Raw genomic sequence first — 115,343 nt, 5'->3', positions numbered from 1 at the left:
AGCGGAGCGCGGGTTGATGGCTTCTCTTTAGGCTTTGCCGATGGCTCTACGCTTTCTGTTGGCGGTACAGCAAACGCTTCTGTGCTGCAATTGGATGCGGATGAATATATTGCTTCCGTTACGCTGAACCGTGCTGTACGCAACGGCGACCATAGAATTTTCTATATGCAGGTGACGACGAGCAAAAACAAACAAATTTCAGGCGGCACCGCAACAGCCGATACCGTGACGTATACGGCGCCAGCAGGCTGGTATATTGCCGGCTTCCACGGTCGTGCCGGAGCTGAGCTGGATTCGCTCGGCGTTATTTATAAAAGGCTATAATTTCCTATGCGCTCGTTAAATTTGAGTAAATATTTTCCCAAAAAAACTATAATATTTTTGGCTGAATAGCTATTTTTTTATTGCCTTTTTTGCTCGAGGGCTGGAAAAACCGTTGATTTTATGCGGTTTTTCTAGCCCTCTTTGTTTTGTTCGATGATTACAGCAACTAATAATCTTACAATTGACCGTGTTTTTATGCTGCTTTAAGATAAATTAAAGAAAGCGCTTACCTTATATTCTATGAAAAGTTTTAGTGCTTGCTTCCGACGTACTTTTCATGTGCATGGAGGCATAAGCAAAGAAGAATTATGAAAAGTTTTAGGAGGGGACATCATGTCAGAAACTGAAGCTGCCGTTGCGCCATTACGATTAGAAAAGAAAAAGCCGCTATGGCTGCGAATGTGGAAGGAACGCTGGCTCTATCTGTTTATGCTGCCTGGTCTGGCCTACTTTATTATTTACAAGTATGTTCCGATGTGGGGCGTGCTGATGGCATTCCAAAAGTATCAGCCGCACCTCGGCATATTCGGAAGCGAATGGGTCGGCTTCAGACATTTTGAGCGTTTTTTCTCGGAGCCGGAGTTTTGGACGCTGCTGCGCAACACGCTTTACATCGCGCTGCTGGATACCGGGATCTTCTTCCCGCTCACCATTGTGCTGGCGCTAATGCTTAACGAAATTCGTTCAGAGCTGTTCAAGCGCTCGCTGCAGACGCTCGTATATGTTCCCCACTTCCTGTCCTGGGTTGTCGTTGTCGGTATTTCCTATATTTTGCTTACGACTGAAGGCGGAATCATCAATGAGCTGCTCGCATTGCTAGGCTTTGAGAAGGTGCAATTTCTTATGAGCGAGTTTTGGTTCCGACCACTCATTATATTGCAAATGATCTGGAAGGACGCTGGCTGGGGCACGATCATTTTTTTAGCAGCGCTGGCTGGCATTAACCCAAGCCTCTATGAGGCCGCTCGCATCGACGGCGCCAGCCGCTGGCGACTGCTATGGCATATTACGTTGCCAGGAATACGCAGCGTGATCGTTATTCTATTAATTTTGCGACTGGGCAGCTTTATTGATCTTGGCTTTGAGCAAATCTTCCTCATGGTCAACGCATTGAATCGCGGGGTAGGCGAGGTTTTTGACACATACGTCTACTATGTCGGCATGCAGCAGGGCCAATTCAGCTATAGTGCTGCGGTCGGGTTATTCAAATCAGTGGTCGGCTTGATTCTTGTGCTGGGCGCCAACTGGTTAGCTAAAAAATTAGGCGAGGAGGGCATTTACTAGGATGAAAACTAGCCTTGGAAGCAAACTGTTTGATGGCTTTAATGTTACATTTCTAACTTTATTTTCACTGTTCTCGTTTCTTCCATTTTTATATGTCGTCATAAACTCCTTCTCAACAAGCGCTAGCGTTATCCCGACTTCGTTTTCTACGGAAGCCTATCGCTATATCTTTTCGGCAAGCACATTTACGCAAAGCTTGAAGGTTTCGATATTTTTAACGCTGGTCGGCACGTTGTTTCAGCTTATTATGACTTCATTGATGGCTTATTCGCTATCGCACAAGCATTTGCCCGGCAGAAACCTGGTCATTTTAATGGTGCTGTTCACGATGCTGTTCAGCGGCGGCATGATTCCAACGTATTTCGTGGTGAAGGCGACCGGCCTGCTCAACTCCTTGGCTGCATTAATTATTCCGTCTGCGATTAGCGCCTTCAACTTAATTATTTTGAAAAACTTTTTTCAGGCGATTCCCGAGGAGCTTAAGGAGTCTGCGAGAATCGACGGCAGTCATGAGCTTGGCCTGCTGTTCAAAATTGTGCTGCCTCTCTCCCTCCCTGCTATGGCAACCTTTGCTTTGTTTTACGCGGTAGGGATTTGGAATCAATATTTTAACGCGATTCTCTATTTAACCGATGCGGCAAAATATCCTGTGCAGGTCATTTTGCGCCAGGTGATCATTTTGACAACCGGCTCGATTGGCGATACGAGTGAAATTGAAGCGGTAACCTATTACGGCAACTCTATTAAAATGGCCGTTATTGTCATCGCCACCGTGCCGATTATGATTGTCTACCCGTTTTTGCAGAAGCATTTTGCCAAAGGCGTGCTTTTAGGATCGGTTAAAGGATGAGCTTAACAGCGCCAAGCTGGCTCATTTTTTAATATATTAAATACAAGAAATGAGGGGTTATGTTGAAGAATGTTAACGTACGTTCCAAAAAAGGCCTGGCACTTTTGTTGGCCGCAGCTATGCTCATTGTCGGCGCTTGCTCCAATGGTGCTGGTACAAAGCCAGCCAATAACGGACCGACAGCTTCACCCGTTTCTTCCAATGCGAATCAAGGAGCAAACTCAACAGAAGGCGAGGAAGAGCCTTTTCCGATCAGCTTGATTTACAACTTTGACGGCGTTGAATTTCCTGCGCCAAACAATGAAATTCAAACCTATATTGAAAGCGTCACCAATACGAAGCTAACGATTAGCGCCCTGCCAGGCAGCGCCTTTGAGGAAAAGCTGCCCGTTATGATCGCATCTGATGATATGCCGGATGCCTTTCCGATTCCAAGAAGACATCAAAAGCTGCCATACGTTATTAACGCGATTCAAAGCGGCGTATTTTGGGAAATCGGCCCTTATCTCGACCAGTTCCCGAATTTGAGCAAAATCAATCCGGTTATTTATGAGAACATTAGCTATGAGGGCAAAATATACGGCCTGCCAAGAGAACGAGCGCTTGCCCGCCGTGCGATTCAATACCGTGCGGATTGGTTGGCGAATCTGAATATGGAAGAGCCAAAAACGATTGACGAGTTCTACAATATGCTGGTTGCCTTCAAAAACAATGACCCTGACGGCAATAACAAGCATGACACCTATGGTCTAAGCGCCAAGGAAGTTGGGGTATGGTTTGCTCCATATTTCGGCGCCCCTAACCAGTGGAAGGTCGAGGATGGAAAATTTATTAGAGATGTGCAGACCGAAGAGTTTCTAAATGCGCTTAAATTTGAGAAGAAGCTATATGATGAAGGACTTATGAATCGCGACTTCGCTGTGGTCGACCGTGCGCAATGGAGCGGTGCGGTTGAGACTGGCCAGGCTGGTGTGCGGATAGACGTTACAGGCTCAACAATTGTACTGGATACCGCGGCTAAAGAAAATTTGGGCGAGGAAGCTTCCTTCAGCATGCTCAGCATTTTGGAGGGCGAGCATGGCAAGCGCATCAATATGGAGGGCGGTCATAACGGCTTCTTCCTGTTCCCTAAGTCAAGCATTAAAACGGAAGAGCATTTGCTAAGAGTGCTGAAGTTTTTTGATGATTTGGCTGGTGAAGAAATCTCCAACCTGTTCCAATGGGGAGTTGAAGGCGTCAATTATGAGGTCGTAGACGGAAAAGCAGTGGTGCTGGAGGTTAACAGCGATGCTCCGGCAATTGAAATTGGCGCTGCATATGCCGCTCCACTTGCGACGCTTATGGCTGCTACCAATGCGATTCCAGGAGAACAAACGGAGCTGCAAATGCTGGAGGTCAAGCTTAATGAAGAGAATGTGCAATATGGCGTTGCTGATCCAACGATGCCGTTAATTTCGGAAACATACCTTGAGCAAGGAGCGCAGCTTGAAACGATTCTAACTGACGCGCACATTAAATTTGTAATGGGCTCGATTACAGAGGAGCAATGGAAGGCCGAGGTTAATACTTGGCTCGAGCGCGGCGGTGCGAAAATTATTGCAGAATATGAGGAAGCCTACGCCAAAGTAAATCAGTAATGGCGCTCTGGTGCTTCTGTTCATAGAAGCGTAAAGGAAGTGAAAGTCGTGTTGTTTGCCGATCAGCTCATCGTGGCCTGGCTAGGAGAGTATGAGTGGCTGATGAGAATACTTGTCAGCTGCATACTTGGCTTCTGCATCGGTCTAAATCGCACACATAAGCATAAGCCTGCGGGCGTCAAGACGTATATGTTTGTCGCTGCTGCTTCTACTTTAATTACAATCGTTTCGATCCAAAGCGTGACGCTGTATGCAGGCTTGCGCGAGCATACGATGATGGATCCGATGCGGCTTGCCGCGCAAATCGTCACTGGCCTCGGCTTTATCGGAGCTGGCGTCATTCTGAAGGATGGCGTGAAAATAAGCGGCTTGACCTCTGCTGCCATGATCTTCTTTGCCGGTGGCATCGGGATCGGCATTGGCGCCGGCTTCTATACCCTCGTTATTTTTGCATTAATTGTGGCTCATATCTTTCTAAAGCTGGGCGAATGGGTTGAGAAGCGAGAGCAGCAGCAGGAATGCTTGCAGGCGGCAGCCAACGCTGCTGCTGCAAGCAGCGATAAGAATGGACAGAGCAAGCCTTTGACGCGATAATGAAAGATAGATAGAGTGCTGGCTTTGCAAGTATAACTAGAGAGATAGGGTGAGTGATGATGACTAAGCAGCTAATTATTTTTTTGGATAGTGGAGATACGATTATAGATGAAAGCACCGAGATCCGCGATGAGCATGAAGTGGTACTTTCAGCCGATGTCATACCTGGCGCCGATACGATGGTTAAGGAATTGCATAAGCGCGGCTTTACGCTGGCGATTGTTGCGGATGGCCTCGCACAATCCTTTAAAAATATTTTGACGCAAAACGGCATATACGATTGCTTCACCACGCTGACCTACTCGGAAATGGTGCGAGTATATAAGCCTAGCCCGCGCATGTTTAAAGCAGCGATTGGCTCGCTCGATTTAACGGATGATGATCGCAGCCGCATCATTATGGTCGGCAACAATTTGAGTCGGGACGTTAAAGGCGCTAATCAGCTTGGCATTACGAGTGTTCATTTAAGCTGGACGCCGCGCTATCCGAAAACGCCAACTGATGATCTTGAGGTTCCTGATTATACAATTGCAACGCCAATGGAGCTTGTAGAGCTGGCCGAGCAATTAAATGAGCGGCTCGAGCAAGGGCTGTCGATTAAACCAGTCAAGGCTTGATTGGAGCCGAAGCGCTGAATGATCAAGCGAGACAAAAAAGGTGCTCAGAAAGTCAGCTTTCCTCGACTTTCTGAGCACCTGTTATTTTGCACGACGCTTGCGCAGCAGCAGGTACAGGAAAAACGGCGTGCCAACTGCGGCTGTAAATACACCTGCCGGAACATCCAGTGGCTGAAACAGCATTCTTCCCGCCAAATCTGCCAGCAGCAATATAATGGCCCCGACCGCTGCGGCAGCAGGCAGCAGCAGACGATAGGAGTTGCCTACTAGGCTTCGGGCAATATGCGGAGCGAGCAGGCCAATAAAGGACAGCCCGCCTGCAATCCCGACCGCAGCACCTGCCAGCACAACACTAATGAGCAGGCTTAGCAATCTGCTAAGCTGCAGGCGGCTGCCAAGGCCTGCCGCCGTTTCATCGCCAAGCGACTGGATATTCAGCTCTCTTGCAGCTAAATAAGACAGCAGCAGAAACAGTACGATCCATGGCCAAAAGGCGTCTATATATGACCAGTTTGTGCCGTACAAGCTGCCAGTTGTCCAGTTCAGCACCTGTGCCGCCAAGTAAGCAGGGCCGCTTATAAGCAGCAATGTCGTCAATGCTCCAGCAGCGGTTGAAATGCCAATGCCGATCATCACCAGCCGATAGGGCGACACGCCTTCACGCCAGGCAAAAGCATAGTTGATTGCAGCCGTAACCATTGCGCCAGCAATCGCGACGAACGGAACCCAGTGGATGCTCATGCCGGCGGCAAAGGTCATAAACGCTACAACGCTGACAGAAGCTCCTCCTGTTACGCCTATAACGTCAGGCGATGCCAGCGGATTGCGAATAATGCCCTGCAGCAGCGCTCCCGCAACAGCCAGTGCGGCGCCAACAAGCAGCGCCGCCAGCATGCGCGGCAGTCTAAACTGAATAATAATCATCTCCGCATCGCTATAGCCGCTGGCGAACAGGGAAAGCAGCACCTGCTTGAACGGGATATGCATCGAGCCTAAGGACAACGAAATAAGCGCCGTAAGCAGCATAACCGGAAATAGCAGAACTAAAATAATGATGCGCCGCCGCTTCATGCTAACCATGCCTTCTCCCCCTCGCTACCTTGATCAAAAAAGGCACGCCAAGCAATACAGTTGCAATGCCGACCGGCACTTCCTTGCCTGGTATGACGAAGCGTGAAGCAGTGTCGGCTGCAACGAGCAGCATCGCTCCGCCTACTGCGCAGTATGGCAGCAGCAGGCGGTGATCATTGCCTGTCCATGCCCGGCAAAGATGAGGAACAATCAAGCCGATAAAGGCGATTGGCCCCGCGGCCGACACCGCACTGCCAGCAAGCAGGATAACGACAGCTACAGCAAGCAGCTGAGCATATTTCGTGCGCAGGCCCAAGCCTTGTGCGCTTTCTTCTCCAAGCGCCATAATATTCAAGGCGTTAGGCAAGAACAAGCAGCATACGGCACCAACTCCGATATAGGGCAGCACGAGCAGCAGATGGTCAATGCTGCGGCCCGAAACAGAGCCAATCATCCAAAAAAGCGCATCCTCAAGCGATTGCTTGTTAATCAAGATCAGCCCCGATGTCATCGAGGTGGCAAAGGCAGCAAGTGCTGCTCCAGCCAGCGCTAGACGCGAAGGCTCCACTCGCCCCGCTTCGCTGCCCAGCATATAGACAATGACAGCCGCTGCTCCCGCTCCGGCCAGCGCAAACCAAATCAAATCGCTCAGCCCCAGGGAAGAGCCCCAAAAAGCAAGTGCAGCGACGACGAACAATGAAGCGCCTGAATTGATTCCAAAAATAGAAGGCGATGCGAGAATATTCCGCGTCAGCGCCTGCATAATCGCACCAGCAACAGCGAGGCTGCCGCCAACGACGGCGGCAATTAGCGCTCTCGGCACACGCGTCGTCGTAATAATCAATTGCTCATTGGAACCGTCAAATGCGGTATAGGCCCGCCACACATCGTTGACCCCGAAGGTGTGCAGCCCAAATAGAACACTGGCAAGCATGCTCGCCAGCAGTCCTACGGTTAGCAAAATGAGCCAGACTAGCAATCTCCCTTTGCTTTTCGCCTTATAATCCATCATCCATTCTCCTGCTACTTTTCAAAATAAGCAATAATTTCATCCAGCAGCAGATTTGCTGCCTTGTAGCCTCCAGCCGTGTTCCAAATTCCTTCATCGACTTGAATCACTTTATTGTTTTTGACCACGTTCAAATTTTTGAACAGCGGGTCATTCATCCATTCCTCCACAACCTTGGCGGCATCTGTTTTGCCAGGCTCCTCGGATACGAAGTAGAACATAACGTCTCCATCCATACTCGGGATCGTTTCCTTGGACATTACCTCGATAAATGCGTCCTTATCCTGCGCTGCTGGTCTGGCAAAACCAAGCTGCTCCAGCAAAACGCCAGAAAAGGTTTGCTTCTGATAAATGCGAACCTGGGAAGCCGTGAAGCGAACAATCGACACCTCGGTGTCCAGCTTGTCTGCCAGTTTAACGCTTGCTTCCGCTACCCGCTTATCAAATTCAGCCATTAGCTGCTCGCCTTCTTCCTGCTTGCCTAGCGCCTCCATGTACAGATCAAAGTTGATTTTCCAATCGCCCGCTAAATCCTCGGAGAATACGGTAGGCGCAATTTCCTTCAGCTGCTCATAAATCTTTTCCTGTCTCACCTTGTTGCCGATAATGAGATCCGGCTTCAGGCTTGCGATCAGCTCGATATTAGGCTGCAGCTCATCACCTACCACCTCTACTCCTTCCATGCTTTCGGCAATATGCTCATACCAAGGATCGCCAACCCAAGATTGCACCGCTCCGACCGGCTTAACGCCAACCGCCAGTAGCGCCTCTGTTCCTTCATTCGTAAGGATTACAACACGCTCCGGCGTGCCAACTATTGTTTCCTCGCCCATCGCATGCTTAACGACACGAGTATCCGCGCTGTTTCCTTCTGCTGCATTGCTATCTCCTGCCGCAGCGCTAGGTGTTGTTGCAGCATTGCTGTTCGTTGCAGCATTTCCCCCATTATTCGCTTTGGAATTAGTCGTACCTCCACCGCATGCGCTTAGCAGCATAACAAGGCAAATTGCCATAATCGCCAGCGATCGTCTTGACTTGCTGTACATTGATAACTCTCCCTTTTTTGTGTATTGAGAATGATTCTTAATCTCTTTAATAACATATCGCTGTACTGTTTTTTCAGCAATAGACGATATGGACAGCAGGGATGGATTATATGGCATTTGCCTATCATTTTCACGCAGCATACGATATTTTACCGGAGACAGACCAGTATTTTTCTTGAATAGCCTACTGAAATAATAATAATCGTCATAGCCCACGCTATGTGAAATATCCTTGATGGAAAGACTTGATTCTATTAACAGCTTCTTCGCTTGCTCAAGCCTTACGCTAATTAGATAATCAATTGGAGTAGTCTGGAAGGCAGCCTTAAATTTTCTAAGCAGCATACGAGCGCTGCACTGCAGCTGCTCTGCTAAATGCTCCAGTGTAATAGACTCCATATAATGCTGCTCGATATAGCGAACAGCCTGATAAATTGGGTCAGGTGCTGCTATTTCTACCTTTTGCTCCTCCAGCTGCCAAAGCACTTCATGAATAATATGATAGAACAAGGAGCGTGTCAGCAGGCGACTGCGTGTATGAGGAGAGCTCCAGGCCGCCTCCATTTCCAGCAGCTTCCGCTGCATGAGCGCCGGATGAGCGCATACGAAGCTGAACTGCTCCTGAAACGGATTCTCCTGCTCCAGCAGCCGATGCAGCTCGCGAGTGGCGAGCATTGGCAACGCTGCTCGATATAAAATGAGAAAATAATGAAATGATTCCTCCGCATGAATGCTTATGCTAATTCCTTTGCCGCCGTGCAGCAGCATATTGGCTTTGGCCTTCATATGCAGCTCATCCCATTGTATGGCTGCCTGCCCATTCACTACATACAGCAATGCGCTAGAGGGCAGACGATAATGATTTAGCTGCTGCCTGCTGCTCAATACGATGTGGCGGACATCTATAATTTGCACATGTGAATGGTTCCAAAGTCTGATTCGAGTGTCTGCATCCATCTCTTGCCCTCCCAGCCGAAATTTCCAATCCAACTATAAACGATAATGATACTCATTGTCAATTTAAACATTGCTTGCAGCAGCAGATTAACTTTCTCCATTAAAATAGCCCCTGATCGTATGCCATGCAGGCTGCAACAGGGGCTGAAGCTATTAGTATAGCGGAATGTTGAAGGCTACTTCTGTGCCGAAATCCGGCTTGCTCTTGATCGACAAGCCGCTTCTGTAATGCCGGCGCAGCCGCAAATTCGTATTATAGATTCCTGTGCCGTTCTTATTTTGACCATTCAATACGGCCTCGATCAATTGCTCACTCATGCCAGTGCCATTGTCCTTGATGCTAAAATGTACAGTCTGATCCTGCGCCTGGATCGTTAATGACATATTTCCGCCGATGCTGCGTGATAGCGCACCATGCGTGACGGCATTTTCTACAATAGATTGAACAATAAGTGGCGGAAGCATAAGCTCGATGCCTTCGTCTACCTCCCACGCAACGAGCAAACGGCCGCTAAACCGCTTTTGCTGAATAGATAAATACGAGCGAACCAGCTTAAGCTCTTGCTTCAAGCTGATCAGCTTATACGTATCGTACGTATTATAGCTGGCGCGCAAATATTCGGAAAATTCGTTAACGAGCTCGATCATTTTATCCTGATCAAACGTGCTTAACGCTACAATGGAGTTGAGTGTATTGACAATAAAATGCGGCTTGATCTGCGCCTGCAGCCACGCTGTCTCCATGCTCATTCTCTCTCGGTGCGACCGCTTTAAGCGGACCAACGTTCTTACCCTCGCATTAAGCTCCATTGCGTTGACTGGCTTGGCAATATAATCGTTTGCTCCTGCCAGCAGTCCTGTCTCGACATCGAGCGATTGATTGCGCGCAGTAAGCAGCAAAACAGGCAGCTCGTTCATATCATACGTTTCGCGGATGTGGCCAGTAAGCGCATAGCCTGACATTTGCGGCATCATAACATCGGAAATAATAAGATCCCACGACTGATCCGCCAGCTTCTCCAACACTTCAAGCGGGCTGGTTGTGCAATGCAGATGAATGTTGTGGTCCGCAGACAAAATATTGGACAGCACCTGCAAATTAATTTGCTCATCATCAACTGCCAAAATATTTATTCGGTAATCCTCCTTCGCAGCACATTGCTCTGCTGCTAGCTCATGGTGAGCCTGCTTTGCCCGGTCATGCTGTACCCGGTCGCTTGCACGTTTAGGCGCAGCTGGCGCAGAAACGCCGGCCGCAGTAGCAGCCCCGTTGTCAGCGCAACTATTTGCAGCGTCAGACAACACTGCTTGCGTGCCATGCCCAGCATCGTCGCTTCCCTGCTCTCCTTCCTCGGCAAAGGGAAGACTGAAAAAGAAGGTTGAGCCTTCTCCTACAGTGGATCGCACCTGAAGCTTGCTGCCATGCAGCTCAACTAGCTGCTTGCTGATGCTGAGTCCAAGCCCGAAGCCGCTTGCGGCAATTGCTGCGTCTTGATTGCTGATCTGCTGGTAGCTGCCAAAAATATAGTCCAGCTTAGCAGACTCTATGCCAACCCCGGTATCGATGACTGAAAGTTGCAGCATCCCTTCCTTCACATCAGCTCGCACAGCAATCGTGCCTTGAACAGTAAATTTGATGGAATTGTGCAGCAGATTAAACAGGATTTGCGCCAGTCTGTTTTCATCAGCGTGCACATGCTTAAGCTGCGCCGGCACTTCATTAACCATAAAAATCGCCTTGCCATGCAATAAATATTTAAGCGATTCCATTGTTTTCTCTACGACCTGATGTACATTCACACTGCTCCGGAATAGCTGAATACCGCCCTCCTTCAGTCTGGACAAATCAAGCAAATCGCCAAGCAGCGTATTCATTCTTCTGCCGATCGACTGCACCAGCTCCAAATTATGCACGCTTCTCTCGTCGAGCCAGCTCTTCTCCCGCTCCAGCACCGTCTGCGACAAATTCAATATGCCGTGCAGCGGATTGCGCAATTCATGCGAGGTATTCGCCAGAAACTGGTCCTTAAGCTTATCCTCCTGCTGCAGCTTGTCGGCAAGCTGCTTGTTCTCATGAACCGCATTCAGATAGCTTTTAAACATAAGTGAGCTAATACAGAACATCGCAATAATAAGATCAAGCGGATAAAAAATCGTGCTAATCCCCGCAAATAACTGCACATATTCCCAAACAACCGTACTAAATAAAGCCGTCAGCAGAAACAGCATATATAAATTTCGATAAATAGGCGCCGAGCGACTGCTTATAATGCCAATGATTGATGTAATCAGCGTGCTGAGTACATACAGCGGAAATACAATATAGGTTGAAAATGAGACCGTACCCGTTCTCAATGCTGAATAACAAAGCAATATAAAGCCCGTTACCATTAATGCTCGCTTGGCGATAATAAGTAAGCGCTTTGCAGAAGAATGGACGCTTAAGCCCAATAGAACAATACCGCCAAGTGCCAGCAGCACGCCTTTAAGCCTGAAGTCGGCCTCATAGCTTAACGGCAGCCAGTCGTATATCAGCTTGCTGCCATTTCCCGCCAGTGTGAGCAAAACAATAAGCAGCAACAGCGACAGATAGAGCAATTGCTTTTTGCGAATGCCCATCATATAAAGATGAACCGCATACACTGCATGCAATATAAATACAGTGAATACAAGCTGCTGCATAAGCTCCGAGGTCGAATTGCGCCCGACAATTACACTTTCCTCGCCAAATTGCAGGGAAAGCTCAATGCCGCTGTTTGGCTGAAAAATATAGTTGGCAGCCTCCAGCACAATATCAATCATGCCGTGCTCGTCAGCCGCAGCCTTGGCGATATACGGCACATTATAAGGCCTATAATCTGCTTCTTTGCTAGCGGGCTGGCCTGAGCTGCCAGCCAAAGCACCATTTATATAGAGCTGAGAAGCACTTTGGACGCTTGGCACATAAATGGCGTACGTTTGCTTGTCATCAGGGTCAAGCCGTATAGTGAGCCGGTAGGAGCCGTAGCCAAAATTGCTGCCGATAATCGCTTCCCATGAGCCGGGAACATTGATTGGCTTAGCCTCCACCGTCTTGGCTGCAGCCTCGGATGCGATCAAGGAGTAGGGGTAAAACATCCACTCTCCATCCAGCACAAGCGTATCCCCGCTTGTTTCATCCCATTGCCGCAAATCCAAAAAGCCGTCGCGGATCTCCCCAAACTTCGTTGTTGCAAAGGAGTAGAACCAGACAGCATGCAATCCAATAATTACGGCTATAACCAAAACAATGCCCATCCAACGCAAATATTTATGCCACTGCTCCACATAAATGCTCATCGTCTCATTCTGCTCCCATCATTCGCTGTCAATTGTTACCTAACATTATATCACTTTGTACCGTTGTTAAATATTATTAAGCGATAAAATTTGAATAGAATCAAAAAAAGAAGAGCATGTCCAGAAAGTCAGTAAAAACTGAAAATCTGAACAAGCCCTCTCTTATTTCAAGCTGCTCTCTATTAAGCTATTATTCCTTATGAATGCTTTTGAAATAGGCAAGCTGGTGACCGTTTCTTCCTCTTATTTCAGAGGTAGTCATAGCCGTTTCATCATACTCATCCGAGCCCAAATTGCGTTCCTGCTCAACCAATGCTTCATAGTACTGTCTAGCCTTGCTGCTTATTTTGGCGCCAAGCTTCTCCAATGTTGCAAAGCCAGCTGTATCCTTTTTATTCAACACACGTACTAAAGCCGTTCTGCCTTTGGCATCCTTCAGCTCCAAATTTGCACCATGCTCAACTAGAAGCTGCTGCACGGCAGCAATTCCTTTTCTGGACATGGCGGCCATCATGACACTTACCCCTTGCTTATCTTGATAATTGACATCTGCTCCAAGCTTAATTAAGTAGTTTGTTTTAGCCAGCAATTCCTTAATATTGGAGGAGCGAACACTTTTTTTCGCCTTCATCAGTTGTAATAGTGACGAGCTTATATCGATCGGTTGTCCGCTTTTTTTGGCATATGCGAGAATTAAATCGCAAATTTCGCTACTGGCAGCAAGCAAAGCGTAATCTAACGCCCGCCGTCCCGTATAATCTGTTTCTAGCGGATTTGCGCCGTGTTCAAGCAAGCACTTAACTGCTTCAATGCTATCAAGACTGTATGCTAGTGGCAAAAATTTCACTGGTTCCGCTGTCGCTGCATCGCTATCATAGCCTTCATTAACGATTACACATGCATTCGGATTGGCGCCAAATCGAATGAGCTTTTTAATGTATTGCACCTTATCCCCTTCAACGGTTGAAGGGTCGATCAGCTCATGCTTTAGCGATGCACCGTTTTGCTTAAGGAGGCTGAGCTGGGCTTCTGTTTCCGTTTGCAAAATGGCTTTTAGAGGATTTACACCGTTTCTGAGTAAATACTTAATGACCAGCTCATTGTTTTCTGTTGTTGCTCGTACTAGCAGCAGCTCCAGCTCAATTGACGAGTATGAGTCAATTGACCGTTGTTCTCCATAGTACCCTTTATTGGTAAACCAGTGAAAGGCTTCCTTTTCTTTAACGTACGGATCTTTATTCTTCTTGCCCAGATCGGTAAAGAAGGAGTCAAGGAAAGAAAACAAGCTCATAAGAACACTCCTTTAGATGACTGCTCGGCTGCGTTTTTACTATAATCGTAACGATCCATATGCAGCTGGTCAATCTAATTTTGATCATCTGCAACTGGCAACCTCCACTTTACGCTACAGTTGAAGCCAATAAGTGCCCGGAACGCAATTCAGCGACGGTTTTATAAACCGCCGCTGACCAATTATCCTTTAGGAGCATGAATATGATGTTTGAGCTAAAAAATGATGCGCTACATGCGCAAAGGCGCTTCCTGCAATTCAGCGCGAGCTTGCAGGTAACGGAAGAAGGCAGTTGCCGCTTCGGCACGCTGCACCTGCTTGTTCGGCATAAACTTACCGTCCTTGTTCAAGCTCATAATATCGAGACCAACAACAATCGTTGCTTGCCCTTTATTTTTAATTTGTGATGAGTCCTTGAAGTTGTCTACAAAAATATCCTCATACTGCGCAAGCGAATTGTAGCCAAGCGCGCGCACGATCAGCTCTGCCATTTCCTCGCGTGTTACAGTTCCTTCCGGATTAAAGGAACCATCGCCAAGATCAATCAGATTTTGCTGCAGCGCGCTTTCCACGTAAGCAAAATATTCTGAACCCGCTGCAACATCGTTGAAGGAAGCATTTTTGGTTGCTCCGCTATCAGCTGTGGCATATGCATAATTGCCGCCACTTTTTGCGATAACAAGCATTTTAATGAGCTCGCCGCGCTTTATCGCCTCATTTGGCCGAACCTTGCCATCTACGACATCAAGCGCTTTATAAGCAACCATCAGCTCAAGCTGATGCTGAGCCCAATGGCCTTCAGCGTCAGTGATTTTTGGTCTTTCCAGTTGAGTCACCTCGCCTGACTCGTAGCTGCGCCATTGTCCGTTTGTCGCGTCAAGGAAAACGCGCTCGTCAACCGGCTTGGCTGCAAGTCGGTACACCAGCTCGATCTTTGACTCACGATCAACATCGCTGTTCGAGTCAAGCTCGCCTGATGCCAGCAGCACATTATACTTCTCAAGCGGGATTGGCTGACCATTCCATGAATATTCGTTAACCACTCTATAAGTCAGCTCTGGACGGTAGTAGTCCATCCATTTCGTAAGCGCATCATCAGTAGAGATCGTAGTTGGTGCTTCAGTCGGGTACGCATACGGCTGAATATACGCTTCAAAGCCGTTTACTTCGCCTGTACGTACATCGATTTCCACGATCACACTATCGTAATCAACGTTCGCTCCATGCACTTTATGGGCAAAGCCAATATAGTAGCTGGAACGAGAGAGTGAGCGAATATCCTCGTATTGCTTCGGATCCGGCTTGATCACATGCAATTCATGAGTAAGCCATGGCAGCTGCTTCTTGACGGTATCAACCGCAGTAGACGTTGCCTTTTCAAGGGTAACGAGCTCATCTGTGCCAGCAGAATCCTGGTTATGCCAGTAGATATTGTAATTGTAGACGACTCCTGTCTTGCCATCGACTGTAGCTCTAATGCTGCCTGCTTCTTTTCCATCCTTTTTAATTGTCCAGGAAAAGTTCCAGCTTTCACTGGATACTCCAGAATCCCCGTCCGTGTATTCGTTATAGCTGGAATTGTCCAGCTCCGCTCCTTCCGGCAGCTTGAATGCTGCTTTAACCTTATCCAGCGCTTCCTGCTCTTTTATCGAGCCAGACTGAGGCTTGGCTGCAAGCGGCTTATCGGTGACAGGGCTTTCAGATACCTCGCCTTGAACTCTGTAATAGCGATAATTATTGTCGCTTAGCTTCTCGCCAGTAACAGCATTAATCGCGTATGGCGCCAGCTCATAGGTTAGAATCGGCTTGCCTTTGCTCTCTCCGTTATTAAGCACGATGTACGACAGCTGTGGCGCACCTGCTGCTTTAAGCTTGGCAGCAGCTTGCTCCATTGACATGTAATCCGTAATTTTAGGGAATGAAATCGTGTCATCCCAAGTGAATTGATATTCAACGACATGGCCTTCACTGTCAACAGAAACATAAATATAGTTATCCAAAAAAGGGATGCTGTTTACGATGCGGTCAAAGCGGAATTGATGGCGGACCTCGCCAGTTAAAGCGGGCAGAAGCTGCGCGCCGTAGTTTTCATTAAGCTCCACTTGAGCCGCATAGTCTCCAGCGATTTCTTTTATAAAGGAAGCCGCGATTTGCTGTGCTTCTTCACGCTCAACCTTAAGCGGATAGCTCGGCTTTACATTAGCATTGTTGTTATAGCTGCTAAAGCCAATTAGCTGACCGCTGTCTGCGTTGATCGAGGTATAAATGCTGCCAACATACTTGCCGTTAGCTCGCTTTACAAAGTCTAGCGACCAAACATTGCGTGTGCCGTCCACAAGGCGATCCGTCGACAGATTAGCTCCCTGCAACGCATAGTCCTTCGGAATATTGACAGACTTTCTGGCAAGCTCCTCTGCCTTATCTTTGGAGATGGAAGCCTTCACCGTATCGGCCTTGTTCGACTGATTGCCTGGAGCAGAATCAGAAGCGCTTGCTGAATCAGAAGACGATTGTTTGGCACTCATCGATATATCCGCCCCTTCACTTGTACTGCTTGCAAATGCTGTAGCAGGAATCATAGCTGTGAATAACATTGCTGAAAGCATCACTGCTCTGGCTTTAACCATTACCTTTTTCACCATATCATCCCCTTTTCATTTACCAATTAATTCATATACTAGACTAAATATATAGGTAAAAGGTTGCATGGTTATCGGGCACACTTTAAAAATAATTCTCCTTATCATACAATCTAATTACGGTCTTGCGAGTAACTGACAAAGCAAGGGAAAGCGAGTATTTCAGTTGGAGTCAATTGAAAGGTAACTTATTATGAAATATATTTATGAAACAAACAAAACAAGCTATGAAGATTTTGCAAGTGGAAGAGTGCTGTATAACGCACATGGAACAACGTCATTTCCTGTGCGGCTTGCAAGTGAGATTATTCAACGCTGCTTTCAAATTCTCGAAGCGAAAGGAAGCAAAGGACCATACTCATTATACGATCCTTGCTGCGGCGGGGCATACCTGCTTACCGTGATAGGATTGCTTCATCACGATAAAATTAAAAGCATCTTTGCATCTGATATTAATGACGATGCACTCCGGATTGCAGAAAAAAACTTATCCTTGCTTTCGATAAATGGATTGAACAAACGGAAGCAGCAAATTAAACAATACATCCAACTATACAATAAAGCATCTCATATTTCGGCTCTTGAGAGTGCAGAGAGATTAAGCCAGTTGATTTCAGACTCGAATATTGAGCAGGTGAGCGCGTTTCAAAGCGATGTGACCGCTTCTACTCATAATAGCAGCATCCCCGATAAAATTAATATAGTGATGACGGACCTTCCTTATGGTGACATTGTTACTTGGAGAAGCAATAGCCCGGACCCGTTAGCAGACTTTTTTGCAAATGTGTTTGAGAGTTTAGATCCTTCGCATTCTGTCTTGGCAGTTATTGCGGATAAAGGTCAAAAATTAAAGCACGAAAAGTTCAAACGGCTTGAACTAGTTAAAATAGGGAAAAGACAAATGGTAATATTTGAGCCGATCGTCGACTAACAATAAAAGTGAAGGTTTAGCAGCCATCGGAGAAGCATTCCCTCCCCTTGGCTACTAGCCCTTCACTTTTCAAACAGCCCCTTCACTGCCACAGATCAACAGTCAATTCCATTGATAGTCTTGCAGTGCGGACTATTCAGTTCGCTTGACAGGAGATATTCGCCAATAAGCCAAGCCGACGAATAGAACGCCGCCCACCATATTGCCAAGCGTAACTGGTATCATATTGTGCAGCCAGCCTGCAAGATCGATGGCCTCAGGATGATTAGGCAGCAGCATGGCCACGCTTAGCAGCGTCATATTAGCGACGCTATGCTCATAGCCGCTTGCGATAAAGGCAAACAAGCACCACCATATCGCAAACATTTTAGCGCCTTCGCCCTTCAGCCTCATGCTCATCCATATCGCTAGACAGACAAGCCAGTTACACAGTATGCCGCGAAAAAACAGCTCCATAACCGGCGCGCTCATTTTTTTCGCTGCTGCGGTAAAGATGAGATGATCGGCCGGCGCAGCATTAAACAATCCTGTTCCTTTTACGATCAGGCTAAGCACAACAGCGCCGATCAAATTTCCGACAAAAACAATTGCCCAATTGAGCAGCGTATCCTTGACCGACGTTCTGCCAGCCAGTGTACTAATCGTAAAAATCATATTATTCCCGGTAAACAGCTCCGCACCTGCTATAATGACCAGCGTCAAAGCTATCCCGAAGCTCGCCCCCATTACTAGCGGTTGAAAGGGGGAGCCCGCTTGCGCCAGCGGCGCTCCCAACGTAAAGATTAAAATGATGCCAAAGCCGACATAAGCCCCGGCAAGCAGCGTAGCAATAAAATAACCTAGCTTCTCCCGCTTCATATAATCACGCTTGGCGATTCCAGCCGCTATAATCGCCTCCACATTCGGCCTATACAATGATGACCCCTCCTCACCCAAGTTGCAACACATTTCCTGCCCGGCCTTTAAGCTATACGAGCACGTAAACCTTGCCATCCTCTATCGCCGTTTCATAGGTGGCGACGCAGCCGTCATCCGGCTCCTGCACCTTGCCGTCAAGCAGCGACACTTTATATTCATGCAGCGGACAATAGACATACTCGCCAGAGACAATGCCTTCCGCTAGCGGTCCTTGCTTATGCGGACATACGCCGCCGATTGCTTTGACCCGATCATCCAGCAAGCGAAACACGGCAATTTTGCTGCCATCCACCATAATTTCGCGCCCGATGCGCGGCCGCAGCTCCTCAAAATTAGCGACAAACACCTTTTGCTTCACTTGAGTCATCGTTACACTCTCCCTACTGTATAAAGCTCTTGCTCTCTGTTTTCGTTGTTGCGAACCTCAGTCCACGGATCATTGCGCTTGCCCGCTACCGCTTCATCCAGCTCGGCAAGCAACGCTTTGCTCTGCTCAGGATCAAGCAGCACCGATTTTACATGCTCAAAGCCAAGCCGCTCGATCCAAGGCGCAGTCCGCTCTGCATAATTGCCAGTTTTGCGATAATATTGCAGCATTGCACCGCATAGATCAATGACCTCTTGCTCTGTCGCTACTGTCGTCAGCAGCTGCGCTTCCTTCACCTCGGTGCCGCCGTTGCCGCCAATATAAATTTGGAAGCCGTTCTCGACACCGATCACGCCGAAGTCCTTCACACCGCTTTCTACACAGCTGCGCGGACATGCCGACACGCCCATTTTAAATTTATGCGGGGTATCAATGTATTCATAGCGCTCCTCCAGCTTAATGCCCAGTCCCATCGAATCCTGTGTGCCAAATCTGCAGAAGCTCGCGCCTACGCAGGTTTTAACCGAGCGGACAGCTTTCGCGTAGGCAGAAGCGGAGGTCATGTCAAGCTCCTCCCAAATTTGAGGCAAATCTTCCTTTTTCACGCCGTACAAGCCGATGCGCTGGCTACCCGTCACCTTTACAAGCGGCACATTGTACTTTTCTGCCACCTGGGCAATTTTGAGCAGCTGCTGCGGTGTCGTCTGCCCGCCGCGCATTCTTGGAATAACCGAGAAGCGGCCATCCTTTTGAATATTGCCGTGCATGCGTTCATTGACGAAACGAGACTCCTTCTCGTCCTGATGCTCCTGCGGAAAGGTTACATTCAAGTAAAAGTTAATTGCAGGTCGGCACTTGGAGCAGCCTTCGGCATTGCGGAAATTCAACGCTTGGAATACTTCTTTCGACGTCTTTAAGCCTTGCTCGTGAATTTGCAGCACGATTTCATCCCTTGATAAATCAGTGCAGCCGCAAATGCCTGTTGGCGCCTTCGTCACCTTGTCTCCCAGCACATGGGTCAGCAGCTCGCCGATCGTAGATTTGCATTTGCCGCAGGAATTGCCCGCTTTCGTACAGCGCGTCACCTCAGCGACTGAGGTTAGCTGCTGTGTGTGAATCGCATTGACAATCGTCCCTTTTGTCACGCCGTTGCAGCCGCAAACCGTATCGGCATCGTCCCAATCGGCCACGCTCGAGCTAGCCTCGCCAGCAGCAGATGCCAGCAGCGTAACCGGATTGAGAGCGGAAATATCAAGCTTGTCGCGCAGCATTTTGTAATAGCGATTTTCTTCGGAGGTGTCTCCATACAGCACGATGCCGACTATTTGATTGTTTTGGATAAACAGCTTCTTGTAGCTGTTCGTCAGTCCGTTGAAGGCTTCAATTCCTTTAATAGCATCGCGCTCATGAATGATGCCGGCAGAGAACAGATCACAGCCGGATACCTTCAAGGAGGTCGACACGGTGCTGCCCTTGTAGCCTTCCGTTGGCCGATCCGTCAACACATCGGCTAACACTTTTCCTTGCTCATATAGCGGCGCAACCAACCCGTAAATTGTATTGTTGTGCTGCGCACATTCACCAACCGCGTAGACATCTCTGGCGCTTGCCGCCATAAAATCATCCACGACAATACCGCGCTCAACCTTCAGTCCAGCTTCCTTGGCGAGTCCTGTTACCGGGCGAATTCCGACGGACATAATGACCAGGTCAGCCTCAAGCACAGAGCCGTCGCTAAATTCAACGGCTTCCACCCGTGTCGTTCCCCGCAATCTGGTCGTACGCTTTTCCATTAAAAATTTGATGCCCTGCTTTTCCAGGTCTTGCTTCAGCAAATTGCCGGCAGGCTCATTCAGCTGCGTTTCCATCAGCCATTTCTCTAAATGCACAACCGTTACATCCATCCCTTGATCAAGCAAGCCTTTCGCGGCTTCAAGTCCAAGCAGCCCGCCGCCGATAACCGCAGCACGCTTGTAGTGCTTGGCTTGCTCAATCATTTGCACCGTATCGTCAATGGTGCGGAAGCCGAGCACGCCTTCCAGCTGAGCACCCTCGACAGGCAGGATGAACGATCTTGAGCCAGTGGCGATAATGCATTTGTCATACTCGATGCATGCACCGCTGGCCGTCGTCACTTGCTTTCTGTCTGTGTCCAATTTAACAGCCGGGTCGTGGTGCACCAGCTTGATGCCGTTGTCGTTATACCATTGCATCGGGTTCGTAATGATCTCATCGACCGTCATCTTTTTTTGCAGCACATTGGACAGCATAATGCGATTGTAATTCGTATATCGCTCTTCCCCAATAATCGTAATCTCATATTTCGCGGCGTCTCGCTCCAAAATTTCTTCAATCGTTCTGACGCCAGCCATTCCATTGCCAATTAACAGCAGCTTCTCTCTCCCCATAGCGATCCTCCTGTTGTGATTTTTTTCACTTATATTGTGATAAATTTCACATTTCATACACTAAATATACCATGGGTGATTTGAATCTGTATATTAGGGAATTCCCTGATTGTTGGTTAGGGTATTTAAAGTTAAAATGAGCAGGCCTCAGAGGTTCGTAGCCCTAAGCCTGCTCATTTTTAACAACTGCTACTCTTCAATTTTAATCAGCTTGCGCTGCGGCTCTTGCTCTTTTTCTCCGTACCAGAGCAGTACGTCAGCGAAAAGATCGAGAATGCGGATGAAGCTCATCTTGTCCTGCTCAGAAATCGTATCAGCGTACTGAAAGATTTCATCAAAGCAAATTTTGCGGACAAATTGTGTATATTGCTCGTACACCTCGCGCCCTTTTGCAGAAGGCTTTACGTAAATATCTTTGCGGTTTCCGCTTAAATGATATTTTTCCAGCAGACCTTTTTCCGTTAAATTTTTGACGTTTTTGGAAAAGGTGCTGCGACTGACGCCGAGGCGCGCAGCCATCTCGGACATCTTTTCATCCTTGTCCTCAGCTTCCAAAATATATTCCAGCGTCTGAATTTGCGAGGCGGAGAACATCACATCTGTTCCATAGCTTCGCTGCAGCTTGTACGTGTTGGAGTAAGCATTTCCGTACTTAATGATTTTCTCAATAAGGGCACGATGCTCCCCCATCCATTCCAGTTTCATTGATAATCCCTTCCCGATAGAAGTAACAACCTCTCCATATGTGAAAGCCTGTCTATAACAAGGATCATACCATATTGGGGAATGGATTTCATCGCTGCTTTTCTACTAGATTCGCTTTTCCATCCAGGCAATTGCTTCCTCGATCACCTCATCACGGCTTGGCTCATTGAAGATTTCATGCATCAGCTGCGCATAAATTTTCAACGTTTTATCGGCAGAGGCAATATCTCCGTAAAATTCGCGGGAATCCAACTCGCTCACAAGACCGTCATTCGCGCCGTGCAGCACAAGAACAGGATCAACAAATTGAGCAGGATGCTGCTTCAGCCACGCAACACCTTCACCGAGGCTATTGAACAAATCTACTGAAATTTGCTTTTCAACCAGCGGATCATTGGCGTAAGCGGATACAACCGCAGGATCGCTGCATACTCCACTACCGAGCTCATTCGGAAGATACGTGCCTGATGGAAGCGGCAGCGGCAATTCCCCTGCTACCTTGGTATTAAAGCGGGTAAGCGCTCCAGACAGCACAATCCCTTTTACTTTGCCCGGGTATTTGGTGCCGAAAGAAGCAGAGGCAAAGCCGCCCATGCTGTGTCCAATGACAAAGAGCGGCATGCCGCTGCTTTCCTGCAGCGCCTTGTCTACAATAGCATTTACATCATCGATAATATGGTGAAAATCACTGTAAAAAGTGCGCTTGCCTTCCGATCTGGCATGGCCGCGATGATCAAAGCGATACACGTTAAAGCCGCGCCCATTTAGCTTCTCCGTCAAGTAATCATAGCGTCCAGCATGCTCGCACAAGCCATGTACGATAACCGCAGCAGCCTTCGGCTTGTCGACCAAATTTTTACTGAAATATAGTGTTGTGCCGTCAAAGGATGAAATAGTCGTTTCAATTGTATTCATCATGATGAGCCTCCTGATTTAGTATACAAAGAAAACAAAATAGTTTCTTGTAGAAACAATTTTAACATCAGCGGCTCGCCTTGTCTATGAAAAATTTAAGCGGTTACATCGTTGATTTGCGAATAAACCACGTACTAAACACTGCTTGGAGGCAGCTCAATCCGAAATACATGAACATTATCATCATAATAAGACACAATGCCTTTAATGTAAGAAATTACAGCATTGATTTCTACAATCAATATGCCGTCTGGCCGAATATAGGGCTCACCGTTCAACAAATTCTCTTCCCCATTTACCAGCAAGTGAGTGCGCCCCTTCTCTGCAATCACGCACTTTTTGTTAGAGCTCAACATAAGAATTCCCGCCTCGGCATCATAGGAATAGTCGAACAGCTCTGGACGATCATTTTTGATCCGCTCAAGAATGAATAGAATAGGACTGTATATGCTGCCATGATCATATATGCTCATTATGCCGCGGGTATCAGGCTCCTGCCCATCAACAAGGATTTTGCAATAGATGCTGCCCGGCGCAGCATATTTGGCAGCGTCCGCTTGCGGGATTGCCTGAAATGGATAGCTGCTCCGCGTAAGTGTCTCGCTGCAAGGCGGCAGCAACCGCTGCGGAAGCTCCAGTGCAAGCGCACTCGCACCAACTGGCTGAGAGTAAAGGGTCAAGCAAGCCTCCGGTAGACCGTTCATTGATGCCGTAAGCCGAATTACGCCAGCTTGGGCGGTGGAGCGTATAAATACCCGGTTGTTCCCACACTCCGCAAATACATGCATCTGATGAATGACGCTGTCTTCCTTTCCATATCCATTAAAGCGTCCGCTGTTATAGCCTCCAAGAAAAATCCCTTCACCTTCAATCCTGAAATCAATTCTGTCATAAGCCAATGGGCATAGACGTCCTTGTTCATCCACCACTTCTACATCGACGTAGGCAATATCCGCACCGTCGGCACTAAATCCCTTGTCTCCCGTAAAAGCCGTTAACCGCAGCCTCGCAGGGACAGAGGCTGTCTCAATCGTATCAGCTGCAACCTGATTTCCATTATAATCAAATGCCTTTGCAGTAATCGAACCCGATCTCGTAACATCGATATGCTCGAATGGAAACAGAAACGTATCCACCGGCTTATCGCATGTTGCTGCCAACTGATCATTAATGTACAGCTCTACCTTCGCAATGGCGTAACTTCCAACTACGTAGACGGTTTTATCCTTCGGATTGCGATAACGGTATGCTCCGGTCTTTCTCCAGTGTGTACCATCAAACTCTTTTACCGCGTAACGGTAATTTTCGCCATCTTCTGCTGGATAGTTCCAGTGCCCGATTATTTTCACCGCTGGAACAGGCGACTGGATGATTCGGAACACATCGAAGCTTTGCTTTTTAATCCGTACCGGGTCCACTCGTCCGCTCATTCTGGCATTTTCACTGGCCGCTTGTCTGCCATGCTGAGCGGAATCGGTCCAGCATAATGCAGCCGTCGCCGAATAAAGATTTTTACCTGAAGCCCCGCCCATTCGATCATGGAAAAACTCCGCATAAGCTTTAGCCGCGTACAAGGCAAAGTCCTCCGCCGTTAAATCATGGCAATCTCCGCCAACCTGCTTCCTGCCGCCCAGTCCCAACCACAAATTATCGTAGTCGAAATCAGGAGGAGAGTAATCGTCCCATACTCTTCTTGGCGACTCTTCGCGTAAATATTCCGTCTCTGTTACCGGCATTTTCACCGATTGAAAACGTCCGGCATGGCGGTTCAGCATCGTTCCTACATACTCCGCTTCTGCCACCACTTCTTCCGTGCTTAAGGTCCGGCAGCCCATAAATCTGCCGCCTCGAGGATCAAGCTTTTCCTTCAGCAAGCGCATTTCCCGCATATGCTCCTTGTTGATAGAGTTATTGCCGGCCTCCCAGAAAATAATAGACGGATGATTTCTGAAATAGATGATAATATCCCTCATCGCTTCCACACGCTGATCCCATTGTCTGCCGAAATTTTCCCGCTCCTTATCTCCAGCAGGTTGCGTGCATACAATGCCGTAGTGGTCGCAAGAACGAATATCTGCGGGACAGGCCGCAACGTGCATAAATCGTATATGGTTGGCATTGCTTTCACGTATCAGCTTGGCATCCAGATCGCGCAACCAATCGGGCGCAATGCCGATTACTGCCCATTCATTAGATGAGCGCTGTGCGTAACCGGTAAGCCAGACAGGGGTGTCATTGATCAGCAATCCCTGGTTCGCATCATAGCTTACTTTTCTGAATCCTGTAACCGTTTCGATTGTATCCAGCACTTCACCATCGAGCAACAGATTAGTGCGGACCGTATAAAGGTACGGATCATCCGGTGACCAGAAGCGCAATCCCGATATCAAAGCGTCCATCTTTACGAGCGCAACCTCCAGCGACTCAGTCGCGGTAGGCTCAACCTCATCCTCAGGCGACGGCACATATCCATTTCCTGTTTTTCGATAAGCATCGTTGGGTGTTACCGATAACGGCGGGTATTCCGGCAAATGACAAGAAGCAGCAATCTCCACCTGACCCGAAGACATCCGACCCACTTCTTCTCCTCTATGATCGTAAATAACGGACAGCAATTCTGCGATTTGCTCCAAGCCGGTTTCGTTTCTAATTTCCGCCTCTGTATGAATGACAGCTTGACGCTGCTTGATATCATAGTCCGACCCGTATATGTAAACGCCCTTTGTTTGCAAATTGCTGTAGATCGGAAGCGTAATATACAGCTTTGGCTTCACATGAAGCCGGACATTTTTAGTCAATCCGCCTACAGAAGGATTAAAGTCGTTACAATTCCAAAAATAACCTACCCCTCTGGCGGCTTCGGGAATTTGCTCCAGCTCGGTAAAGGATGTCATAAACGTACCCGGCTCAGCATCGGGCAGGTTAGGCGTCTCCGCCACGAAGTAATCCAGATTCCGGGAGGAGGTGCTGTCTGTCGCAACCGCAATCACATTGTCCTGGTCATATTCGATATAGGGCGTCAGGTCAAATGCAAAAGGCGCTACTCCGGCTTCGTAATAACCCGCCAGCTTGCCATTAATATATAAGTAGCAGGTTTGTCGAATGCCTTCAAATTCGATCATTACTTTATTGCCATCATATTTGTCAGGAAGCCTGAACCATTTTCGATAGAAGGAGAAGGTTCGAAGTTGCCCGCTCCCTGCATCTTCAATGCGCGCGACGAACAAATCCTTATCATTGTACGTATGAGGCAAACCAACTGCTTGCCAGTCCTCCTCCACATATTCCTTCTCATAGAAATAACGGCCGTTGCAGTCTTTCCAAGCCTCCAACGCATCCGCAAGCGGAAACGCATTTGCAAGCTTAAATTTCCATTGATAGTTAAAATTATATACTTTGGACTTACTTGCTGCGGACAGCCTTTCGGTAGTCGCCGCTAATTGATTGTTCTCCATGTTGCAACCTCCTGTCCTTCTGATACATATCTGTCTTTCAGTCACATATATTTGCCGTCTACTGTTGTTTGGGAATCGGCACTTTCGCCCAATTCATATCCGTTCCCATATAAAAGCTGGTATAGCAAGGCTGGTTGTATACTACATTTTGCCAGGCTACCCCAGTTCGATATTGGGGATCATGCATCAGCGTATACAGCTTGCGATCTGTTACTTCCGTGCTTATATAAATGCGAATAGCATTGCTATCCGCAGTGCGAACGATCAGTTCCTCGCGCCAATCGCCGAACAAATCTGCCACCAAACAAGGATTGCCCTTGGTGCCGTTGTTGGAACGGGTCCCCTCTGCCATCAGCATCGTGCCGCGCTTCCAATCCTCGATCGTTACCGGGTTGTCGAAGGTTCCTCCGATCACTTGGGTCGTCATGTCGGCCGCCCATTTAATGCTCATATTGGTGCCTGGACATGCGAGATTGAGCAACTCTCCCTTGACAGAACGCAGTCCACAGGAAGGATTCTCGGCCAAATGGCTTTCGCTGCTCCACATTTGCAGGCCTGGCACCTCGGGCTCTACCTTGCCGATCATCCCGCGACCTACATCATCTGTCGCGAAGGCACCCTGCAGCACCTCTCCCGTAGCAGCATCGCGCAAGCTCCAGCCGTAAGGACCGTAGATGCCGTGCTCATGCACCATAAAAATTTGTAGCCCTTCCCGCTCCGGATCCATAGCAGCAACATGCAGTGCGTCGCCATGACCAAGCTTGGCATAGCGCCCTGGCGCTGCGCTGCCCTCTGGCAGTATACCGCCAGAGCTGTATAGAAGCTTGCCGTCATGATCAAGCGTTGCCGCGCCATATACAATTTCTTGATATCCGTCACCATCGACATCCGCGATTGACAGCGAATGGGCGCCCTGTCCGGCAAGCCCGCCATGCTGTTCGCTGCGCCCGTCCTGCTCATGCAGCGTATCGGCAAACGGATTATTCATCGTCACCCAGCCGCTATCCGCAAACCATTTTTCCTTCAGCTCTCGTCCATCCCAGCTATATGCGACAACAGCTGCCCGGGTATAGTAGCCACGGGCCAGGATGGCATAAGGTCTCTGTCCATCCAAATAAGCGACCCCCGCCAGAAAGCGGTCGACCCGATTGCCCGGCTCTATACGGTTCCATGAATAATCGCCCCACATAAGCCCGTCATCATGCCGTCCTGGCTTGTAAGGTACAGTTGCCAGTTCTTCTCCCGTCTCGCCGCGAAATACGCTCCAATATTCAGGTCCCTGCAAAATAAAGCCCTCGAAGCAGCGCAGCTTGTTGCGCTCGCTTCGCGTTGGGGCGTATACATCCATAAAGTAGTCCGTCAAGCTAACAGCATCCTCTCGCGACAACGGATACTTATATTCGGGAGAACGTCCGAAGCATTCCTCCAGCGTAGTCGGCCAGCGGCCGGAAACGACCTCTTCGTGCTCATGCCAGCGCATGAACAGCTCCACCACATGCTCATAGTAATCTGCGCTGCTCATCCGGTAATCATCTGCATGGCTATACCCTGCTTCTACATCCTCCTCAGGCATCGTTATATAAGCCTCGGATATGGCTATCCCGTCTTTATAGCAGATTACCCGCGTACCCGGCGCTGTTTTAAACATCAGCTCTGCCTTGCCGTCCCCGTCAAAGTCATAAACTAAAAATTGCGTATAATGAGCGCCTGCCCGAATATTGACACCCAGATCAATCCGATACAGCAGCGTGCCGTCTAGTCGGTAGCAATCGAGATATACATTGCCTGTATAGCCTGGCTGCGACACATCCTTGGAATTGGAAGGGTCCCACTTGACAAAATATTCGTATTCTCCGTCCCCGTCCACATCGCCGACACTCATGTCATTGGCACTATATGTATAGCTTTCTCCTGTCGGCGTCACTCCGTCTGCCGGCTTCTGCAGAGGAATTTCAATGTATTGCTGGCTCAAGGGTCGAACGGCGCTGCTGCGCTCTTGCTCAACACCATCCAGAATAGCTGCTACGGAATAGGTGGAATTGCTGTTGCCTCCCTTGTCCAAATAATTAGTGCTGTCAGTGACCTTAGCTATTCTTTCTTCGTCACGGTATACATAAAAATCCGCACCGATCAAACCATGCTCCCCGGCTCCTTTTGCTTCCTGTCCCAACAGTCTCCAGGTAATAAATATACCTTCCGAGGTGGAAACTGCGACAAGTCCCCGATTCAAGCGCTCCATCTGCAAACTCATTCAAATCCTCCTTCTTTAATGCTTCCGTGAACAGCTTACGTCTCCCTTGCAATTCCGGCAATGGGATATTTTTGCCTGGCGCGCTTGGCTGCGTTGTACATTTTTGCCGGGATGGCAGTTTTTTGCCCTATGCCGTTTTCCTGCAAATCCCCCGTTAAATAAAGTTATTGTTCCTTGCTGCGAGCCAGTTCGCGAAAGCGTCCTGGCGTAACCCCCTCTAGCTTTTTAAATAGGCGAATAAAGTAACTTGGCTGGTAGCCTACCAGATTAGCAATCTCATTAATCATAATATCCGTTTCCTTTAATAGAGCCTTCGCTTTATCCATGCGCAAGGCGGTCAAATATTCAATGAAATTGATTCCTCGCTCGGACTTGAACACCTTGCTAAGAAAATGAGGGGTGACCCCTGTATGATCGGCGCACGATTCCAAAGAAATGTCCTTCGCATAGTGCTCTTGCAAATAAAAACTGGCGCGCTCAACAATTCTCTTAACCTGATCATTTGTTCTCTTCTCAAGCTCCCGCATGCAGGAGGCAATAATATGTTCATTAAACCACGCTATAATAGATTGCGAATCGCGAATTTGTGAAAGCGCTTCAAATACATTAATGCCGCTGGTTAAAGCAGCCGGGTTAATCCCCACCTGCGACACCGCGTTCAAAATCCCGGCCAGCAATTGCATCATTCCCTGCTGAACATCAATTTCCTTCGTTCCCTCAACGGAAATGCTTTCCACGAACAGGACAAGCTGGCGCATCGCTTCATCCTGCTCTCCCGCCCGCAAAGCCTGTATAAGTGCGCGCTCGATCGCAAAAGGATAATTCATGCTTCCTGGCTCGGCAAGTAGCTCCGTTTCCTCCATGTCCAAAATCTGATTCTCGCTATCAAAGCTTCGGTGCCTGATCGCCGCTTTCGTTTTGTCAAATAGAGCAGCAATCTGCTTAATATCTTCTGTAGCAGGGGAAATGACCACAGTAGCCCGCATGCGCAGCAGCTCATTGATCGCCTGAGTCAGTTCACAACACAAGCCGTAAACTCGTTCCCTGCGGCTCGATCCCGATTCCGCAACAAGAATGGCGATCGATAAATCATGAAAATTAATAACATGCGTCTGATCCAGATCGCCAGCCAGCTCCTCTGCAATATTGTATGCAGCAAAGGTAACCAGTCCCTCATCCCCTTTATAGAAGCGCCCTACGAGATTAGAAAAGCCTAGCAATTGAACAAAAATGACCGTAAAGACAGCCTGCTCCGCCTTGCCTCCATATTGACTGAAGCGGTCAATAAGCTCGCTGCTCGAGTAACGGTACAAATAACCTTGAATCAATTGCTGGAGGAAGCTTTCCTTCAAATTCGGAAGCTCGCGCTTCAGCTTCGTCTGCAATGCTTTATTTTCCCTATTCAAGTCCTGCCAGCGCTGATTGATTAATGAAAACTCATCGATTCTTTTGTCAGGAACCATATCCTTGTCGCCGCTCAGCATCCTCACCAGCTTGCCAATCGGGGAATAAATTCGCTTTGAAGCGAGCCAGGCTATCGTAATCGTTAAGAGTACACCAACCAAGCTGACGATAATCATAAATTTGGAAATAGAAAGCAACGGTGTCGTTATTGAATGAATCGGTGCAGCTGATATGTATGCCCATTGCGGGAGTATCCGGTTAAAGTGGCCATAAGAGATTGAATAACGGGTTCCTTTCCAATCTTCAAAGTACAGGGAACTTTCTTTGTCCGGATTATGAATATCGCCAATCATATTCTGTATAAGCGCTTCATCCTCCCGAGCAACTCCGGTACTAATAATCATTTCCCCGTCTTGCCCGACAACAAGCGTTTTGGCGCCATTGTAAGGAGTCATTGTGTTCACCAGCTGCGCCAGTTTGTCCATGTTGATCCGCACCATTAGAAAACCGATTGGCTCACTGCTGTTGCCTGGTACTTTGCGAATCAAAGCCAATGTCGGCTGCTGCTGCGCATGACCCGACGTTCCGCCAATTGCGTCGTTGGTCCAGTATATAGAAGCATTTCGCTGCAGCAGCTGCGCATACTGTTGATTTACTTCCTCTGGCTGAACAACACCATGCTCAGGATTAAATAAGATACCGCTTCCATTTTGTGCGGACAAATAAAGCTCGGCGCGCTCAATCAGTTCACTCGTGCTTTGAATAATGATCAACGTTTGCGTAATATCCCAGGCTTGTTGAAAGTCTTTGCTAAAATCAGTGTCGCCCAGCATATAATCAAATTGCGGCTCAAATGCCCAATGCCCCAATTGCAGCTCCAACTGTGCCAAAATATCGTCAATGGTTTGCGCGCGCTCATTAATTTTTTGATGGTGAAGCTGATGGAGCTCCTGTTCAATTTCTCTGCCGGCTCCCCAATAGATAATGCTGCTAAGAAGCAAGCTGGGCAGTGCCGCGATGGCAAGAATAATCAACAGACTTTGACGGTAAAACTTCGTCCCTTTATTGAAAAAATTAGTCATTGTATTCACCAACCGTCGCCATTATAGTGCACTTCATGAAAGTATCTTACCGTAACCGACTTGCCTTGAACAGGGCTTGGCAAGAAAACGATCATCTGCGAACAAAAGCCGTGTCGACGGACACGGCTCCTGCACCCTAGTTGTTTACTGCGGCATAAAGCTCATTCATTTCCTTTACATAATCATCCCCGCCGCTTTTTCTCCATAGTTCAAATGCGGCTTTCAGCGCTGCTTCATCAGACTTGCCTACAATAAAGTTGATCCGGGCATCGTTGATGATATTATCCAATTGCGCGCCTTTTTGCGCATATACTTTGGAGATCAATGATTCGGCCGGATTCACAACAATGTACTGCTCCGCCTCTTTTTGCAGCTGCTCCGTTTTAATAGAAAGCGCTGTTTGTGACTTTTGGCTTTTCAACGTTCTGGTCTCAGGAATGTACGTCAGCATTTGACCTAAGCCTGATACTTCCGATTCGATGAGTGCAGCATCGCTGCTCGGAACAATAAAGCCTTTATCATCCAACGTGTAATGAACTCCCTCTATTCCCGAATAGAGCAGCGTTTGGATTTCAGCCTCATTCGTCTGGTCGATAAACGCGAGAACCCGCTTCAGTTCCTCCTCTGTTTTCACTGCCGATTTTGGAATTGCCAAAACATTAGCGTAGCCCGAGGTAGGTAGCGCTTTCAAACCATGCTCTCCTTCCACCCCAATCATGTTGTCGACAAATTGCTTATCTGGATTAGCCTGATTTTTCTCAGCCAGAGCAGCGTGAATTTTTTGCTCAATCCGGCCGGCGGTATCCGTTACGTCAACAACAACGCCAGCTTGATTGTTCACAACCGGGTCGATCCATTTGGCACTGTCATATACGGCAAAATCCTGGTTGATCAGCTTCTCCTCATACAGCTTTCGCATAAATTTCAATGCTTCCAGATAGCCTTCCGTTTCATGCTCAGGCACCAGCTTGCCGTCTTCAAGCCCCCATTTGTTAGGTGAACCAAACCAGAGCTTGATAACATCGAAGCCGCTAGCCCATCCTCCGGTCCATTTTACAAGCACCATGCCGTAAGTATCGTCCTTGCCATTTTGGTCGGGATCGTTCTCTTTAAACGCTTTCAACATATGATAGAAGTCATCAATCGTCTTTGGCGGCTCCAGACCAACATTCTCCAACCAGTCCTTGCGATAATTAATGCCATTTCGACCCAATGCACGTGCCCGGTACACGCCATAGGTTTTTCCATCAATCGCGTAGTTGCTCAAAATGACCGGGTTGGCCTGACTCAAGTTTTTATAGTCCTTCAAATAAGGGCCCACTTCCCAGAAGGCGCCGGCTTTGGCGGCATTGACGAAGCTGGCGTTTTTAGGATCAGCTACCATGATGGTGGGCAAATCGTTGGACGCCAACGTAATATTAAACTTCTCGCTATAAGAAGAATTGGGTACCCACTCAATATGAATTTTCGTGTTGGTTTGTTTCTCCAGCTCCGCCAGCACAGGGCTTCCGTCCTTAGGGTAGTTGGCGTTAAACACCGGGAGCATAATGTCAAGCTCCAACGGGCTCTGCTCGGCCGATGACGACGACTGAGGCTGCTGTGACGATGCAGGAGCATTTTCCCCTGATTCTTTGCTGCCGCAGCCTGCTAGCACGATGGCGATTAAAAATGCCATGGAGGCGATAAGCAACCCTTTTTTTACTTTTTTTTCTCTTTTCATGTACAATAGTCCTCCTTTTTATCACTTACTTAATTATCGCAATTCCGTTAGCCCTTCACTGAGCCAATTAAAACCCCTTTGGCAAAATGCTTCTGAAGGAACGGATATACGAGCAAAATAGGAATGGTACCGATGACGATAACGGCCATCTTGATCGATTGGTCTGGCGGCTTGACGAAGCTGGGATCCATGCTGCTTAAATCTCCCGCTGCGGCTTGGGACAGCATAACAATTTGCCGCAGCATAACCTGCAAAGGCCACTTCTCAGGATCATTAATATAAAGCAGCGCGCTGAAAAAATTGTTCCAATGACCAACGGCATAAAAAAGCGCGAACGTTGCAAGCACCGGCTTGGACAGCGGCAAAACAATTCTCCACAGCAATCCGAGTTCCGTACAGCCGTCTATCCGGGCAGCTTCCTCCAGCTCGGGTGGAAGCTCCTGAAAGAAGTTTTTCACAATTATGAGATTAAAAGCGCTGATCGCTCCCGGAATAATGAGCGCCCACAGACTGTCTAGCAAATTTAATTCCCGTACAACGAGAAAGGTAGGAATCATCCCGCCGCCAAACAGCATGGAGAAGATGACAAGATTCAGAATTAAATTGCGCCCGGGAAGCACTCTGCGAGCAAGAGGATAAGCCATTGTGACCGTAAAAACAAGATTAAAAAGTGTACCGACAACCGTAACATAAACAGAAACCCATACGCTCCGAAGAATAATATTGGTAGAAAAAATATATTCATAGGCTGCCGTAGTAAAGGTTTTGGGAATAAGGAACACGGCTCGCTCCGTCAGCTCTGCGTCGCTGGCAAACGATCCCGCAATAATGTAGATAAAGGGCAGGATCGCAACCAGGCCATACAAGCTCAAAAACAAATAATTGCTTACATCAAACAAAGTGCCGGGCAGCGTTCTATATTTTTTTGACACGGTACAATCTCCTTTCTTCTAGGGCGTATCTGAAAGATCCGAAGACACGCTCTAATACAAGCCGGATTGGCCAAAGCGTTTGGCCAGCCAGTTGGCGCCCATAACAAGAATGAGTCCTACAATGGACTTGAATAATCCGACAGCCGTACTATAGCTGAATGCTCCCTGTGTTATGCCGACCATATACACATATGTATCAAAAACTTCAGCCACACTGCGGTTAAGCGGATTCAAAAGCAAATAAATCTGCTCAAATCCATTGTCCAGCACGTCTCCCATGCGAAGAATCAACAAAATAATAATCGTGCTTCGGATAGAGGGCAGCGTAATATGCCAGGTTTGTCTCCAGCGATTGGCCCCGTCCATAATCGCCGCTTCATATTGCTCAGGATCCACTCCAGCCAGCGCTGCCAAAAAAATGATCGTGCCCCAGCCGCACTCCTTCCAGATCGTCTGAATAATAATAAGCGGTCGAAACCAGTCCGGGCTGGTCAGAAAGTCGATCTTCTCTCCTGTTTGCTGGTAAATCAACTCATTGACTATTCCGTTTTCCGTTGTAAGCAGCACATAGGTCAAGCTGGCCACAATAACCATCGATATAAAGTGAGGCACATAGACCAGCGTTTGAATCGTTCGCTTAAACAAGGCAATGCGAATCTCATTGAGCAGCAGCGCCAACAGAATAGGAGCCGGGAAGAAAAATATTAGATTATAAAGCGACAGGAGCAATGTATTGACCAATAGCATGTCAAACTCCGGATTAGTGAAAAAAACGCGGAAATGCTCTAGGCCTACCCATTCGCTTTGAAAGAAGCCGAGGAAAGGCTGATAATCCTTAAAAGCAAGCAAAACTCCCCACATTGGAACATATTTAAAGATTATAAAATAAAGCAATCCCGGCGCCAGTAAAACGTACATCCATCTTTCCCGATACAGCCGCTTCAACAAGTGCTTTCTTTTATTTCTGCCTCCACCTGCTGTGGTTGCTGCTTGAACAGCTCCCTGTGCAATCGCCTGCTTCATATTTCGTACACTTCACATTTCATACCCCAAACACCTCACAGTAGATTTAAGAAAGTAAAATTTAAGTGCAGCGCTGCCTTGTAGCCTTATTATTCAGCAGCTGCCGATTTCCGGCAACAAGACATTTTCCAATTTCCTCCCATTGGACTTTAGCGAAAATGTGCTATTGCCGCAAAAAAATCTGATAGCACAAAATAAAAAATGGAGCCAGCTTTCGGCTCCATTGGTGTCACTACAGAACAGGGAGAGTGATCTCAAAAGTGATTTTGTCAGCGAATACGTTTGCCTTTATGTCTCCCTTCATCGACTTAATAATAGTTTTGGCAATATAGGCCAAGCCCCAAATGTCCCTGAGCGTCTAAACTCTCTTCCGTATAAAACCGCTCAAATATCTTTTCGGTTTTACTTGCGTCAAGCACAACTCCATCGTTTTCCACACGCAAGCAAAAGCTTTGATTGTTAACCTCTGCTGAAATGGATAACAAATTCTTTGTATAGCGATAGCAGTTGCTAAGAATATTTTGGATCGCCCTCTCAAGCTGGTAAAAATCAATACACATAGTAGCAGTATTTTTGACATGAATCGTATTATTTAATTCAGGAGAAAAACCGCGTGCTAGACATTCACTTTTAATACTTTTGAAAAGGCCAACTGTCCAGTCATAACAATTTAAATTATTTACCAGTGTTTTGTGCTTGATTTGCTTTGTAATTCCCTTTAGTTCCAGAACCGGAAAGTTTGTTTTTTCTGTCATTTGATTGCCTCCTATGTTTTGTTTGCTTACAATTTATCAAATGAAAATAAAGTTACCTGTTAGCTAAAATAAAGTTTTGATAAACTATGTTTGGCTCGAAGTCGGCGCTTCGCGCTTAATTAGTGCTTCTTGACGCATAAAAAAGGGCCTAACGTTTAGTCAGGCCCTTGGGATAGCTTGTATTTTTCCGCGTACACTTTGATGCTGCTTCGCTTGCACTATTCAGGGATGTAAGGCAGCTCAAGCGTTTTCGGGATATTGATTACATGTGTCTCTACATAAGATTTTAAGCCTTCTTCTCCATACTCTCTTCCTACCCCGGATTGCTTCACTCCGCCAAAAGGGAACCGCACATCCAGCCCTTGAACAGCTGCTGTATTAATCATTGTCGTTCCCGCTTCAATTCGCCGAGCAACCTTTATGGCATGTTCTTCTTCTCCCCAAACCGAGCTTGTCAGCCCATAAATGCTTTCATTATGCAACTCGATGACCTGCTCCTCATCATCAAAGGGCAAAATCGGGACTGTAGGGCCAAATTGCTCTTCAACGACTATCGGATCATGCGGGTCAGCTCCTAATACTAAGGTCGGCTGCAGGAAGTAGCCGTTGTCCATTAACTCGGGGCTAATGATTTTCCCTAGCTCAATGACTTTCGCTCCTTTGCTTCTCGCATCCTCTACGAGGCTTTTTACGTATTGCACCTGGTTTTTATTGTTAACAGGGCCGACTGTCACATCGGGATGAAACGGATCGCCTACTCGAATCCATTTATTAGCTGCCTCAATATATTTTTCTACAAATGCGTCATAGATTGAGCGATGGACATAAACCCGCTTGGCAATCATACAAATTTGCCCTGCAGTTAAAAAGTTCGAGATGACCATTCTTCTTAAGGCGCGTTCGTCGTTTACATCGAAATCCTCTAAGACAATAGCTGCATCATTGCCGCCAAGCTCCAGAGTCATCTTTTTAATCGTATCCGAGGCAGCCTTCATAATGCTTTTGGCCGTCTTCGTTCCTCCAGTAAATGCGATTTTAGCTACTTTCGGATTGGCTGTAAGCTCGACGCCAACTTCTGATTCACCATGCACAAGATTGAGAACGCCTGGCGGAAATTCGTTGGCAATTATCTCAATGACCAGACTTACCGCAAGCGGGGCAAATGGGCTCGGCTTAACGACCATAGTATTCCCTGTTAGAAGAGCAGGCGCAATTTTGATTGTTGATAAAGAGATCGGGTAGTTCCAAGGAGTAATGGCCGAGACGACGCCAATTGGGTCGAACGTAATAATCGTTCTGCCGTTTTCATGCTCCTTTTCTTGAGGGGCAATTACTTTTTTCACGTGTTCGCAGGCGAATTCCATCCACATTAGCGAAATTGCAATTTCACCCTGTGAATCATATAGCGCCTTTCCATGCTCTCTCGACAATAGATGAGCTATTTCTGGAGTCGCATCCTTAATCTTTTGAATAGCCCGCTGCATGCGTGCAATGCGGTCATCTACATCGCTCCAGGCCCAGCTTTTAAATGCATCATAAGCGGCCTCTATTGCTCGAACGGCATCCTCCTTTGTATTAAGCGGTGCATAGCCGACAATTTCGTCAGGATGCGTAGGGTTTTCACGAGGGGAATTCTTTTCTGCAACAACCTTCTCACCATTGATAATCGCATGCACGGTTATCGGATTATTTTCCATAATCAATCCTCCGGATATTGTTTGGTATTTTTAGTATGGATTGGATGGAAAAGAATATGCATCATAATGCCCTTCTTAAACAAGGCGAGATCTCGGATAATGATTGACCTCCTATTCGCAAAAAAGCTGCCGGCATAATCGGCAGCTTTTTTGCGAATGGCTATAGAGATAGTTGCAGGTAGTTGCTTAAGTCTGCACCTATTGGGGGCGACTCGCTAGTTGAACAACGTTAAGGCAAGCTTCTTACAGCCTCAAGCAGCTTTTCCTTCGTCATATTTAATGAATCGGATTCTACATTATAAATAATCGTCTTGCCATCCTTCTCTTCCATCCACATTACGTTTTGCAGTACACCGCTATCCCCTAACAACGCTTGATTATTTTTAGTATAGTGCGCCTTTTTGCCGTTTAGATTATATTCCTCATATTCCGTACTGGTGGAGGTGAAACCTTCTATTTTTACTACTTCATCGTGGACTTCCAAAGTTAGATGAATAGCTTCCCCATTTTCAGCACGATAGACAGATATATACGAGGGTATACTCGAATTGGTCGTAAGCTCTGTTAATCGCCAAATTGGCTGATCATTATTGCTTACCTTTTTCTCAGCTTCCATCTCTGCAATAAGATCATTTTGATCTAAACCAATAATAGGATAGTTGTTAATTGCACCCGCTTCAAATTGAAAGGCTCCTTCAAGTATCGAATCAGGCAACTGCTCCGTTATTCCTTGCTCATCCAAAACAAGCTGCCATTCATGTTTATTAGAGATGTAATCAGGCTTAGTCACAGGATAAAGCGGAAATTCTTTAAGCGCTTCAGGCAGGTATACAATCGCCGCTTCTCCTGGCTTGAGTTGAGACTGTACTTGTTTAATTGCAGCACGTGCTTCCTCGAAGGTTTCCTGCTTCAAGTCATATGCTTCACTGGAGTAAAATTCGTAAGAAAGAAAGTTCGTAGAATCTGAAAATAAAAACTTGCTTCCATACGCAAATCCGCATAGCAGCACTACAACCAAAGCAATTGCCGCGATTTTCGACATTTTCCCTTTTCTTTTCAACTGAACCGTTTTCCCCATCACCATCTGTTCATATTCCTCCTTAATTCGAATATCCAGCGAAGGAGGGCAATGCAGTGAAGACTCGCTATGCTTGAATGCTTTGCTTAATTGTTCCTCAATAGACATAATCCTTCCGCTCCTTTCAGCCTTGGACTTCTTCAAATTGACGGCGTAATTGCTTCAAGGCATAGTGATGTCTTGATTTCACCGTACCTAATGGAATCTCTAACAATGCAGCAATTTCTTCCATCGAGCAATCCTGATAATACCTGAGCACAATTATCTCCCTTGCCTTAAGTGGAAGCTTTCTTAAGATTGGAAGAAGCTCCAGCTGATCACCCACCGCGGAAAGCTCGGCTTCTGCTTTTCGATCAGGCGAAACATCTGCCAGCAGCTTCACCTTTTCTACAATCCGATACAGCCTCCAGCTTTTTCTTTTCCAGTTTCTCACTTGCCTTACAATCAAGCCATTAAACCATGCGGTAAAAGGCTGCTCCGGTCGGTATTTGTCGGCGCTTTTCAGCAATTCGATGTAAACCTCACTCATGATGTCTGCCGCATCCTCCTTGCTGGAAGATAGATAGCAGATAAGTCTATAGGCATGCTCACGCGTCTCTTCATATACCGTCCGAAAAGCCTCCTCATCCCCTTGGCTCATCCGGATAAGCCAAGGGCTCCAATCAATGTTTTTCATAGGACCGGCCCTCCAATCAGGTGTTACATAAACTATTGGCTCGTTTTATCGAAAAGGTTCAATTAAAATTTCAATGACATTAAATTTGCGTCAATTCCCTTGTTAACGTCCATTTAAGTAATCGGCTTTACGTAATGTAAAAGTTTGGTTATCGGCTCATTCTTGAAATAGCTATAGCATTATGATAAGATGTACTCAAGCTACTTTGCTACGCAAGGTAGCTAATAAAAGCCCAGCTATATTGTTACGCAAGATACCTATTAAAGCTTTAGCTATATTATTTTGCAAAATACCAGCGAAAGCTAATATTTTTTTACATCACTATATTGTAACGCAAGGTAGGTGTGAAGATTGTCATTACGAAGTGAACTATTAAAAGGGATACTGGAAGGCTGCATCCTCGCCGTCATATCCAACGAAACGATATATGGCTATGAGCTAACAATGAAGCTGCATGCGATGCGAATTGAAGTAAGCGAAGGATCGATCTACCCGATTTTACTTCGGCTGCAAAAGGAGAAACTGATTGTAGGAGAAATGAAAAAATCGCCCAGCGGGCCAAACAGAAAATACTACACCTTGACGGCCGAAGGCGAGGCTGCGCTGCAGGAATTTATCAAGCATTGGAATAATCTAAAAGGTCCTGTGGACGAATTGCTATCAAAAGGAGGAAGAACATAATGCGTACAGAAGAACTAATCCAGGAAAATAATCGCAAACGCGAGCTGCTGAACGAGGAAAATGAAAAGTACTACAGTGGCTTGTTGATCTATATTAGAACATCATTTAATAAATCCGAGCAGGAAACAGAAGAAATATTAATGGAAGTGCTCGATCACCTTCTTGAAGCACAAGCAGAAGGAAGAACGGCTGAAGAAGTATTTGGACATGATCCAAAAGCGTATGCTCAGGAAATTGTCGGCGAGCTGCCAACAGCTTTGCCTAAGGAAATCATCAAGCTGCTGTTCATGTCTGGCTCGACCTTTCTCGGTGTCTTTGCCTTTACTTCCGGGCTGCTGGCAACCATACTTAGCTATGGCTTTAACATTGGTGAACCTGTTTATCATTTCAAATTAGGGAGCCTGGCAGTAGGCGTAGCCGCTTCCCTGCTCGCTGTGTACCTTTTCGTCTATTTGTTGTTAAATTACATTCGCAGGGCTGCTTTTCGTGAAGTCAATAAAAGAAAAGAGCTGATTTCAGCGTTCCTGATTGGGGGAGGATCATGTGGCTTGTTCGTAGCCGGCCTTTATTTCATGCCTTCGTTTGGAGTCTCCATCGACATTCCCGTATACTGGTTGATCCCGTCAGGAGCAGTATTGTATGGAATCGGGAAATGGCTGGAGAAGAAGAAAAGTTAGTTTAGGGGCTTGCAAAAATCAGGCGCACGAACTTCGTGACAGACGAATATGAGATGATGCTGTTAAAAATATAATTATAAGTGCAAAAAAGATAAAAAGTGATCTCTCGAATTTCGGGAGGTCTCTTTTTATCTATCTATTATTCCAATAATCTGAAGTTGTTCAAGAGGGTCATACAGATCTCATTTTAGCAAATATTATATCCCTTCAATATGATTATTATTATTTGAGGATAAACGTAATTATTTTTCAATAACTAAGCAACAACTGCCATCAAGAAAAAACTCTAAATCGTTATAACTTAACTCATCCCTCTTTATTCTTCTATACTTTATTGGTTGCTCTTCGTACCCATCCCAAATTGACCACAACTCAATCTCAATATATTTTGGAAGATTTAGTATATAATCAAAAGTTTGGTGTATAAAATTAGTTTTTAGCCTTGCCTCTATTATGTAGACGTGCTCTAAGGTAATATATTTTTTAAAACCATTTGGAAGGTTACTGCATTTACTAATACTCAAATTATTAAAAAGATTTTCATTATCAATAAATAATAACTCACTTTCTTCATTTAACCCCTTGCTCGTTTCAGTTTCTTGTTGATCATTAACCTGAGACGCATCTTTGACTTTAATTAGTCTAGCTCCAGTTCGAACAATTTCCGGTAAACTATTCTGAGAAGCTATGAATGTAATTTCACTCATGTTTTTCTCCTTAACATTTAATTGCGCTGCTAATAAACTTCTCTCATCATACCACTTTCACTAACGGATTTAGTTATGAACTCAAAAAAAGAAGACACCTTGGAGCAATTTTCATCACTCATAGATATCTTCATCTTACACAATGTGGGCAAGGGCTCAAGCCCTCTCCCGATACAAGATCAAGAATAACCATTTCATCTCCCAATTCTGCAGCCATAATATTGCTTGAAATCGTATACATTAATTCGCCTCCAATCTCTTTTTATCACGGTAATAATTTAGATAAGGCATTGCCTGCACATTAAAAAAATTATGGTACAAGCCTTCCTGCTTCATTAACTGCTGATGAGTACCGACTTCCGTTATGCCGCCCTCACTCACAACCAAAATTTGATCTGCTAGCAGCGTGGCGGTTAATCTATGCGAGACCAATATAATCGTTCTATCACTGTATTTATCAATTACACTCGTATACAATTCGATTTCAGCAAGAGGATCAAGTGACGCGGTAGGTTCATCTAATATGATAATGCCGTTCTCTTTAATAAATGTTCTCGCCAACCCTAGTCTTTGCCACTGACCTCCTGAGATATTGATTCCACCCAAATCCACATCAAGCAAGGTATCAAGCCCCGATTCTATTGCAAAATCTCCCTTTGCAGCCTTTAATGCTTTATAGATTTGTTCATCCGATACATGATTCTCTGTTCCAATTGCTACATTGTCCCTGATTGTTTCCTCCAATTTAATAAAATTTTGAAAAAAAGCGCTGCCTTGGGGAACTTTACAGCGTTCGTCAAATTCAACCATCCCCTCAGAAGGATCAAGTAATCCGGTAATGAGTTTAACCAAAGTAGACTTTCCTGATCCGTTCTCTCCAACAATGCAAACAACATCGCCTTTATTAAGCTTGAAGTTTACATTGCTCAAAATATTTTTTTGATCCGGGTAAGCGAAGGAAATATTGCTACCCTTAATAAATTGGGGCTCAGTTGCTCTATGTAGTACATGCTTTGCCGTGGGTGTATGTTCATCCATAAAAGCAATAACTTTACGGAATAACCCTAAACTATGCTGCAATTGTGTGAAGGTCTCAACCGCACTAAAAATTCGCGGAATAAGATAGTACATGGAACCGAACAAAATAACTAGCTGGCTTAAACTAATTTGATTAGTGAACATAACGATTAAAACTACCAGAACAGGACTTACATGCCAAAAGGTACTTAATAGATGATTCAAAGATTGTAGCTTAATCTCCTCTTTCGTTTTTATTTTCCTGAAAGCTCGAAATTTGTTAAGCCAAATGTTTTTAATCCAGCCATAATACCCCATTATGTTCATTTCAATAAAACCTTGTCTTGAAAAGATATCATTCTCTAGTGCGCTAATTATATTCTGCTCTCTTATATGTCCAAATAACACCCGATCCCGATAAATGTTATTAGCCTTAATTTGAAGCGGAAACACAAATATCAGCAAAATGAGTACTATAAGCGGTGCAACAATACTTACGCTCATTAAATTAATGGTTATAAAAATAACAGTAAGTAAAATAATCAGGCTTTCTATCATTAATACAATCATATTACTTATTTGCCCAGGAGAGAGTGCATTTTGTACAGCTGTAAAGCTATCATTGAACTTTGGCTGCAATCGTGTATTCAAGGAAGTTTTTGCTACCTTTTGGATAACCTCTTCCTCAAGTTTATGTGCAAAATCCAGCTTGAGCTTTAACTGTGCTTTATTCTTGCAATACGCCGAGAAGTGCTGCGCAAAATAAGTAAACAGATATATCACTAAAAAGAGCGCAACGTCTGACTTGACTCCACTAATCAATTGCATTACGAGATAGCCTAGTATGCTGACCTGTACAACAGGAATGGCGGAGTCTACAATTGCAATAATAAGTATTAGGCTAATTAATCCCTTTTTTTTGTTTATTAACTCTCTAATTTGACCAGTAAACAGTCTTTTAGGTTCCTGCTCCATTACTCTACCTCACTTAATTGTTTATAAATCTGTCCTTGTGATTCAAACATCTCCTTAAATAAGCCTTCTATCTGTAGCAGTTGTTGTGGCGAACCATCTTGTACGATCCTACCCTGATTTAATACGATGACTCTATCAAATTGGAGTGTAATCCCCATCCTATGTGTCGTTAATATGACAATTCTGTCTCGTGTTTGGCGAAGCAGCATAGTTACAACTTCCTGTTCTGCCATCGGGTCCAATGACGCAGTTGGTTCATCAAGGATCAAAATTCCTTTGCCTAATAGCCCCTTTAGAATACCCAGCTTTTGAATTTGACCGCCTGATAGCTCAACACCGCCTAAATGACCACCGTATAACTGGTCATAATCGTAATCTTTGAACATCGCATCGATCATAGCGTAATCAATCTCACGACCGACTTTCAAATTATCCATAATTGAAATTCCTTTATATAAATGAGTACTTTGAAACACGGGAGAAAACAAGCTCGCTCTTTCCTCTGGGCTAAGCTGATGAGGATGAAGTCCATTTATTTGCACCGTTCCTGCAGTTGGCTCTAGTAATCCCATCATGCAATGATATAACGTGGTTTTCCCTGCTCCATTAGGACCGACGATCGCAATTTTTTCACCTGATGAAAGCCTTAATGTGATATCGTCAAGAACCAATTTGCTTCCGTTCTGAAAACGATAGGATAAATTATTTATTTGCAAATCTCTATCATCCTTTTTATCTGCCTCCAGCTCTGATGCAGTAAGATGTTTCGAGTTACTTCTCTCGTTTGTCTGACTAACAATATAGTCCTTAAACATCCTGTACTGATTGCTCTGAAACCCAATCATTTGAATTTGTGAAAATAGATTCTCACAGCTCATGATTATTAAAACAGCTGCAGTCACTATTAAAAATAAATCCCCTGGATTAGCAATTATTTCCTGTGATAATACTACATTAGCAATATATATCGTGATAAGGGATGCTAACAGTATTCCGAGCAGTAGACTTAGATTAAATTGTTTAACTCCTGCTTTATAGTCTCTTTGATTGATTTCAGACATATGCTGATTCCATTTGCCAAACATAAACTTGGAAGATTTGTTCATAAGAATTTCAGAAACAATACTAGTATTTAATAGCAGACCTTTATAGTAACGTGACTTTATTGCATTGTAGGAATTGATCCAATCAAGTATCAGTGAAGACCTGTTAATATAGCCTCTTATAATGGATATAGGTATGACAAAAATAATCAATAGTACGATAAGCATTACATTGTTTAACAAGGATACCGTCGCTAACAGCACTATTACTTTAATTAAGCTTGAAATTAATCCGCTTATTATTACAAAAAATCCTTCCACACAGTTGTTTAAGCCATACCTTATTAGGTTAAACCTTTGCTGGAAATCAAATGTGTCATGTTCGCTCAGCTTATGCTTTATAAAATTATCCAGTACAATTAGTTTAGATTTTTCCTCATTGGCTGAATTATTTAATGCGATTACAAGAGCTAAAATCCAATTAACAACAGCGGAGATAGCAACTAATATAAATAATAACTTCAAATAAGACAGCATATCTTCACGATTATTAGAATTATTAAATTGATTTATAATATCTTTAGTAGCATTTAAAATCCACACCTCAAAAACCGGGACAACAATACTTAATAAAATAAGAGCTAGGACAAGCCAGCTTTTATAGCCTTTAATAAAGTTGTAATACTGTAATAGATGACGCCAATTTCCCTTTGTTAACACTTATGTTTAACTCCTCTATTATTTTTTCAAATATGCTTGTATTGACATTTCAGTGTAACCGATGGAATCATCCCCATAAACAAATTTATCTGCGTACTAACACTTTATAGGTATTTCAACATTTCTGTAATTTCTACTTTGATTGAAGGGACATGATGAATTATTTATGTAGGTCAACATAATTGCGCATAGTGAGTATTCTAAAGAGAGGAAAGACCGTAGTTTATAAAACAATCGCGTCGCATTAATTTGGAGAAGTAATTATCTTTTCATTGTAGAAGCTTTCAGTAATAAAAAAACCTTACGAATTATAGATGATGGATATTTTTGATCCTCACAGTCAACGAGCTCGACAATGAGATTGTCTTTTTAGTACAAAATACTGGAGACAATTGGCAATTGTTTTACAAACAGAAGAAGAGACTAAAAAGAATTTAGAGTTTTAATTCAAAGTGAAATTTAAAAGCAAACGGGCTCCCGAAGGAGCCCGTAAACATTAATATAGCAAGGCTTGATGGCCTATTACATCATGCCGCCCATGCCCATGCCGCCCATGTCAGGGGCACCAGTAGCAGCTTTTGGCTCTGGTTTGTCAGCAACTACAGCTTCTGTAGTCAGGAACATAGCTGCAACAGATGCAGCGTTTTGTAGTGCAGAACGTGTTACTTTCGCAGGGTCAACGATACCCGCTTCGAACATGTTCACCCACTCGCCAGTAGCAGCGTTGTAGCCGATGCCAACTGACTCGTTTTTCAAGCGCTCAACGATAACTGAGCCTTCTTGGCCAGCGTTTGCAGCGATTGTGCGAACTGGCTCTTCAAGTGCGCGAAGTACGATGTTTACACCCGTTTTTTCGTCGCCTTCAGCTTCTACAGCTGCTACAGCTTTGTATACGTTCACTAGCGCTGTACCACCGCCGGATACGATACCTTCTTCAACAGCAGCACGAGTAGAGTTCAATGCATCCTCGATGCGAAGCTTGCGCTCTTTCAACTCAGTTTCAGTAGCAGCGCCGACTTTGATTACAGCTACGCCGCCAGAAAGCTTAGCAAGACGCTCTTGCAGTTTTTCTTTGTCGAACTCGGAAGTTGTTTCTTCCAATTGCGTTCTAATTTGATTAACGCGTGCTTGGATATCATCGCTGTTGCCAGCACCGTCAACGATAATTGTGTTTTCTTTTGTAATGCGTACTTGACGAGCAGAACCTAGAGATGTAACATCTGTAGATTTCAATTCAAGACCAAGCTCTTCAGTGATCACTTGAGCACCAGTTAGAGCCGCGATATCTTGAAGCATAGCTTTGCGGCGGTCGCCGAAGCCAGGAGCTTTAACCGCTACGCAAGTGAATGTACCACGAAGCTTGTTAACAACTAGAGTAGCTTGAGCTTCGCCTTCAACATCCTCAGCGATGATTAGAAGCTGCTTGCCGGATTGAACAACCTTCTCAAGCACTGGAAGGATTTCTTGTATGTTTGTAATTTTCTTGTCTGTGATCAAAATGTACGGATTGTCAAGCACCGCTTCCATTTTGTCTGTATCTGTTACCATGTATGGAGAGATGTAACCGCGATCGAATTGCATACCTTCTACAACTTCAAGCTCAGTTACGAAGCCTTTAGATTCTTCAACTGTAATTACGCCGTCGTTGCCAACCTTCTCCATAGCTTCAGCGATTAGTTTACCAACTTCCTCATCAGCAGAAGAGATAGCACCAACTTGTGCGATATCTTGAGAAGATTCAACCTTTTTAGAAATGTTGCTTAGCTCAGCAACTGCAGCTTTAACTGCTTTGTCAATCCCTTTGCGGATTACCATCGGGTTAGCGCCAGCAGTTACGTTTTTCAAGCCTTCGCGAATCATCGCTTGAGCTAGAACAGTCGCAGTCGTTGTACCGTCACCAGCGATATCGTTTGTTTTGGTTGCAACTTCTTTAACAAGCTGAGCACCCATATTTTCAAATGCGTCCTCTAGCTCGATTTCTTTAGCAATGGATACGCCGTCGTTCGTAATTAGCGGGCTGCCGAACTTTTTCTCAAGTACCACGTTGCGTCCTTTTGGTCCAAGTGTCACTTTAACAGCATCAGCAAGTGCATCAACACCACGCAGCATTGCGCGACGAGCATCTTCACTAAATTTAATCTCTTTTGCCATTATAATATCCCTCCAAATAATTTGTTTGGTTATGTGTCGTCTATATTGAGGTCGATCTTATTCGAAGATCGCGTGAATGTCGCTTTCTTTCATGATCAAATATTCTTTGCCGTCATATTTGATCTCTGTACCAGCATACTTAGAGAACAGAACGCGGTCGCCTGGTTTCACTTCCAAAGCAACACGAGCGCCGTCTTTGAATACTCCGCTACCTACAGCTACAACCTTACCTTCTTGTGGTTTTTCTTTTGCCGTATCTGGCAATACGATTCCACTAGCTGTTGTCACTTCTTGTGCGATTGGTTCGACCAATACACGTTCACCTAAAGGTTTAATCATTGATAAAAGCCTCCTTATATGAATGGTTCTCTTTATACAATTTTGTTAGCACTCAATAGCGTCTAGTGCTAACAACTCATATTTTACCTATTTTACAGGTCGATTTCAAGTATTTGTTGAAAAAAAATGCCTACGCGTTTGTCGCGATAGGCACAATATACATCCCGGCTTGTTCATCTTTGCGGATTACGGCCTGTACATCATAAACCGTCTTCATCAGCTCACTGGTCATCACCGTTTCTGGAGCACCCTCCGCAATGATTTGTCCATCCTTGACCACTTTAAGCTCGTCGCTGTAGCGAACCGCCTGATTGACATCATGCAGCACCATAACAATGGTTAAGCCGTGCTGCTCATTGAGTTCCTTCACCAAATCAAGCAGCTCAATCTGATAGTAAATATCGAGGAACGTTGTCGGCTCATCGAGAAACAGCACCGTTGTCTTTTGCGCAAGCGCCATCGCAATCCAGGCGCGCTGCTTTTGCCCGCCAGACAGCTCATTCAGCCTGCGATCGCGGTACTCGACCAGCTTGGTGCACGCTAGCGCCCATTCAATCGCCTCACGGTCCTCGTCCCTTTCCTGTGAAAACATATGACGATACGGCAAGCGACCATAGGACACGAGCCGCTCTACAGTCAAATCATAGGGAGCTTCATTTTGCTGATGCACGACAGCAAGCAGGCGCGCCAGCTCCTTCGTTTTGATCGTTTGCAGTTCTCGTCCATCAATTAAAATTTGCCCGGAGTTGGGAGCGAAGTTGCGTGCCATCAAGCCGAGCAGCGTCGATTTGCCGCTGCCGTTCGGACCGATTATCGTCGTAATTTTCCCTTCAGCAAACTGCGTCGACATCCCTTTAATAATTGGCGGGCTGTTTTTATATTGAAAGCTCAGCTCTTTAATTTGCATATAGTCGCTCCCCCCTTAACAGCATGAAGATCAGGAATGGTCCGCCAATAATCATCATAATGACCGACGCTGGTATTTCGATTGGCGCAATAATCGTTCTGCCTACCGTATCAGCTAGCAAAATAAGCAGGCTGCCAAGCAAGGCTGAAAACGGAATAAGCAGCCAATGATTCGTTCCAACCAGCTGACGCGCAATATGCGGTACAAGCAAGCCGACAAAGGCGATCAAGCCGCCGATCGCTGTAGCTACAGAAGCAAGCAGCACCGCGACAAAGGAAATGACCAGCCGCGCTCGCAGCACATTTAAGCCGAGATTGCCCGCCGTACGATCCTGCAGCGCTAGCAAATTGCACCAGGTGCCAAGGAAGAGCGCCGCAACCAAGCCAATCAAGCCATAGGTCATCATAATATCGACGTCATTCCACGTTTTCATCGTAAAGATTGAGCTAACCGCTTGATTGACCTGCGTTACGGCATAGCTGCCGCGATAGTTGAACAGCTGGTTCAAACCGGAAAACATCGCATTGATCGCAACGCCAACCAATATTAAATGCAGCGGTCGCAGTCCCTGCTTCCATGTAAAGGCATAGACGAGGAAGCAGGCAAACAAGCCGCCGAGTACAGAAAATAACGGCATCCAAAAAATGAGCACCGGCCAAACAGTAGCGACAAATACACTGACAAAGCCAGCTCCTGCCGAAATGCCGATAACCCCTGCATCGGCAAGCGGATTGCGCATAACCGCCTGCAGCAGCACACCGGACACCGCCAAAGCGGCTCCTGAAAGCATTGCTACAATAATGCGCGGCAAGCGCATATCGCGAATCACCTCTACATTATCGTTGCCGCCAAACAGCAGGCCGGATACGAGCTCGCCAAATCCAACCTTTATGCTTCCAGTAGCGATGGAATAGAGCGCCAGCACGACCAGCAGCACTGCAACGACAAGAAAGCAAATCAGTTTTTTCATATCACCTTATCCTTTCCGATCGGGGTACAGCATATCTGCCAGTATGTCCAGCGCCTCATCTGCTGCCAAATTGCCCGTCGTTCCGAAAAAGTCCTCGGGAAGATCATATACGCGGTCGTTTTTTACCGCATTAAAATGCTTCCAAATGTCATTGGTTTTGAACTCCTGATCGAACATCTCAATGACTTCGTCAGGCATGCCATGCGCTGCCCGCAAAATGATATCCGGATTGCCTTGATGCAAATACTCCGTATTGGATGATACAAATTCAACGTCAGAATCGGTTACGATATTCGTTCCGCCGAGTTGCTTCACGAGATCTCCGATATAGGAATGCTCCGTTGCGACAAGATAGCTGCCTGGAATCCCCATCAAAATCAGTACGGATGGCGGCTGCTGGTCCGCAACCTCCTGCTTGATTTGTGCGATCTTTTCATCGTAGCTGGCGATGAGCGCCTCAGCCTGAGCCTGACGGTCAAACATTTCACCCAACTTCTTGATCTCGCCCTTCATCGCGTCCAGGCTTGTAAAGTCGAGAAAGCTGGCCTCGATCGCGACGTTGCTGAACAGCTTTTCAAGATCATATTGCAGCGTCGTAACGGAAAAGACATGCGTTGGCTTCAAGCTTTTGACCAGCTCCATGTCAGGACTCATCGGATTGCCTACTTCTACCGCTGAGCTGTAGCGCTCGGGCAGTGTTTTCGCAGTAGATGGAACGCCAACAACATCAAGCCCAAGCTCATGCAGCACCTCGGTAATTGCCACTGTTGTCGATACAATGCGATGCTGCTGCTCCTCGCCCGTCTGCCCGCTATCGGACTGCCCATTGCCGGACTGATTACTGCCATTACTGCCATTACTGCCATTGCTGCCATCAGAAGCAGCAGGCGCAGTGTTGCTGCTGGTGGGGCTGCCGTTATTGGCGGCTCCTTGATTGCTTGAGCTGCCGCAGCCTGACAGCAGCAGGCCAATTAGGATTAAACTGATCGCAGCGTACATGCTACGTCTGACCATTGATCATTTCCTCCTAGAAATGCGTACGAGGACGCTCAGCAATTGAGGTCCTCTACGCAGCTTAATATTTTATTGCTTCATAGCATGAAGCATTCACACACATTCTTATTGCTGAGTCAAGCTTGCAGGCGCTAATGCACGCAAAATGATCGTTACCGCTTGTGCACGGGAAGCCTGCTGGTCAGCAGCAAATTTGTTGCCGTTCAAGCCTTGAATCAAGCCATGCTTCACTGCAGTCGCTACATGCTGCTGCGCAAAGCCAGGAATGCTGTCCGCATCCTCGAAGCTTAATGCTTCAGCTTCTTCAAGCTCAAGATCAAGTGCTTTAACAATCATTACTGCCATTTCAGCACGCGTAATCGCGCCATCTGCGCGGAAGCTGCCATCCTGATAGCCAGTTGTAATGCCTGCTTGCACAGCTGCTTTTACATAGGACTGTGCCCATTGCGGAATGTCAGCAGCATCGGTAAAGCTAAGCTCGGAGCTTGACGCTGGCAGCTCAAGTCCTTCTACCAGCAGCTTCGTAAACTCGGCACGTGTAATAGATTGGTCTGGCTTGAAGCTGCCGTCTGGATAACCGCCAGCAACACCTGTAGCTACGGCATTCGTAATTGCCTCTTTCGCCCAATGAGTCGTTACATCAGTAAAGCTTACTTCCTTCACTGTTTGTGCGATAAGCGCCTCAGTTGCAAGCTGCAGCTCAGCATTGGACAGCAGATAGCTGTTGCTTTCCTGCGCAGCTTTGATTGCAGTCTGCAATGCTTCAGAAGGCTCAGCTACTGCTTCAGCTGCAGCGATCGCTTTAACCAGCTTCGCTTTGCTTGCTTCAACATCCTCGCCAATAACAAGCTTAATGTTATGAGATTGCGGCTCTTCAAACACATCCGGTACGAAATAAGAAGCAGAAGCTTCAATCACTGCATTTGCATCAGTTAATGCATAATCAAAGGTAAAGTAAGTAACCTGCTGTGGACCTGTGCGACCATTTACAGTCGTTTCATATTCAGCAACCTTCGTGCCTTCCTTGCCTTCAACAAGCACCTTTACATCATAGCTTTGCTGAACGTCAACACGGAAATATGTTACGCCATCCTTAACATAGGTTTTAGGATTAGCCAAATAAGTGCCCATAACGGAAAGCTTGCTGGCATCAGCATCATTGACATAATGAACTGGCACAGCTACAGGTTCAGCCTGCAATACTGCTTTAAAATCCTTTAGCGCCTTTTCCAGCTCATCCTTTTTCGTTAAATAGCTGTTTGCTTTTTCAGCTGCGGCAAGCGCCTCTTTTAATGACTCAGATGGCTCAGCAATTAGCTTGGCCTCGGCAATTGCAGCTGCCAGCTCTTTAATGGATGCGTCAATATCGTTATTAATCGAAATATAAATGCCATGCTTTTGCGGCTCTGTAAAGTACTCCGGTACAAAATAAGAAGCCTCCGCTTCAATCACCTTCGTAGCATCAGTCAACGCATAATCAAGCGTAAAATATGTAACCTTCTGCTCGCCATTGCGGCCATTTACAGTTGCTTCGTATTCCGCAACCTTCGTACCTTCCTTGCCTTCTACTGTAATCTTCACATCATAAACCTGCTGCACATCGATACGTAAATAGCTTACGCCATCCTTTACATAAACAGATGGATTGGCGATGTACGCAACCATAGAAGATAGCGAAGCTGGCTTGGATGAATTAATAAAGTGCACAATCGTTTTTTCAGTTTGCTGCTCAGTTGCTGCCGCTGTCGGTGCCGCTGTTTCAGCAAGAGCAATAGTCGGAACCGCCCCCACCAGCAATGCCGCAACCGCCAAGCTTGTAACTGTTTTAACAAATCTTCTGTTCATAAATATTCCTCCGTTTTTTATAATTTTCATTCGCCGTCGAATCCACTACAACGCAATCACATCGTCATCAAAGTTGAGTTTTGAACCTACCTCTTTCCAAATAAAGGGTTCAAAACTCGGCTTTCAGGACCAAGAAGCTTGGACGCTAGTAGAAAACGAGGAGCGCAGCGTAGAGCAGAGCTACGTGAGCACCGCAGTTTTCGCTAGCGTTCAAGATTCGCCGTCGACTATGCTACGAAGCAACGTATCGTCATCAAAGTTGAGTTTTGAACCTACCTCTTTCCAATGAAGGGTTCAAAACTCGGCTTTCAGGACCAAGAAGCTTGGACGCTAGTAGAAAACGAGGAGCGCAGCGTAGGCCAAAAGCTACGTGAGCACCGCAGTTTTCGCTAGCGTTCAAGATTCGCCGCCGACTATGCTACGAAGCAACGCATCGTCATCAAAGTCGAGTTTTTGAAGTTACCTCTTCCGAGGGTTGCTTCTTACAATCCAGATTATAGAACCCACTACAAACAAAACAGCTATCACAATAATGATGACTAGTGCGTTTGAGCCGCCCTTTTGCTGCTCCTGATCATTAATCGCACCATCACTCGTCTGCTCTGTTGCAGTTTCACCTGCGCCAGCAGCCGTTGTCAGCTCGCCGTCCAAGCTTTCGCTAATCGGCTCAGCCTCTTCACGGTTGGCTGGCTCTGCATCATTGGATGTCTGCTCTCCACTAACCTCATCTGTAACCGCTTGCGCATTTCCTGCATCGCTTGCAGTATCAGCACTTCCGTCAGTATTAGCTGCTGGAGTATTAGCAGCTGCAGAACTGTCTGCACCCGTGCTGCCTGACATACCACCACCGCTAGAGCTCGTGCTGCCGCTTGCCGTACCTTCGCTGCTAGTCACATCCGATTTATTGCCTGTTCCATCACTTTTTTGTGAGGATGCAGACTTTTGATCGGTATTCGCAGTGGCTTCAGGTTTAGCAGTTGAAGCTGCACCCGTTTCCTTTGAAGGCTTGGAAGTAGACGCTTCCGTTGATTTCTGCTCGCTGGATGCAGTTGCTTCTGGCGCTGTTGTTGGCTGTGCAGCGCTCTCTGCAGCCTTTACCAGCTTTAATGTATCTGGATAAAAGCGAAAGCGAGTTTCATAGGAATGATAGTAGTTTTGACTTGGAATATCGACAGTCATCGAAGTGACAAGATCCTCCTCCAACGAGCTGACCTTAAATTCTACCAATCTGCTATCATTATCGTTGTCTCTGGAAACAACCTTCGCATCGGTGAAGCTGCTGCCCTGCTTCGTCTGAAACTCAACAACCCACGCGTCCTTGTTAATTACAGTGCGCACCTTGATTTCACCGTTCTTGACAATTACTGTTGCTGGCTTGTTCCAATAGCCATCAGCAAGCGAAGTCGAGTCATCCTTTGGATCACCCTTTAAAATCTCGTAATTGATCGTATATTCTCCATCCTTCAGCTCACTGGCAGCGGACAACTGCATGGAGCTAAGCACGGTCAATCCAACAGCAATAAGAAATGCTACGAAAAACCGACTAAGTTGACCTGCTGTAATCTTCATAAGCACCTCCATATCCGTAAGCTCATTGATTATCATTCTCATTTTAAGCATAAAAAAATAAATGCTCTTGCGAACATTTAGTCGTGCCATGAGAATAATAATCATTACTTAATAAGAATACATGATAAGAAAAGAAACCGTCAACTTATTTTAAACACGAATTCACATCTGTCTGCTACTTTTTGGCTATATGGTGAACGATGGTGCTCACTTTAATTTATCATCGGCTGGCTCTTTTCAAGTTGCGGCAAATATGTCACAATATGAAATATGTGATAGTAAGAATCATTATCATTGAATGAAACGAACTATATCTCAACTTTATCGCTTATTAGGAGACGAATATGGATACATGGAAAAAATTTAGCTTCATGATGCTTCTATTATGTATGCTCGTTTTAACCGCCTGCAATGCTGCCGGCAATACTGAGGTTACTAACAGCTCTACCCCAGCTGGCGAACAGCTTGCAATTACGGATTTTAACGATCGTACCGTTCTCTTGGATGGAGTACCAGAGCGAATCGCGGCATTGAGCATTGGGGAAACGAATATTATTTATTCGCTTGGCGGAACGTTAGTAGGCCGGCCCGCTACCGAGGTGCCGCTTCAATGGGAAGCAGCCTACGAGGCAAAGGAAATCGGAACAACGCATGATGTCGATCTTGAAAAAGTTGCGCTTGTGAAGCCGCAGGTTGTGCTTGCTCACAATATTATGAACGAAAAGGATGTTTCAAAGCTGGAGAATATCGGCGCCAAGGTCGTGCTTACGAGCGGCAACTCAGTTGCGGATATTAAGCGGCAAATTACGATTTTCGGAGACTTGCTGCAGCAGCAGACGAAAGCAAACGAACTGGTCTCTAATATCGAGCAAAAAATAAGCGAGCTTTCAGCAGAAAGCGGCGAGCCCGTGCCGGCTTTGCTCGTTTATGGCGCACCGGGAACGTTTATGGCTGCACTGCCGAGCTCGTTGGCAGGAGATATTTTAACGATAGCTGGAGGAGCAAACATCGCGGCCAATTATCCTCAGCTTGCCAACTATCCGCAATACGCAGCTCTGGATATGGAGCGTATTGTCGAGTCCAATCCCGAGGCTATCTTTATTATGACACATGCCGATCCAGAAGATGTGCGTGATCAGTTTATCGCCGAGATGGAAGCAAGCAGCGCCTGGAGCAGTATTGCAGCTGTAAAAGATGGCCGGATTGAGGTGCTCCCTGCTGAGCTGTTCGGTTCAAACCCTGGAACGCGCATTACAGAATCGCTCGATTATATGTACGATGCACTTCATCCTTAAGCAATAGCCATGCATCCTAAGCTGATGCTAACAGAGAGCTGGTTCAATCGCAGCTGATTCAACCAGCTCCTTACGCTGCTTATGGCTTAAGAATCACTTTGATGCAGTTATCCTTTTTCTCATCAAATATACTGTAGGCATGCTGGGCATCCTGCAACGGCAAGCGATGCGTAATAATGTCTGTAGGGTCCAGCGTGCCGTCCTTAATCATCCGATACAATTCAGGCATGTAATGAATGACGGGAGCCTGTCCCATTTTAACGGTAATATTTCTGGCGAACAAATCGCCAAGCGGAAATGCATTGTAGCGTGTGCCATATACACCAACCAGTTGAATCGTTCCGCCTTTTCTTACTGCTTGTGTTGCAATTTGAATCGCTCCCATCGATCCACCCTGCAGCTTTAAGGCGGTTTCAACCATTTCCACAACGGTTTTTTTGCCATCCATTCCTACACAATCGATTACAACATCAGCTCCGCCCTTCGTAATTTCCTTAATATAGCTGCCGATATTTTCTTCCTTTTCAAAGTCATACGTTTCTACAGCATTTTTCTGCTTCGCATGCTCCAAACGATAGCTGATGTAATCTACTGCAATTACACGCTTTGCTCCCTTTAGCCAGGCAATTTTTTGCGCAAGCAAGCCAACAGGCCCGCAGCCCAGCACCACCACCGTATCGCCTTCCTTTACCCCTGCATTATCGACACCCCAATATGCTGTCGGCAAAATATCGGAAAGAAACAACAGCTGCTCATCCTCCATCTCACAATCCTCAGGCACTTTAAATGAGCTGAAATTGGCAAATGGTACTCGAAGCAGCTCCGCCTGCGCTCCAGCGTATCCGCCAAATGATGGAGAATAGCCAAGATATCCACCTGCTTCGCCTTCCGGATTAGATTGATCGCATTGACTTTCGAGATTATGCTGGCAATAATAGCACTGTCCGCAAGCCATCGTAAACGGTATTACGACGCGGTCGCCCTTTTTCAGCTTGGATACGTCGCGGCCAACTTCCTCGACAATTCCGATTGGCTCATGACCGATCACATAATTTTTCGGCAAATTAGGAATCATTCCATGTACAAGATGTAAATCCGAGCCGCAAATCGCTGTACTCGTAATGCGAACGATCATATCGTCCGGCTTTTCAAGCTTCGGGTCTTCTACTTCCTTCACTTTAATATCTTTAACGCCTTGGTAAGTAACTGCCTTCATACAATCGCTCCTTTTGTTTTCTCTGAGCTATTATGCGTTAAGCGCTTGATTTCTATGAGAAAACAGTCCGTAAACTCTGCTCAACGATGCGCTATCCAGTACATTTACCGCTACTCTATCTGCAAACAAACAGCAGCCGATTTGTTCAACAAATCGGCTGCTGCTTGTGTTCTTGCCTGATCGTTAAGCTGCTTTTTTCCTTGTTTTAAAGAACGCATCAAGCGCATCCCACACTGTAATGACAATTACAGCTAGCACAAACACGTGTACAACCTGATCCCATTGCCACAACATCGTTTGATAAGATATATCAAAGAGCTGAGCTGCACCGTTGAAAAAGCTGTTATTTATTAAAGCCGTATCATAAATCATAACAATAAGCAATATTCCAAGCAGTACACTTACCGCAATATGGGCAGTCAGCAAGCTATAATTCCAATATTGAACAATATACTTCCATACGAAAAGTGCTATTTGTACAAAGGCCAATATTAAGATAAATGGCATATACAGCTGCAACCGCTCTGTTTCAAGCAGCGAATATAAATTAGGGTCGCCATCTCTGCTTATAAAAATGCCGACTAGCTGCGGCTGAAAATATAACACGGAAGTAAATAGCATGGTAACAATAATCGAGATCACCGAACCAGAGCGCGGAATCCTTCTCGCTTGAACTGGAATCGCAGGGAGGTCTCGTACAGACCACGCATCCTTTGCGTCAGACAATCCCTGCATATTTTCCGTTTTACCAAATAAGCCCCGTTCAATTGAAGCAAATATGACCGTTACCCATAATGCAGCCTGCAGGCCTACCTGTACTACAGCACCAAACAACTCTACTGTTAAATCAACGTAGTTGTTCAGATCATCCCCCGCCTCCAGAGGCGTGAAGAACCAGCCAATTATTGAAATCGTTGCAACGACCGCTACCACAATTCCGACGACAAGCTTTAATACCGTAAAATATTTGCTGTATAAGGCAGGACCGATTAGATAACGCTGTCTCGGCTGATATTCCTCGGCAATCTGCCACGGATTGCCGAGCTGCTCCAATACCCGCTTGACATCCTCCTCCGTGTAGTCCTCTGGCAGCATATCTTCAATATTTGCTCGCAGCTCCTTGCCAACATCCTCTTTCTGATCCTTTGGCAGCTGCTCTGTAACAGCGTAAATATAACGCTCGATAAGCTCCATTTACTGCTCCTCCTCCAATAAAATTTGCGCCAATTGCGAAGAAAGCGTCTGCCATTCTGTTTTAAGCTCGTTGTATACCTGCTTTCCTTGCTCACTGAGCACATAAAATTTTCGCGGCCGACTATCCGTTGTATCCCATTCACTTTTTAATAGCTGTTGCTTTTCCAATCTTCTCAGCAGCGGATATAGCGTTCCCGCTTCAATCGGAGCATGTTTATCCTCCAGCTTCTGAATAAGCGAGTATCCATATTCGGGCTGGTGAAGCTGACTTAGCACTAGCAGCACTAAAGTGCCCCGCTTGAGCTCCACCGTTAATGTATGAATCAACTCCTCGGTAGAATCCATTTCATCATCTCCTTAATCCAAATATACTGTACGTCATACACTATTGTCAAATTTAAAATAATAAAATTATCATATTAATAATCTGCACTCGCCCCATGCAGCAGCAGGGCACAAAAAAATGCCCCGCTCGCACGGGACATTTACATCTTTATTTATTAAGTTGAAGCTTGTTTATTGTTGCTCTGCTGCCTTATATTGTTCTTCCCATTCTGCATCCTTCATCAGCTGCTTTTTATAGATCGTGTTGGACATCCACACACTAATTTCATACAGCACAATTAACGGGATAATCACCAATATATCCGATATAAAATCAGGCGGAGTAATGCAAACACCGATGACGGACATAATGAAATAAGCGAGTCGACGCATTTTTTTCAAGCGAATCGGATTCACGATGCGGATTGCCGTCAAAAACATGATGAGCAGCGGCATCTCAAACAGCACCGTAATTGGCAAGATAATGCCAAACATAAATTGAAAATATTGCACGACGCCAAACGTTTCCTGCAAGCCGAGATTTTGCGATACCGAGCGCGTAAAATCGAAAGCGAGCGGAAACACAACAAAATATGCAAAGCTTAAGCCAAGCAGCGCCAGGATAAGTGCAAACGGCACATATTTAAGCGTTGAACGCTGTTCATGCGGATGCAGCGCCGGCTTAACAAACAGCCAAAGCTGGTAAACGATGAACGGAATCGTCACAATCAAAGCACTTACAAATGCAATTTGCATATAAATGCCGATGCCATCCCAAAACGAAAACGTATGTAATTCAAGCGTGCCATTTGCCGGTCGTTGATGAAGTAAAAACTGAAACGTTGGCTTGGCTATGACCAGCCCGCCTACTAAAGCAATGAAGAGCACGATCAAGACGTAGATAAGACGTCGGCGCAGCTCAGTCAAATGCTCAACAAGCGACATAAGCCCTTGCTCGGAAACGAGCTTGCTTGTTGCAGAGCCTAGCCGCTTCGCATGACTTTCCATGCTCATGGTTCAGGACACCCCTCTATTCGTAGCTGTTGCCTCATAGGTACAAGAAAAAAGCGGACCAGTCTAGTCTGGTAACCGCTTATTTGCTCGCTCTAATGGTTCAGCTTGTACTTCAATTGGAGCAGCCTCTTCCTTCTTCTTATCGTTGGTGTCCATAATTTCGTTAGCTCCGGCTTTAAATTCCTTAAGCGTGCGGCCTACAGCCCGACCAAGCTCAGGAAGCTTGTTAGGTCCAAAAAGCAGCAGTGCAATAAGCACAAGCAGAATGACACCGCCTACACCAATATTCATATGACTTCCTCCTAACACTTTAGTTTTGAGAACCTTCGCTCTATGTAGTCGTCAAAGCTACATCGGAAGCTTCGAATTTATTTTCATAACCAGCTGGCTGCAAGCAACAAGCTGGCGGGGAAAGCATTTACACATGGCCTCGCATTAAAGCAAACCGCCGTAGCCTAAAGCGACAATGTCTTCCTTGTCAATGCGCTCTCCAAGCAGCAGCCTAGGCAGCAGCACATCAAATGAAGTATAAGGATCATGCATAACACAGCCTGGCAGCCCGACAATCGGGGTATGCCCGATATAGCCTGCCAGCAGCATAGAGCCGGGAAGCATCGGTGTTCCGTAGCTGACTATATCCGCACCAGCCGCAGCAATTGCGCCAGGGGTGCGATCATCAGGATCTACCGACATACCGCCCGTAACCAAAATCATATCGTAGCCTTCGGCAACGAGGCCTTTAATTTCCTTTACGATAAGCTCTCGATCATCAGGGACAAAGCGCTGCTCCGCTACAACCGAGCCCAGTGCCTCCAGCTTTGCCTTCACAGCGGGTCCAAATTTATCCTTAATTCTGCCATTATACACTTCACTGCCAGTAGTAAGCAAGCCTATACGGCGAACTGGCAACGGACTTACAGAAATTGGCGCACAGCCATAAGTTCTCTTATACTGTTGAGCGATCTGCTCAACGAGCTCCACCTTCTGCTTCGAAACAACAAGCGGAATAACTCTGGTCGCTGCCAGCTTTCCACCAACCGCAACCGCTTTATTGTGATGAATAGTAGCAAGCGCAATTTCACCAAGCCGATTCACTTGATCGACCACATCTTTAGCGATTTTAGCAACGCCCAGCACAGGTGATTGAATACTCACCTTTCCTTCATGCGGCTCGCTCATCAGCAAGCTCTCGTCAATCAACGCTTCAGCCATACGGCGCGCGGCATCATCCTCATGCAAATCCTGTTCACCCAGCTCCAGCGTATAAATATGCTCCTTGCCAATATCAAGCAGCTTCGGAATATCTGACTCGGTAATGAGATGACCTTTTTTGAACAAGCGTCCTTTAAATTGGCCCGGAATAATTTGCGTCAAATCATGCGCCAGACGCATGCCCACAGCCTGCTGCACCGGCACCTCTTTAAGCATAGTTCGCCCGGCACGCTCGCCACCTAATCGTGTCTCATTATGATCGTCTTGATGTATATCCATAGCTGAAATCTCCTTTAAGATTAATCAGTGCTCCAGAGCAAAGCATCCTCCGCTGGGGCTGCTCAACGCTCTCAAGCTTCGAAGCCCAGCATCGTCATCAAAGTCGAGCTTTTAAACTTCAACTTTTAATGATGGTTTAAAAAGCTCGGCTTTCAGGACCAAGAAGCTTGGACGCTAGTAGAAAACGAGGAGCGCAGCGTAGAGCAGAGCTACGTGAGCACCGCAGTTTTCGCTAGCGTTCAAGATTCGCCGTCGACTATGCTACAACGCACGACTTCGTCATCAAAGTCGGGCTTTTTAAACTACCCTTCCAATGGAGGTTTAAAAAGTTCGGAGTTCAGTACCGAGAAGATGGCTGGATACTAGAAAGCGAGGAGCGCAGCGTAGGCACTAGCTACGTGAGCACCGCAGCTTTCGGTAGCCTGCCATATTCGATGTCGACTAAACTACAACGCCGAGCTTCGTAATCAACTTCGGACTTTTTAAACTTCCTCTCAATGTTCTGATTCGGCTCCTGACAAAATATTTAAAGCATGCGGCAACTGATCAATAATAGCAAGCAGGCTTTCTGATACGCCTTTTGGACTTCCAGGCAAATTAATGATTAGCGTATTTCCGCGAATTCCGCAAATTCCGCGAGACAGCATCGCTCTTCTTGTTCTATGTAGCGCGCCCATCCTCATCGCTTCGGCAATACCCGGCACCTGACGGTCAATAACCTTCATGGTCGCTTCAGGCGTTACATCTCTCGCTGCCAAGCCAGTTCCACCTGTCGTAATGACAAGATTCGCCTCGTAATATTCCGTCATTTCAATTAAAGCAGCCATAATTTCATCCTGCTCATCAGGCACGATTCGGTAATCGACAATTTGTCCCCCTAGCTCATCTTCAACAAGCTCGCGAACGACTTGTGCACTGACGTCTTCGCGCTCCCCACGCGCTCCTTTATCGCTGGCAGTTAGTATCGCTACTTTCCATTGCATCTCCATATCCTCCGTTCACTCTACTCTATCTATTGCTCACGACGATAATCTCCATGCACCCCACCCGTTTTCTCTACTAACGAGGTAGGACCAATCACCATATCCTTTTGTAAAGCCTTGCACATATCATAAATGGTTAGTGCTGCTGCAGATACAGCAGTCAGCGCCTCCATCTCCACGCCTGTCTTGCCTGTCGTCTTTACAGTCGCTTCAATATGCAGCTCATCTACTCCGTTGTCCGCAAACTGTATATTTACACCAGTCAAAGCAATTGGGTGACACATCGGAATCAGCTCGGAAGTGCGTTTGGCCGCCATAATGCCGGCAACCTGCGCAACCGCCAGTACATCGCCCTTGCCTATTTTCCCTTGCTTGATTTGCTGCAAGGTCGTAGGCAACATTTTTACCGAGGATGCTGCAGTTGCTTGACGCTTTGTTACATCCTTGTCCGATATATCGACCATTTTTGCTCTGCCTTGTTCATTAAAATGGGTAAATGTCACGATCCTCTACTTCCTTTCATTCTATGAAAAACGCTCAATTCCTTTATTTGAAACGACAAAATTCAAAATAATATCGTAACGGTCAACAGGAATGCAGTCGACCAGCTGCTGCTGGAAGGCAGCGCCAATCCAGCTTGTCGAAGCACCGATTTTCTCGTAATATCTATCATAGTAGCCACCGCCATATCCGAGACGATGACCATTATCGTTAAAAGCAAGTCCAGGCACGATCACTGCGTGCGGCACAGCATCCGTCGGCTCCAATATTTGCTGATCCGGCTCCATAATTCCATATGAGCCTCTACGAAGCTGCCCTTTATTGTATAATGGATAAAGCGTCATCGTAAGCTCTGCAACATTGCAGCGCGGCGCGAATACTTCGAGCTGCTGCTGCCAGCACCATTCGATGTAAGGCCATATGTCGAGCTCACTGCGAAATGGTATATATACCATAACAGAACGATAGCCTTTTTCCTTTGTCAGTGTAATTAGATGCTCGCAGGCCGCTTGCGATTGCGCGGTCCTTACAGAAGCTGGCAGGCCGTCTCGTATCGCTGTCAGCTGCTTGCGAAGCTGCATTTTTTCAAGCACAATATCATTCACTTGACTTCCACCTTAGTTTGCATCGATTGATATTAGTGTACCATTGTTTCACACGTTTCGCCAATCAAAAACATGCTTATGATACACGATATAGTATAATACAAGCATACACACCACAATATTTTGATGGAGGTTAAGGAATGCTGCTGCAGGTTTCCAATATTACAAAAAGCTACGGAGTCGATCCGATTCTTTCAAATATTAATCTACAAATTTTAGAGCGTGACAAAATCGGCCTTGTCGGCGTAAATGGTGCAGGAAAATCAACATTGCTGAAAATAATCGCTGGCGAGATCAGCTATGACAGCGGAGAAATTCATAAAGCGAAGGAAACGCGCATTGGCTATCTTGCGCAAAATAGCGGGCTGCAATCCGATCGTACCATTATAGAGGAAATGCTGCTCGTCTTTGCCGATCTGCTTGCAGTTGAACAAGAGCTGCGCGAGCTGGAACTGAAAATCGCTGATCCTGAGCTCCATAACGATGAGAAGCGCTACCAGGACATACTCGACCGCTACGCTAATCGCTCCGATTGGTACAAAAACAATGGCGGCTTTGAAATCAATACGCGGATAAACAGCGTCTTGCACGGCATGGGCTTTGGCGAGTTTGACCATCATACCCCCATCTCCTCGCTGAGTGGCGGACAAAAAACGAGACTTGCACTCGCTAAAATTTTGCTGCAGGCGCCTGACTTGCTTATGCTCGATGAGCCGACCAACCATCTTGACATCGACACGCTTACGTGGCTGGAAGGCTATTTGCGTGCCTATAGCGGTGCAATACTTGTCGTCTCGCATGACCGTTATTTTCTCGACGCCATGACGACGACCACGATTGAAATCGAGCGCCATCAAGCGAAAAAATATACAGGCAACTATAGTCGATACCTGGAGCTGAAGGCGGCCGAGTATGAAATCCAGCTAAAGCATTATGAGAAGCAGCAGGATGAAATAGCGCGCATGGAGCAATTTATTCAAAAAAATATAGTCCGCGCCTCTACAACCAAACGTGCGCAAAGCAGAAGAAAAGCGCTGGAAAAGATGGAGCGTATGGATCGTCCGCTTGGTGATTTGAAAAAAGCAAGCTTTTCATTTGAAATTGAGCGCATGAGCGGCAAGGAAGTGCTCCATATTCACAATCTTGCTGTACAATTTTCCGAAAGCTCATCTCCATTGTTCCAAAATGTTAGCCTGCACCTGCAGCGCGGCGAAATGGTTGCTCTCGTAGGCCCGAACGGCATCGGAAAATCAACACTGTTAAAGGCGATTGTTGGACAGCTTCAGCCAGCGGCAGGCACGATTGATTTTGGCTCGCATGTTAAGCTTGGCTACTATGATCAGGAGCACAATGTACTTAACCCAAGCAATACGGTGCTGGAGGAAGTTTGGAACGCTTATCCCCATATGGAGGAGGTACGTATCCGTACCGTGCTTGGCAATTTTCTGTTTAGCGGCGAGGATGTGCTGAAAAAGGTATCTGCGCTTAGCGGCGGCGAAAAAGCGCGCGTATCCTTGTCAAAGCTAATGCTGGCGCAAGCCAATCTTCTAATTCTCGATGAGCCTACCAACCATTTGGACTTGTTTAGCAGAGAGGTTTTAGAGGCGGCCTTAATCGATTACGAGGGTACAGTTTTATTTATTTCTCATGACCGCTACTTTTTGAATAAAATGGCTGAGCGAATTGTCGAACTAACTCCTGCAGGTGCCAACTATTTCCTGGGAAATTATGACGATATGCTGGAGAAAAAGCTCGAAATGGAAGAAGCGCGGCAGGAAGCTGCTCGTACGGCAGAAGCAGCCAAAAATAAACAGCTGCAAGAAGCGACAAACTCTCCCGTGCAATCCTATGAAGTCGAAAAACAGCAAAAACGCGCTGAACGCAACAAACAGCGCAAGCTGGAGGCAATTGAAGCAGAAATCGCTCAACTGGAAACGAGCATTGCTGAGTGGGAAGAAAAGCTGGCTGAACCCGCTGTCTTTAACGATTACATTCGTATCCAGGAAATACAAGCAGAAATTGCTCAGCTAAAGCAGTCGCTTGAAGCGAATTATGAACAGTGGGAGGAACTGATGAACTAGGGCGTGTCCGACAGAGGCCCCTTTCACGCCTTTTCTCCTCCTGCTTCGAAACGATAACCGTAATAATAGTAGCCGTTCGTTGTCCAGTGTACTTAAGCCTGGATAAAGGACGGCTGCTTTGCTTTGACAGCAGCTAACGCAAAGGGATCACGCTTCTCTCGCAAGAGACAAGGAGCTTGTGTGAGTCGCTACACGCTTTGCTGATTGTGCAAATCGTCATCCACCAAGTTGTGCATAAGCGCAAAGCGCATAAGCTGAATGCGCGAGCGAACGTTCAATTTGCTATACAGCTTCGTAATATGATACTCTATCGCGCGCTGACTTCGATTATGCAGCTGGGCAAGCTCTTTGTTCGAATAGCCGTTGACAATCCCTTGCAGCAGCTCAATATCCTCCTCATTAAGCTGCCATCTGCTAAAACGATCCTGATCATGCAATGCCCCTAGAAAGCTGGGCAATCTTAATTTGCTAAGCAAATCCGATGGCAAAAAAGAATGCCCTCTCATTAAATAAGTAATCGCTGTCTCCAGCTCCTCAACACTGCATTCCTTGGACAAGATGCCATTTACGCCCGCTTCCATCATCGCATTGTATTGATAATCCAGCTCATAGCCCGAGTACATCATAATTTTCAAATCCGGTTGGATGATGTTAAGTTCCCTTACCGTTTCTATTCCATCCATTGCTGGCATCATAAAATCACATAGTACAATATCAAAACGCTGGCAATGCAGCTTCTCGATCGCCTGCTTGCCAGACATCACATATGAAACGTGACAATTAAAGCAGCGTTCCAATATTGCTTTCGTACCGTACCCAACCGTTGGATGGTCATCTACGATAAGAATGCTGTTAATCAACAATGATCACCCCTTCAGCTTAATGAAGTTGAAAACATTATATAATTAAATGTTAATGGAATAAATAATATTAGTCCTCAAAAAAAATTGAGGATTAATTATCAACATAGTTATTCACAACCGTGAATAAATTGTTAGTCAATTCAGTCATTAATCGACATTAATGATTCGAGTCATACCAGCAATTTTCAATATCTTCATAAACAGCGCTAGTTATTCACAAAATTTATCCACATTATCCACAGATCACCCCCGGTTTAAATGAAAAACTTATCCCATTTTCTTTTTTCAGGCGAACAGCCAAAACTGTAGCGTTCGAGGGCATTTCAGCAATTATTCACATCACGTTGTGTATATGTGGATAAGTATATTCACACTAACAAAACTATCTAATTGCTGCTTTGATCCACACTGCATGTTCTCAACTTCACAGTGCTGTATTGGCGCTACTCAAAACGAATAGGCGCAGACTGCACAATAAAAGACGCCTTCATCCGCTGTTCAGCGGCTGTGAAGGCGCCCTATTGTTTGTGAGACAATATCCGAAAATACTTTATCTTGCCATACAGCACAGCCATACAGCACAAGCTACGCCAGCGTCTCAATTGACCATTTTTCCAGGGACAGTCCTGGATCAGCCTTCATATCAAGACCGGCAAATTGTCCATGCTTGAACTTGATGTATGCTGCTGCTCCAATCATTGCAGCATTATCTGTACACAGCTTGGGAGACGGCACGATCAATTGCAGCTTGTCCTTTTCGCAGGCTAGCGCAAGCGCTTGGCGCAAGCCGCGATTGGCCGCAACCCCACCACATAAAATTAGCTGCTCCACGCCATACTGCTTGGCAGCTCGCAGCGCTTTGGTCACCAATACATCGATAACCGATTGCTGAAAGCCTTTAGCCAGCGCTGCTTCATCAAGCTCCAGTCCCTTCATGCGGTGCTGGTTGATGACGGCGAGCACCGCTGATTTCAAGCCGCTAAAGCTGAAATCATAGCTATCCTGCTCCAGCCAGGCGCGCGGCAGCTCGATTTCCGCCGCTGCTTCATGCGCTAGTCGATCAATATGCGGCCCTCCAGGATACGGCAGCTTCAACGCTCTCGCTACCTTGTCGTAGGCTTCGCCAACCGCATCATCACGCGTTCGCCCGATAATTTGAAATACGCCTTCTTTCGGAAGCAGCACCAGCTCAGTATGTCCGCCAGATACCACTAGAGCAAGCGCAGGAAACCTCATTTCATGCTCCAGACGGCTGGCATAAATATGCCCGGCGATATGATGGGTTGCGATTAGCGGGATATTTAGCGCCAGCGCCAAGCCTTTGGCAGCAACATTGCCGACCAGCAAGGCGCCGACCAAGCCAGGCCCTTCGGTAACGGCAATCGCTGATAAATCGTTGGCTGTATAGCCTGATTGTGCAATTGCCGCTTCAATAATCCGCGTAATCGTCTCCACATGCTTGCGCGAGGCAATTTCAGGCACAACACCACCGAACCGCTCATGCACGTCAATTTGGCTGGAGACGATGTTGGAGCATATTTCCTTGCCGCTGCGTACAACAGCCGCGCTTGTCTCGTCACAGCTCGTCTCAATTGCCAGTATTAGCTCCTCACTCATCGCACTCGTCTCCCTTCTCTAACTGCGGCACATCCGCCCACATAATAATGGCATCCTCTTGATTATCCGAATAATAGCCTGGCCGGACTCCGGAATTAACGAAGCCGTAGCGCCGATACAAGCGCTGAGCGATTTCGTTGCTTGCACGGACCTCGAGCGTCATACGCACCGCCCCTAGAAAGCTTGCGGTTCGCTGCAGCTCAGCCATCAGCAGCTTGCCTAGCCCTTGGCCGCGATAAGGAGTCAAAATCGCGACGTTAGTAATATGGGCTTCGTCCACGATAATCCACATCCCTGCATAGCCGATTACTTCGCCTTCGTATTCCATCACCATATATTGAGCAAACATATTGTTGGTCAGTTCATTGCGAAACGCTTCCTCGGTCCAGGGCGTAGCAAAGGAATCCTGCTCTATTTTCATAATGCTGGGCAAATCGTCAAGTGTCATCTTGCGAAACACCAGCTTTTCTACAACTACGCCCATTCTTATCCCTCTTCCCGTTCCTTCGCGTTCTGCTTCACTTCCGCTTCGGTTAGCTGTGCATAGTTCGGTACAAGCTCATGCGGCTCGGTCGGCATAATTCGCTCCTCCAGCCATTGGCCCTGTCCAAGCTCAGCTAAAGCTCTGCCGCTCATTGCATGCGCTGCAGCCAGCACTGCAATGCCGTATTGTGCTGCTGTCTGCTCAAGAGAGCTGATCGCATCAGCATGCAGAGCGACATCGCCAAAAATAGCAATACAGGAAACGCCGCGCGCCTTCAGCTCTGCAAGCTGAACCTCCCAAAGCTGGCACCATTGCTCCATCAGCACGATATGATCCTGATGCAGGCGTCGGGATTGCGCGCTTGCAGCATTAATCTCGAATGCCGCTGTATAAACCTGTCCTCGCCGCGCATCCATGATTGGCAGTACGACAGCATGGTCAAGCTGCTGCTTTTCCACGAATACTCCGCTAAAAGCGAGTGCAGCCAGACTCGATACTCCGATCAATGGCTTCCTGCATGTCCACGCCAAAGTTTTGGCTGCCGTTACCGCAATCCGCACCCCGGTATACGAGCCCGGACCAATCCCTGCAATGATGCCGTCAAGCTCATTTACGTCAAGCTTGCTTGCTTTCAGCATCGTTTCAATATTGGTCATAATATGAATGGAATGATTGCGCTCCGATTCAGTTTGTACGGAGGCAAGCAGTTTATCGCCGCTCATAATAGCACCAGCCATCGTTGCCGTAGAGGTGTCAACCGCTAACAAAGTTGCTTGCTTGTTCATTTTTGTAAACTCCATTTCTTCAATTGTTGCAGCAGCTGCTCATAACGACTGCCTCGTGCCTGAAAATGAAAGCTGCGCCGTGCTTCATCAATCCATTCGATATAAATTGAGAGCTGCTCCTCCGGCATAATTTCCTCAATTAGCGAGGCCCATTCTACAATCGTCACGCCTTGACCATAGAAATAATCATCGAGCCCCAGCTCGTCCGCTTCCTCCAGCGACAAGCGATACACATCCATATGATAAAAAGGAAGCTGCTTGCCATCATATTCCTTAATAATTGTGAAGGTAGGGCTGCTGACGACCTCCTCGACGCCCAGCGCAGCTGCAAATGCCTTGCTGAACGTTGTTTTCCCGGCTCCGAGATCGCCATCAAGCGCAATGACTGCCCCCGGCCAGCTATGTGAACCCATATAAGCTGCAAGCTGCTCGGTTTGCTGCTGGGAAGCAATTGCGAGCTGCCACTTCGTCCATTCCATCTGTTTCACCACTTATCTATGTAAAATGATTATAGCCGCGCTTATAAATTCGCTCGCGCTGCTTGTGCGCCATTCTGCTATCCATTCGCTCCAGCCATACCTCGCCTTTCCCAGGCTCCACCTTGCCGATCGCATAAATTTGCATATGCCGCTGGGCAAACTGTTCCTTCACTTGCTCATAGCACTGCGGATCAATCGTGCCAAGCAATATATAGTCTTCCCCGCCATACAGCATCCAATCGAGCAGCGATTGCTTCGTGCAGCTTCCATATTGCGACAAGCCTTCACTAACTGGCAGCAGCTGCTCATCCAACACGAAAGCAACGCCAGACGCCTCGGCAATTTCCACAGCTTCGCTGGCAAGCCCGTCGCTAACATCATTTAATGCATGACAACCGCCCAAGCTGCGCAGCAGCCTGCCCTGATCAAGCTGCGGCTGCGGCATTTGATGCGCCTGCTTCAGCGACTGAACATGCTTGGCAGCAAGCTGCGGCTCGAATTCAGGATGAAGCAGCAGATGCAGCCCAGCAGCTGATCTGCCCGCAATGCCGGTTGTAACAATAAGATCGCCCGGCTTGGCTCCGCTTCTTCTTAGTGCTGTGCCGGCTTCCACCTGGCCGATTACCGTTATCGTCAGCACCAGACTGTGCGGCGAGGCGGTTGTATCTCCGCCTACTATCGCTACCTCATATTGATTTGCGCATTGGTAGATGCCGTGATAAATTTGCTTGATATGCTCTTCTGTGTAATGCCCGGGAACGCTGATTGCGATGAGCGCATGCAGCGCTATCCCGCCCATTGCGGCAATATCCGATAGATTGCTGGCAAGCGCTTTGTAGCCGATATGGTCAAGCTGCATCGTTTGCGTGTTAAAATGAATGTCTTCCACCATCGTGTCTACTGTATACAGCATTTCATACGAGCAGCCTTCATCTTGACGAACTGCTCCCGACACAATTGCTGCATCATCGCCAATCGCCAGCTTGACGCCTGTCGCTTCAAGCAATGACTTGGCTTGTCCTTCCTTCGTCCAATAGCTGATGCGAGAAAATTCATCCATTGCCTGCGGCTCCTTTACTCCGTTTCTGCTCAAGCCTACAGTACATTGTACCTTAATGTACATGATCTTTTAAAGCATCGGTGGCTTGCGACGCACCGATTTCGTAAAACAGGGATGTTCATACTGCCAGCATGCACTGACATTCTGAACACCCCTGCAACTTGAAGTATAATCATTATAATTCCTTTACAATCGTAATATGCAATTCATTTTTCAGATCAAACTGATACGGTGTTTTCGGAACTGAGCCATCGGCCTCGCGAACGACGCGCACAACAGGGCGGTGCAACGCCAGCTCGCTATTTTGCACAACAACAACGGTTTGCCCTGTATTCAGCAGCAGCATCGTGGCAATCGGATAGATCGAAATATGGCTGCAAAACAGCTTAATCAGCTCATGATCAAAATACGTTCCGCCAGCAGCAAACAAAAACTCAATTGCCTCGCTGGTGCGATAACGTTTACGGTACGGACGCGGCGAAATTAGAGCGTCATACATATCCGCCAGACCGACAATTTGCGCGTACAGATGAATATCATTGCCCATCAGCCCGCGCGGATAGCCGGAGCCGTTATAGCGTTCATGATGCTGCAGCGCACAGTGAGCGGAGACAAGCGAAATATCATGATATTTGCGCAAAATGTCGAAGCCTTCCTTCGGGTGCGTTTCCAGCAAAGCGCGCTCTTCCTTCGTTAGCTTCTCTGTCCGGTTTAATAATTTTTCTGGCATTTTAGTCATGCCTATATCGAACAGCAGCGCACCGATGCCCAGCTCCTCCAGCTGATAGCGATTCAAGCCCTTTGCCAAGCCGATAATTCCTGCCAAAACCGCAACATTGACAGAATGCTGGAACAAATAGGAATCAAGAGAATGGATACTGGACAGGTTCACAATAATATTTTCGCGTGATGATAGATCCGACATAATGCTGCCAAAAATATCTTTGAAGTTTTTACCGATATTGGGCGCGATAATTTTCCCTTTGCTCAAGTCATTCGACTTGAAAGCATTCATCGTCTCATAAACTTCACTGACAGCCGCACTGCGCGTAGCATCTGAAATAGGCTCCTCGGGCGTTATGCCCTCCGTCAGCGGGTCCTCAATAAACAAGTAATCAATCCCCATATTGCGCAAGCGCTGAATATAGCGAGCGGTCAGCTCCATCCCTGCGCCCAGCAGCACATTTCCATTCTCCTGAAAAATTGTTTTGGCAATGACATCACCTGGCTCTACCAGATCAATATGCATTTTTTTCATACGGTGTACCTGCTTTCTTTATGTTGCCTATCACCAGCTAAAGGTCGCCGCACCTGTTATGTGCAACGACCTTTAGCTGATTGCAGAACTGCGGTTGACAATTAAATTGCGGCCTTTATATTTGGCTTCATATAGTGCAGTATCCGCCAAATTCATCACTTCCTGAAGAAAAACTTTGGAATCTGTACATTTAAATTCTTGGTAATTGTCAACCGTCACAATGCCAACACTAATCGTTACAGAGATATGATCTTGAACATCCTCGATCCAAATCTGGTGGTTTTCAATTTCATTTTTTATTTCTTCTGCTTTTTGATGCGCCTCGGCAGCAGACAGCTCTGGCAAGTAAATAATAAATTCCTCGCCGCCATATCGAGCCAGTCGGTCCTTGCTGCTTAACATACTATTAACCTTGCGCGCAGTATGTACCAATACAATATCACCATTCAAGTGGCCATAGGCATCATTTATAAGCTTGAAGTAATCGAGATCAAAAATAATGATCGTAAATGGTCGCTTCTCAGCGATATGTTTATGAAGCTCTTGCTCTAAAAACTGCATAAGGTATCTTCGATTATAACATTGCGTAAGTGCATCTGTAATTGCAATAATTTCCAATTTTTTATTTGCTTCGTACAATTCCTCCTGCGTTTTAATAAGCTCATTATTGCGCTGTTGAAGCAGCGCGTTTTGCCGCTTCAAGCTATCGGCAAGATTATTGACCTCGGTCAAATCCTGCAGCGTGAACATGTAGCCCATCAGCTTCTCCTGCCTCCCTACTATTGGAAAAGACTGCACTAGCAGATGGCGAGGTTCAGGCTCATTGGTAAGCCATTGAAATTCAAGCTTAATAAGCGGCTCGTGCTCGCGCAGCTTAAGCTTGGCTTCGATGCTGCTCCAATCGTTATTAGGCAGCTGCTGCTTGACCTTCCCAAGATCAAACTTCTCACCGATATCGAACGGAAAAATATGATCGACCAGCTGATTCATCTCCACAATATGTCCATCGCGATCAAGCACCAGGATGCCGACTGATATCGTATTCATTACATCACGCTGCGCAATGCTGATCATATCCAGCACATTAATTCGGTGCACATTAATCGACATGTACAAGGCGGCTAAGAGCATCCCGATTGATAAAATCGGAACATATTGATTCAACCAATCGAGATATATAATGTTCATAATCAAATCAAAGCAGCCAAATAAAAAGACAATGCCAATGCCAATCAGAGCAAAGCGGCTTACATGACGCGCCATACTGTCCTGCTTGGACTGAAAATAATATTTGATTAACAGCATAACAGAGCCGGTGACATACATAAGCAGCAATGCAATAACAAAGCCAAAATACTGACCATATACAAACTGCTTTTCAGAAAGTGGATTGTCATTCAAGGTTAAAAACCAATTATTTGGGTTCCACAGGATGAATACGACAGCGGCTATTACTGGGAGAAGCAGCATTTTAAAGGATGTGCTTTTGAGAAAGGAGCTGCGATTAATAATATGGTATGTAAATACGAGAGCACCCGCCCCTAAGGCGGAGAGCGCCACATAAGAAAGCTTAATAAATAAAAATCGATACTCCATCGAATTAGCTGTTCCAGCAGCAAATTGCAACAGTGCCCAAAACATGAATGCCAGGTGTAGCGACGAGTATACACGATTCAAAATCGAAATCGTCTTTGAAAAGATCAAGAATAGTAATGTACCTAGCAGGACCAAAAAAATACTAAAGTCAATCATCATTGATAATCCCATGCTACCCACCCATTCATGTTTCTATCACTGTTAAATATAGCAAATCCACCAGAAAACTACAATTGGACAAATGTACATATCCAGTCGGTCATTAGCGGTTTGGCAGCCTGTCTGCAAGCAGCTTTTCCAAGGTTTGCTCAACGCCAAGCATACTTTTAAAACTGCTGTACTGCTGCCATTTTTGCTGATTGAATGTCAGCTTCTGCGGCTTCACCGCACGAATCATAATATTTTTCGGAGTATGCTCCGGGTCGATAAACTCCAGCATTTGCACCTGATAGCCGATCGTTTCAAGCAGCTGTGCTCTAATGCCATCAGTAGCAAGCGCCGAAAACCGTTCCTTCAGCAAACCATAATTCAAAATAGGCGCAAGCAGCTCGCTCTTTACTTGCGGGAACAGCTCATGCTGGCAGCAAGGAACTGACATAATAACCGAAGCGCCCCAGTTTACTGCTTTGCCAAGCGCTGCATCTGTTGCGGTATCGCAAGCATGCAAGGTTACGACCATATCGACCTCAGTCAGCTCATCAAACTCGGCGATATCGCCTACTGCAAAGTGCAAATGCTCGTATTCAAGCTTTCGGGCAAGCTCATTGCAAAATGCGATTACATCCTCCTTCAAATCAAGCCCGATAATGTCAAGCTGGCGCTGCTGCTCGATTGATAAATAGTGATACAAAGCAAAGGTTAAGTAGGATTTCCCGCAGCCAAAGTCTATAATTTTCAAGGTTTTGTCGCTAGGCAAATGCTCCAGTACATCCTCTACCATTTCAAGGAAACGATTAATTTGCTTGAATTTGTCCTGCTTTTTAGCGTGCACACGGCCTTCTGCTGTCATAATGCCAAGCTCCACTAAAAAAGCAACCGGTTTTCCTTCCTCCAGAACCCGTCTTTTCATCCGATTATGCGAGCGAGCAGCAGGCTGAGCTGCCGCTGCCGTCTGCTTGCGCTTAATTGTCAGCTGCCCTTTTTTGCCGGAAAGAATATGAAGCTGACTGTTTTGCTGCTTAATTTGGGTTTGCTTGTATTGCTGGGCAATTAATGCAACGAGCTTTTCAACCGTCTGGCTTGCACTTACATTTTCATGCAGCACTTTATTTACATAATATGATTCAAATTGGTAAACCAATCCATTTTTTAATTGTATCGGACGTACGATCACTTTTTGCGGTACTTCATTGCCCTTTGCTTTTGGCGAGCTTAACACTGCCTGATAAAGCGTGTCCTGTTCAACCGCTTCGGCAAGCTCCTGCCGCAGCTGGTTTTCACTGTCGCTATACTCTGTCATCCTGATTAAATCTCCTCTCGAAAGCTCGGTACTATTGCTTGCCAATGAACTGCTGCAATATAGCAGCCATCTGCTCCGGCTCCTCCAGCATTCCCATATGTCCAGCTTCCTCTATAGTCTGGCAATGTGTGGATGCCTGACGTCCGCTAAAGGTCGCCTCATTACTGATAACGCCGTCTTTGGCTCCCGCTACAAGCAGTACAGGAAGCGTTGCTTGTTCAATTACACTTAAGCGAGCCGGCCGCTCCTTCATGCCTCTGGCAAAGCCAATTGCTGCTTCAGCTGCTGTTTGATAGCCAATTTCAATGCCATAGCGCAGCAATTCGTCACGCTGCGGATGATCGGCAGCAATCAGCTTCGGAATAAGACCTTCGACAAAAGCGCGTACGCCTTGCTCCTCGATCGTTTGCACAGCTAGCTCACGATTTTTCTGACTCTGCTCGGAATCGGCTAGTGCGGTTGAGTGCAGCAGCCCGAATGATTGCAGCAATGCCGGCTTATGCTCTGCAAGCGCAAGCGTAATATAGCCACCTAAGGAATGTCCGAATACATGCGCCTGCTGTACTCCAGTTGCCTGAAGCCAGCCTGCAAGCCATGCTGCCTGCTCCTGCAGATTATAGACAGGCTTCGTATCGGCCGTAGATGCGCCGTGTCCAATTAAATCAGGAATAAGCAGGCGATACGAGCTTTCCAGCAAAGGAGCAAGCCTGCTAAAATAAGCCGAGCTTCCGCAATAACCGTGCAGCAGCACAACAACCGGCTTGTCTGAGACAGCATCCGAATCATAATAGGCCAGCTTTAGCTGCTCATTGATTAGATAGCTGGCGTTCGCTAATGTAAGGTTCATATAAAGCACTCTCCTTTTTCATTCCCCAAATTTTTGAAACTTGCTTGGCAAGCTCCTCGACAAGCTGCATAACTGTAAATAATGACGTAGATTGAATTTTCCAATAAGCCTTTGGCCCGACCGCGTTCACAACAGCCGCTATACTATAATCTCCAACAGGCGGCAGCTTTTTGCCGAGCGCGGCTCCTGGCTTAAGCGCGCCTGTCGTGCATATGAAGGTTCCAACCTGCTTCGCGCTGCCAAGGCAGGCATCAATCGCAACAACTAGCTTTGACTGCTGCTGCAGCTGCTTTACTGCATGCTCAACCCGATCTGCATCACAGGGATAGGCTAGCGTACCGATCACATTAGGAAACCCCATGCTTTGCAATTGGCTGCCCATTAATGGTCCGAAAGAATCTCCTGTAGATTGGTCAGTGCCTATACAAATAAAAACAATGTCTTCTGGCAGTGGACATTGCAAATAAATTTCTTTTAAAAAATAATGCAGCTCCCGTATGTTTGGCTCACTAACGAGGGGGTCGTGTAGTGTTCGCTCTAACATTATGTTATCTCCCTTTTTTTATAGGATGTTCAAAAAGCACAGCTTTGATGACGATGCTGTTTCGTTGTTGCGTATTCGACGACGAATATGTCACGCTACCGAAGGCTCCGGTGCTCACGTAGGTCTTATCTACGCTGCGCTCCTCGCCTTCTAGTATCGTGCCATCTTCTTGGTCCTGAAAGCCGAGCTTTTTGAACTCTAATTGAAATAGGATGTTCAAAATGTTGGACTTTGATTACGTTGTGTTGCGTTGTAGCTTAGTCGACGGCGAATCTTGGACGCTAGCGAAAATTCCGGTGCTCACGTAGCTTTTGCCTACGCTGCGCTCCTCATTTTCTACTAGCGTCCAAGCTTCTTGGTACTGAAAGCCGAGCTTTTTGAACTCTACTTGAAATAGGATGTTCAAAATGCTGGACGTTGATGGCGATGTGTTGCTTCGTAGTGTATTCGACTGCCTTTATGACAGGTTTATTGTATCTGATTTTCATATTCTCTTCAATTTGTTAGTTTAACCAGTGCAATTCGTGGTACAATGACGAGTAAAGTTATCCGAATGTTAGGAGCGATTTGATGGTGGATTTGGAGCAAGCTACTGTAGAAAATATGGTGTTTATGATTGAAGCGATTAAAGCCAAGCTGAAAATGGCTACTGCTGCTGCTATGCAGGCATCCAGCTTTAACCTGGACAACTACGAGGATATAAGAGATCTTTATGAGGTTGTGGCTTCCAAAGAAAATTTCAGTATTAGCGAGGTTGAAGCGCTTGTATCCGAGTTGGGCAAGCTGCGCAACTAGAAGCTACGGTTCCAAAGCAAAAACTGCGGGGATGGGTAACCACTCACCGCAGTTTTTTTGTTTAGATGATGTTTAAAATGTCCAACTTTGATGACGAGGCAGAGCGTTGTTGCTTTGTCGACGGCGAATCTTGGACGCTAGCGAAAACTCCGGTGCTCTCGTAGTAAGTGCCTACGCTGCGCTCCTCGTTTTCTACTAGCACCCCATCTTCTTGGTCCTGAACTCCGAACTTTTTAAACTTCCATTGAATGTTTGTTTAAAATGTCCAACTTTGATGACTAGGCAGAGCGTTGTTGCTTTGTCGACGGCGAATATGGTACGCTAGCGAAAACTGCGGGGATCTCGTAGCTTGTCCCGTAGCAGCGCTCCTTGTTTTCTACTAGCATCCCATTTTCTTGGTCCTGATAGCCAATTATTTTGAACACGTATGGCTAGCCTTTATTGGTATTATTGTCGCTTTCATTGGCTACTATGGACAGCTTGATATCTACATTTTTCGCTTCGCCCTTTAAGAAGTACGCGATTCTTTCCAACTTTTCAGCCAGTTCAGCGCCAGAAATGGTCGCGTTCAAGCTGAAGTTGAAATGATCATTAGGCGTGCTTGCCGCTTCAGTATATGTTCTCCATACGCCATCTGCGCCTAGACGCTGCGATTCGGATTGCGGATAGAACTTGTCGGATTTATTGACGACTCTCTCATAAATCCGTAATTTTTTTAGAAGCATATAGTATTGCGCCGAATGCTTGAAATTCCAAGCTTCTCTTATATCTTTCAACGTATAAGTCATTTTCCAGCGCTTTAGCTTTTCTACCTGTTCATCAGAATCCAGCTTCAAGAATTCTTCCAACGGGAGCATTTTTTCTGACATATTCAACCCTCCAACATTTGGCATTCATTATGCAATATAAGAAAATTTCATAATTACATAAAAAATACCACAATCCATATTATATTACAACAAAAAATTCCCATTTGTTTCTATCAAATGGGAATTTTTTAACAATTAATTTTTTCTATTTTATAGCATTTCCGTGAAGTCAAGCGACTTTATGAAGCGTTTGAACGCCTCTAGCCCCTCTACGTCGCGTTTATATACGCCAGCATCCTGCAAAACAGCTAGAAACTTCGCGCCTGTTTGCTCCTTAACAAGCTGCTCCGCTGCCTCGCTGGACAAGCTGATGCCATACTGCTCGGCAAGCTCTGAAATCCAGGCCGCATGCTTGTTAAGCGGATGCTCGGAAGATTGGACTGCCGTTACTGCTGCTTGATCGCCACCGCTTAATAGTGCGGCAATTTCCGCCAGCTCCTCCTTTAACCGTCCAGGAAGCACAGCCAAGCCCATCACTTCAATTAAACCAATATTTTCTTTCTTAATATGATGCAGGTTCTGATGCGGATGGAAAATGCCATCTGGATGCTCTTCACTTGTGCGATTGTTCCGCAACACGAGATCCAGCTCAAATTCACCGCCAGACAGCAAGCGAGCAATCGGAGTAATCGTATTATGCGGCACCTTGCTTCCATCAGCTTGCTTGGTAAAGGCATAAATCTGTGCTGATGGATCGCTGTATTCTCTCCATTGATCAAGAATATACGCTGCCAGCTGTTTAACTTCATCCTTCGATTGACCCTGCAGTCTAATGACGGACATTGGCCATTTGACGATGCCCAGCTTGACGCCAGGATAGCTCGCAGAGCTGAAGCTCATTTCGATCGGTGATGTTTCCATCGGGAATACATGTTTGCCCGCCTGAAAGTGATCATGCGATAATATCGATCCGCCAACAATTGGCAGGTCCGCATTTGACCCGATAAAGTAATGCGGGAACTGCTCCACGAAATCAAGCAAGCGCGCCATCGAGCTATGCGTCACAGCCATCGGATCATGCTCGCCCTTCAATACGATGCTGTGCTCGTTGTAATATACATAAGGAGAATATTGCAGATGCCACTCTTCTCCTTGCAGCGTCAGCGGAATCGTGCGGTGGTTTTGTCGCGCAGGATGGTTGACGCGCCCTGCATAGCCTACGTTTTCTACGCATAGCAGACATTTCGGATATTTGGCAGGCGGCAATGTTTTAAGCAGCGCAATTTCCTTAGGATCCTTTTCCGGCTTGGACAAATTAACTGTAATTTGCAGCTCGCCATATTCGGTAGCATGCAGCCAGCTTGGATTTTTTGCGATTCGGTCCATGCGAATATAGTTACTGTCGATGCTCAGCTTATAGAACATCGTAGTAGCAGCCTCGATCCCGTGCTCCTCCGCCAGGCTGTAAAACTTGCGAATAAGCTCGGAAGGGCGCGGAACAAATACGCCCATTACTTTAGCGTCCAGCAAATCTCGATAGGTCAATGTATTTTCAGGGATAAGTCCAATGCTGTAGCCATAGTCCAGCAGCTGCTCCAGCGGTTCAACCGGAGACGCTAGCTGCTCCGCAGGCACCTCACCCTCATACGGCTCTTCAAAGTGAAACAGGTCAAGCAAGGCGTTGGTTGCATAATGCTGATCTGTCGCTTCAATCATCTTCTGCTGCAGGGCAAACTGCACCAGACGCGCGATTTGCAGCTGAGCGTCGGTAGCTGTCACTTGTGCGGTCATGCTCATACTCCTTCCTTCGTCCTGCTGTTCTTATTTGCTGTAGCCGTTCGGATGATTAGAATGCCAGTTCCATGCACTTGCAATAATTTCCTTCAAATTGCTGCGCTGTGGATCCCAGCCAAGCTCCTGACGAGCACGCTGCGATGATGCGATCAGAACAGCCGGGTCGCCTGGACGGCGCTGCTCGAATGCTACAGGAATTTCACGTCCTGTTACCTCGTGCGCAATGTCAATTACTTGCTTAACGGAGAAGCCAGTACTGCTGCCCAGGTTGTAAATGGCACTGTCTGAGCCTTTGCGCAGAGAATCCAAAGCGAGCACATGCGCATCAGCAAGATCGCTGACATGAATGTAATCGCGTATGCAAGTGCCATCCTCTGTTGCATAATCATCGCCAAATACAGAAATGTGAGGACGCTTGCCTAGTGCTGCTTCCAGCACAATCGGGATAAGATGGGTTTCCGGATCATGCGCCTCGCCGATTTTGCCGCTCGCATGCGCGCCTGCTGCATTAAAGTAGCGCAAGGAAATATATTTCACACCGTGCGCAGTGTCGAACCATTTCATCATTTTTTCCATCGCCAGCTTCGTTTCGCCATATGCACTAGTAGGCGATGTACGATCATACTCATCAATTGGCACGTTTTCAGGCTCGCCGTACGTAGCTGCCGTTGATGAGAAAACAATTTTATTTACTCCGTACTGATTCATTTTTTCAAGCAAGCAAAGTGTGCCGTATACATTGTTATGGTAATATTTGCCTGGCTCCTTCATGCTCTCGCCAACTAACGAATTGGCTGCAAAATGAATGACCGCATCAATATTATTTTCGCTGAACAGCTTATCCAGAGTTTCGCCATCGCGCAAGTCGCCAACATAAAGCTTGCCGCCTAATAGCGCCTCCTTATGACCTTGCTGCAAATTATCCAGCACAACAATTTCCTCGCCACGCTCCAGCAAAGCTGCTACCGTATGTGACCCAATATACCCTGCACCACCAGTTACTAATACTGCCATCTCAATCATCTCCTAAATGTTGTTTTAAAGCTTTTTGAATATCCTCTTAAGTTAAGCCAGCTGCTCGACTCCGTTGCCGATCGAGCATACATAGAAGTCTGCAACCAGACCTGTTTTTTCTGTATACTCCTTGCCTACCTGCTCCTTGAATTGCTCAACAGAATCCTCATGCACCAGTGACACCGTGCATCCGCCGAAGCCTGCTCCTGTCATGCGAGCGCCCAGCACGCCTGGCACCTTGCGCGCAGCATCAACCATTGCATCCAGCTCAGCGCCTGTTACTTCATATAGATCGCGCAAAGAATCATGCGAGCCATTCATCAACTGGCCAAATTGAGCCAGATCATTTGCTTTTAATGCTTCCATCGACTTCAGAACTCGATCGATTTCCTCTACAACATGCTGTGCCCGCTTCAGTACAACCTCATCCTTGATCAAATGCTTCGATGCATTGAATTGCTCAAGCGAAAGCTGTCCAAGCAGCGTAAGCTCAGGATGTGCAGCTTGCAGCTCCTTAACCGCTTGCTCGCATTGGCTGCGACGCTCATTATAAGCGGAGTCGACTAGTCCGCGACGTTTATTGGTATTGCCGATTACAAGCTTGTAGCTTCCAGATTCAAATGGTACAAGATCATATTCCAGCGTATCGCACATTAACAAAATCGCATGGTCCTTTTTGCCGTTTGCTACTGCAAACTGATCCATAATGCCGCATTGTACACCGTTGAACTCGTTTTCTGATTTTTGCGCCATTAGCGCGATTTTGACAGTGTCAATTGGCTGATTTTCCAACGTCAGCAAGGCAAATGCGGTTACGACTTCGATTGAAGCCGAAGATGACAGACCTGAGCCGTTAGGAATTTCACCATGATATAGCAAATCGTAGCCAGAGCTGAAAACAACTCCTTGCTGTAAAATTTCATTGACAATTCCTTTTGGATAGTTCATCCAGTCATCAGCTTTATCGTAAACAACCTTTTCAACGCTTAGTACGTTGGTTGTTGGGAAGTTTGTGGAAGCAAGACCTAGTCCTTTATCGTCACGCTTGCGAATAAGCAATGTTGTGCCGAAGGTTAACGCGGCAGGAAATACATAGCCGCCATTATAATCAGTATGCTCGCCAATCAGGTTGACGCGGCCTGGCGCATGAAATACATGAATGTCTTGCTCAGACTCTCCAAAACGTGCAACAAAGGTTTGCTTCAGCTCTTGAATATTTGCCATAAAAATATCCATCCTTTACATCAAATTTGATTTTGATCTTGCTTTCAGTATAGTCACAATCCTCATTTAACTGAATGGTGGTAAGTGAAATCTATATGGATTAATGTGACTTTGCTTTCCTATTGCAATCCGCTACAATGTGCATAGGAAGGTAACTCTTCAACGTACACATATGTACTGGACAAGTTTAATCAAGCATACCATGAATTATCGCAGGAGGTATCTACCATGTTTCGAACCTCGTTCCATCAGGATCATGAACAGCATGCATCTGTATCCCCGGAAGCCAAGCCCGAAACCTATCGTGTCGCTTCAAATCCGAGTATGGATGAAAGCGGCTTGACGGGACTGCATGTGCTGTTTGCAGGCGAAAGTCAAACAAGTCCGAATCATCGGCTCGGTCCTAAGGTATACAGCTTCTATCTGATGCACATCGTGCTTGAAGGCGAAGGTCGCTTTGTCACTGAACAGCAGCAATATGATTTAAAAGCAGGAGATACCTTTCTTATTCGACCAAATCAGCTTATTTCCTACGAATCGGCTGCCAGCAATCCGTGGCGCTATCGCTGGTTAGCCTTTACTGGCGAGATGGCAGATCAGCTCGTGCAATTGGCCGGCTTGAATCCAGCCAGTGAAGTCGTTGCGCTGCAGGATTACATGAAAACAGCCGATTATTACTACAATATTTTAGAGGCTTTTCGCGAGGGTCATGCCACTTCCTCTATCCAAGCCTCGGGCTGGCTGCAATTAATTATGTCTGAATACGGCAAACAGCAGCTGCCGGAAGCGTCACTGCTGCCTCATCATACTGGTGCTGAACAAAAGCTGCATAAACAAATGGTGCACTACTTGACTTCTCAGTATACACATCCCGTTAGCATCGAGCATATGGCTGAAGCCTTTGGCTATAACCGCGCCTATTTGTCGCGAGTATTCAAACAGCAGGTAGGCATGCCTCCAAGCACTTTCTTATTGAATTTGCGTCTCGACCATGCCCGCCATTTGCTGCGTGAACGACCAGAGCTTACGATTGAGCAAGTTGCGGCATCTGTCGGCATTCAGGATGCGCTCTATTTTTCCAAGCAGTTTCGGAAGGCGTATGGACAATCGCCAACCTCTTATCGCAAGCAGATTTTAGCGGATGTTCAAAAAGCAGAGCTTTGATGACGATGTTATGCGCTGTAGTGGATTCGACGGCGAATATGACACGCTACCGAAGGCTGCGGTGCTCACGTAGCTTTGCTCCTACGCTGCGCTCCTCGCCTTCTAGTATCGTGCCATCTTCTTGGTCCTGAAAGCTCTGCTTTTTGAACTTTTATTGAAGTGGATGTTCAAAACGCAGAGCTTTGATGACGATGCGGTTGCTTCGGAGTTTAATCGACGGCGAATATAGCATTCATCGGGAGCCTGCGGTGCTCACGTACCAAAACCGTACGCTGCGCTCCTCATTCCCTGGCTTCATGCTATCTTCTTGGTCCTGATATTTGAAAAGTTATTTCATGGACATACTAGCGTTGAGGTGATTCCCGCTATGAAGGAGCTTCATTATGGCGCTTATTATTGGAAATTATTTGATTACGGCCCCGTAGAATGGCCGAGGTTGAGCCAATCGCTGTCGACAAAGGTGCTTATTATTGGCGGCGGCATGTCGGGACTGCTGGCTGCCTATATGCTGCATGAGCATCAAATAGATTTTGTTCTTGTGGAAGCTGATGAAATCGCTGATGGAAGCTCGCTTGCCAGCACTGGACTGCTGCAATATAGCAACGATACTATGCTCTTTCAGCTCCGCCAGAAAATGAGCAAGGAATCGGCAGACTATTATTACCGCTGCTGCTTTGATGCAGGTAAGAAGGTACAGCAAATTGTTGCTAATTTGCAGCATGAAGCCGGCGACTTGCAGTATTATACTCGCTCCAGCATGCAATACAGCTCGGCTGCTCAGGATGTCAACAAGCTGGAGCAGGAGTATGAGGCGTTATCGAGCATAGGCTTGCCGTGCGAGCTGTGGCGGGAGGCTCAAATTGCAGAAAAATTCCCTTTTAGCAAGCCGTGTGGCCTCATTACACATGGAGACGCCGAAATCAATCCGCACATGCTTGTGTTAAAGCTGGCGCAATATTTAAGCAAGAAAGGCCAGCAAATTTTTGAGCGCTCATCTGTAAATCACTATAAAAAGCTGGAAAACGGCCGCTACCATGCGGTCGTAAATGAACAATACAGCATTGATGCTGACTATATTATTCATGCTGTAGGCTACCAGTATGAGCAATTGCAGCAGCCGCAGCTGCAGCTAACCGTCAAGCGCTCTTACGTCATTGTAACCGATCCCGTCGCGGACTTAAGCTTTTGGCATCAAAAAATGATGCTGTGGGAAACAGCACGACCATATCTTTATGTGCGGACAACTGCGGATTCCCGCATTATGATCGGCGGGCTTGATGAAACGACGAATCATTTGAATCACGATCAAGGCTCGATCAGCCTGCATAGTCAAAGACTGCTAAAGGAGTTAAAGCAGCTGTTTCCTGACCTCGATCCGCAGATTGCCTTTCAATGGAATGCAACCTTTATAGAAACGAAGGACGGGTTGCCCTATATCGGCACAGATCCGCAGGACCCAAATTTGCTTTATATACTTGGCTATGGAGGCAACGGAACGATTTCCAGTGTGATCGGAGCGCAATGGGCCGCTGATTATATTAGCGGCATCGGCATCATGCAAAAGCTGAGCTCTATCCTCTCCTTGTCCAGATCATAAAACAGCCTCCATCATAATCACATCAATCGCGATTGTGATGGAGGCTGTTTGCATCGTCATCAAGTCGAACTTTTTGAACTGCCTCAGCGCTCCGGAGCAAAAGCATCCTCCAGTCGCTTTTTAAATCGTAATGATTCTTATTTTGATTTTTATGGTTGCATTACGATGTTAAAAGTGACACACGTTCGTTTTTCGGATGCTTTGCTCCTCCGCTGTAGCTTTTTTGGGTGCAAGAGCAAGAAGCTTGGACGCTAGTAGAAAACAAGGAGCGCAGCGTAGAGCAATAGCTACGTGAGCACCGCAGTTTTCGCTAGCGTTCAAGATTCGCCGTCGACTAAGCTACAATGCTACGCATCGTCATCAAAGTCGGACTTTTTGAACTTCCTCTACAAGCTGTTTTCGATTACCTCTACGGCTCCAATCTCCCCCAAATCATCTGAACTGTCCTCGGAAAAGCTTGCCGACAAGCTATTGAACAATGAAACGTCATCAGAAGACTCATCCTCGCCAGTAATACAAACGACGCATTGTCCTGCTCGCAATGCATGGAAGCAGCGGCGCGCGGCATCCTCAGACAAACCATATTCCATTAGCGACGGAACACCATTTTCATCGTCATCATAAATTTGAATTAGCGCTGGTATTCCGCCAACAGGTACTTGCGAAGATTGCTGCTGGGCAAAAAACGGAAAGACAAGACGATCAAATTCCCCTTCAACCGTGTTGAAGCCTTGTTCTTCTCTACGATTGGCGCTTGCAATTTCAGATAATAAATCAATATGAACCGCAGTTTCTGCGTTTAGTAAGCGGCTATGCTCAACATTCGATACTAGAACACGAAGCGAGCTGGCAGGAATCCCTCTGCTTTCAAGCTTTCTCAAGCCTTCAGCAGCTTCATGCTCTGTATTAAACAGCAATACTTTTTTGATCAATGCTATTACCTCCTTAAATCATCATTCAATTCATCATTCGCTCTATGTTGGTATTCCCATTTGCTTGACCCGTCACTCATTTTGTCGAATTTTTATAAATATTAGCTATTCCTGTATTATTTGTACGATACGGTTGTACCTAGATAATCATTTGCGCTATGATGTAAAGTAGATGTTTTAGGAGTGAATCCAAGGGAGGTTGCAGATCAGTTGATCCATCGAAATCTTCGTTATATGGCGGGCTGGGAATGGCATGTTCTGCAGCTCAAGCATATCCCTGTTTCTTCGTCGCGCCGTCAGCATGCTAGCTCCAAAGCGCATTCCGCTTCTGTAAATGACGCTGACGAACGCTATGCAACGGAAAAGCGCGAGCTTATTCAAGCCTATCCCGAAGCAGCAGCTTGGATTAATGACAGCTACGAAAGATTTACAAACAACATTTTAATTCAAAAAGTCGAGCAGTATGGCCCTGTCGTGCAGGGCACGATATTGATACAGCTGTCTGATGATGAGCAAGACGTCGCTCCATTCCATTTTTGGTTGTCGGGCAACAAGCTGCTTACGATGCAGCGCGATACAAGAATTCCGCTGCGACTGCAGCATCTCACCATGCTGGAGGAATACGAGCGCTGTCAGCATGCGCCAGAAGCCTTTTTCATTATGCTGGGCACGCTATTGGAAAGCTTGCATATCGGTCTCGATCAATTCGAAAAACGGCTCGGACAGCTTGAAAAGGATATGAAGGAGCAAAACCGCAAGGATTTGCTCGATACCATTATCGAGCGGCGCTATGAGCTCCTCCACTTTAGCCATCTCTATCTGCCCATTCGAGAGCTGGAAGGACTGGCCAAGGAGGCGTTTCTCGATCAGTTAACGAATAGTGAAGGCTATCAGCGCTTGCAGTATCGTTTTCAGCGTGTAGACAATCTGCTCAAGCATTACGCCATTGAAATCGACACTTTAATTTCAGTTGATGATGCCCTATCTAATTTTCGCGGCAATGAAATTATTCGAACGCTCACTATTTTTACTGCAATTTGCTTGCCGGCTTCAATTATCGGGGCATTGTGGGGCACTAATTTTGTGAAGATCCCTTTTAAAAATGAGCCGCTTGGCTTCATATACATGATTGGAGCTATTCTCATTATTACGGCCTTCATCTATTACCTGTTTTGGCGCAAGGGCTGGACGGGAGATATTTTATCAAAGCGAAAATCGGCCAAGCCTGAAAAGCTGAATGAGATTATATTAAAGCAGCCTCTTCCCGAAGAGCTGCCTTCCCGCAAACAGCGAGGCAAGAAAATAAAAGAGCAAGCTGAAGCCGTGCCAATGGAATTGACGAATGACGCGCCTCTGCCTTCCCGCAAGCGCAAGCTATAAAAAAGAAGTGGGCTAGAAGGTCAGTATTCACTAACTTTCTAGCCCACTTTGCTTATGTTTTTTAGAATTACTGTAACACTAACTAGCAAGCTGTAACAGCTGCTATAGCTTAATCGCGTGTCCACTGGCCGCAGATTGATTGGCAGCCATAGTTACGCGATGCGTTTGATAAGCATCCTCGTAGCTGGAACGAATACGCGAGGTGTCACCGGTTCGAACAGCATGCAGAAAAGCTGCCATCTGCTTTTCGTATGGATTGCTTTTATTCAAATATTCTACAATCTGCCCCGCAGTGAAGTCTTTTACTCCGCCATGGCTAATTTCCAGCTTGCCTGCATTGGTATAAATATGCAAGCCTGCATGATCGCCAGCAGGCAAGATGCATGTATTGCTAATCGTAGCAACAGTGCCATTGCTCAGCTTCAATGTAACTGTACCCGCATCGGCAACATTGGCGTTCGGGTCCTGCTCACTCAGAATGCCTTCATGGAAAGCAGCGTAGACCTCCGTCACTTCCCCAGCCAAATAACGAAGCAAGTCTACGATATGCGTAGTTTGCTCAACAAATTGACCTCCAGAACGTTCCTGCCTGCGCCACCATGTGCCGCCTGGCGCTCCGCCCATCCAATAGCCAAGCGCTAATGCCAGCTTGCGTTCGGCTAAAAACTGCTTCGCTCTTTCTGCTCCATCCATATATCTGAAATGATAGCCTACCGATGTGATTAGCTGCTTTTCCTGAATGCCCTGCAGCAGCTTGTGCGGCAAATCCGCTTCACTGGATAAAGGCTTTTCCACTAGAAAAGGTATGCCGCGCTTAATGCATTGCTCCTCGAAGCTGCCGTGTGCAAACGGCGGGGTGCAAATATATACCGCATCAAGCTGATGCGCATCAAGCATTTGCTCAACCTCTCCATAGCCTTTTGCATTAGGCAGCTTTGCTGCAAACTGCTGCGCTTTCTCCTGAGTGCTGCCTGTGACCGCTACCACTTCTACTGCTTCCTGCTGTGTAAGCAGCTTGGCATGCATGTCTGCAAACCATCCTGTGCCTATCATTCCGATCTTTAGCGACATTCCCATTCCCCCTTATTCTTTTCTCCATTATAGCCATAGCCTGGAAGCGCTGTCCACGTTTGAAATTTTCTTTTATTCTTTCAACTCAGCAGGTACCCATTTCATAGCAGCGACATACTATATAATCTACTTACCTCTTAAGAAATGGAGGGTTTGTTATGTCTTATCACCAGCCGACACGCGGTCTGCAGGAGCCGAATTATCAAAGCGCATTGTTTCTTGCGGCGATTTGCAGCCAAACCTATGTTCAATTCGCCAATAAAGAAACCGGGGCATTTATAAAACCAGAGCATTATGACCTGGTTGGTTCAATTATGACGTCTGAGCTTGGAATTGATCATGACCGCTATGGCTTTGTGCTTGCTTCCGAGCAAAATACGATACTGGCTTTTCGCGGCAGCAGCACCTCGATTGATTGGGTGTATGATTTTATTGCCCAGCAGACAGAATATTTGCCCAATAAAAATGCCGGTCAAACCCATAAGGGCTTTACCGACATCTATTACACTTTGCGTCAGCAAGTGATGGAGCTTTTAAGCCATTGCAATGCTGACCATCCGCTTTACATTACTGGACATAGCCTGGGGGGCGCTTTAGCGACGCTTGCAGCGCTTGACATTGCCAGCAATACTTCTTTTCATGCGCCTATTGTATATACGTTTGGCGCGCCTAGAGTTGGCGATCCGGCATTTGTTAGAACATACAACTATACCGTGCCTGTAAATTGGAGATTTCAAAACAAGTACGATATCGTTCCTCATCTGCCTACACTTGTCTACCATTCACCGCAAACGGATGAAACCTATTTTTATCTTCATGTAAAGGGCGAGGTACAGCGTTCCTTCCGCCACGGCTCGGTTTCAGCCAATCATATTATGTCCAGCTATTTTCAGGATTTGGCTGACGATATGCCTGATATTGCACAATCGATATGCTCAAGCCCGCTAGGTTTTTGTCCGGTCGAGGAAACGATTAAGCAGGCAGCACATACAAAAGAATAGAAAAGAAATGAACAATGGAGCCAGCCAGTACAAATAGATGCCATACGGCATGGTGATATGGGAAGCTGCGCCACATATAAAATACGGTGCCAACCGTATACAGCACACCGCCGATCACAAGCAAGGTTAGTCCTTGAGGAGCTAAATTTGCTACAAGCGGCTTCCAGGCAAATACGATGCACCAGCCCATCAAAATGTATAAAATAGTTGACGTAAATAAAAAACGGCTGGCAAACATCGACTTAAACACAATTCCCAGCACGGTCAGCCCCCATACTATGCCGAACAGCACCCAGCCCAGTGTGCCTTGTATAACGTGAAATAAAATAGGCGTATACGTGCCTGCAATAAAAACATAAATACAGGAATGATCAATCGCTTCAAATACTTTTTTAGCTCTCCCCTCCGGAAAGCTGTGAACCAGCGTAGAAGCACAGTAAAGCAGCACCATAGAGCTGCCATATATCGTAAAGCTCACGATATGCAGCGCCGTACCTTTAAGCGCGGCAAACACAATGAGCAGCACCAAGGCCGCTATACTAAGCAAAACACCAATCCCATGCGTAATAGCGTTCGCAATCTCCTCGCCCTTTGTATAACTATGAGTATTAGCCACCCTTTCACTCCTCAATAAGCGCGTTCAAAACTCGACGTCATCAAAGCCGAGCTTTTTAAACTACCCTTTCAATCGAGGTTTAAAAAGCTCGGCTTTCAGGACCAAGAAGCTTGGACGCTAGTAGAAGGCGAGGAGCGCAGCGTAGACAGACCTACGTGAGCACCGTAAATTTCGGCTGAGTTCCATATTCGCCGTCGAATCCGCTACAACGCAACACTTCGTCATCAAAGCCGAGCTTTTTAAACTACCCTTTCAATCGAGGTTTAAAAAGCTCGGCTTTCAGGACCAAGAAGATGGCACGATACTAGAAGGCGAGGAGCACAGCGTAGGCAAAAGCTACGTGAGCACCGCAGCCTTCGGTAGCGTGACATATTCGCCGCCGAATCCACTACAACGCGATACATCGTCATCAAAGCCGAGCTTTTTAAACTACATCTTCCAATCGAGGTTTAAAAAGCTCGGCTTTCAGGACCAAGAAGCTTGGACGCTAGTAGAAAACGAGGAGCGCAGCGTAGGCAAAAGCTACGTGAGCACCGCAGTTTTCGCTAGCGTTCAAGATTCGCCGCCGAATCCACTACAACGCGATACATCGTCATCAAAGCCGAGCTTTTTAAACTACCTCTTAAGTGTAGCGGATTGGAGCCACTCATTCAAGCAACCCTCAATCCTCCCCAACGTCTTATCCAGGTTGCAGCTGCTTAGCTCGTCTGTAAATTGCGAGGAATGGCGGAAGTAATCAGCATGTCCACCTAAAGTGTTCACCCCTAGAATACGCCCCGGTGCGTACTTGCGTGCATCCCAGCGCGGAATCGGCATGCCGCGATACTCGACTGACCAGCCTCCCCAGCTGCCCAGTTTCGTAATCGGGTCCTTCGTTTTGCCCTGCTCATCAATGGAATGGATATAGCTGACCCGTTCCCTGAGCTGAGGAATAATCCGTGTTTTAGGTGAGCCGATTTGAATAACCTTCGTATTAATCGGGTAATTGTCCTCGTATATTTTTCGCGCGATTTGATAGGCAGCAACGCCGCCACCGCTATGTCCAATCATCAGCAGCTTCTGCTCATGATAATAGTCTTTAATTCTGTTCCATACCTTTCTCCCGCCTATACCTGCATCAAATGTGTAATGCGACAGATCGGCTCTAACCTCAAACAATTGCAACAATAAGTTTCTATCCATTTCGCCATAAGGAAATAACATCTCGATGTCTGGTGCAATTCCTTTTTCGATAAGCTTTTGCTGCAAGCGCTGTTCTAATGCATGAAATGCGCTCGGACTCGTCTTTACACCAGCTAGCAAAAATACTTTCAAAGACTGACTGGCTTGCATCTGTTCTCCTCCGAATTGTTGTAATTAGCCTATTTACATTATGCAGGCTTTTTTGGAATTCATGCAGCAATCGCTCATGAAATAAATTCCTGCACCTAAATAAAAAACGCCCACAGCTGTGAGCGTTCTTGCTGCAAGCAACTGGTCTGCGAACTACACACCCATTTTCTTGCGCTGATTATTTACTTTTTTTGTATTTTGGCTAACTAGCTTTTTCGTGCCAGTGGATTGCTGCTGCTTGCCTGGCTTGCCCTGCTGCTGCTTGCGTGCCGCCAATAGCTGCTTGGCACGCTCAGCTTGAGAAAGCGCCTTGGAAGCTTCGGCTTGCTCTGCTGCTTGATCCTCGCCTTGGCGTAATTCTTGATTAGACATTTCCGAAACACCTGCCTTTAAGGTTACCTCTTCCTATATTGTACTACATTCAATTCAAATAAATAAAGCGAACAAAGCGCTTATTTTTGATTTTGTTGCGATAGCTCGTCCTCAATCTCAGTAGCAGAGCTTTCCTCGTACTTGACCTCATCAACTACAGTCAAGCCTTCTGGTCCTCTAGCCTCAAGCAGCTGCTTCTCAAGCTGTTTCACCCTGCGCTGTAGGGCGAAAAAACGGAGCATGCCGATTGAGCCTACTAACAGCCCTCCCAGCAGTGTCGAAATCATAATAACAAGGATAAGCGGAGTTCTCGTCGACCCAAATAAATAATTCACTTCAACCGCATCCACATTAATAACTGCGAAAATCGCAATAAGCAGCGCAAATAATAAACCCGAAATAAGCATCCACTGACTTTTCATGACAATCCCTCCTGCAAAGTGCAAGTCGTTCAAAAATTCGGCTTTCAGGACCAAGAAGATGGCACGATACTAGAAAGCGAGGAGCGCAGCGTAGAGCGTTGTTACGTGAGCACCGCAGCCTTCGGTAGCGTGACATATTCGCCGTCGACTAAGCTACGAAGAAGTCACATCGTCATCAAAGTCGGATTTTTGAACTTCCACTTTAAATAAAGGTTCAAAAATTCGGCTTTCAGGACCAAGAAGATGGCACGATACTAGAAAGCGAGGAGCGCAGCGTAGAGTGTTGCTACGTGAGCACCGCAGCCTTCGGTAGCGTGACATATTCGCCGTCGACTAAGCTACGAAGAAGTCGCATCGTCATCAAAGTCGGATTTTTGAACTTCCTTGGTTCATCCACTATAAGATTCTCATAGAAACTGCCATTAGTAAAGACTCCCAATTTAAAAATGCTTTCTTAGTAAGTATAGCAGACTTACAAAGCATGCCCCTATTGTTCCGCCGCATGTATTCAAAATCAAATCATCGACATCAAAAGAACCCATTAGCAACATCAACTGCATGCTTTCAAGCATCAAGCTTAGCAAAAAGGAAAACAGCGCTGCAGTGGCAATGCGCTGCTTGTTTTTCCACAGGCCAATAATAACTCCAGTAGGAATAAAGATTAATACATTTCCATATAAATTAAGCCATTGTGATGGCCCCATATGTGTAGACAGGCTGCTGCGAATCGTATAAAAAGGAATAAAATTTGCCGACTGTATGCGGCTTTCTATTAAGGATGGCCGCTGCATAACAAGCTGCAGCTGAAACTTCAAACTATCCAGCTGTGACAGAATAGACTGCTGCAGAGGCATCATCTTGAACAGGATAATGGAAATGAGCATATACACATTTACAATAGCGAGCAGAGCCAACAGAATCCGAAATATTGTTTTCATTACAGCTCGCCCTCCACCCAGGAGGTGACGATCACTCCACCGACGTTATCACCAGAGATCGTATAGCTTGCGTCGGATGGAAGCTTGATCAGCAGATCAGAGCTGTAGCTGTAGTAGTCAATCGTAAAGTGGCCATCCTTCGTTCCTACAGACAAATTTGGATTCTCAGCAAGGTACTGCAAATACTCCTCCAGCACCCATCCATGCTCCTGCATAATTAAGCTGTGAGGCAGTCCGACATAACGAAAATGCCAAGGCTCGTATTGTATCCCAGTAATGTGCTGCTTGTTTGGCGGATATCGTAAAATAAAGCCGTAGTCGGCAGCATGATCTCTTAGCCAGGCGCCTTCCGGGGCAACCTCCATCTTCATCGCAATCGAGCTTATATCAACGGCCAGCCCGCTATTATGCTCGCTATAGCCCGCAGGCAGCGCGTAATCGCTCCCCTGCTGCTCATACAGCATCGCCTGCTGCTCCATAGAGCGGTAGCCGCTCGTCAGCATAAAGCCTTCCAGTCCATCCTGCCGTGCGGCTGCGAGCATCTTCTGCAAAGCCTGCAGCACTTCATCGGACAGCATAATCGTATCGTTTTCCAGCGCAAATCCTGCTCCAGCCGCCTGATCTCTTGCAAACTCTACGATGTCCTCGGCGATCCCTTCAGCAGACAGCTGACTCTGTGCATTAATAAGCAGCAGCTTGCCGCGATGCACCTGGTCAGCTTCTATTGCAACCAGCTCAATTTTTTTATTATGATCAACTTCCCCGTGCTTAGAAGTAATCTCCAGCTTTTGCTCCTGCAGCAGCTGTCCCAGTAAAATTATTGCAGTTAATGCTGCAAGTACAAACAACCATTTCTTCATTGCAAACTCTCCTTCAGCCAACATATCGTCAGCTTAATGGAAAGTTCTTAAGTAAAAGACAGGCAAGTTTTTAAATTTTTCTTAAGCTTACAAATTTGCTTGCTGCATTTGCTTAAGCGGTATCGTGACAGTGAAGCTTGTCTTCGTTACATCGCTGCTTACTGCAATATGGCCTTTATGCTGCTCAACTATGTTTTTGGCAATAAAAAGCCCCAAGCCCGTGCTTTCATTGTGCTGCAATCTCGCTTGATCGCCCTGATAAAAAATATCAAAAATGTGCTGCAGCTCGCGTTCGTCGATCATCGCCCCGTAATTGATTACCTTCACCGCAATCTCCTGCTCCTTCACTTCTGCGACCAAATCAACATACTGACCATCTCTGCCATAACGCGCTGCATTGCTTAATAAATTTTCGAACACTCTGGCCAGCAGCTCGCCATCCGCTTCAACTGGCAGTCTTGCAGGCATATCGAGCCTTGTCGTCAGATTGTATTTTTCAAAAAGCGGGTACAGCTCTTCAACCAGCTGAGAAAGCAGCTCGGCCAAGTCTATTTCCTGGATATTCAAGCTCAAGTGCCCGTAATTCATACGTGTAATTTCAAACAATTGCTCAATCAGACTTTCCAGCCTTTTTGATTTCGTATAGGCAATCGTCATAAAATGCTTGCTGCGTTCTTGATCAAGCTCATCATGCTGCAAAATATAGTCCAGATAGCCAATTACTGACGTAAGCGGCGTACGCAAATCATGTGCCAAATTCATAACCAGCTGATCCTTGCTGCGCTCAGCCATATCTCCTCTGCGAATGGCCTCCTGCAGCTTCTCCGCCGCACGATTGATGTCTTGTGCAATGAGCTGCAGCTCATCATTGGTATTTAGCTCCACCTTGCGCGAAAAGTCGCTATTCGCTAAATGATGAATCCCTTGTGAAATCGTGCGAAAGTGACGCACGTAAGGCTTGGTAATCATATAAAAAATAATAATCGAAAGTGGAATAAACAGAATAAGGAACACATTCAGATCGCCGATTTGCGCAATCCATTTGCGTACACCAGCCAGCGGATCGCCAAGGTAAACATGAGTGCGGTAATACTGCCTCAATGCCAAATATACCGTATACGTGGCAATACCGGAAATAAGCATGCTCAGTGCAAATGCGCCAAGCATTTTAGTGCGAAAGCTGGCAAATACACCGCCATTATTCAGTTGGTCCGAAGCAGCTTGATGCCCGTCATCGTTAACCATTGAAGCTGTACCCCACTCCCCATACTGTTTTGATCCATTTATTTTTATCATCGCCCAGCTTTTTACGCAATGTCCGAATATGAACCATTACGGTATTGGCCGTGTCCATATAGGTTTCACCCCATACGTGAACAAAAATATTTTCCGTACTAAACACCTTTTTAGGATGCTGCGCAAGCAGCAGCAATATATCGAACTCTTTCGGAGTCAGCTCGATTTCCCGATCGTACAGCTGTACGATGCGCGTATCCAGCGAAATGCGCAAGCCATTACGCTCCAATATACTTTCCGCTTGCTCCGTCCGGGACAATACATGATAGCGGCGCAGCTGCGCCTTAACACGGGCAATGAGCTCCATCGGATTAAACGGCTTCGTCACATAGTCGTCCGCCCCCATCACCAGCCCGGTTATTTTATCCATATCGGTCGTTTTAGCACTTAGAAATATAATTGGCATCGCATAATGCTCACGTATTTTTTTCGTTAATTCCAGTCCATCAATACCAGGCATCATAATATCCATAATAATAAGATCTACAGGATGCGACAGAACGTATTGCAGCACGGACTCTCCATCATGCCTCATAATCGTGGAATAGCCTTCCTGCTCCAGCTGCATCGCAATAAGCCCTGCAATATGCTCGTCATCCTCTGCGATCAAAATCGTAACCATTAACGACTCTCCTTATCATGCTTCGACTAAAAATCAGGTCATATATAGGAAAAAAGCATCCTCTACAATAAAGGATGCTTAGGCAGTGCGAAATTGTTTTCCTTGACGCGCTCGATGCAGGGCGCCAATATAAGACGACAAGCTTCCTTGATATAGAAGCTCAAGTCTTGCCTCCATAAAATCTGCCGGAGTCGTTAGTTCTGGAAATTTGTTAACAACAAATACATTGGCGTTCTGCAGAATGCTGTTTACGAATTGAGAGCAAAAATAGTAATTTCTCCGCTGCCATTGTATCCCGAACCATACTGCGAATATGCCCAGGAAATTGTAGCGGTATTTATCACTCTCATTCATAAAGAATTCGATTTGCTCACGTATACTAGCATAAGCTTGTTCCTCTACCTTCAGCTTGTAGATTCTGCATGGTGAGTTATGAAAGATTGGGCCGCGTACATCTTCTCTCACAAAGCCGCCAATCCATGGGTTCGCTTGATCCTTCCGACCAAAGCTGTAAACCTCCTTCAACTCCTGGTCAAAGGCTATGGAGACATGGCAGAATTTCTCACCAGTACATAATTGGATGGAACGCGCTAGCAGTGTTCCTGTATTTGTTAGCAAAATATAAATTTCCTTCTCCATATCCTCTTTGACCCCCTGAAAGAATCTTGTTATCTTAACATTACCTTAAGATATGATCCAATGTAACCGCCCAAGGTATTAAGTCATACTAGACGTAAGTCGTAAAGGAACATCCATCTTTTTACAATATGATATGATTTTACTTCATTTTTAGTAGACATACAATAGTCCAAATCTATGCAAAATCTATTATATTTTTTTACTTGAACGACTTATTGTTTTAGAAATGCAATTATGGCACAATGCTACTAGTGCTAACTACATAATTTCGTATAAAAAGGAGAATGATACATGCCTCAACCGTATGATATGCCGCTCGAGCAGCTGCGTCAATACAAGCCAGCCTCGACCGCAGCGGCTGATTTCAATGATTTTTGGCAAGAAACCTTGCAGGAGCTTGCTAAAACCCCGATTTCATTTACAAGAAATGAAATCGTTTACCCTGTAAAAGGGTTAAAAGTTTATCAAATCTTCTATAAAGGCTTTAATGATGCGCAAATCGAAGCCGTGCTGGCCATGCCAGAGCAAAATGAGCCGCTGCCTGGAATCGTCGAGTACCATGGCTACAACTGGGTAAATGATGGCGATGTGCATCAGGTCGTTAATTTGGCTTTGAAAGGATACGCCGTGCTCAGAATGTATTGCCGCGGGCAATATGGCGGTTCCATTAACAATGTCATTGCCAGCAACGGTCATAATGTTGGCTGGATGACGCAGGGCATTCAGAACCAGTATGAATACTACTACCGAGCCGTATTCATGGATGCCGTACGCGCTGTTGAAGTGCTTGCAGCTCAGACAGAAGTAGATGCATCGCGTATCGCCGTTACAGGCGGCAGCCAAGGCGGTGCCATTACGCTCGCAACTGCTGCATTATCATCTATTCCCGTGCTTGCTGTAGCTGATCATCCTTACCTTTCCAATTTTGACCGAGCGATTGATATAACACCTGCTGGTCCATATTATGAGCTAAATGAGTATTTTAGACGTACAACTAGCTATCCGGAGCTGGAACAGCAAGCCAAAAAAACGCTCAGCTATTTTGACATCATGAACCTGGCGCCGCGAATTAACTGCTATACTTGGCTTTCAATTGGCCTCATCGATGATATTACGCCACCATCAACCGTGTTTGCTGCATATAATCATTTGACCTGCTCAAAAGATATTGCGGTTTACCGTTATTTCGGCCACGAGCTGGTACCTGCATCGATACCGGTCCGCTTGCAGCTGTTTATGGACTACTTGCAAAAGTAGATAGAAATAAGAACGAGCTAGCAGCGTGAATGATCATTCATTGCTTGCTAGCTCGATTTTTTTATAAATGTACGGTCAGTTACTCAGCAGCTTCTTCAGTAGCTTCTTCTGTGGCTTCTTCAGTAGCCTCTTCAGTAGTTTCTCCTGAAACTTCTACTAACGGCCTTGCTACGCCACCGCCGCCTTCACCATACTTATCTTCCCAATACTGATCGATTTCTTCCTGAGTCATCTTGCCTTGCGCCAGCAGCTCATTACCTTTAATTTGCAGCGTGGACAATGCTTCATCGATTGTCGCTTCGTTGCTGTTTATTTTCGCAAGCTCAGCTTGCATCAAGGAATAGAATTCAAACTGGAAGATTTCTGGAACTTTGTTGTAATCCATGTTGTTGTTTTGCGTCGATGGACGAACTTTAAAGAATGCTTCGTAGTTGCGATCGTTGTCCTTAGCCATATAAGCCGTTCTTAGCGGCATATTGCCATAAGACAATTTGGATTTTACGCGTGCGAACTCGTCACCAGTAATATAGGAGATAAATTCCCATGCTTGATCAATATTAGTCGATGCGCTATTAATGGCGAAAATATTATTATAGCTAACATAGCTCGACTCTTCTGGATTAGACGAGCTTACAGGCGCCGTCACAATATCCCAGTTTTGAATTAGATCCTCTGGATTTTGCGCGTAGTTTGCCAAATTATTTAGCTCGCCCATCAAGTAGTTTCCGTCAAGTCTCATCGCAAGGCGACCACTATAGAATGGATCACGAGCATACCAATCGCCTGAGTAGTTCATATAGTCTTCATTTTCATACATATCGCTTTCAAAGAACAATGCATTTGAATTAAGCACCGATTGAGCTGTCTCAACCAATGATTTCCACGCAGGGGTGTCAATGGTCATTTGCAGCGCATCTGCATCAAACATACGCAAATTTTCGCCTTGTGACAATATATTGACCATTTCGCTCAGGTCTTTGTTCCAGCCCATCTTCAAACCGTAGACGCGCTCCATTGGCTCTCCTTCTGTCGGGAACATTTTAGCGAGATCAATAATTTGAGCCCATGTCATTTGATCGGTTGGGTGAGGTACGCCATACTCGTCAAACAAATCCTTGTTGTAATAGATTACCTGGCTGTACATGCCAGTTGGCATTCCATATAGCTTGCCGTTGCCAAGAGCCTTCATTGAGTCAACGAGCCCTGTTACAAGGCCTGCAGCATTGTATTTTTCTTCATTCACGAAATTTTCAATGTCGTAAAGCTTGCCCTCTTCACCTAAAGTTGCCAACTGAGTGGCATCAACCATGACGATGTCAGGTTTTTCTTCGTCAAGAAACTGCTTAAATACAGTCTCGTAATCTGTTTCCTCTGTTACTTTCTCATAAAGGCTATTCGAATTGACAACTTCAATTTCTACATTAGGATTTACTGCACTGTACAGCATGCCATATTCCGAATAGAAGGAATCTTGATCATAGTACATAACTTTTAGTGTTGTTGGCTGTGCATTATTGCCTTGATTCGATTTGCCGAAGCTGCAGCCTGCCAACAATGTTGCAGTCATACATACTGCCAAGCTTGTTTTCAACCATCTTTTCATATTAGCTTTTACACCCCTCAAATTTTCTACACTCTTTCATTCTAAACGATAGGGTGCGGAAAAAGGTTGCATGGTTTCCAACAATTTCTGAAATTTTTCTAATAATTTTTTTTCGAGCCGCTTATTTTCTCTGCGGATAATTGGACGTGTAAAGATCTGACATTCCCATCAGCTCTAATATATAGCTGTAGTCCTGCCTCAACGTGTCATCGAACTCAACCGGCTGATGCGTTTCCAGTGAAATCGCCGTACCGTCACTAAAGCCTGTACCTGGTACAAACAGCACCTCATCATTGAAAAAGCTGCCTGTCGGCAAATAATAGCGGACACCAACAATATTCGTCATCGCATTAAGCAAATCCGAGCCAAACAAGATTAGCTCCGAATTTGGTTCCGATATGCCTAATACATTCAGCAAAGTCGGCAGCATATCAATTTGTCCGCCTACCTGTTCAACTCGCTCACCTGCAACTCCTGGCACTTTCACAATAAATGGGATATTCATTCGTGAAATGATGTCATGATAGGAAATGCCAAGCTGCTCGCTTACCCATTCCGGATCATTATCCTTTGTCTGCAATCCGAAATGGTCTCCGTAAATCGCTACGACGCTTTGCTGCAGCAGCCCCTTCTCTTCAAGCTGCTCCATAAATTGTCCCAGCTGCTTATCTGTATAATGCATGGCCTGCAAATAATGACCGAGCTGAGTATCCTCAAGCTCAGCAGGCAATTCCAGCTCCTGATACTGCTCGGGAATTTTAAACGGATGATGGCTGGATACCGTAACAAGCTGGGCGTAAAAGCGTTGATCACTTGACTGCAAAGCCTCCAGCTTATCCAGCGCAACCTTGTAGAGCTGCTCGTCAGAGGCGCCAAAGCTGTTAAACTGATCATTTTCAAAGCTGGCTTTATCGTAATATCCTGTAAAGCCGAGGGCAGGATACATTTCATTGCGGTTCCAGAACGTTACATCATTAACATGAAAGGTATACGATTCATAGCCTTGCTTCGCCAGCAAGCGCGGCAGGCTTGCCACCTCTCTGCCTGTAAGCTGCTTGCTTGTAGCCTGTACAGCGCTTGGATACGCCCCGGTATTCATTAAAAATTCCGCATCCGATGTATTCCCTTCTGCAATTTGCTGATACACATTAGGGAAGTAAAAGCTTTGCTGACTTAATTGATTAAGATACGGGGTAACCTCCTGACCATTCAGCTCCAAGCCGATCACGAAGTTTTGCATCGACTCTATTTGCACGACAATAAGATTATGATCGGATGCAATGCCGTGATATAGCGATCGCTCCTGCTCCTCTTGCCCCGCGAACCATGCTCTCACTTCCTCACGCAAGCTCTCCAGCTCGGCAGCAGTCAGCTCCTGCTGCTGTCCGCTCGCAGTTGCGCTATTAACGGCAAGCTGATACGACAATACGCCAAGCCGCTTGGCTAAGGCATGGCTATTTTCGATATGCTTGCTGCCGAGCAAGCTGCCTACAACTACAGCAAGCGATGCTGCAGTAATTATTAGCGAAAATTTTCTTGAGCGCCAGAAGCTCGGTTTTGCAGAGCTTCTCACTAATAGCTTCATCCAAGGCTTTCTTTCGCGGGAAAACGGTGAAATGAGCAGCACCATGAAGAAATCTACATAAAAGATCCACATATAGAGCTCAAGAGATGCGGTAATGCTTTCACTAATTTGTCCAACCTGATTTAAACTTGATAACGTGTAATAAGTTGGAACGTTCCCGTAATAGCTATAATAAATAGCAGTTGCAAACCATATTGTAGATATTAGGACTGCCATTGCCGTCTGCAATCCTTTGCGCCACTTTCCAGCAACGAAGCAAGCAGGCAGCGCCATCAGCAGGCCGATTGCTCCAATGTCGGAAAGAATGCCAAGCAGCGACAAATCGTCCAACACTTTAAAGCGAAAAATAAGCAGCTTTACAACGAGCATCACACTAAAAAGCAGCACCATGTTTTTTCTTATCCATCGAAAGAATGGTTTCATTTCATCACTCCATAGCTATACATCAGCTTATTCCATTTACAAAATCTCAATAAATTGCATTATTCACCTAACGTGCCGACTTGTCAACTGGGAGATGCTTCTGAAAGCTGCATGTTATTCATTGTTGAATATGTGAATCTTTGCTATGATAAAATAGCGTAACGACGTATCACTCGCGGATACTGCGAAGTACTTTTGCTACAAGCAGCAAAGCAGGATCCAAATGATGTGTGAAAAGTTTAAGGAGGATTATTAATGAGCGATCATTCTAATAATGAGGGGCCATTCGACAACAACCAGAACCCTTATAACCAAAATCCAGATGGCTCGCAAGGCAATACTGGTGCTAACAGTCAACAGGATTCATACTATCGTCAAGAGGAGCAGTACAACTCATTCCAGAACAATCAGCAGCAAAGCTACACTCAGGACAGCAGCTATCATAATCAATATCAGGCTCAGCAGCAGCCAAACTATTCTCAGAACTATCAGCAGGGCCAATATGGTCAGTATCCGCCACCTCCACCGCCGCCAGGTGGGTATCCGTATCCACCCCCAGGCTATGGTCCTAGGAAAACGAATACTAAATCTATTATTGGCCTTATTCTAGGCATCGCATCCATCGTTTTGCCGTATATTGGCTTCTTTTTCGGAATAGCGGGCATTATTGTCAGCGCCTTGTCTTTAAAGGAAATTAAAAGAACCTACGAGGAAGGCAAAGGAATGGCGATCGGTGGACTTGTAACAAGCATTATCGGCACTATATTGTATGGGCTTATTTTTATTTTCCTAATTTTCGTGGTTGCGCTTGCCGCTCAAGCAAATAATTACTACTACTAATCTATAAAAGAGGCTTTTTCATGAATAAACCTGTCAAATTCGTATCCTGGAACGTGAATGGCTTGCGAGCCTGTATAGGCAAAGGCTTTATTGAGCAATTCCAACAATTCGATGCAGACTTTTTTTGTCTGCAGGAAATCAAGCTGCAGGCTGGTCAAATTGAACTGGATCTTGGACCTGACTACGTCCAATATTGGAATTATGCGGAGAAAAAAGGATATTCAGGCACTGCAATTTTCACCAAGCATCAGCCACTCTCGGTTTGGTACGGAATTGAGGAAAATGCAGAGCCTGAAGGGCGAATCATTACGCTGGAATACGATGACTTTTACTTGATAACAGTCTATACACCGAATGCGAAGCGCGACTTATCGCGGCTGGATTACCGTTTGGAGTGGGAGCAGCGTTTTGCTGATTACGCAGACAAGCTGAAAAGCAAAAAGCCTGTTATTATTTGCGGAGATCTTAATGTAGCGCATCTTGATATCGATGTGAAGAATGCCAAGTCGAACAAAGGCAACTCCGGCTTTACAGATGAAGAGCGCAGCTGTATGACTGCGCTGCAGCAAAGAGGCTTTATTGACAGCTTCCGTCACCTGTATCCCGAGATAGAGGATCGCTTTACATGGTGGTCGTTCATGCCGAAGGTGCGCGAGCGGAATATCGGCTGGAGAATTGATTATTTTCTTGTTTCCGAGCAGCTAAAGCATTCGATTGCAGAAGCTACTATTGAAGATCATGTAATGGGCAGCGATCATTGTCCTGTTACGCTAACTTTGCAGCTCGGCTAGCAGCAGGTGTATTGCAGCGCTGCGCAGCAGCACCTTCTCTACCAAAACAGGGTGGTTCCAAAAGTCATGCTTTCCTGACTTTCGGAACCACCCTGTTTATATTTATTGCTATTGGCTATTCAGCGGTATGCGATATTCCGAGCAGGTCTCAACAATATGCTCACCTTGATCATATACCCAGCTGAAATGAAACGTATTGCCCTCGTAGCCGGTTCGTTTTCGAATATCGGGAACGATGAGCGTGTCCATATTGGCAACAATTGTTTCTTCCATCTCTCTTAAGCGGCGTAAAGTTTCCTTTGCTAAAGGCAGCGCCTCCTGCTCGGGCAATGATTGCAGGAAGTAAATTTCGGCGATGTCATCCTCGGTCAAGCCGTCTTCCAGCACGATCCCGCTGCCGCGAAACACTTCCTTGACAATACTGACCCAATCCGCTACTAGATCCATTTGAATGTCATACATGACTATAGCTCCAATCTATCCCTTATACTCGGTCATTTCCATCTCTACCTCGCCAGAGCCGCCGTTCGCAAACTGACTTTGATACAGGTCGGCATAGAAGCCTCCCGCTGCAAGCAGCTCGTCATGCGTTCCCTGCTCGATAACCGTACCTTGGTTCATTACTAATATACAGTCTGCATCCTTAATCGTGGATAAGCGATGCGCAATAACAAAGCTTGTGCGCCCCTTCATCAAGTTATGCATAGCCTGCTGAATATACAGCTCAGTTCTCGTATCGACGCTGCTTGTTGCCTCATCCAGTATAAGCATTGGCGGATCGGCAAGAATTGCGCGCGCAATCGTAAGCAGCTGCTTTTGCCCTGATGATATATTGGAGGCTTCCTCATTTAATATCGTATCATAGCCATCCGGCAGCGTACGTATGAAATGATCCGCATGCGCCGCTTTAGCCGCCGCTACAATTTCCGCTTCGCTGGCATTAGCACGTCCATACGCAATATTGTCACGAATTGTGCCATTAAACAGCCACGTATCCTGCAGCACCATGCCGAACAAAGAGCGTACATAGGAGCGCTGCATCTCATGGATAGGCACTCCATCAATCGTAATTTGCCCATCTTGAATATTGTAAAAGCGCATCAGCAAATTGACGAGTGTCGTTTTCCCTGCGCCAGTCGGACCAACAATCGCAATCATCTGTCCACTGTTAACCTGCAGATTCATATCCTGCATCAGCAGCTTGTCCGGCGCGTAGCCAAACTGCACATGGTTGAAGCTTACATTGCCCTGCGGCTGCTGCAGCGTTTTGCCTGCTCCAGCCAATTCCTGCTCCTCTTCCTCATCCATCAATTCAAATACGCGCTCCGCTGATGCAATCGTAGATTGAATGATGTTGGCAATATTCGCAGTCTGCATAATCGGCTGTGTAAATTGTCTCGCATATTGAATAAACGCCTGAATATCACCGACTGAAATAGTGCCTTTCGTAATTTGCAAACCGCCGACAACGCAAATTAAAACATAGCCAATGTTGCCGATAAAGCTCATCAATGGCATCATAACGCCAGATATGAATTGCGCCTTCCAGCTTGATCCGTACAGCTTCTCGTTCATTTGCTCAAACTTTTCAATCGATTGCTTTTCGCGGCCAAATGCTTTAACGATCGTATGGCCTGTAAACATCTCTTCAACATGACCATTAAGCGAGCCTAGCTGATCCTGCTGATTTTTAAAGTGGCGCTGAGACTGCTTGGCTACCATCGCGATTACGATAAAGCTTACTGGCAGCGTCAGCACAAGAATTAAAGTTAACAGCGGACTAATAGTCAGCATCATAATAATGATTCCGACCAGCGTCACTATCGAGGTAATCATCTGTGTCAAGCTTTGCTGCAGCGTATTCGCAATATTGTCGACATCATTGACAATACGACTCAAAATATCGCCGTTGGAGCGCGAATCAAAAAACTTCAGCGGCAGTCTGCCGAGCTTGGCATTGACATCCTCTCTCAACTGAAAGACGACCTTCTGTGCTACCTTCGCCATTAAAAACTGCTGAATGAAGCCAAAAAGTGCGCTAATGACATAAAGCAAAGCCAGAATCGCCAGTATAAATGCAATTTGCTTAAAGTCGATCGCAGCACCCGGAACTTTATTAAACTTGTCCATCCAGCCGGAAAGCAGTACATCCGTTGCTTCCCCAAGCACTCTAGGACTGACGATTGCGAACAACGTACTTAAAATAGCAGTAAGAAAAACAATAACGAGCCGCATGCGAAACGGCTTCAGGTAGCCTAGCAGCCGATTCAGCGTTGCTTTGAAATTTTTAGGCTTTGCTCCAGGCAGCATCATCCCTGGAGGTCCACCAGGACCAGGAGGGCCTCCGTGTCTTGGAGGACCGCCTACTTTGCCGCCGTCCTGTCCCATTTGTTTACTCATGCGCTCTCCTCCTCTGACAGCTGCGACTGTACGATTTCGCGATATACCTCGCAAGATTGAAGCAGCTCATGATGCGTGCCTTTGCCAACGATGACGCCTTCGTCCATTACAATAATTTGCTCGGCATGCATAACCGTGCTGACGCGCTGTGCTACAATAATCATTGCTGCATCATGAACATGCGTTTTCAGCGCGGCACGAAGTGCAGCGTCCGTCTTGTAGTCAAGTGCAGAAAAGCTGTCGTCGAACAAATAAAGCGATGGCTTGCGCACCAGAGCGCGAGCGATTGACAAGCGCTGCTTCTGGCCTCCGGAAATATTCGTACCGCCTTGCGCCAGCATCGTATCAAAGCCCTGCTCCATTCGCTCGATAAATGGAAGCGCCTGGGCAATAGCCGCCGCTTCACGAACCTCCTCATCACTTGCATCCTCTTTGCCATAGCGAATATTTTCAGCTACTGTTCCGCTGAATATCGTCGTTTTTTGCGGCACAAGCGCGATATTGCCACGCAGCTCATCCAGGCTCCAATCCTTGACATTAACGCCCTTAAAGCGAATTTCCCCTTGATTGCTGTCAAAAAAGCGCTCTATTAGTTGGATAACGGTCGACTTTCCAGAGCCTGTTCCGCCAATAATAGCTGTTACCTCTCCTTGCTTGCAGGTAAAGCTCAAATTTTCCACTGCTGGCTTTTCTGCACCAGGGTACGTATAGCTCACCTGATCAAAGGCGATGACCGCCTCGGTTGCTTCAAAACCAGGCTTTGCTGCTGCTTGCTTGAAGGCAGGCTCGTCCTTTACCGAAGCTTCCATATCAAGCACCTCATTGATCCGTACTGCTGACGCTTGCGCACGCGGAATCATGACCAGCATCATCGACATCATAAGCAGCGAGAACATAATTTGCATCGCATATTGGATAAATGCCATCAAATCACCGATCATCATGTCGTTCGCATCAATGCGGTGGCTGCCGAACCATACGATTGCAATGACACAAATGTTCATAATCAGCATCATAAGCGGCATCATAAACGCCATAATTTGATTGACCTTTACCGCAGTGTCCATAAGATCCTTGTTGGACTCAGTAAAGCGACCTTCCTCGTAAGAGGTGCGATTAAAGGCGCGGATGACGCGAATGCCCGTCAAGCCTTCACGCAATACAAGATTGATGCGGTCCAGCTTTTTTTGCATCATCTTAAAATAAGGCATCGCAATTCGTACAATGGCAAGAATCGCAATCGCCAGTATAGGCACTACGACAAGCAGCACCATAGACAGCTTTACGTCCTTGTACAAGGCCATAATAATACCGCCGATGCACATAAGCGGCGCCATCACCATCATACGCAAAATCATCAGCACAACCTGCTGCACCTGGTTAATATCGTTCGTAGTTCGTGTAATTAGCGAGGCAGTGCCAAGCTTGTCAAACTCTTGCGTTGAGAAGCTCTCTACCTTGCTGAACACTTTATGACGAACCACCTTGCCAAATGCAGATGAAACCTTTGAAGCATACAGGCTTGCCAGTATCGAAACAATCGTCCCGACTACCGACACCGCCAGCATAAACCCTCCCATTTTCCATATGTAGCCTGTGTCTCCTGATATAATGCCGTTGTTCACAATGTCAGACATTAATGTCGGCAAATATAAATCAGCCAATGATTGCAGCAATATCAAGATGATAATGGCGACAATAGTAAATCCATACGGCTTCAAATAGCGCATTAACTGGAGCATACATTGTTCCTTCTTTCTTATGGCATAAAGTCCATATTGTAATGTTATAGCGCAACAACCACATCCAAACGCTAATGGTAAAATTATAACAATTTAAGCTTTGCCGATTCAACTTTTCGCTACTCAACGAATCGGCGATAGTCCAGCGCTCCGGAGCAATGCATCCTACAGTCGCTTTTTAAATCGCAATGCTCCTTATTTGAATTTTTTAAGGCTGCATTACGATGTTAAAGGCGACTCACTTCGTTTTTCAGCGCTCCGGAGCAAAACATCCTCCAGTCGCTTTTTAAATCGCAATGCTCCTTATTTGAATTTTTTATGGTAGCATTACGATGTTAAAGGCGACACACTTCCGTTTTTCGGATGCTTTGCTCCTCCGCTGTAGCTTTTTATGAGTGCAAGACCAAGAAGCTTTGGAAGCTAGTAGAAAGCGAGGAGCGCAGCGTAGGCAAAATGCTACGTGAGCACCTCCAATGTTTCCGCAGGAAACATACTTCGGAAGCATAAGCCTTCGGTAGCGTGACATATTCGCCGCCGACTAAGCTACAACGCAACGCATCGTCATCAAAGTCCAGCTTTTGAACTACCTTTCATTGTTTTTTAAACTATGGCTGATTTTATTTAAAAGTCCAACCAACGGCGCCAGTTGAGCGTTTAGCTCTAGCTGACGTATGGTCGCTTTAGCAGCTCCTTCTGCTTTGGTGTTCATTTCCTGCGCAATTTGATTGAGCTCGGATATTTCAATATTCGCTTGGTTGGTGCCAGCGGCGATTTCCTCTGTTGATCGGGATACGAGCTGAAATTGATCGACGGAATGAGCAATTAGCAAATTGATTTCGTGCAGCAGCGCCGCCATCTCGACGCTATTGGCAACGCCTTGCTCGACCTGCTCAACCAGCCCTTGCATACGCAAAACTGCAGCCTCTGCTTCTTGCTTAATATCGGCTACCAGGCTCATAATTTGCACAGTCGCAGCGCTGCTTTGCTGTGCCAGCTTGCCTACCTCCGCAGCAACTACAGCAAAGCCCTTACCGTGTACGCCTGCTCTAGCCGCTTCAATGCTTGCATTCAATGAAAGCATCCGGGTTTGCTTGGAAAAGCCTTTTACCGAATCGGCAATTTGCTGAACTGTGCTGGCATGGCGGTGAAGCTTTGCCACAACCAGAGCATATTCCTTGCATTGCTGCTGCAGGCTTTGCATCTGTTCCATCGTATGCTCCATCAGCTCTTGACCGAGAGCTGCCTTGCTGGACATCTGCTGCGCGCCTTTGAGCACCTCTACATTTGCATGCGAAATTTGCTGCAAATTCCCGCTAATGTCGTTGACGACTTCCGAGGTGTTTGATGTAAACTGGCTATGATGCTGCGCATCCTCCGACACGCTTTGTATCGTGCCTGCCATAAGCTCCAATTCTTTTTGCGTGCTGCTGTACATCTCCTGAAGCTGCTCTGATACAGTAGCAAGCTGCTCCGAGCTTTGCTGCATTTGCTTCAGCAGACTTTCCAGCAGCAGCTGCTCCTCCATCGTCGTTTGCAGTTCGCGGCGCAATCGATGCTTGTGCAAAATTTGCCACGATAAAGCTCCCGATGTGCCTAGCAAAAACAGCGCGTGGTAAAGCAGCATTGTAAAGCTGTAGGTGCCTTTAGCCATGCCAAATACGTATTCAGTAAAATAAAAAAATCCAAGCAGGTGCTGAGCAACAAACAGCGTGCTCATAACAGCAATCATGCGAATGTTTTCATAGTAGCTAATAATCGCCAGCACCATAAAAATAGAAAAATGATATTCAATCATGCCATATCCCGCAGCTATCATGCCAATGCTGCAAAAGGTCATAATAAGCATATGAAGCCACGGCAATGCATTTTCAAGCTGCCCTGTATGGTTCAGCCACCATGTAGCAATATATAATAAGGCTGGAATTAGTACCAATAGCAATACAACTACGCCGTTCGGCTGAATATGAAGCTGTGTGTGATGGACGACGAACAGCTGATGCAGGCCGTATACAAAAAAGGTTGCGATTACAAGCAGCAACGATAATCGCATAATCATTCGATCCTTAGGCACTTCAAGCTTCCCCCTTGAAAAATCGCTTGGTTGCAGTTTAAGCTGAACTTACCATTTACAATCGAAGCGATTCTTCCTATAATTGATAGGTTAAAATCAGTGAAAAGAGAGAGGACAACATGAACAAGACTAGGTTATTTTATGTCCCTATGATGGCTTTGGTGCTTCTGTTCGCCTTATTCGGGCCCGTAGCAAGCGTATACGGACAGGAGCTCTCTGATCAGCCAAAGCAAACGCTAATTATGGGAACATCTCCAGACTTTCCGCCTTACGAATCGGTTGATGCCAAAAACAATGGAGAAATTATTGGCTTGGATATCGATATTGCCAAATATATTTTGGGAGAGCTTGGCTACGAGCTGCAAATTCAGAGTATGGATTTCAGCGGCTTGATCGCCGCCCTGCAGACAGGTCGCGTTGACTTCGTCATGTCAGGCATGTCAGCGACAGAGGAGCGCAAAAAAAGCGTTGATTTTTCCGAGCCCTACTATTTTGCACGAAATACGATCATTTCCAAAGCCGAATTTGGCTACGAATCGCTGGACGACTTAAGCGGCAAAATTGTTGGCGCGCAATTAGGCTCTATACAGGAAGCTGTAGCTAATCAGGTTGAAGGCGCAGCGCAAGTGCGCAAGCTGAATAAAGTCGCCGATTTGATTCAGGAAATCAACTCCAATCGTATCGATGCAGCGATTGTTGAGGATGCAGTAGCGTTGGATATGACAAATAGCAACCCTGGGCTCGTTATGAGCTTTCTGCCTGCTGATGAATCAGATGGCGGCTATGCGATCGCCTTTCCTAAAGGCTCGCCTCATGTAGAAGAGTTTAATCAGGTTATCGCCGAAATGAGAGAAAGCGGCAAGCTGGACGAGCTGCTGCAAAAGTGGTTTCCAGAGGCAAAGGATGCAGACGCTCGTGGCATGATTGATTTTTCAGTGCTGGAAGGCTATGTGCCTTATATTTTGCGCGGAATTGGCGTAACCTTGCTGTTTACGCTGGTTTCCGCCCTGCTTGGTCTCATTCTAGGCAGCGTACTATCCTTGTTCAAAATTTCCGGCATTAAGCCGCTTATGTGGTTTGCGACTGCCTATACCTCCGTTTTTCGCGGCACGCCGCTGCTTGTGCAGCTTACGCTCATTTATTATGCAACGCCGCAATTAACGGGCTATGATATTCCTGCCTTGCTTGCCGCCGGGCTTGCCTTTGGGCTAAATTCAGCAGCATATTTATCGGAAACGATCCGCGCTGGAATTATGGCGGTGGACAAAGGACAGCGGGAAGCAGCGATAGCGCTTGGCATCCCCTATCCGAAAATGATGATTTCGATCATTTTCCCCCAAGCGCTGCGCAATATTTTGCCTGCTCTAGTCAATGAGGTAGTCGCGCTGGTGAAGGAGTCCTCACTTGTATCGGTCATTGGTGTTACCGATCTAATGCGTCGCGCCGACGTCGTACGAGCGGATACATTCCGTTCCTTCGAGGCCTTATTGCTAGTAGCGGCCATTTACTACGTGCTGGTGCTCATTTTGACATCTTTGGCTCGCATGCTAGAAAGGAGATTGCGCCGTGGTGATTAACGTACAAAACCTTACAAAATCGTATGGCAAGCAGCAAGTGCTGAAGGGCATTTCGACGACCGTTTCCAAAGGGGAGGTTGTAGCGATCATCGGTCCTTCGGGGAGTGGCAAATCAACCTTTTTGCGCTGTCTCAACTTGCTTGAGGTTCCAACCGGAGGCAGCATTATGATCAATAATGAGGAGCTAACTGCGCCGAAAGCAGATGTGGCTCGCATTCGTCAGCATATCGGCATGGTATTTCAGCATTTTCATCTGTTTCCGCATATGACTGTACTCGAGAACATTACATTTGCGCCAGTCAACGTTAAGCGTGTTTCCTTGGAGCAAGCGCGCCAGAAGGCGATGGAGCTGCTCGCCAAGGTTGGATTGGCCGATAAAGCAAATGTTTACCCGTCCAAGCTGTCAGGGGGGCAGAAGCAGCGTGTCGCCATCGCCCGTTCTCTGGCGATGGAGCCGGATATTATGCTGTTTGATGAGCCTACCTCGGCTCTCGATCCGGAAATGGTTAAAGAGGTGCTCAATGTTATTAAGGATTTGGCCGAATCGGGCATGACGATGTTGATTGTGACTCACGAGATGAAATTTGCCCGTGAAGCGGCAGATACGATCTATTTTCTTGATCAAGGGCAGCTTATTGAATCTGCTCCGCCAGAGCAATTTTTCACCAAGCCGGGGAGTGAGCGAGCAGCACGATTCCTTGATCAAGTACTATAAGAAGAAGTTCAAAAAGCACGGCTTTGATGACGAGGTTATTTCGCTGTAGTGTAGTCGACGGCGAATATGTCACGCTACCGAAGGCTCCGGTGCTCACGTAGCAGGTATCTACGCTGCGCTCCTCGCCTTCTAGTATCGTGCCATCTTCTTGGTCCTGAAAGCCGAGCTTTTTGAACCTTTATTGAAATTCGAAGTTCAAAAAGCACAGCTTTGATGACGATGTGATGCTTCCGAAGTGTAGTCGACGGCGAATATGGGGTTAATTAAAGCATACCGAGGTAATTTATGATGAGCTTGCTAACATTGAAGCAAATGAGCAAAATGGATGCTCAGCATATATGCTCCTGGCAATATGAGCAGCCCTACGATGTTTATAATTGGCCTTCATGGCAGGAAATGTGTTCGCAGGACATGGAATTTGCTGACGATTCCATACGCGAACAGCAGTATCGCTCTCTTTATATAGGAGAAGAGCTGGCGGGATATATTCAGCTTTTTCCGATTTTGCAGGTCATTCGACTCGCCATTTTCCTGTCGCCTCAGCATTGCAATCAAGGGCTGGGACAGTATGCCGTCGGTTTGGCAATTGAGGCTGCGCAAAAGCTGAAGGCAGCTGAGATTGATTTGGAGGTCGAGCGCTGGAACAAGCGGGCGATTGCCTGCTATGAGAAAGCTGGCTTTGCAATTGCCGATCAATACAGCTACAGGCAGCGGGGCAGCTATAAGGACGTATATTGCATGGTTTATCGCGGGTAAAGCAGAAAGTAACCTTTATATAAGTAAAGAGGTGGCAGGAGCTCACACAAGCTCTTGCCACCTCTTTTATGATGATGCGCTAATCGATTACGATCCTTCCTCACTCGCTGCTGGCACTGATGCTGGTATTGGTGCTGGTGATGGTTCGCCAGCCTTCAGCAGCGTTTTATTCCGTCCAAACAGCAGTGTAATGACGAGCAGCACTGCCCCGGTTATGATGAGCAGCAGTTCAATCTCGACAAAGTCGGCAAGCGGTCCGAAAATGAGCATGCCCATCGGCATCATCGAGGTAGAAATCATTGCGACAATCCCGAATACGCGCCCTAAATAATTAGGATCGACCTTCTCCTGAAAAATAACGTTCATTGGCGAGTTCAAGAAAGGCATCGCAACGCCAAACAGCCCCATAAACACCAAATAAATTGTAAAGCCCGGCACTACGCCTAATGCAAGTGTGCAGGCTGCCATCCAGGCAATAGCAGCTGTAATCGTCTTGATTCGATTTCTAAATCCGCCCCACGTGGAAACAGCAGCTCCGCCCAGCATCATCCCAACGGAAAAGACAATTTCCAGCGCTGCCAGCCGCCACTCATCTTCGCCAAATGAGCGGGCTGTTTGCAGCGGCGTTAAAAATGAAGCGGGCGCCAGCAAAATAAAAAACAGCACGAAAAACAAGAGCAGCACTTTCAGGAACGGATGCTGTCTTACGTAAACGATCCCTTGCTTCATATCCTCAAAATAGCTGACCTTTTCTTTCTGCTTGCTTCTTTCATGTGCTGCTACAGGCACGAACAACAACAGCGTCGTTATTCCGAGCACCGCTGTAATAACATCGACGAAAAAGATGTTGCTAAGCGAAGTTGCTGTTAGCAAACCAGCACTCACAATGGGAGAGATGAACATCACAACCGCTTGAATCGTCCCATTCAAGCCATTTATTCGCATCAAATGCTCCTCCGGCACAAATTGCGGCAATAGCGCGCCAATCGCCGGCATATGTACGCCTGAACCAAGAGCACGGATCGCAGCCATAACGAACAGCAGCCATATTTCTTCGTATCCACTTAAAAAGACAATCGCCAGAATTAGTGTTGCAATTGCAATTAAGGCGTCTGCGGCAATGATCAGCTTTTTGCGATCAAAGCGATCTGCCCACACGCCAGCAAACGGTGAAATCAAAAAGCTTGGCAGAAAACCACAAATGATGAAAATCGTCATTGCTAGCCCAGACTGCAGGCTTAATGTAATATGCCACATAATCGCGTACTGTACAATCATCGAGCCAAACATCGAGATACCCTGTCCGGTTAAAAAGAAAAACGCCGTTCGCTTCCAAGAGCTGTTCAATCTCCCAATCCTCCCACAAATAAAGTTGACAAGCCGGCAAATCTGGATTTCTGCACCATTAAGCATATTACATTTTCTTCTATTATATACAAAGCCCCCTATGAAAATGAAGCTCCATCTTCATAGGGGGTGAAATTTAGTCATGGTATTTGCGCAGCAAATCAACAAACTTATTCGCTGTCATTTTTGGCGTTCCGGCATTAAGGCGGTACACTATATCTGTTCCCGGCTTATTAATGCCTGGCTTGATGGTGACGAATAAACGAACGTCCAGCTGCTTTAACACTTGCTTGACTGTATCATTGTACGCACCATATGGAAATGCAATGATGCCGTACTCGTTATCGAGCTCTTCCTTCAAGCGCTGCTCCATTTTAGTCAGATCATCGGTAATCCGTTTTTTATACTCGGCTGCCGTCTCCACTCTGCCAAGCTCTTTTACATACAGACGATTAGTCAGCATCGGGCCGGTTTTGCTTCCATTTTTGTTCAAATCGGCATAGTGGTGAAGATTGTACGTATGGCTGTAGAAGCTATGTCCTTCTTCCTTCAGCTTTTTCATCGCATCCCATGTCAAATGCTCCGTATTTGTATTAAGCAAATCCGAGCTTTGACCAATAATAAAATGAGTGCCTACCATATTATACTTATCCATAATCGGCACAGCATATTTACGGTAGCTATCGTAGCCATCGTCAAATGTAATGACAACGGCATTATCTGGCACCTTGCCTTTATTCAGCATAAAATCATAAAATTGCTCAATCGTAATAACGTTGTAGCCGCGCTCATGCAGCAGCTTCATATGGGTGCCAAAGCGGGCCGGAGATATCGTCGCACCACTTTCCTCTGCATCAATATGATGATACATGAGTACGATGACCTTGTTGCTGTAATATACCTTCTTGCCGGTACTTTTGGCAGAAGCTTCATTAACCACCGAAGTGCAAAGCAGTAATGCAAGGCAAAGCAGCAAAATTCGACGCTTCAATTATGATTCCTCACTTTACTTGAAAATATTTACGCTTCAATCCCTCGAGATGACTGCTTGTTAGCTTGTGCTTGTTTCTTACGACTATTCGGGATATTGCCGAATAAAATCCAATGCTGCGGGAACAAGCGTGCCGTCAAGCTGACTACGACCCACGAAATTGCTAAAGCCGCAACGAAGCTGCCCGCATACCAGGCGTGGTGAGCCAGCACATTGCCAGTTTCCGGTGGAAACTTGCGGTAAATGAGCAATACAAACGGATGGAACAAATAAATGCCAAAGCTTAATTCACCAAGCCGGACAAAAAATCTCGTAATAAAGCCTGCCGCATGGCGATAAATTAGAAAGCTTATCATAAGCAATACAACTGCGGTGGTCAGCGCATGCAAGTTCCATACAATATCAATAAACGTCGTGTTGTAGTTATTCAGCTTCAAACGCATTTGATGCCAAATGTACACATGTGTTAAACCAGCAGTTAGCCACACGATTGCCAGAACAATCCAGCCTGCGACACGCGACTTGCTTAAATTCTTCTTGCAAATAACGAGCCAATGCTTGCATTTATCCCAATAAATTCCTAAATATGCACCAAGGAAATAGTACGAGAAATAGCTTAAAGACCAGCTTCCGCGAGCTTGAACAGGCTCGGTAAGCACAAATTTGTTAATCAGGAAGAAGCTCCACTGTGCTGCAATCCCGAAAACAATAAGTCCAAGCGTAAGCTTGGGAAATTTCTTTAAAATCCATAAAAAGATCGGAAACATTAGATAAAACTGAACACTAATAAATACAAAGTACAAATGCGCATGAGCATTACCGCGCATTAGTTTGGCAAAAATATCGCTGATCATTTCATTAAACGGCGGTATGCTTGCAGCACCGTACAGCTTAATAAAATAATAGAACAACGTAAACACAATATAAGGAATAATAATATACAACAACCTGCGTTGATAAAATTTAAAGACCAGCTCTTTCGTAAACGGACGGTTATAATAGTTATAGAACAACACAAAGCTGCTCAAAAATATAAAGGTTGTCGTACCAAACTTCAAAAATATATTGGCAAAATTGTAAAGAAAAAACCAGTTTGATTCAATCATTCCCGTACTAGATGGAACGGAAGTGGAATGAACCGTCAGCACACCGATAATTGCGATCGCGCGCAATACGGACAGCTCTGGAATATTTTCTCTTTTGGCAAGACTTGCTCCTTGAGCCATAATCAATTCCTTCTTTCCAAGGTTCTAACAAACAAACTGCGGAAATCTAGCAATTCCGCAGTCGTCTATTTATTCATTCTACTAATCAAATTATTTAGCTTTAAAAGATTGCTATAGCACTCTCCAATTATTAAATATATTCTAAGGTTTGTCAATTAAAGCGAGCTTAAATCCCACTTACCAAATTCTTAATAAAAGCTAAATATTCTCACTGTTTATCGGCCTAAAGCAGCACTTGAAAATGGACTTTCGGGGTAGCGCCTACAATGCTTCATGCAATATGAAGCACCATGCAACCTGCGATAAACAGCTGCACTAATTTCAAGACAACATACATTATGACATATGAATGTGACGATTCTCTATATGCAAAAATAAAAGAAGCCTTATAATGAAACTAACTTCAACCATAAAGGGGAGAAATGACAAATGTCGTATATTGCAGCTCCTGAGCGCTACCAGCAAATGAAATATAACCGCTGCGGAAAAAGCGGACTACTGCTGCCGGCCATTTCATTAGGGCTTTGGCATAATTTTGGCGGCAAGGATGTGTTTGAAAACGGACGAGCGATGGTGCGCCGCTCCTTCGATCTCGGCATTACACATTTTGATATTGCCAACAATTATGGACCGCCATATGGCTCGGCCGAAGAAAATTTCGGAAAAATAATGAAGCTTGATATGAATCCTTATCGGGATGAACTTATTATTTCCACGAAAGCAGGCTTCGATATGTGGCAGGGTCCTTACGGCAATTGGGGCTCTCGCAAATATTTAGTTGCCAGCCTCGATCAAAGCCTGAAACGGCTTGGACTTGACTATGTAGATATTTACTACCACCATCGTCCTGATCCTGAGACACCGCTTGAAGAAACA

Annotated in this window: 98 protein-coding genes (2 of these 98 running past the window's edge); 23 read left to right on the top strand and 75 right to left on the bottom strand. The window is 46.2% G+C overall.

Annotation, left to right across the window (positions count from 1 at the left end; genetic code table 11):
• The 6 genes from KJS52_RS10110 to KJS52_RS10085 all read left to right on the top strand — a co-directional run.
• Positions 1–324, top strand: the final stretch of a protein-coding gene (locus KJS52_RS10110; RefSeq protein ID WP_246563399.1) for a jacalin-like lectin. Its footprint begins 1,014 nt before the window's first position; 324 of the gene's 1,338 nt are visible here — the last part of the coding sequence; its start codon lies beyond the left edge, outside the window; its stop codon occupies positions 322–324.
• Positions 325–657: 333 nt separating this feature from the next.
• Positions 658–1,608 carry an ABC transporter permease gene (locus KJS52_RS10105; RefSeq protein WP_213514641.1) on the top strand — a complete coding sequence of 317 codons (951 nt, stop codon included), beginning with the start codon at positions 658–660 and terminating at the stop codon, positions 1,606–1,608.
• Position 1,609: 1 nt separating this feature from the next.
• Positions 1,610–2,458, top strand: a complete 849-nt coding sequence (locus KJS52_RS10100) for a carbohydrate ABC transporter permease (protein WP_213514640.1) — start codon at positions 1,610–1,612, stop codon at positions 2,456–2,458.
• Positions 2,459–2,520: 62 nt separating this feature from the next.
• On the top strand, positions 2,521–4,095 hold the full coding sequence (locus tag KJS52_RS10095) for an extracellular solute-binding protein (protein WP_213514639.1): 1,575 nt from the start codon (positions 2,521–2,523) through the stop codon (positions 4,093–4,095).
• A gap of 102 nt (positions 4,096–4,197) precedes the next feature.
• On the top strand, positions 4,198–4,689 hold the full coding sequence (locus KJS52_RS10090; RefSeq protein WP_213515153.1) for an MgtC/SapB family protein: 492 nt from the start codon (positions 4,198–4,200) through the stop codon (positions 4,687–4,689).
• 59 nt (positions 4,690–4,748) lie between these two features.
• The gene (locus KJS52_RS10085) at positions 4,749–5,306 is read left to right on the top strand and encodes an HAD family hydrolase (RefSeq protein WP_246563396.1); all 558 of its coding nucleotides are present in this window, start codon (positions 4,749–4,751) and stop codon (positions 5,304–5,306) included.
• Between the two features lie 81 nt (positions 5,307–5,387).
• Here KJS52_RS10085 and KJS52_RS10080 read toward each other — a convergent pair whose 3' ends face one another.
• The 6 genes from KJS52_RS10080 to KJS52_RS10055 form a co-directional block, all read right to left on the bottom strand.
• Positions 5,388–6,386, bottom strand: coding sequence for a FecCD family ABC transporter permease (locus KJS52_RS10080; protein WP_246563395.1), 999 nt, complete (start codon positions 6,384–6,386; stop codon positions 5,388–5,390).
• Positions 6,379–7,386, bottom strand: coding sequence for a FecCD family ABC transporter permease (locus KJS52_RS10075; protein ID WP_213514638.1), 1,008 nt, complete (start codon positions 7,384–7,386; stop codon positions 6,379–6,381). Before KJS52_RS10075 ends, KJS52_RS10080 begins: the two co-directional genes overlap by 8 nt.
• 14 nt (positions 7,387–7,400) lie before the next feature.
• Positions 7,401–9,389: an AraC family transcriptional regulator gene (locus KJS52_RS27835; RefSeq protein WP_213514637.1), complete on the bottom strand. Its 1,989-nt coding sequence runs from the start codon at positions 9,387–9,389 to the stop codon at positions 7,401–7,403.
• Positions 9,390–9,542: 153 nt separating this feature from the next.
• A complete protein-coding gene (locus tag KJS52_RS10065) occupies positions 9,543–12,707 on the bottom strand; it encodes an ATP-binding response regulator (protein ID WP_213514636.1) in 3,165 nt (1,054 codons plus the stop codon).
• A 190-nt stretch (positions 12,708–12,897) separates the two neighbouring features.
• Positions 12,898–13,998, bottom strand: a complete 1,101-nt coding sequence (locus tag KJS52_RS10060) for an ankyrin repeat domain-containing protein (RefSeq protein ID WP_213514635.1) — start codon at positions 13,996–13,998, stop codon at positions 12,898–12,900.
• Between the two features lie 230 nt (positions 13,999–14,228).
• Positions 14,229–16,637: an S-layer homology domain-containing protein gene (locus KJS52_RS10055; RefSeq protein ID WP_213514634.1), complete on the bottom strand. Its 2,409-nt coding sequence runs from the start codon at positions 16,635–16,637 to the stop codon at positions 14,229–14,231.
• Positions 16,638–16,830: 193 nt separating this feature from the next.
• Here KJS52_RS10055 and KJS52_RS10050 point away from each other — a divergent pair, with 193 nt between their 5' ends.
• The gene (locus KJS52_RS10050; protein WP_213514633.1) at positions 16,831–17,568 is read left to right on the top strand and encodes a hypothetical protein; all 738 of its coding nucleotides are present in this window, start codon (positions 16,831–16,833) and stop codon (positions 17,566–17,568) included.
• A 132-nt stretch (positions 17,569–17,700) separates the two neighbouring features.
• On the opposite strand, the gene KJS52_RS10045 is transcribed toward KJS52_RS10050, so the two are convergent.
• The 15 genes from KJS52_RS10045 to KJS52_RS09975 all read right to left on the bottom strand — a co-directional run bounded on the left by KJS52_RS10045 (position 17,701) and on the right by KJS52_RS09975 (position 38,954).
• On the bottom strand, positions 17,701–18,483 hold the full coding sequence (locus tag KJS52_RS10045; protein ID WP_213514632.1) for a formate/nitrite transporter family protein: 783 nt from the start codon (positions 18,481–18,483) through the stop codon (positions 17,701–17,703).
• A gap of 52 nt (positions 18,484–18,535) precedes the next feature.
• Positions 18,536–18,853: a nitrite reductase small subunit NirD gene (gene nirD / locus KJS52_RS10040; protein WP_213514631.1), complete on the bottom strand. Its 318-nt coding sequence runs from the start codon at positions 18,851–18,853 to the stop codon at positions 18,536–18,538.
• 2 nt (positions 18,854–18,855) lie between these two features.
• Positions 18,856–21,261: a nitrite reductase large subunit NirB gene (gene nirB, locus KJS52_RS10035; RefSeq protein ID WP_213514630.1), complete on the bottom strand. Its 2,406-nt coding sequence runs from the start codon at positions 21,259–21,261 to the stop codon at positions 18,856–18,858.
• A gap of 189 nt (positions 21,262–21,450) precedes the next feature.
• Positions 21,451–21,966 carry a MarR family winged helix-turn-helix transcriptional regulator gene (locus tag KJS52_RS10030; protein ID WP_213514629.1) on the bottom strand — a complete coding sequence of 172 codons (516 nt, stop codon included), beginning with the start codon at positions 21,964–21,966 and terminating at the stop codon, positions 21,451–21,453.
• A gap of 105 nt (positions 21,967–22,071) precedes the next feature.
• A complete protein-coding gene (locus KJS52_RS10025) occupies positions 22,072–22,881 on the bottom strand; it encodes an alpha/beta hydrolase (RefSeq protein WP_213514628.1) in 810 nt (269 codons plus the stop codon).
• 134 nt (positions 22,882–23,015) lie between these two features.
• The gene (locus KJS52_RS10020; protein ID WP_213514627.1) at positions 23,016–26,336 is read right to left on the bottom strand and encodes a glycoside hydrolase family 2 protein; all 3,321 of its coding nucleotides are present in this window, start codon (positions 26,334–26,336) and stop codon (positions 23,016–23,018) included.
• A gap of 58 nt (positions 26,337–26,394) precedes the next feature.
• Entirely contained in the window at positions 26,395–28,587 is a 2,193-nt protein-coding gene (locus KJS52_RS10015; RefSeq protein ID WP_213514626.1) for a rhamnogalacturonan lyase, read from the bottom strand.
• 164 nt (positions 28,588–28,751) lie between these two features.
• Entirely contained in the window at positions 28,752–31,073 is a 2,322-nt protein-coding gene (locus KJS52_RS10010) for an AraC family transcriptional regulator (RefSeq protein WP_213514625.1), read from the bottom strand.
• Positions 31,074–31,209: 136 nt separating this feature from the next.
• The gene (locus KJS52_RS10005; RefSeq protein WP_213514624.1) at positions 31,210–32,793 is read right to left on the bottom strand and encodes an extracellular solute-binding protein; all 1,584 of its coding nucleotides are present in this window, start codon (positions 32,791–32,793) and stop codon (positions 31,210–31,212) included.
• A 47-nt stretch (positions 32,794–32,840) separates the two neighbouring features.
• On the bottom strand, positions 32,841–33,725 hold the full coding sequence (locus KJS52_RS10000) for a carbohydrate ABC transporter permease (RefSeq protein ID WP_213514623.1): 885 nt from the start codon (positions 33,723–33,725) through the stop codon (positions 32,841–32,843).
• A 51-nt stretch (positions 33,726–33,776) separates the two neighbouring features.
• Complete coding sequence (locus KJS52_RS09995) at positions 33,777–34,748, bottom strand: ABC transporter permease (protein ID WP_213514622.1); 972 nt, start codon at positions 34,746–34,748, stop codon at positions 33,777–33,779.
• A gap of 308 nt (positions 34,749–35,056) precedes the next feature.
• Complete coding sequence (locus tag KJS52_RS09990) at positions 35,057–35,503, bottom strand: sensor histidine kinase (RefSeq protein WP_213514621.1); 447 nt, start codon at positions 35,501–35,503, stop codon at positions 35,057–35,059.
• A 218-nt stretch (positions 35,504–35,721) separates the two neighbouring features.
• Positions 35,722–37,200 carry an aldehyde dehydrogenase family protein gene (locus tag KJS52_RS09985; RefSeq protein WP_213514620.1) on the bottom strand — a complete coding sequence of 493 codons (1,479 nt, stop codon included), beginning with the start codon at positions 37,198–37,200 and terminating at the stop codon, positions 35,722–35,724.
• Between the two features lie 229 nt (positions 37,201–37,429).
• Positions 37,430–38,386 (bottom strand): hypothetical protein, encoded by a 957-nt coding sequence (locus KJS52_RS09980; RefSeq protein ID WP_213514619.1) that lies wholly within the window; start codon positions 38,384–38,386, stop codon positions 37,430–37,432.
• A 16-nt stretch (positions 38,387–38,402) separates the two neighbouring features.
• The gene (locus KJS52_RS09975) at positions 38,403–38,954 is read right to left on the bottom strand and encodes a sigma-70 family RNA polymerase sigma factor (RefSeq protein WP_213514618.1); all 552 of its coding nucleotides are present in this window, start codon (positions 38,952–38,954) and stop codon (positions 38,403–38,405) included.
• Between the two features lie 351 nt (positions 38,955–39,305).
• Between KJS52_RS09975 and KJS52_RS09970 the strand changes: the two genes are divergently transcribed.
• Positions 39,306–39,635 carry a PadR family transcriptional regulator gene (locus KJS52_RS09970; protein ID WP_213514617.1) on the top strand — a complete coding sequence of 110 codons (330 nt, stop codon included), beginning with the start codon at positions 39,306–39,308 and terminating at the stop codon, positions 39,633–39,635.
• Positions 39,635–40,312 carry a DUF1129 family protein gene (locus tag KJS52_RS09965; protein ID WP_213514616.1) on the top strand — a complete coding sequence of 226 codons (678 nt, stop codon included), beginning with the start codon at positions 39,635–39,637 and terminating at the stop codon, positions 40,310–40,312. The genes KJS52_RS09970 and KJS52_RS09965 overlap by 1 nt, the downstream gene beginning before the upstream one ends.
• A gap of 242 nt (positions 40,313–40,554) precedes the next feature.
• Here the strand turns inward: KJS52_RS09965 and KJS52_RS09960 are convergent, their stop codons facing one another.
• From KJS52_RS09960 to KJS52_RS09915, 10 genes are all read right to left on the bottom strand, one after another.
• Positions 40,555–41,019 carry a hypothetical protein gene (locus KJS52_RS09960; protein WP_213514615.1) on the bottom strand — a complete coding sequence of 155 codons (465 nt, stop codon included), beginning with the start codon at positions 41,017–41,019 and terminating at the stop codon, positions 40,555–40,557.
• A 240-nt stretch (positions 41,020–41,259) separates the two neighbouring features.
• Positions 41,260–43,011 carry an ABC transporter ATP-binding protein gene (locus KJS52_RS09955; protein WP_213514614.1) on the bottom strand — a complete coding sequence of 584 codons (1,752 nt, stop codon included), beginning with the start codon at positions 43,009–43,011 and terminating at the stop codon, positions 41,260–41,262.
• Entirely contained in the window at positions 43,011–44,774 is a 1,764-nt protein-coding gene (locus KJS52_RS09950; RefSeq protein ID WP_213514613.1) for an ATP-binding cassette domain-containing protein, read from the bottom strand. The genes KJS52_RS09955 and KJS52_RS09950 overlap by 1 nt, the downstream gene beginning before the upstream one ends.
• Positions 44,775–45,296: 522 nt before the next feature.
• Positions 45,297–46,925 (bottom strand): chaperonin GroEL, encoded by a 1,629-nt coding sequence (groL, locus tag KJS52_RS09945; protein ID WP_213514612.1) that lies wholly within the window; start codon positions 46,923–46,925, stop codon positions 45,297–45,299.
• 57 nt (positions 46,926–46,982) lie between these two features.
• On the bottom strand, positions 46,983–47,264 hold the full coding sequence (groES, locus tag KJS52_RS09940; protein ID WP_213514611.1) for a co-chaperone GroES: 282 nt from the start codon (positions 47,262–47,264) through the stop codon (positions 46,983–46,985).
• Between the two features lie 130 nt (positions 47,265–47,394).
• Complete coding sequence (locus tag KJS52_RS09935; protein WP_213514610.1) at positions 47,395–48,171, bottom strand: ABC transporter ATP-binding protein; 777 nt, start codon at positions 48,169–48,171, stop codon at positions 47,395–47,397.
• The gene (locus KJS52_RS09930; RefSeq protein WP_213514609.1) at positions 48,161–49,141 is read right to left on the bottom strand and encodes a FecCD family ABC transporter permease; all 981 of its coding nucleotides are present in this window, start codon (positions 49,139–49,141) and stop codon (positions 48,161–48,163) included. Before KJS52_RS09930 ends, KJS52_RS09935 begins: the two co-directional genes overlap by 11 nt.
• A 6-nt stretch (positions 49,142–49,147) precedes the next feature.
• The gene (gene isdE, locus KJS52_RS09925) at positions 49,148–50,155 is read right to left on the bottom strand and encodes a heme ABC transporter substrate-binding protein IsdE (protein WP_246563392.1); all 1,008 of its coding nucleotides are present in this window, start codon (positions 50,153–50,155) and stop codon (positions 49,148–49,150) included.
• Positions 50,156–50,260: 105 nt separating this feature from the next.
• Entirely contained in the window at positions 50,261–52,000 is a 1,740-nt protein-coding gene (locus KJS52_RS09920; protein ID WP_213514608.1) for an S-layer homology domain-containing protein, read from the bottom strand.
• A 459-nt stretch (positions 52,001–52,459) separates the two neighbouring features.
• Complete coding sequence (locus KJS52_RS09915; RefSeq protein WP_213514607.1) at positions 52,460–53,659, bottom strand: NEAT domain-containing protein; 1,200 nt, start codon at positions 53,657–53,659, stop codon at positions 52,460–52,462.
• A 254-nt stretch (positions 53,660–53,913) separates the two neighbouring features.
• Between KJS52_RS09915 and KJS52_RS09910 the strand changes: the two genes are divergently transcribed.
• Positions 53,914–54,864, top strand: a complete 951-nt coding sequence (locus KJS52_RS09910) for an ABC transporter substrate-binding protein (RefSeq protein WP_213514606.1) — start codon at positions 53,914–53,916, stop codon at positions 54,862–54,864.
• A gap of 79 nt (positions 54,865–54,943) precedes the next feature.
• Here KJS52_RS09910 and KJS52_RS09905 read toward each other — a convergent pair whose 3' ends face one another.
• The 9 genes from KJS52_RS09905 to KJS52_RS09865 form a co-directional block, all read right to left on the bottom strand.
• A complete protein-coding gene (locus KJS52_RS09905; protein WP_213514605.1) occupies positions 54,944–56,080 on the bottom strand; it encodes a zinc-dependent alcohol dehydrogenase in 1,137 nt (378 codons plus the stop codon).
• Positions 56,081–56,263: 183 nt separating this feature from the next.
• Positions 56,264–57,274 carry an HAAS signaling domain-containing protein gene (locus tag KJS52_RS09900; protein WP_213514604.1) on the bottom strand — a complete coding sequence of 337 codons (1,011 nt, stop codon included), beginning with the start codon at positions 57,272–57,274 and terminating at the stop codon, positions 56,264–56,266.
• Entirely contained in the window at positions 57,275–57,619 is a 345-nt protein-coding gene (locus tag KJS52_RS09895) for a PadR family transcriptional regulator (RefSeq protein ID WP_213514603.1), read from the bottom strand.
• 171 nt (positions 57,620–57,790) lie between these two features.
• Positions 57,791–58,612: a twin-arginine translocase subunit TatC gene (gene tatC, locus KJS52_RS09890; protein WP_246563390.1), complete on the bottom strand. Its 822-nt coding sequence runs from the start codon at positions 58,610–58,612 to the stop codon at positions 57,791–57,793.
• Positions 58,613–58,675: 63 nt separating this feature from the next.
• Positions 58,676–58,903: a twin-arginine translocase TatA/TatE family subunit gene (gene tatA / locus KJS52_RS09885; RefSeq protein WP_213514602.1), complete on the bottom strand. Its 228-nt coding sequence runs from the start codon at positions 58,901–58,903 to the stop codon at positions 58,676–58,678.
• Between the two features lie 144 nt (positions 58,904–59,047).
• The gene (locus tag KJS52_RS09880) at positions 59,048–60,040 is read right to left on the bottom strand and encodes a molybdopterin-binding protein (RefSeq protein ID WP_213515143.1); all 993 of its coding nucleotides are present in this window, start codon (positions 60,038–60,040) and stop codon (positions 59,048–59,050) included.
• 557 nt (positions 60,041–60,597) lie between these two features.
• Positions 60,598–61,086: a MogA/MoaB family molybdenum cofactor biosynthesis protein gene (locus KJS52_RS09875; RefSeq protein WP_213514601.1), complete on the bottom strand. Its 489-nt coding sequence runs from the start codon at positions 61,084–61,086 to the stop codon at positions 60,598–60,600.
• A 29-nt stretch (positions 61,087–61,115) separates the two neighbouring features.
• A complete protein-coding gene (gene moaC / locus KJS52_RS09870) occupies positions 61,116–61,592 on the bottom strand; it encodes a cyclic pyranopterin monophosphate synthase MoaC (RefSeq protein WP_213515141.1) in 477 nt (158 codons plus the stop codon).
• Between the two features lie 18 nt (positions 61,593–61,610).
• Positions 61,611–62,192 (bottom strand): 5-formyltetrahydrofolate cyclo-ligase, encoded by a 582-nt coding sequence (locus tag KJS52_RS09865; protein ID WP_213514600.1) that lies wholly within the window; start codon positions 62,190–62,192, stop codon positions 61,611–61,613.
• A gap of 140 nt (positions 62,193–62,332) precedes the next feature.
• Between KJS52_RS09865 and abc-f the strand changes: the two genes are divergently transcribed.
• Entirely contained in the window at positions 62,333–64,273 is a 1,941-nt protein-coding gene (gene abc-f / locus KJS52_RS09860; RefSeq protein WP_213514599.1) for a ribosomal protection-like ABC-F family protein, read from the top strand.
• Between the two features lie 188 nt (positions 64,274–64,461).
• Here abc-f and KJS52_RS09855 read toward each other — a convergent pair whose 3' ends face one another.
• From KJS52_RS09855 to yyaC, 11 genes are all read right to left on the bottom strand, one after another.
• A complete protein-coding gene (locus tag KJS52_RS09855) occupies positions 64,462–65,133 on the bottom strand; it encodes a response regulator transcription factor (protein WP_213514598.1) in 672 nt (223 codons plus the stop codon).
• A gap of 588 nt (positions 65,134–65,721) precedes the next feature.
• A complete protein-coding gene (gene tsaD / locus KJS52_RS09850; protein WP_213514597.1) occupies positions 65,722–66,753 on the bottom strand; it encodes a tRNA (adenosine(37)-N6)-threonylcarbamoyltransferase complex transferase subunit TsaD in 1,032 nt (343 codons plus the stop codon).
• Entirely contained in the window at positions 66,746–67,237 is a 492-nt protein-coding gene (gene rimI, locus KJS52_RS09845; RefSeq protein ID WP_213514596.1) for a ribosomal protein S18-alanine N-acetyltransferase, read from the bottom strand. Before rimI ends, tsaD begins: the two co-directional genes overlap by 8 nt.
• A gap of 2 nt (positions 67,238–67,239) precedes the next feature.
• On the bottom strand, positions 67,240–68,022 hold the full coding sequence (tsaB, locus tag KJS52_RS09840; RefSeq protein WP_213514595.1) for a tRNA (adenosine(37)-N6)-threonylcarbamoyltransferase complex dimerization subunit type 1 TsaB: 783 nt from the start codon (positions 68,020–68,022) through the stop codon (positions 67,240–67,242).
• Positions 68,019–68,501: a tRNA (adenosine(37)-N6)-threonylcarbamoyltransferase complex ATPase subunit type 1 TsaE gene (gene tsaE, locus KJS52_RS09835; RefSeq protein ID WP_213515139.1), complete on the bottom strand. Its 483-nt coding sequence runs from the start codon at positions 68,499–68,501 to the stop codon at positions 68,019–68,021. Before tsaE ends, tsaB begins: the two co-directional genes overlap by 4 nt.
• Before the next feature lie 16 nt (positions 68,502–68,517).
• Positions 68,518–69,624 carry a thiamine-phosphate kinase gene (gene thiL / locus KJS52_RS09830; RefSeq protein WP_246563388.1) on the bottom strand — a complete coding sequence of 369 codons (1,107 nt, stop codon included), beginning with the start codon at positions 69,622–69,624 and terminating at the stop codon, positions 68,518–68,520.
• A 112-nt stretch (positions 69,625–69,736) separates the two neighbouring features.
• The gene (locus tag KJS52_RS09825) at positions 69,737–70,819 is read right to left on the bottom strand and encodes an HD-GYP domain-containing protein (RefSeq protein ID WP_213514594.1); all 1,083 of its coding nucleotides are present in this window, start codon (positions 70,817–70,819) and stop codon (positions 69,737–69,739) included.
• Between the two features lie 72 nt (positions 70,820–70,891).
• Positions 70,892–72,571, bottom strand: a complete 1,680-nt coding sequence (locus tag KJS52_RS09820) for a histidine kinase N-terminal 7TM domain-containing diguanylate cyclase (RefSeq protein ID WP_246563447.1) — start codon at positions 72,569–72,571, stop codon at positions 70,892–70,894.
• Positions 72,572–72,677: 106 nt separating this feature from the next.
• A complete protein-coding gene (locus KJS52_RS09815) occupies positions 72,678–73,874 on the bottom strand; it encodes a class I SAM-dependent methyltransferase (RefSeq protein WP_213514592.1) in 1,197 nt (398 codons plus the stop codon).
• A gap of 31 nt (positions 73,875–73,905) precedes the next feature.
• Positions 73,906–74,721: an alpha/beta fold hydrolase gene (locus tag KJS52_RS09810; RefSeq protein ID WP_213514591.1), complete on the bottom strand. Its 816-nt coding sequence runs from the start codon at positions 74,719–74,721 to the stop codon at positions 73,906–73,908.
• Complete coding sequence (gene yyaC, locus KJS52_RS09805; protein WP_213514590.1) at positions 74,681–75,265, bottom strand: spore protease YyaC; 585 nt, start codon at positions 75,263–75,265, stop codon at positions 74,681–74,683. Before yyaC ends, KJS52_RS09810 begins: the two co-directional genes overlap by 41 nt.
• 570 nt (positions 75,266–75,835) lie before the next feature.
• Here yyaC and KJS52_RS09800 point away from each other — a divergent pair.
• The gene (locus tag KJS52_RS09800) at positions 75,836–76,060 is read left to right on the top strand and encodes a DUF1128 domain-containing protein (RefSeq protein ID WP_373871355.1); all 225 of its coding nucleotides are present in this window, start codon (positions 75,836–75,838) and stop codon (positions 76,058–76,060) included.
• A gap of 431 nt (positions 76,061–76,491) precedes the next feature.
• Here KJS52_RS09800 and KJS52_RS09795 read toward each other — a convergent pair whose 3' ends face one another.
• The 4 genes from KJS52_RS09795 to KJS52_RS09780 all read right to left on the bottom strand — a co-directional run bounded on the left by KJS52_RS09795 (position 76,492) and on the right by KJS52_RS09780 (position 80,901).
• Entirely contained in the window at positions 76,492–76,929 is a 438-nt protein-coding gene (locus KJS52_RS09795) for a hypothetical protein (protein WP_213514588.1), read from the bottom strand.
• 150 nt (positions 76,930–77,079) lie between these two features.
• Positions 77,080–78,660, bottom strand: coding sequence for a UDP-glucose--hexose-1-phosphate uridylyltransferase (locus KJS52_RS09790; protein WP_213514587.1), 1,581 nt, complete (start codon positions 78,658–78,660; stop codon positions 77,080–77,082).
• A 30-nt stretch (positions 78,661–78,690) separates the two neighbouring features.
• Entirely contained in the window at positions 78,691–79,677 is a 987-nt protein-coding gene (galE, locus tag KJS52_RS09785) for a UDP-glucose 4-epimerase GalE (RefSeq protein ID WP_213514586.1), read from the bottom strand.
• A gap of 51 nt (positions 79,678–79,728) precedes the next feature.
• Positions 79,729–80,901 carry a galactokinase gene (locus KJS52_RS09780; RefSeq protein WP_213514585.1) on the bottom strand — a complete coding sequence of 391 codons (1,173 nt, stop codon included), beginning with the start codon at positions 80,899–80,901 and terminating at the stop codon, positions 79,729–79,731.
• A gap of 228 nt (positions 80,902–81,129) precedes the next feature.
• On the opposite strand from KJS52_RS09780, the gene KJS52_RS09775 reads away from it, so the two are divergent.
• Together KJS52_RS09775 and KJS52_RS09770 are read left to right on the top strand one after the other, a co-directional pair.
• Positions 81,130–82,065, top strand: coding sequence for an AraC family transcriptional regulator (locus KJS52_RS09775; RefSeq protein WP_213514584.1), 936 nt, complete (start codon positions 81,130–81,132; stop codon positions 82,063–82,065).
• A 367-nt stretch (positions 82,066–82,432) separates the two neighbouring features.
• Positions 82,433–83,662, top strand: a complete 1,230-nt coding sequence (locus tag KJS52_RS09770; protein ID WP_213514583.1) for an NAD(P)/FAD-dependent oxidoreductase — start codon at positions 82,433–82,435, stop codon at positions 83,660–83,662.
• Between the two features lie 386 nt (positions 83,663–84,048).
• Here the strand turns inward: KJS52_RS09770 and KJS52_RS09765 are convergent, their stop codons facing one another.
• The gene (locus KJS52_RS09765) at positions 84,049–84,594 is read right to left on the bottom strand and encodes a hypothetical protein (protein WP_213514582.1); all 546 of its coding nucleotides are present in this window, start codon (positions 84,592–84,594) and stop codon (positions 84,049–84,051) included.
• Between the two features lie 210 nt (positions 84,595–84,804).
• Here KJS52_RS09765 and KJS52_RS09760 point away from each other — a divergent pair, with 210 nt between their 5' ends.
• A complete protein-coding gene (locus tag KJS52_RS09760) occupies positions 84,805–85,974 on the top strand; it encodes a magnesium transporter CorA family protein (RefSeq protein ID WP_213514581.1) in 1,170 nt (389 codons plus the stop codon).
• Positions 85,975–86,076: 102 nt separating this feature from the next.
• On the opposite strand, the gene KJS52_RS09755 is transcribed toward KJS52_RS09760, so the two are convergent.
• Positions 86,077–87,045: a Gfo/Idh/MocA family protein gene (locus KJS52_RS09755; protein ID WP_213514580.1), complete on the bottom strand. Its 969-nt coding sequence runs from the start codon at positions 87,043–87,045 to the stop codon at positions 86,077–86,079.
• 158 nt (positions 87,046–87,203) lie between these two features.
• Here KJS52_RS09755 and KJS52_RS09750 point away from each other — a divergent pair, with 158 nt between their 5' ends.
• Positions 87,204–88,046 (top strand): lipase family protein, encoded by an 843-nt coding sequence (locus tag KJS52_RS09750; RefSeq protein WP_213514579.1) that lies wholly within the window; start codon positions 87,204–87,206, stop codon positions 88,044–88,046.
• Here KJS52_RS09750 and trhA read toward each other — a convergent pair.
• The 9 genes from trhA to KJS52_RS09705 form a co-directional block, all read right to left on the bottom strand.
• Positions 88,018–88,662, bottom strand: coding sequence for a PAQR family membrane homeostasis protein TrhA (gene trhA / locus KJS52_RS09745; RefSeq protein WP_213514578.1), 645 nt, complete (start codon positions 88,660–88,662; stop codon positions 88,018–88,020). The two genes, KJS52_RS09750 and trhA, sit on opposite strands and share 29 nt — an antisense overlap.
• Positions 88,663–89,277: 615 nt before the next feature.
• Entirely contained in the window at positions 89,278–89,994 is a 717-nt protein-coding gene (locus KJS52_RS09740; protein WP_213514577.1) for an alpha/beta hydrolase, read from the bottom strand.
• A 153-nt stretch (positions 89,995–90,147) separates the two neighbouring features.
• Positions 90,148–90,366 carry a hypothetical protein gene (locus KJS52_RS09735; RefSeq protein ID WP_213514576.1) on the bottom strand — a complete coding sequence of 73 codons (219 nt, stop codon included), beginning with the start codon at positions 90,364–90,366 and terminating at the stop codon, positions 90,148–90,150.
• Positions 90,367–90,446: 80 nt separating this feature from the next.
• Positions 90,447–90,788, bottom strand: a complete 342-nt coding sequence (locus KJS52_RS09730; protein WP_213514575.1) for a LapA family protein — start codon at positions 90,786–90,788, stop codon at positions 90,447–90,449.
• A gap of 440 nt (positions 90,789–91,228) precedes the next feature.
• Entirely contained in the window at positions 91,229–91,726 is a 498-nt protein-coding gene (locus KJS52_RS09725) for a VanZ family protein (RefSeq protein WP_213514574.1), read from the bottom strand.
• A complete protein-coding gene (locus KJS52_RS09720; RefSeq protein ID WP_213514573.1) occupies positions 91,726–92,586 on the bottom strand; it encodes a M15 family metallopeptidase in 861 nt (286 codons plus the stop codon). Before KJS52_RS09720 ends, KJS52_RS09725 begins: the two co-directional genes overlap by 1 nt.
• An 87-nt stretch (positions 92,587–92,673) precedes the next feature.
• A complete protein-coding gene (locus tag KJS52_RS09715; protein WP_213514572.1) occupies positions 92,674–93,831 on the bottom strand; it encodes a HAMP domain-containing sensor histidine kinase in 1,158 nt (385 codons plus the stop codon).
• Positions 93,824–94,504, bottom strand: a complete 681-nt coding sequence (locus KJS52_RS09710) for a response regulator transcription factor (RefSeq protein WP_213514571.1) — start codon at positions 94,502–94,504, stop codon at positions 93,824–93,826. Before KJS52_RS09710 ends, KJS52_RS09715 begins: the two co-directional genes overlap by 8 nt.
• Positions 94,505–94,582: 78 nt before the next feature.
• A complete protein-coding gene (locus tag KJS52_RS09705; protein WP_213514570.1) occupies positions 94,583–95,143 on the bottom strand; it encodes a hypothetical protein in 561 nt (186 codons plus the stop codon).
• 291 nt (positions 95,144–95,434) lie between these two features.
• On the opposite strand from KJS52_RS09705, the gene KJS52_RS09700 reads away from it, so the two are divergent.
• A complete protein-coding gene (locus KJS52_RS09700; RefSeq protein WP_213514569.1) occupies positions 95,435–96,400 on the top strand; it encodes an acetylxylan esterase in 966 nt (321 codons plus the stop codon).
• Between the two features lie 79 nt (positions 96,401–96,479).
• Here KJS52_RS09700 and KJS52_RS09695 read toward each other — a convergent pair whose 3' ends face one another.
• Positions 96,480–98,003, bottom strand: coding sequence for an ABC transporter substrate-binding protein (locus KJS52_RS09695; protein WP_213514568.1), 1,524 nt, complete (start codon positions 98,001–98,003; stop codon positions 96,480–96,482).
• A gap of 121 nt (positions 98,004–98,124) precedes the next feature.
• Complete coding sequence (locus KJS52_RS09690; protein ID WP_213514567.1) at positions 98,125–100,011, bottom strand: LTA synthase family protein; 1,887 nt, start codon at positions 100,009–100,011, stop codon at positions 98,125–98,127.
• 255 nt (positions 100,012–100,266) lie between these two features.
• Here KJS52_RS09690 and KJS52_RS09685 point away from each other — a divergent pair, with 255 nt between their 5' ends.
• Positions 100,267–100,851, top strand: coding sequence for a DUF4190 domain-containing protein (locus KJS52_RS09685; protein ID WP_213514566.1), 585 nt, complete (start codon positions 100,267–100,269; stop codon positions 100,849–100,851).
• 20 nt (positions 100,852–100,871) lie between these two features.
• Positions 100,872–101,642 carry an exodeoxyribonuclease III gene (locus KJS52_RS09680; protein WP_213514565.1) on the top strand — a complete coding sequence of 257 codons (771 nt, stop codon included), beginning with the start codon at positions 100,872–100,874 and terminating at the stop codon, positions 101,640–101,642.
• A gap of 108 nt (positions 101,643–101,750) precedes the next feature.
• Here the strand turns inward: KJS52_RS09680 and KJS52_RS09675 are convergent, their stop codons facing one another.
• The 4 genes from KJS52_RS09675 to KJS52_RS09660 all read right to left on the bottom strand — a co-directional run bounded on the left by KJS52_RS09675 (position 101,751) and on the right by KJS52_RS09660 (position 107,840).
• Complete coding sequence (locus KJS52_RS09675; protein ID WP_213514564.1) at positions 101,751–102,104, bottom strand: hypothetical protein; 354 nt, start codon at positions 102,102–102,104, stop codon at positions 101,751–101,753.
• A 15-nt stretch (positions 102,105–102,119) separates the two neighbouring features.
• Entirely contained in the window at positions 102,120–104,042 is a 1,923-nt protein-coding gene (locus KJS52_RS09670) for an ABC transporter ATP-binding protein (protein ID WP_213514563.1), read from the bottom strand.
• Positions 104,039–105,784: an ABC transporter ATP-binding protein gene (locus KJS52_RS09665; protein ID WP_213514562.1), complete on the bottom strand. Its 1,746-nt coding sequence runs from the start codon at positions 105,782–105,784 to the stop codon at positions 104,039–104,041. Before KJS52_RS09665 ends, KJS52_RS09670 begins: the two co-directional genes overlap by 4 nt.
• Positions 105,785–106,367: 583 nt before the next feature.
• Complete coding sequence (locus tag KJS52_RS09660; RefSeq protein ID WP_213514561.1) at positions 106,368–107,840, bottom strand: methyl-accepting chemotaxis protein; 1,473 nt, start codon at positions 107,838–107,840, stop codon at positions 106,368–106,370.
• A 134-nt stretch (positions 107,841–107,974) separates the two neighbouring features.
• Between KJS52_RS09660 and KJS52_RS09655 the strand changes: the two genes are divergently transcribed.
• From KJS52_RS09655 to KJS52_RS09645, 3 genes are all read left to right on the top strand, one after another.
• On the top strand, positions 107,975–109,432 hold the full coding sequence (locus KJS52_RS09655) for an ABC transporter substrate-binding protein/permease (protein WP_246563385.1): 1,458 nt from the start codon (positions 107,975–107,977) through the stop codon (positions 109,430–109,432).
• On the top strand, positions 109,425–110,147 hold the full coding sequence (locus KJS52_RS09650; protein ID WP_213515135.1) for an amino acid ABC transporter ATP-binding protein: 723 nt from the start codon (positions 109,425–109,427) through the stop codon (positions 110,145–110,147). The genes KJS52_RS09655 and KJS52_RS09650 overlap by 8 nt, the downstream gene beginning before the upstream one ends.
• A 288-nt stretch (positions 110,148–110,435) precedes the next feature.
• Positions 110,436–110,903: a GNAT family N-acetyltransferase gene (locus KJS52_RS09645; protein WP_213514560.1), complete on the top strand. Its 468-nt coding sequence runs from the start codon at positions 110,436–110,438 to the stop codon at positions 110,901–110,903.
• A gap of 87 nt (positions 110,904–110,990) precedes the next feature.
• On the opposite strand, the gene KJS52_RS09640 is transcribed toward KJS52_RS09645, so the two are convergent.
• From KJS52_RS09640 to KJS52_RS09630, 3 genes are all read right to left on the bottom strand, one after another.
• A complete protein-coding gene (locus KJS52_RS09640; protein ID WP_281425578.1) occupies positions 110,991–112,250 on the bottom strand; it encodes an MFS transporter in 1,260 nt (419 codons plus the stop codon).
• Between the two features lie 136 nt (positions 112,251–112,386).
• Positions 112,387–113,241 carry a polysaccharide deacetylase family protein gene (locus KJS52_RS09635; protein ID WP_246563383.1) on the bottom strand — a complete coding sequence of 285 codons (855 nt, stop codon included), beginning with the start codon at positions 113,239–113,241 and terminating at the stop codon, positions 112,387–112,389.
• 29 nt (positions 113,242–113,270) lie between these two features.
• Entirely contained in the window at positions 113,271–114,467 is a 1,197-nt protein-coding gene (locus tag KJS52_RS09630; protein ID WP_213514558.1) for an acyltransferase, read from the bottom strand.
• 429 nt (positions 114,468–114,896) lie between these two features.
• On the opposite strand from KJS52_RS09630, the gene mgrA reads away from it, so the two are divergent.
• Positions 114,897–115,343 carry the 5' end (the start) of an L-glyceraldehyde 3-phosphate reductase gene (gene mgrA / locus KJS52_RS09625; protein WP_213514557.1) on the top strand. Its footprint extends 561 nt past the window's final position, so the window shows 447 of its 1,008 coding nt (coding positions 1–447); it begins with the start codon at positions 114,897–114,899; its stop codon lies off the right edge, out of view.

The organism is Paenibacillus montaniterrae (assembly GCF_018403185.1).
In the GTDB taxonomy this organism is placed as follows: Bacteria; Bacillota; Bacilli; order Paenibacillales; family Paenibacillaceae; genus Pristimantibacillus; species Pristimantibacillus montaniterrae.
Note: the sequence above shows the minus strand (reverse complement) of the source record. Positions and strands in the feature narration are given on the sequence as shown.

Coding starts and splice junctions, on each gene's coding strand:
- KJS52_RS10105 (WP_213514641.1), top strand. CDS start 658: ATGTCAGAAACTGAAGCTGCCGTTGCGCCATTACGATTAGAAAAGAAA.
- KJS52_RS10100 (WP_213514640.1), top strand. CDS start 1,610: ATGAAAACTAGCCTTGGAAGCAAACTGTTTGATGGCTTTAATGTTACA.
- KJS52_RS10090 (WP_213515153.1), top strand. CDS start 4,198: ATGAGAATACTTGTCAGCTGCATACTTGGCTTCTGCATCGGTCTAAAT.
- KJS52_RS10085 (WP_246563396.1), top strand. CDS start 4,749: ATGACTAAGCAGCTAATTATTTTTTTGGATAGTGGAGATACGATTATA.
- KJS52_RS10080 (WP_246563395.1), bottom strand. CDS start 6,386: ATGGTTAGCATGAAGCGGCGGCGCATCATTATTTTAGTTCTGCTATTT.
- KJS52_RS10075 (WP_213514638.1), bottom strand. CDS start 7,386: ATGGATTATAAGGCGAAAAGCAAAGGGAGATTGCTAGTCTGGCTCATT.
- KJS52_RS27835 (WP_213514637.1), bottom strand. CDS start 9,389: ATGGATGCAGACACTCGAATCAGACTTTGGAACCATTCACATGTGCAA.
- KJS52_RS10065 (WP_213514636.1), bottom strand. CDS start 12,707: ATGAGCATTTATGTGGAGCAGTGGCATAAATATTTGCGTTGGATGGGC.
- KJS52_RS10060 (WP_213514635.1), bottom strand. CDS start 13,998: ATGAGCTTGTTTTCTTTCCTTGACTCCTTCTTTACCGATCTGGGCAAG.
- KJS52_RS10050 (WP_213514633.1), top strand. CDS start 16,831: ATGAAATATATTTATGAAACAAACAAAACAAGCTATGAAGATTTTGCA.
- nirD (WP_213514631.1), bottom strand. CDS start 18,853: ATGACTCAAGTGAAGCAAAAGGTGTTTGTCGCTAATTTTGAGGAGCTG.
- nirB (WP_213514630.1), bottom strand. CDS start 21,261: ATGGGGAGAGAGAAGCTGCTGTTAATTGGCAATGGAATGGCTGGCGTC.
- KJS52_RS10030 (WP_213514629.1), bottom strand. CDS start 21,966: ATGAAACTGGAATGGATGGGGGAGCATCGTGCCCTTATTGAGAAAATC.
- KJS52_RS10025 (WP_213514628.1), bottom strand. CDS start 22,881: ATGAATACAATTGAAACGACTATTTCATCCTTTGACGGCACAACACTA.
- KJS52_RS10020 (WP_213514627.1), bottom strand. CDS start 26,336: ATGGAGAACAATCAATTAGCGGCGACTACCGAAAGGCTGTCCGCAGCA.
- KJS52_RS10015 (WP_213514626.1), bottom strand. CDS start 28,587: ATGAGTTTGCAGATGGAGCGCTTGAATCGGGGACTTGTCGCAGTTTCC.
- KJS52_RS10010 (WP_213514625.1), bottom strand. CDS start 31,073: ATGACTAATTTTTTCAATAAAGGGACGAAGTTTTACCGTCAAAGTCTG.
- KJS52_RS10005 (WP_213514624.1), bottom strand. CDS start 32,793: ATGAAAAGAGAAAAAAAAGTAAAAAAAGGGTTGCTTATCGCCTCCATG.
- KJS52_RS09995 (WP_213514622.1), bottom strand. CDS start 34,748: ATGAAGCAGGCGATTGCACAGGGAGCTGTTCAAGCAGCAACCACAGCA.
- KJS52_RS09990 (WP_213514621.1), bottom strand. CDS start 35,503: ATGACAGAAAAAACAAACTTTCCGGTTCTGGAACTAAAGGGAATTACA.
- KJS52_RS09985 (WP_213514620.1), bottom strand. CDS start 37,200: ATGGAAAATAATCCGATAACCGTGCATGCGATTATCAATGGTGAGAAG.
- KJS52_RS09980 (WP_213514619.1), bottom strand. CDS start 38,386: ATGTCTATTGAGGAACAATTAAGCAAAGCATTCAAGCATAGCGAGTCT.
- KJS52_RS09975 (WP_213514618.1), bottom strand. CDS start 38,954: ATGAAAAACATTGATTGGAGCCCTTGGCTTATCCGGATGAGCCAAGGG.
- KJS52_RS09965 (WP_213514616.1), top strand. CDS start 39,635: ATGCGTACAGAAGAACTAATCCAGGAAAATAATCGCAAACGCGAGCTG.
- KJS52_RS09960 (WP_213514615.1), bottom strand. CDS start 41,019: ATGAGTGAAATTACATTCATAGCTTCTCAGAATAGTTTACCGGAAATT.
- KJS52_RS09955 (WP_213514614.1), bottom strand. CDS start 43,011: ATGGAGCAGGAACCTAAAAGACTGTTTACTGGTCAAATTAGAGAGTTA.
- groL (WP_213514612.1), bottom strand. CDS start 46,925: ATGGCAAAAGAGATTAAATTTAGTGAAGATGCTCGTCGCGCAATGCTG.
- groES (WP_213514611.1), bottom strand. CDS start 47,264: ATGATTAAACCTTTAGGTGAACGTGTATTGGTCGAACCAATCGCACAA.
- KJS52_RS09935 (WP_213514610.1), bottom strand. CDS start 48,171: ATGCAAATTAAAGAGCTGAGCTTTCAATATAAAAACAGCCCGCCAATT.
- KJS52_RS09930 (WP_213514609.1), bottom strand. CDS start 49,141: ATGAAAAAACTGATTTGCTTTCTTGTCGTTGCAGTGCTGCTGGTCGTG.
- isdE (WP_246563392.1), bottom strand. CDS start 50,155: ATGGTCAGACGTAGCATGTACGCTGCGATCAGTTTAATCCTAATTGGC.
- KJS52_RS09920 (WP_213514608.1), bottom strand. CDS start 52,000: ATGAACAGAAGATTTGTTAAAACAGTTACAAGCTTGGCGGTTGCGGCA.
- KJS52_RS09915 (WP_213514607.1), bottom strand. CDS start 53,659: ATGGCACGACTAAATGTTCGCAAGAGCATTTATTTTTTTATGCTTAAA.
- KJS52_RS09910 (WP_213514606.1), top strand. CDS start 53,914: ATGGATACATGGAAAAAATTTAGCTTCATGATGCTTCTATTATGTATG.
- KJS52_RS09905 (WP_213514605.1), bottom strand. CDS start 56,080: ATGAAGGCAGTTACTTACCAAGGCGTTAAAGATATTAAAGTGAAGGAA.
- KJS52_RS09900 (WP_213514604.1), bottom strand. CDS start 57,274: ATGGAGCTTATCGAGCGTTATATTTACGCTGTTACAGAGCAGCTGCCA.
- KJS52_RS09895 (WP_213514603.1), bottom strand. CDS start 57,619: ATGGATTCTACCGAGGAGTTGATTCATACATTAACGGTGGAGCTCAAG.
- tatC (WP_246563390.1), bottom strand. CDS start 58,612: ATGAGCATGGAAAGTCATGCGAAGCGGCTAGGCTCTGCAACAAGCAAG.
- tatA (WP_213514602.1), bottom strand. CDS start 58,903: ATGAATATTGGTGTAGGCGGTGTCATTCTGCTTGTGCTTATTGCACTG.
- KJS52_RS09880 (WP_213515143.1), bottom strand. CDS start 60,040: ATGCTTAAAGAGGTGCCGGTGCAGCAGGCTGTGGGCATGCGTCTGGCG.
- KJS52_RS09875 (WP_213514601.1), bottom strand. CDS start 61,086: ATGCAATGGAAAGTAGCGATACTAACTGCCAGCGATAAAGGAGCGCGT.
- abc-f (WP_213514599.1), top strand. CDS start 62,333: ATGCTGCTGCAGGTTTCCAATATTACAAAAAGCTACGGAGTCGATCCG.
- tsaD (WP_213514597.1), bottom strand. CDS start 66,753: ATGAGTGAGGAGCTAATACTGGCAATTGAGACGAGCTGTGACGAGACA.
- rimI (WP_213514596.1), bottom strand. CDS start 67,237: ATGGGCGTAGTTGTAGAAAAGCTGGTGTTTCGCAAGATGACACTTGAC.
- tsaB (WP_213514595.1), bottom strand. CDS start 68,022: ATGAACAAGCAAGCAACTTTGTTAGCGGTTGACACCTCTACGGCAACG.
- tsaE (WP_213515139.1), bottom strand. CDS start 68,501: ATGGAATGGACGAAGTGGCAGCTCGCAATTGCTTCCCAGCAGCAAACC.
- thiL (WP_246563388.1), bottom strand. CDS start 69,624: ATGTACATTAAGGTACAATGTACTGTAGGCTTGAGCAGAAACGGAGTA.
- KJS52_RS09825 (WP_213514594.1), bottom strand. CDS start 70,819: ATGAAAAAAATGCATATTGATCTGGTAGAGCCAGGTGATGTCATTGCC.
- KJS52_RS09820 (WP_246563447.1), bottom strand. CDS start 72,571: ATGATTGACTTTAGTATTTTTTTGGTCCTGCTAGGTACATTACTATTC.
- KJS52_RS09815 (WP_213514592.1), bottom strand. CDS start 73,874: ATGACAGAGTATAGCGACAGTGAAAACCAGCTGCGGCAGGAGCTTGCC.
- KJS52_RS09810 (WP_213514591.1), bottom strand. CDS start 74,721: ATGAACCTTACATTAGCGAACGCCAGCTATCTAATCAATGAGCAGCTA.
- yyaC (WP_213514590.1), bottom strand. CDS start 75,265: ATGTTAGAGCGAACACTACACGACCCCCTCGTTAGTGAGCCAAACATA.
- KJS52_RS09800 (WP_373871355.1), top strand. CDS start 75,836: ATGGTGGATTTGGAGCAAGCTACTGTAGAAAATATGGTGTTTATGATT.
- KJS52_RS09795 (WP_213514588.1), bottom strand. CDS start 76,929: ATGTCAGAAAAAATGCTCCCGTTGGAAGAATTCTTGAAGCTGGATTCT.
- KJS52_RS09790 (WP_213514587.1), bottom strand. CDS start 78,660: ATGACCGCACAAGTGACAGCTACCGACGCTCAGCTGCAAATCGCGCGT.
- galE (WP_213514586.1), bottom strand. CDS start 79,677: ATGGCAGTATTAGTAACTGGTGGTGCAGGGTATATTGGGTCACATACG.
- KJS52_RS09780 (WP_213514585.1), bottom strand. CDS start 80,901: ATGGCAAATATTCAAGAGCTGAAGCAAACCTTTGTTGCACGTTTTGGA.
- KJS52_RS09775 (WP_213514584.1), top strand. CDS start 81,130: ATGTTTCGAACCTCGTTCCATCAGGATCATGAACAGCATGCATCTGTA.
- KJS52_RS09770 (WP_213514583.1), top strand. CDS start 82,433: ATGAAGGAGCTTCATTATGGCGCTTATTATTGGAAATTATTTGATTAC.
- KJS52_RS09755 (WP_213514580.1), bottom strand. CDS start 87,045: ATGTCGCTAAAGATCGGAATGATAGGCACAGGATGGTTTGCAGACATG.
- KJS52_RS09750 (WP_213514579.1), top strand. CDS start 87,204: ATGTCTTATCACCAGCCGACACGCGGTCTGCAGGAGCCGAATTATCAA.
- KJS52_RS09740 (WP_213514577.1), bottom strand. CDS start 89,994: ATGCAAGCCAGTCAGTCTTTGAAAGTATTTTTGCTAGCTGGTGTAAAG.
- KJS52_RS09735 (WP_213514576.1), bottom strand. CDS start 90,366: ATGTCTAATCAAGAATTACGCCAAGGCGAGGATCAAGCAGCAGAGCAA.
- KJS52_RS09730 (WP_213514575.1), bottom strand. CDS start 90,788: ATGAAAAGTCAGTGGATGCTTATTTCGGGTTTATTATTTGCGCTGCTT.
- KJS52_RS09725 (WP_213514574.1), bottom strand. CDS start 91,726: ATGAAAACAATATTTCGGATTCTGTTGGCTCTGCTCGCTATTGTAAAT.
- KJS52_RS09720 (WP_213514573.1), bottom strand. CDS start 92,586: ATGAAGAAATGGTTGTTTGTACTTGCAGCATTAACTGCAATAATTTTA.
- KJS52_RS09715 (WP_213514572.1), bottom strand. CDS start 93,831: ATGGTTAACGATGACGGGCATCAAGCTGCTTCGGACCAACTGAATAAT.
- KJS52_RS09710 (WP_213514571.1), bottom strand. CDS start 94,504: ATGGTTACGATTTTGATCGCAGAGGATGACGAGCATATTGCAGGGCTT.
- KJS52_RS09705 (WP_213514570.1), bottom strand. CDS start 95,143: ATGGAGAAGGAAATTTATATTTTGCTAACAAATACAGGAACACTGCTA.
- KJS52_RS09700 (WP_213514569.1), top strand. CDS start 95,435: ATGCCTCAACCGTATGATATGCCGCTCGAGCAGCTGCGTCAATACAAG.
- KJS52_RS09695 (WP_213514568.1), bottom strand. CDS start 98,003: ATGAAAAGATGGTTGAAAACAAGCTTGGCAGTATGTATGACTGCAACA.
- KJS52_RS09690 (WP_213514567.1), bottom strand. CDS start 100,011: ATGAAACCATTCTTTCGATGGATAAGAAAAAACATGGTGCTGCTTTTT.
- KJS52_RS09685 (WP_213514566.1), top strand. CDS start 100,267: ATGAGCGATCATTCTAATAATGAGGGGCCATTCGACAACAACCAGAAC.
- KJS52_RS09680 (WP_213514565.1), top strand. CDS start 100,872: ATGAATAAACCTGTCAAATTCGTATCCTGGAACGTGAATGGCTTGCGA.
- KJS52_RS09675 (WP_213514564.1), bottom strand. CDS start 102,104: ATGTATGACATTCAAATGGATCTAGTAGCGGATTGGGTCAGTATTGTC.
- KJS52_RS09670 (WP_213514563.1), bottom strand. CDS start 104,042: ATGAGTAAACAAATGGGACAGGACGGCGGCAAAGTAGGCGGTCCTCCA.
- KJS52_RS09665 (WP_213514562.1), bottom strand. CDS start 105,784: ATGCTCCAGTTAATGCGCTATTTGAAGCCGTATGGATTTACTATTGTC.
- KJS52_RS09660 (WP_213514561.1), bottom strand. CDS start 107,840: ATGATTATGCGATTATCGTTGCTGCTTGTAATCGCAACCTTTTTTGTA.
- KJS52_RS09655 (WP_246563385.1), top strand. CDS start 107,975: ATGAACAAGACTAGGTTATTTTATGTCCCTATGATGGCTTTGGTGCTT.
- KJS52_RS09645 (WP_213514560.1), top strand. CDS start 110,436: ATGAGCTTGCTAACATTGAAGCAAATGAGCAAAATGGATGCTCAGCAT.
- KJS52_RS09630 (WP_213514558.1), bottom strand. CDS start 114,467: ATGGCTCAAGGAGCAAGTCTTGCCAAAAGAGAAAATATTCCAGAGCTG.